Genomic DNA, 115,343 nt, shown 5'->3' on the forward strand with positions numbered 1-115,343 from the left:
GAAGATGGCCAATAATCAATACCAGGTGCATAGGCTTCCACTACTTCTGGCAATAGATCATGGAAAACGGCTTTGTAATCTGCCCAGATGCTCTCGCGTTGCTCTGTATTGAAGTCTTTCTTCCAGCCCCAGCCACCATTCTCATTAAAGTGAGCCCAGGCTGAGTCAATCTCGTTGTTACCACACCATAATGCGATACTTGGGTGATTACGCAGACGTTTAACGTTATCTATAGCTTCATGTCTCACACTATTTAGGAACGCTTCATCTCCAGGGTACATACTGCACGCGAACATGAAGTCCTGCCATACCAACAGACCGTATTCATCACACAAATCGTAGAATACATCCTCTTCGTAGATGCCTCCGCCCCATACTCTTAACATATTCATATTGGACTCCGCAGCGGAGACAATTTCATGGCGATAACGCTCAGCCGTAATTTCAGTAATGAAGCTATCGTTCGGAATATGGTTAGCTCCTTTGGCAAAAACCGCCACGCCGTTTAACTCAAAATAAAAGGACGCCCCAACCTCGTCTTTATCACGAACCAAACGAATTGAACGAATACCCGTCTTAACCGTTGATTCCGCCAACACACGCTCTCCAGCAAGCACTTCTGTCACAAAAGAATACAAATGTGCTTCGCCAAGTCCGCGACTCCACCATAACTTCGGTTGATCAATCATAACAGGAACTTCTACGGTCTGTAGGCCTGACTTTAACGTTACAGCCTGTTCCCAGACCTGACCATCTGTACTGATCCGAATGACGGTATCACCCGCATGGTCTGCATCAATCTCTACCACAGCGTTTAATGAAGCAACCGACGCGCTCACTTCCTGTTGCTGGATAAATACATCAGTTATTCGCACCTCAGACCAGCCTTCCAACCGAGCCTCACGCCAGATGCCACTTGTTACGAACCGTGGACCCCAATCCCATCCATAGTGATATGGAGCCTTCCGGGCAAATATACTCACCTTTTTGTCTCCAAGTTCGCCTACATCGGATTGATCATTTGCTGCAGGCAGTGCGTATCCAAGCTTCTCAAGCTTAGGCAGATCTTCCTGAATCGGAGAACGGAAACGAATTCTAAGTATATTATCTTGCGCTTTGACAACCGCTTTCACATCAACGTTCCACACACGAAACATATTGTCAGCAGACAACACATGTTGATCATTCACATAAACATCGGCATAGGTGTCTAGTCCATCGAATACAAGCTCCAGATGCTCCTGTGCAAATAACTTCTCTTGAACATCAAATTTCGTTTGGTATTCCCAATCTTTCTTATCAATCCATTGAACCTCTTTCTCATTCGTTCCATAGAACGGATCTGGAATCTTCCCCAGCTTCAGCAAATCCGTATGTATACAGCCCGGCACCTGTGCGGGTAACCATTCTTGATCCTCGCATGCCTTAAACGTCCAGTTCTGAAAAACCTGTGATTGTATCGTACTCATCATGGCCTCCGTTATGAATAAAGTTTTTTTTGCAAACATTATCAAAACATTTTGTTAGGTTTTGTTATCATAAAACAAATAACTTACAAAACAAAAATAACATGACAACCTCAGAATAGTCAACAGTGGTTTTGTGATTGGTCTACATTAGGTTTATTCAGGCAAACAAAAAAAGACATTAGGCTGCAACATGCCCACCCCATGTCTTTGTGGAACTTCTGTCCATTTATGCTGTGAAGCCTATACGCTTATTCTACAGTAGTTTCGTCTGATGCATATCACGTACAACTAACTCTGAGTAAATTAACTTGCGCTCAAAAGGCTGATCAGGGTGTTCAATTCGCCACAATAAATGATCAACCGCTCTCTTACCAAGATGCTCCTTATCAATATGGATGGAAGCCATTATCGGCTCCTCAGCCCTTGTATTGTCGAAGCCAGTAACAGAGCAGCGCTCTGGGACATCAATCCCTTTATTCTTAAGGGCACGTAGCACGACCACAGCTGTAAAATCATTGGCACAGACAAAGACCTCGGGAAGATCTTCAATCTCCATTTCTTCAATTGCTTTGCGAATATGTTCATTGTTTGGCCCTAGTAGTCCAGGCTGCTGATTGGATTGAATCTGCATCTCTTCCAGCACTGAACGATAGCCAAACCAGCGCTCTCTGAAACTCGCTGCATCAGGCAGCTCGCCGGCAAACTGAAAGTGCCTGTACCCTTTGCCAATCAGCATAAGCACGAGTTCCCTCATACATTTGACATTATCTGTGAACACAGTGTCTGCATGAACCGCCGGTTCCTCATGATCCACCATCACAAGCGGAATTCGCAACCGATAGATTTCCAGTAATACAGTAGTAGAGATTGCACCTACCGTGATAATTCCCCTGATCGCTTCTGGATTCAGTACAGAGAACATCCGATCTGATGAAGGTTCCGTTAGGGTTAATATGTCTAACCCCTTCTCATTCAAGCGAGCTGAAATACCCTCGAAAACTGGTCCCCAGTAGAGAGAAGAGCGATTCTGTGATCGAATATTAGGGAACAGCACCAAAATGGTTCCTGTGTTATCTGCAATATGATCCTGCTCCACTGCCTGTTCGATCGGATAACGTTTCGTTTCAGCCTTGAAGTAACCTAACTGAGCTGCCGTCTTTACAATCATCTCACGTGTATATTCACTTACTCCAGGTTTCCCCGTCAGAGCACGAGAGACAGCAAACTTCGATACGCCGGCAGCATCGGCAATTTGCTGCATCGTTACCTTTTTAGCCATACGACTCACCCGTTTTCCCTTATTTTCATCCAGTGTAGCACAAAAACGAGGATTCAACAAAACAAGTTATTGTTTTGTTTGGTTGTTAGGGCAATATTTTTTTTGAAAAAGCATAATTGATAACCCATTATTAGATTGAAAATGCAAAACAAAAAAGCGGGGCTCTCTTCATTTGAATGAAAAGATACCCCACTCCTTATATATCACTAAAGATAAGATCGACTATACCCCAGGTGCTCCCCGTTCTCCAAGTTCTGTGGGTATACTAGGTTGCTTGCGACGCCAGAACATCATGTCAACGGCTTTGATCTCGGTAATTAATACCCCAACCAACATGAGTGCTGCTCCTGTGTATCCTTGTAGCGTTAAGGTTTCGCCTTGAAAACTAAAAGCAAACGCAGCAGCAAATAGTGGCTCTAAAGAGAATATTAGACTTGTCCGAGTCGGTGAAGCATGACGCTGTGCTAATGTCTGCAATATATAACCTATACCGCTGCACAACACACCCAACCCTAGAATCGCCGCCCAAGACTCAGGTGAATCCGGCAGACGAGGACTCTCAAACAAAAAGGTTGCCGCGATCCCCCATATAGCAGCAACCCCTAGTTGCACCGTTCCCAGCGTTAAAGGGTCATGCTTCGGTGTGAATTTGCCAGCGATCATAATGTAGATCGCATAGATCAATGCTGCAACAATACATAGGATATCTCCGGTATGTAAGCTGAGCTCGTGCTGAAGAGTCAACAATCCCAGCCCAGTAACGGCGATAATGATACTCATCATGAGACGTCTATCTGGCATACGTCTATGGATAGTGGTTGTTAGGATCGGTACAAAAATAACAGCTAAACTAATCAAAAAACCAGCCTGTGATGTCGTTGTTCGTTGTACGCCATATGTAATGAACACAAACGCTGCAAATAATGCTGTTCCCATTACCGCCCCAGCTACAAATGTGCGGACATCCATTCGGAATAACCTACGGTGAAAAATAACGGCGGCGGCAATAAATGCAATTGCAAACCGGAAAGCGACTAAGTTTAATTCCTGCATCGATTCCAGTCCAGATTTCATAAATAAATACGATGATCCCCAAATAACGGTTGCGAGCAACATCTGAATGTCAGCTCTTCTCGCTCCATTAATAGGTTTACTGCTTACTCTACTCATTCTACGTCTACCTTCATTCTGTATGATCTTATCTGCTTATATGTCAGCGCAAATGAATTCGCCTTGGCAAGTATAAACGATCTCTTTGCATTATTAAAATGAATAATTATAATGATATACATGAAATAAATTCATGCAATTTGAAACGAGAGGAATCATGCGCTCATGTCGTTAATTAAATACGAAATTTTCAATACCATCGTGGAATATGGCAGCCTTACTAAAGCGGCAGAAGCACTGAATATCACGCAATCGGCTGTTAGTCATGCGATCGCCAGTCTTGAGAAAGATTGTGGATTCCCTCTACTGAGCCGAGGACGTTCAGGGGTTCGAATTACAGTCGAGGGTGAACGAGTTCTGGGATATACACGCGAGATTCTTCGCTGGACAGAATTAATGAATCAAGAGATTTCTCTGATCCGAGGTGCTGAGGTGGGTACCGTTCGCATTGGAACATTCGCCAGTGTGTCAACGCAATGGCTGCCTGGAATTCTTACGCAATTTCGGCTGCGTCATCCCGGAATCGAGATCAAGCTATGGGAGGGTGATTATGCAGAAATCGAGGGTTGGCTTGCCGGTGGGGCGATTGATCTTGGATTTTTGTCCCTTGGTGAAACTACACCATATGAAACGATTCCATTACAAAAAGACAGGATGATGTGCATCCTGCCTCTAGATCACCCCCTGGCTCACAACACATCTGTTAGTTTCGATGTATTACTGGAACAACCTTTCATTTTGCCGAAATGGGGCGGTGACAACGAAATTGAACGTTTAATTCGTATGCATGCCGTGAAACTGAACGTAATCTACGAAGTTGCCGAAGATCAAGCCATCATGGCGATGGTTCGAAATGGGCTTGGAATCAGCCTGTTGCCTGAAATGGTGGTACAGGGTCACACCGATGAGTTCGCTCTTGTCCCCATTACAGGTGAGCCTTATCGTACCATTGGTATAGCCTGTACCTCACTCGGTAATCTTGCACCCGCATCACGTCGATTTATTGAAAATGTACAGGAATGGTTGCCGCAATCCAACTAGGACATGCCCTAACCCTCGAACAACTGCTTATAATACCGTTCTCGGTAATTAAGAAAGTCACGGGTCAGTTGAAAGTGCTCCGTATCTTCATATGCCACTTCCATAATCCCTTCTTCACTGAACTCGTATATGCAAGCACCTGGATACGACATTAATATGGGGGAGTGCGTCGCAATGATGAATTGCGACCCACTACTCTCCATCTCATGGATCATCCGTAACAAGACAAGCTGGTTCTGAGGCGATAGAGCAGATTCGGGCTCATCCAGTAAATATAATCCTTTTGTACTCAGACGATTGGTCAGAAATTCAAGAAATCCCTGCCCATGTGATCGTACATTCAAAGACTTCCCTCCGTACGGTGCATACGCGCTCTTGCCAACGTCAGGATCATCTGCAAGTTCATCGATATACTTGGCAAATGTGTCAAAGGTTTCAGCACGAAAATAAAATCCCTGCTTCACTCTCGGCATCCATTGCAGGTTCATAATGGTTGATAATGAGGCATCGTCTTTTTCATTCGTAATAACCAGATCCTTGCCACCAACAATGCTAAAACCACAACTTACGCCGATTGCTTCGAGCAGCGTAGACTTGCCTGAACCATTCTCCCCCACCAAGAAAGTTACATTGTGTCTGAATTCCAGTTCATCAAGATTACGTAATGCGGGGATATGATAGGGAAACAGATCTTGTTGCTCCGGTGGACAATCGTGCCATCGAAGTACGACTTTTTTAAGAAAAGGCATGCGGATACCTCCCGAATTTAAGTATTACTCCCACACGCGATCAAGCTGATCTGCGTAATAACGAATGGCTTTCTGATAATCAACAATATTTGAATCGTTAGAGGTATCTGCCAATTGGATCAGCAGACGTTGCATTGCTTCAGTATGTTTACCGAGATTGTACAGTACCATGGCATAAAACACTTCAAATTCACGACGTTCAGGGAATAACTTGATCCCTTGCGCCAACCACTTCTCAGCCTCTGTGTACTCCCCTAATGTTCGATAGGTGCTCCCCAAACCAAGAATAGCACCAGCTTGATCTTCCTTATCTAGTCCGAGCTGTATCGCCTTTTCGTAGTAAGGAACAGCTTCCCGCTCCAACCCCAGGTTGTCATGCGCCCATGCGAGCTGATACCATGCCTGAGCATGAGCCGGCTCCTGATCCATTATTTTTTTCAATAATACAATCGCCTCTTCGGCTTTTCCCTCTTGTCTTAACGCAATAGACTGCTGTAATTCATTCATTTCTATGCTCCGTTCTCCCATAAACATCCTTTTATGTACATCTTATGATTATATCATATACTAAAAAAGCACCCCAGGGAGGTTGAATAGCCAACAAAGGTTGTCCATCTATTCTCCATAGAATGCTTTTAGAGGTTATTTACAGAGACTACTTGCTACGACCAAGTCGTATTAGCCACCATCACGATAAATACCACCATCAGGTAATTGACCGAGATCAAAAAATTAATTTTCGCCCATTTCTCCGTATCCTTCGTTTTAATTCCACTCAACGTATGAATTAACCAGAGAAGTCCGCCGCCTAGAGCTACGATCAGGAATACCAACCCTACATAGTTGTAGTAGTACAGTAGAAACACCGAGGGTAGCAGCAGCAATACATAAGGAATCATCTGTAGTTTCGTGCGCTTCACCCCTTTGACAACAGGCAACAAGGGGAATCCAGCCGCGCGATATTCCTCTACCCGCCGAATACCTAGTGACCAGAAATGGGGCGGCTGCCAGAGAAATAACAGAGCGAACAGCAACCATGCACCGATATCAATCTGATTCGTAACAGCACAGTATCCAATGACGGGTGGCATTGCACCTGCGATTCCCCCAAGGGATGTACTCCAGGTCGAGCTGCGTTTCAGCCAGATGGTATAGATCGCAATGTAAGCAAACCATCCACCCAGGCCGAGCCATGCCGACAACGGATTAACCATGATATACAATACAATGAACCCTGCGACACCAAGTACAATTCCGTACCAGAGAACAAATGCCGGCTTCAGATGATTGATGTACTCAATCCGCTTCTTCGTCCGTTCCATCTTCTGATCAAGTTCCCGATCCCAATAGTTATTAATAACACAAGCTGAGGCAATGACCAATGTAGATCCAATCACGACCATGAACAAGGATAACCAAGAAATATCCCACTTTGAAGCGACCCAGAAGCCTACGGCTACCGCAAATACATTCAACCGCAGCAATCCTGGTTTTGTTAAAGCAATCATGTCTTTAAGCATGACCATCCCCCTGAAGATATGTAAAAAAACCATTCTTCTAATGATACCTGTACCTACAATGAATTACAATCTTCTTCGATTATTTGTCATATCTGAGCCCTTTTCATACCGTATTTATCATTGATTTTGTAACGATTTGGAAATAGCTGAAAGTACTATGGAATGGTTTCAACAAAAAAAGCATTCCTAACCGCTCTTGTCGAACGGAAGGAATGCTTCAATCTTGTCCTTTACCTTTAAGGAATATACTGTTGAACAATTTTGACCACACTGCCGTCTTGCACCGTCAGGTGATATGGAAATACAGCAAGATCCAAAATATCTTTTTTGTCATAAAGTGTTTCGAATGTACTGAGTTCAATTGACTCATTCCATTGAATATCAGCACCCTGAATCGTTCCATCTCGGTCATACAGTTGCATCAACACCTCAGCATCTGCACTCACTTCAAACTTCTCCTGCTCCTCATTATCATTGACGATATAGTACCCATCAGGAGCACCGTCTAGACCCGAGTTCGGATTGCGTTGTTCAAATACTTTATCTGCTTCTTCACCTTGATACCAGCCAATTTTATCGACCACAAGATACAGCTTGCCGTTCTCCTGCTGTAAATCGTCTACATAGGCTGTAAACATCTCAGAGTTGTTAGCCTGAACTTGCTTGGCAGCAGCCGGATTAGCAGTTGCATTCTCCTCTGCATTAGCAGGTGTTAATACATATGTAGCAATCACAATCATGCCCAGCACCGCAACCGCAATACCCAGCATTCGTAGTTTCCATTGTTTCGCCGCGTTCTTCATAGGCAGCATCTCTCCTTATATGAACGTTACTATTCCTTAACCGTAAGCCTTCCATCTCAAACGCTACATGAGTTAATCGGTTGATTCTAACTTTCTATATCATACGTGAAGTCGATATTGCAAAAGTATCAGCCAGATGAAAAATAGTTACAATTAACGTTACCACTGCTCTCCTTAACTACGATAATGACGGACAACACTGAGATTAGAAATAAAGTAATAATAATGAAAGAACCTTGGATGTTCTCATCCAAGGTCTCTATTGTTATCGACTATTGTGCACGCTGCGCTAACCGGACGAGCATATGAGCAAGCAAGTGACGTTCTTCTTCCTTGCCCACATTCCATAGCTCCTGCAGCAATTTCTCTTCCCGGTTACGCGGCTCTTCCTTCGCAGCCAGATAATCGGCTACTTTCTCAGCGATTTTGGCCATTTGTTCTTCACCTAGTCCGATGGACTCTCCAACGGCAATACGTTTACCAAGGTATTCTTTAAAGGCATCAAAGTTTTCTAAAATGTTATCCCTCTGTTCGGAAGGAATTTTGTTGATTGCACCTTCTACTTGTTCTGTAGCGACCTGCCCATCTTTATGAATAACATGGTTGTTTTCAGTCATTCGGAATTCCTCCTTGAGCGTGATTAATATAACTACTTATAATATAAACCTCTGCTCAAAGATTAATCAGCCAGTGCTACATGCTACTTTTTACCATCATTTCGTTTCCACTGAAGATGTGGATCTCTCCACAGCCCATGCCCCTCCTACGTATAACGCTGCGCTCAGATAAAATAGTACATCAATCGTGAGCCAATCAATCAGCACTCCTCCCAAAATGACAGCAAAGCCTGAAGCCGCCGATGTCCAAAAATGATAGTTCCCCATAGCCTGTCCACGCTGACCCGGTAAGGTATTATCCGCTAGTAGTGTACGCTCACTCATACGTTGCATTGCATTACACAAGCCCATGACCATCTGTAATATCAATACCCATATATACGACAGGACCCATGGAAAAGCGATCATGGCAACCGCCATACCTAGTGAACTAACGATAAGCCATTGCTTCGCATGTTGATCTAAACGAGGTGCGAGCCATTGGGAAGCTGCTGCAGAGCTGATCGTAAAGATGGCAAAGGCTAGACCGTATTTCGAGAAGCTATTGCCTAGATTTTTGAGGAAAAGTAAATAATACGGGTAGATCATACCTGATGCCAGGGTGACGATGCTCTGTGAGCGGACAAGCCATTGAATACTCATTTACGTTCCCCCCCATACTGCTCCATAAAATAATTCATAAAACGGTGCTCAGGATCATATCGTTCTTTGGCCGCAAAAAAAGTCTGCTTATGCTTATATGCTTGTTCGAATTGTTCTGATGTGGCATAAGCCTCATAAGGCAAATAATATGTACCGTTGTGCGCAATAGCTGCATCAATGATCCGCTGAAGACCAGATTTGAACGTAGTCTGTTCTTCCTCCGATAAAGAAGCGTGAAAAAGACAGACAAGCCCAAACATATCCTGTGTCGCATACGAAAGCATAGCCTCTTCATCCTGTTTCACATAACGTACCGTTATATTGAGCAAATCCAGCTCTTGTTCGGATACAATCTTCCCCATCTCTTGCACAAAGGCTGGAAATTCATCAATCGGGATAAAATATTCTTGAAGCAGGTCATTGCTTCCAGGCTGATGATAATCCATAAATGCGGACGGAGAAGCCATTGCATTATTGCGGCTAATCCGCTGGCCATCCTGAGACTCAAAATAACGTTGCTGTAATTGCCAGAACCCGTCCTTTGCCCACGGAAATTCTCGGTTTAGATTAAACAGGATTTTGGCTGGTAATACACCCTGCTCTCGCTTGGCAAGAAGATTGTAATCATTCAAGTCACCTGCAGAATCTAAAGCGTAATTGATGGCATACATATTCTGAAAATAGCCTTCACCCGGTATCAACGAAATGCGTGCCAGATGCATCCGCATACTCGAATCCCCTAAGATGTCTTTACGGAAGTACGACGGATAATCTTCGACGAGAACCTGATCCGTCGTCAAATGATACAATTCATCATCGGTTAACGTTAACGTGACGTCTAGTATTACACCAAACAACCCATATCCACCTAATGCCAAAGAAAACAGTTCGGCATTATGCGTACGACTGACTTCACGAATCTGCCCCTCTGCTGTTAGCAGCCGAAAGGATTCAACACTCTCCATTAATGTTCCGTTACGGAGTTCACGTCCATGTGCATTTACACTAATCGAGCCACCGACCGTAAATATATTTTGGGACTGCATACTTTTCACAGATAGTCCATAGGGATTAATCGCCCGTTGTACATCTGCCCAGGTAGCTCCCGCCTGTACTGTCATTTTCTTCGCATCAGGCAGAATCTCAAGTACCCGATTATACGATGTCATATCAATTACAATTCCATCCTCGTAGTAAGTATGGCCTCCTTGACTATGTCGTTGCCCGGCAATCGATACGGTCAAATTATGCCTTTTGGCGTCCTGTAGCAGCTTAATTAGCTGCTCTTCCTCTTGTCCTGGTACAATACGCTCCACCTTTACAGGATGCAGACGACTATAATCAGTGATTAGATAAGGATCTTGATCACTTCCACTCGTTCTCCAGTAAGACCAAATACATAACACCGCCAGTAATAGGAGCATCACACCTTTTTTGACCACTTACACTCGATCCCTCCGTTTACCACGTTTCAAATGAAACGAATTGGTTAATCGTTTACATATAGATTACAACAATTGCAGATGTTAGGTATACCTTGTACTTCATATCAGAAGGAGGAACAAATGATGAGTGAGTCAAAAAAAGATAAAACGAATAAAAATCTCAAACCCGGTGTAAACACCATCTTACACCCAGACCAAGATAATCCGGGGCCAACGGACATGATTGAGAATGCTGTTGGGGACATTGTAGACAATATAGCTCACCCCAAAAAGAATTCCAAAAAAGAACAAATTGATAAAAAAGATTCATAACACTGGCTACAGAATCAAAAAAGTCCTTCTACCCTATTCAGGGTAAAAGGACTTTTTCTTCTTGATTATTTTGCGATATCGACTAGAGAATTTTGTGATATCGATTACAGATAATTTATACCTGATTAGATCTGGCTTACTTTTGATTCCTTAGCAATACGCTGCAATTCCTTGTGAATCCAGATCGCCGCAATGGCGCCTTCTCCCATCGCTACTGTCGCTTGTTCGGCGTGCACACCGAGATCCCCTGCAATCCAAACATTCGGAGCTGCTATCATTGTACGTGGGTCAGCTTTCACATGTCTATTGTCAGCAATCTCTGCACCCAATTGCTCTGCTAATTCATAGTGTACCCGGTTGCCTCCAAAAGCGATAAAACCCCGCTCAGATTCAAACATCTGACCGTCCTCCGTCAAGATTCCTGTAATATAACCATCTTCTGATTGCTGCACTTCCTGCACAGTGGCTTCCAGATAACGAATTCCCTCTTCCTTCATTCTACGATGAAGCTCAGCCGAGATTTGCTTATGTTCATGATTCACATATAACAGATCACTGGTTCGTTCAATTAATACTAGTGCCATATTCGCACCAGCTTCTCCAGAACCTAATAAGACGGTCTTACGATCTTGTATCTCATAGCCATCACAATCTGGGCACACATACACCGTCTTGCCAAGTGTTGGGTTTAACCCCTCAATTTCCGGTATTCGATCAGAAAGTCCAGTGGCTAGTAGAACGGTGCTCGTTTCGACAGTCATCCCATTATCACTGGTAAGCTGAATACGTTCCCCTTTCCGCTTAGCTTCGATCACACGACCCTTTTGAAATTCAACTCCGGTTCGTTCTGCCTGCATTCTACCTTTGGCACGTAACTCTTCTCCAGAAACGCCGTCAGGATAACCAAGAATATTGTGATAGGTTCGGCACAGGGTGGATCGTCCTTCTCCCGCATCAATTACAAGCACACGATGTGAGCTATAGCGTCCCAGCTGGATAGCTGCCTGAAGCCCTGCAATTCCTCCGCCTACAATAATGCAATCATAATTCTGCATGCTCTCTCTCCTCCAATGCTATCATCTTCTATTCTTCTATGTGTAGTTTCATAAAACCCTTATATACATTAAACCAACTACACTAACTCAAACGCCTACCTATAGTTTGTTCCAAAGCAAACAACCCAAACCGTCCGCGAGTAACTCGGTTCATTTGGGTTGAATTTAGATGTTTAAAATACATATAACTCAAAGCGATTAGCATTTGAAATGGCGTTCCACACATCTGAGGTTTCTCCACCCATATACCAGTACGCTAAACCAGCAATATTCCTTGCTGTGCTCATCCTCACTTTGGCAGTTAAAGAACGGCTATCTTCTGCCCAGATATATCGTGGAATACCGCTACTTGAATAACCAATAACATACTGTGCCAGACTAGCATTCCATTGTCTCACAGAGCCTTGGGCCTTGGCTCGCATGCCTTGCTCCCCAAGCGTAATATCCCATGAACTTGTAGACGGGTTCCGTGATGACCAATCCCGTGTGTAGAGCGGGAGTGCCAATATTACTTTGGAGCGTACAACGTCAGTAAGCATGGTCTCTAATCCTTGTTCTACCCATGGCAGCGATGCAACCGAACCAGCAATGGGGTCACCATTCCAATGCTCTTCATATCCCATCAGTACCATGTAATCAGATACTGCCCCTAACCTAGCGTAATCAAATGCCGCTGTCCAATCGGTTCCAAGATTAGGGGACACATCCACAGATATAACAGCACCTTCAGCATGTAGAGATGTGGCCAGGGATGTGACAAATGAAGTCAACCCCTCTCGGTCAGCAGGCTGTACATTTTCAAAATCCACATTAATGCCATGTAAATCATATTTTTTCACATAAGCAACCACCTGGGATATCACATTGGCTCGATTCGTAGCGCTAGATAACATCTGATGGGTTAGTGTCGGATTCGAACGGTTCCCCAGAAGAGGCCACACCTCCCGCCCCGTAGAACTTGCCCATGTTAACAATGTCGAATCGGTATGGTCAGTCACCTGCATACTGCTATTCAGGAAGAACCATCGCGGCACGAGTGTGTTCACTTCCGATTGTTGCACCTGTTGCTTAAATTCTGCTGTCGTTGAATCATATTGCCAACCAAGTTGAATCCCCAGTTGATCTGGTGTTTGCAGCTGCTCAGACCATGCTTTATTCTGCAGAATCGCATCAAGCATAACTGCCGCTTCTTCTCTAGTCACCTGATCGTGTGGTCGGAAGTATCCATCACTACCTCGCATTAAACCTAATTGATAGACTGCTTGAACATAAGGTTTGGCCCAACTTGATATAAGAGATGCATCTGCATAAGTATAAGGAAGTAGTCCTGTAGAGCCTGCCTGTTGTTTCAGCATTCTTACGAGTAGTGTTGCTGCTTCCTCTCTCGTAATGTTGGCATTAGGTTGAAATATCCCCTGACCCTTCCCTTCCATAATATTAAGGTTTGTCATCGCAGAGATATTGCCATAATACCAAGCATTTGAACTCGTATCCTGATAGGGATTCAGATTGTTTTTCACTGGTTTCAATCCCAGTACTCTAACCGCAAAAGTGGCAAACTCAGCTCGGGTCACTGCTTTCTTAGGCTCAAAAGTACGGTCGTTGGTACCCGCGGCGATTCCCTTATTTACTAGATTCATAATAGCAACACGAGCATAACTATTGCTGATGTCTTGAAATTGCTGTGTAGCGCTCGCAGCTTGAGCCACGTTAGTGTTGTAACTCGTCACCGAGCCAAGTAGAACCACTCCACTTAATACCAGCTTAAATATCTGTTTATAGGTTAATTTCTTTCTTCCATTTATCACATTAAAAAGCCTCGCTTCATTGGAGTACGATCATAGATCATCGTACCAAATTGAAGCGAGGCCGTATGTGGTTAAATGTTGGGAATTGGATTGAAAGCAACTAAAAGTAATGTAGCTTATTTGTGTACTTTTACACGCTCTTCAATCGGTTGGAATTCCTTCTCACCTGGTGTAGCTGTCGGTTTACCAAATGGCATCTGAGCAATCAGTCTCCAGTTTTCTGGAATATTCCACTCTTGTTTAACTTTCTCATCGATCAGTGGATTGTAGTGTTGCAGAGAAGCGCCCAATCCTTCTTGTTCCAATGCTGTCCAGATCACCAGTTGCAACATACCATTGGATTGGTTAGCCCAGATTGGGAAGTTATCCGCATAAGCTGCAAAGTTCTGTTGAAGTTGTGCGATTACATTGTTGTCTTCGAAGAACAGAACCGTACCATAACCGCTACGGAATCCTGCCATTTTCTCAGCTGTAGATTTGAATGCTTCTTCGTTACCTACAACCTCACGCAAAATTTCTTCTGTGTGATTCCACAATTTATCATGTTGCTCGCCCAGCAATACCACTGCGCGGGATGTTTGTGAGTTGAATGAAGTTGGCGTGTATTTCACCGCTTCTTCTACGATCTCTTGGATTTTAGCATCCGAGATAGTGGATTCTTTACTGATTCCATAATAAGATCTTCTGTTTTTCAATGCGTCAAAGAAAGTTGTAGACATTACATATTCGCCTCCTAAATTTGTCATTCATTATACCAACATTAGTAACTATAATATAGTAACAAACATTAGTCAATAAACTATTTTATTTTCACTAAATATACAAACGCTGTTATCCCTCATTACAATACAATGCATACTCTCCGAGCTATGACATCCATCAAAACCTTACGATTTCCGATAATCTGCGCGGTATTTTTCCTCTGTGGACGAATTGCTCTTCGTCTGATCCTTGCGTTTCTCTTCCTGCTTCTCCATATTCAGATCCTCCATCGGAATCGGATCTACCGTCTGTTCCTCTTCATATTTATCGAACAAACTTTCCTTCTCGGTGGCATACTGCTCTGGATGGTCTCTCGTGTATTTCTGTTTCGATGATGTAGTATCGCCCACTTTGTTGTTTTCCATTCTAAACGCCTCCTTCGAATTGAGATGCTGATCTTCTCTTTATCCTTTCTTTACCTTTTCTGCTTGTCTTCTAAACAAAAGGAGTGGCGTATCTGCAGCTTTGTATCGATATCACAAAAAGGCCGACCAACATATGCTGACCGACCTTAATCCAATGTAATGATTCAATTTTGAAAAATGACTTGTATCTTCTTTACAATCACTGATGTAGACGAGTGCGGTACAGATCCGGACCACAGCCAACACTTTGTTTGAAGATACGACTAAAATGAGACAAGCGCTTGAACCCTGACAGACGGGCAGCTTCGGTTACACTAATGCCGGGTTGAAATTGAAATAATACCTTCGCCTGGTTGATTCGCCGATCGTACAGATATTTAAAGATCGTACTGCCTGTCGTTTCCTTGAACAAACCCGCCATATATGGCTTCGATAAATGAAGCTCATTCGCCAGATCATCTAGACTAATATCATGCATATAATGCATGTCTACATATCGAATGATGTGTTGGACATGTCGTTCTTTATCCGAGGAAGGGCGATGCTCTTCCAGGTTGCCCTGACAGATACCAGCAATAACATATAAAAGTTCACACAATCGAACGTTCAACCGTTCCTGTACGAACGAGCCTGTATGCAATGAAAGTTGATGAAGCTGCAATAACAATTGTTCAAACTCTGATCGCACTTCTCCTTTTAGATTAATTCGGCAATTCCCTAATTGTTCAAAAGGCTGGAGCACTTCATCCATTCGATCCGGATGTAGATGGCTACGAACTGCTGAAGGATCGAAGTGCAGCGTCGTTCGTTCATAGCGCTTACCCGCAATGGGGTGGGGTCTGTGGAGCGTCATGCCATGCATTAGAACTAAGTCTCCCGGCGCTAGCACATAGACACGATCTCCAATGATGTATGTGCACTCCCCAGCATGAAAATAATAGATCTCATACTGAGCGTGCGCATGGAATCCATCCGACTTCCCCACGTTAAATAAACTGGTGGAGCGATAACTATATTCAAGCGGATTCGTAAATTGCATCATTCGTGGCATCAATAATACCTCCTGTTGGAGAGAGGTTTTGGTTCCTTACAGCGAACAGAAGCCATGAACACATATAATGAATACGTTACGTGTCATGGCCTCTATGGAACAGCATGTACTACAAACTAATGATAACGCACTCTGCCCCTTGTCCAGTTACAGAAGTTGCTCAATGCTAGTCTGGATATCAGCTATGGAATCAATCGGCTCAAAACGTTTAACAACACGTCCCTCGCTATCAATCAGGAATTTAGTGAAATTCCATTTGATCGCATCTCCATGTAGCCACTCTGGAGCCTTATCCGAAACCATTAGCTTCAGCAACTTCGCCTGCACATCTGTCTCATCAAAACCTGCAAATGGCCCCGACTTTTTGAGAAAGTCATACAATGGATGAGCCGCTTCACCATTCACGTCCATTTTGGAGAACATCGGGAACTTCACACCATAATTAATCTGACAGAAGGATTCTGCTTCTGCACTACTTCCCGGCTCTTGTTCTGCAAACTGATTGCAAGGAAAACCGATAATTTGTAAACCCTGATCTTTATACTGATCAAACAGCTTCTGCATATCATCAAACTGATGGGTATACTTACATTTGCTTGCCGTATTTACGATCAACACAGGCTTACCCTCATATTGATAGAGCGGGAATCGTTCCCCACTCGTTTTGGTCACAGTAAAATCATAGATGGTTGGCATGTGTGTGGTGCTCCTCGCGATTGATAGTATATGTATGTTGGAATACAGTTTCATTATATATGAAACCCATTCACTTGTGTTGGTTAAATATCATATGATACACCGTTAGCCTTTGTCGAAATTGCAGTTAACACGTATTTGTATATGATCTGGTTAATTCCTTATTGAGCGACTTCTATAATGTTCAACTGGATTCCTTGGTTCTGAGGTACCCGATAACAGTAAATCTAACAACCCATCGGGGACAAGTTTCCCTTGTGCATGCGACGTAAGTGATGAGAGTTCACGGATCGATTTCCATACCGCTTTGAACGAAGTAACCCCTTCTACGCCTTGAATTTCGTTGGTGTTGTACAAACTTCGATCGACCAATTCAGCTTCATATATAAAATCAATTTCATGACCTACATCATCTAAGTATGCAAAAATATTCTCAATGACACACAGCAACTTCGGCTCTTCGATCTCCGCATCTATTTCTTCCTGTACTTCTCGGATAATTGTATCTTTGCTGTTCTCACCATACTCTACGGTTCCCCCAATGGGTCTGTAGAAGGTTTGCTTAACAACTGGATCAACGATTTCCTGAACTAAAATGTAATCCCCTTTACGAATTAGACATAGCGAAACTGTTCTAATCACCATATCCATTCACCTCAAATGAGTAGCTCAAAATGATGTCTCCATTGTCTTCAAACTCACCTGTTTCTTGAAATCCGCACTGCTTGTATAAGCGATTAGCTACCGTATTGTGAGGCACATGCGACACTCTAATTTGTCTACAATCCGTTCTATCTTTCAATTGATTAATAAGTTGCTTGATCGCACTTCTCCCATAACCCCGACCCTGATATTTCTCGTCAATCATCAACCGCAAGATCCAGTAGTATCCATCTGAATACACTTCGTTGTCAAATAGGACAAACCCGACCATAAGATCATCTGCATAGATTCCGTGAGGTATTGAAGTAACCTCCTTCAGCGCATGCACAAGGGAATCAGCGTTAGTAGCAACGAGTGATAATTGATCTTCTCGCGGTTTGAGAGCTATACAAGCTAATTCATTTTCTCTCGTAATACGTTGTAATGTGATTTGGGGCGAGTCCATAACATTCACCTGTCCCTTTTTTATTAGATTTGTGCGCTACGAAGTAACTGCTGCTTCTTTCTTGGTCAACGTATAATAGAGTAGATTGTCAACAAGCTCATCATGTTTATGAAAATGTATCTTTTGCAGGAGTCTAATGGATTGAGCATTTGCTTGCTCCACCGTAGCCTCAATGTAATCAACTTTCATGTGATCAAAGCCGATTTTCACGACCTCGGTCAGCGCTTCATGCATTAGACCTTGACCCCAATAGGATGCAGTCAAATCGAAGCCAATTTCCGCTTTGGCAGGCTGCCCCTGATCCCAACAATGGAACCCACATGTGCCTACAAACTCATGGTTAAGCTTAAGAAACAGACCATATCTACAACCTGAATCTGCGATATGAAATTGGATGATCTCTTCTGCTTCAGTAAGGCTCACACAAGGCTCAATATCCATGAATTGAGTAACGCTTGCATCCGAGAAATGTTGGAACACCGCTTGAGCGTCCGATATTGTCAGCTCTCTAAGAACTAATCGATCCGTTTCAATCATTGGAAAAGTGACGATCGTAATCACTCCTTCGCATTTCTCATTCGAATCATCGAAAATTGTACATTCGACTCCAGCACTTTTTGTTTCAAAGGCATCAGTGAAGGCATGACTCTGAACTCGATGCCCTCTTTTAAAATTGCACCGATTAAATCATCCATGCGTTCCACAGCGATTGGTCGAACTGTACATTTCGAAGTGTAATAACCTGCATTTTCGTTTTCTAGCTCAAAATGCTCAGGATTGAAAGTATATCTATAGATGTGTCCTTCGCGCACCCGGTCATACCAATCCGATTCAATCGCAATCATACGTTTGGTAGAAGTTACTCCAAATCCCCGAGCTAAGATAGGTTCTTCCGCATCTTCCTTAGACCATACACACACTCTGGGGCACTCTCTTGGGAAATAGTAATGTACAGCATGATACGCATCAATCGTCCACACTTTCGCATCCGTCTGATTATAAATCGTTCTTGGTTCAAATAATGTAATATCCGATTCTTCGCTAAAATGATAAAGCTTCATATTCATCTCCTTTCGGTCAAATACTCCTCTTGAAGTAAACCATAATATGCGAGATCCTCATACGCATCTCCCTTTCTAACATGTTGCCTTAAGCATCCTTCAAATTTCATGCCCAATTTCTCCATCACTTTACCTGAAGCTGGATTCTTACCTAGGTGACGAGCGTACACACGCTTTAACTTTAATTCGTCAAACGCATACGCCATCATGCCTCTGGCCGCTTCTGTACAATAACCATTATTCATAAATGGAACACCAATCCAATACGCCAGTTCACCGTGATTAAACTTAGTATGGAGCGCTATAGTTATTGCACCCATTAGATATGATTCCTCTTTGTGTACAATAGCTAATGTAACTGATTTTCCTTCAATAAATTGATTATCATGTGTGCGAATCCATTCCTCAGCCATACCATTCTCATACGGATGAGGGATATAGAGTGTCATTTCCGCGATGTAAGGATCCCCTGCTAACTGTTGAACGGAATCTGCATCATGCAGTTGGAACGGACGTAATAACAGCCGCTCAAGTGTTACCGTGGGTAAGTTACGCATACCGGAACCTCCTAATCTATCATTTTTTCTTCATCATATATTGTTCATACAACAACTTATAATGCTTGAAGCTGGCAAAGGTGCTGCTTAAATGATCAATCTGATTCCAAAAATTCTCTTCATTAAAATCGGCTAAATCATTAATCAATGCATCGCCTAAGTTGTGATAAGCATTGCTAATATGGAAAATTTCCTGTGTCTGTTGTACTACATTTGTCGTTAACGACTGCTGTATTCCCTCTTCTGCTCGGGGTTGTTCGTCCCATACAATTGATCCAGAAAGCTGTCTGATGTCCAGCAATGCTTGAAATAAAATACTCTTATATGCCTTTACTTTTAGATCATCCATGCGTAACTCCTTCACTGTCTTCTACTACTCTTTCTTCACTTCGAAACAGCTTATCATTTAATGCCTCACTATTCGTCACCCTCGTAACTTTATGACTGTAAAGATTCAACTTCGCTGCAAACACTGGTCTATCATGTTCAAAGTCACTTGTCCATGTATACATCATTTTTAGCATGCCTATATCCGGTTTATAATCGCAATGCTCCAGACCCAGGTTTTGTTTGATATACCGAGTCAAAATTCGAACTTTCCGCTTCCATAGGGGAGGATCGAGAAATATAATTGTGTCTGCCATATCCAATAAACAACTATATGACTCCCTGTGTACTCCTTCAAAAATCCAATCTCCGCTACGATCGATATTGTAAATAACTTCAACTTGTTCCTCAGGTGTACGCTTGTTTCTTCCATCTAACGTGTGATGATGAACAATGTTGTCTAATTCATACCAAGGAATACCGAGTTGATTCGATAAACGTTTCGCCAGAGTTGTTTTGCCACTAGCTACAATGCCAATAATGAAGATTTTTCTCATAGCCGATCCCCCAAATTTTAGTCCAATACAGTCCATTCTCCACCATACGCCGCAAACATATTTGGGGTCAACAAAATCATCCCTCTTCATAAATATCCGTTCATTCCTCCAAATATCCGACCTAACACGTTAAAATAAATGATGATACAGGATAGGATGATAGCCAAAGTTAGGATTAAAACTCTATTCTTTCTACTCTTTGGAACGAGTAATAGTAATACAGCGACCATTATCAGATAGATTCCCATTAGAAATGGAGTTAAATAGTAGTGGGTGTGAATAGGGAGATATGCGTAACGCAATTGATATCCCTCAGACAATATAACTGTGATCGGAAGAGAAGCAATAATGGTTGAAAATAAACCATGACCACGCCCATACCACATCAGATAGGCACATAGCGGAGTAATCAACATACAAATTCCCCAGAATAGCATTTCCCTTGCTGGAAAGAAGTGTAGGATCCATACGGTATAAACATAATACACCGTAAGCATAGAGCCGAAGAATGATAATGCTTTAAGGGCTGCCACGCGAGGGGAATAGCTGAACACCGATAACAGCGTTGCTACGAATACCCATATGCCAAGACGTCCACCGATATCGTCAAATATCGGATTGATTCCTGGTGCATCAACAAGCTTGGCTGCTAAACCCATAATGACAGCCAACAGGATTGTGTACAGAATAGAAACGACTTTTTGCCTAGTTGTTGCTGGTTTCACTGCTCTAATTGGATTCAATAGACTGTTAATGAGTACTTCACCGCCTTCTTCCAACTCATTATCTTATTTGGTTGTCGTCACTGTTAGTCATGGAAATGCTTGATCACATTAGCCAGTGCGTTGTAAATCCCACTGAAGGTTTCAACCTCTAGATCGTAATGTCCTGTGAATGCTACATCCGTCTCTTCACCTTCATAAACAATGATTCGATGAGCATATCCATCTAGCCATACACTTTGGAAAGTCATCTTGGCTGAAACTGCGAGACTGAGATTTACAAACCATTGGCGAATGGACAGGGATTGTTCAAACAATTGATCCACTTGCCATTTCTTTGGTGTAAAATGTACGACGATGTTCTCTTCATCCTCAGGTACGAGTTCTTGAGTACATTCAATTGCACTTAACTGCACTTGATGATTGGAATCGATGTATTTATAGACGAGTTCTTTGCGGAAACGGGGGATTACTCCTTGCGATATACCATACTCCCTTTCTCCATGACCATCTTCCAGATATTTAAGTATGGTAGAGTCTACATCTACCTTCAATCCAAGTTGATCCTGTTCCTGATGCCAATCGCCATGCTGCTCAATATATTGATACAATTGGTCGACATGATCTTTGCTCATGACGACTGAATACTTCTTTTCAAACTTGTAATTGTTTTCTATATAAGAGCGGAGCATACCCGGGAGAAGAACACTAAACTCATTCAGAATGCTGAGGTAGTTCTCCTTTTTCATGTAAAAGAAACCTTCACCCTTAAATTCCAACCATGTTTCACTGCCATTCAGATAGAGGATTCTGTGTCCCTCAGATTCCATATTTAAGTAAGCGATTCGAGCATCGAGATGATGACTTAAGGTAATAAACCATTTTTGTACCACCTTCGATTCTTCAAATAACAGACTCATATCCGATGTTGCTGCGGTGAAACTAACGATGAGCTCATTGCAGTTCGTATCCAACTTCTCCATAGAATAATAGATACAACCTATTGTGGCTTGGTGATCTGCATTGAAATTATGCTTAACCTCATCTTGATCATCCTTAGGCTTCCAACTGAACCCGCCTTCTACATATTTCAGAACAGAAGAATCTACATTAAAATATATGGAAAAGCAATCTGTCCCATTAATAATTCCATGTTCACTGACATACTTCAGCAACTCTGCTTGCTGATTTTCTTGAATAACCAGCACATAACGATAGTCGAGTCCCATATTATACGTCGCCTTTCACTTGTTCTTCAGATGTGTTAAACACCATACCTTTACCTTCCCAATACTCTGTTTTCACATCCTCAACACGATAGTCACCATTCGTATATTCATGAATGACTCGTTTCCAGAAGTGCTGTGCAGCGTCATTATTTCCGTGCTGAAGGACTTCCCAATTGCCTTTATGCGTATCAAAAACCAATCTAGCAACCTGTTGTCCTAATCCATTTCGACGGTACTTTCGCATAATAAAAAATTCAGCAACGGATCTAGCATTTTCCTGAACTAGATAGCAAAAATCATTAACCAGTACAAAGCCTGCATATTGTCCATCGACTTTTACAAAGTACGCTTGTCGCTTCTCTTCCGTCCAATAATGATCCAGATAGCTATACCCATAGAAGCCTTGAGCGTTCACATCAGCTCCATTAAATTCACTGAAATCGTATTCATATAATTCGATAAGTTGCCTTAGTATGGACTTCTCATCCTCTGAAACTTTGACGATCTGGGCGTAGTCTTTCATTCATTACTTACCTTCTCTCTACTAGACATTATTTATATTTATCCTGCCATTGTTCTAACCAGGCTCTATAAGATGTTCCCGTGTGCTGCTCAAGCGTTTGGCCATCTATGGTATATACCCATCCATCGTTCATCTCACTGTGCGTCAGATAGCTGTACCCACCAATGATCCCCGTGGCTGAACTCATAACATAAACAGTTGTTTGTGGTTTATCATAATCACTGTTCTCATCTAGCGGATGACCCGACACCGCGAACTTACTTGTGCTAATTTTCTCACCAACATACATTAAGGGATCTACATCCTGAACGCTCCAATATTGAACATAAGGCATCTCCACGAGTTGTTTCTTATCTAGTATATATTCATGAACAATGCCCTCATTATGAACAATCGTATACCCTCGATCAAGGACATATTGTTCAACCATAAGATCGTTTTCATTTGTTCTCGAGGTGCTACATCCAATTAATGGTAACAACAGAACGAGAATAACCATTCTTTTGTATATATTCATGGAGTCGCCTCTCTTCGTAAAAAGTTCAATTCTGGATAACGTTACGCAATCTTAGTAACTAATTACTCGTTATGATACCAATACATCGGTCTCTCATCGATTTTCTCAAAGCATAGTTTAGCAGCTAGATGATTAGATTCCACATTATCTGAATTACAGCACCAGTTAGGTGTCAATTGTTTGTGAAGACATTCTTTAATAAACTGAGTACCCATCCAAGTTGCAAGACCTCTTCTCATGAAGCTTTCTATTGTAATGATATCAATCTCAGCAAATCCCCCTCCAATGTATGGAGATGTGCACACACTGACTAGGTCTTGTTTATATTTAAGAAAATGCCCTACTCCAAAATCACAGAATTGGGCATTGGAACTCCAGGCTAGCTTGTAATATGGATAGAAGTGCTCCCTATATTCTTCTGAAATCTGTTCATTCAGAGGAATATAGTCGTAGTCTTTATTACGTGGCATATCTGTATCTGGATATGTATGAACAAATTTATCCCGATTAAAACTGAAGTAAGATCGTGAAATTCGAATCGAATGATGTATTGTATATTTGCTTAATTCAATTTCCCAGGCATCCGTAAACACACCTAAGGCAAAAAATCCGTTGTGATGTGCGGGATTGTTCATATAATGAATAACCGCTTGATTGAAAAGATCATCATCTTCTCTACCAGCCAAACCGTAGAAGCCACCTGAACTCGTTATAAAACAAGCTGTCGGATTGTCTAAATGATTCACAAACACCCTGCCCTCTTGGATCAGTTCAATAACCGAGAACGCATACACTGCTTTGTTTCGAATATCTTCCAGCCAGGGCAGAACTAGATCAAACTGTTCTTTATGTAGCTCGTGCATACTCTACCTACTTTCATAGTGGTGCTCTGCTATATCTCATTCAATATCTCTTCTAGAGCAAACCAGTTATCACTCACCCACATTAATTCATGGGCGAATCTCCGTAAGGTTCGATATTCTTCCGACTTAATACTTAACCAGGCTGCTTCCTTCCACCACGTCAACTGGATAGATCGAATAAGTTTTGCCACAGTTAACGGACTGCTCTCACGATATCCCATCACAAATCCCTTTGTTGATTCTAAGTTGATGTTATTCTCTAATATCGCGCCAGATAGAATAGCTCTCGAAATATCAAACTCCGGATAGATATAGTGCATTCGATCAAAATCCAAAATGGCAGACACCTGATTGGAATGGAACAAAATATTATCTACAAATAGATCCCAATGAACCCAACCCTCTTCACACGATTGAAACGTATTGAGGTTAAATCCACCTATAATTTTCCGCTGTGTCTCTAATGCAGAAATGTACTTATGTGCTCCTACAGTATGTGCATCATTCCAGTTCTTCTCCCAAGTCGCTAACGTGGATGCCTTAGACTCTGGTTGCCAATGCAAAGGATAATTGGATGGAGCATTTAAACGGAGCCATTGATGCAGCCTACCTGTAATTTGACCTAAATGATACATTTGATCTACATTTACCTCTCCTGGGTTTACCATATAACCATCACAATAACTTGTGACCATGAATCGTTCGCCAGATGGAGTTCGTTGAATATAACGACCTTGATCAGAGAAAATCTTAGGGCACGGAATGCCTGCTTGCTGTAATCTATCTTGTAATCCTAATGCCGTTTCAACGGAGTGCAACAATTGATCTGAATATCGTACTGCATTATATTGCTTCACAAAGCGTATTCCTGCATCCGTATGTAACTTCCATTTTAGATTGGCGTATCCAAAATGATTAGGTTCTGCACGATACGTAGTCCAGCCATAAACCATTTCAATCTGGGCTATTATCTCATTTAAGATATCATCTGATGACATTAGTTCCATGAACACTCCCCTACTTAACAAAGCAAAATTTCAAATAATTCAATCAGATGACTTATAAGATTTAGCTTCTATAACAAGCGAAGTAAGAGATTGTCTCAATTCCTGACCTAGAGAAAAGCTTTTCAGAAGATCTTCAATTAAACTATAGTTTATTGTACAAGCATTATTCTGAAGATAATGTAAAAGTAAATCAGCTTTGGATTGTCGCCCCATTAGATAATAAGCTACATACCACACTTCAGGGCTTGCCATGTGTATTCCGTTCCATTCTCCTAAACGCTCTAGCGGTAGTTGAAGTATTCCTTTTTCTGCATGCAAGGCAAATCCACCAATAAAGTCTATATGTTGTGTCTCAAAACTCAGCCTATATTGACTCGCGAAGGGATAATCACCACTTTCTAACTCTAGACAGTCATGGCCGTTTAGTGCTTTTAATAATTCCTCTTTAGAACAATCTACAGTGATATCCCAATCGTTAATGGACTCAACCAGGTTCAAATAGTACAGTAGGCCACTGCCACCAAGTGAGTACATGATATTGTTTTCTTCCAACTTCCGGATAATCGGAATGATTGTATCAAGCTTCAAGACCACTTCACCTACCATCTACATATGTCTCAATTCGTCCGTAGTGCCTGTCAGTTCTGACCATCGAGCTGCAAGAAATTTCGCATAGTTTAACGAGCTTGTCCCATACGATCCTAGAGAATGCCCATCGTTTATCTCAACCAATTTCATATTTCCATCTGGATCTATACCAAAATCCATCCCATAGGCAGCAGGCGCATCCACAAAATCTCTAACTGCACGTTGCACTACACTTACATCTAATGTGGAATCCCATGCACCCTTGTACTGTCTAATATCAAGAATTTGTCCATATCGGATAAAACAACGCCACTCTGTTTTGAAGTCAACAACCTCCGAACACCAGATGGTCGTATCTTCGTTTTCTTCAACAAGTCCTATAAAATCTTTGTATTCTCTCACTACTTTTCCAGCAAACTTTTTCGTTGTATCTTTGGGTTTAATAAATACATTCCAATTCTGAGGATTGGCAAAAATGTCTTGGATGGTTGTGCTCCATATTTTACGACCATAATACTGGGATAAGGATGGCGGATAATCTATTTCCCCTTGCTTTCTCTCAATTCCCAATAACTCAAGACGTTTTCTAACATTGCCAATTCCACCTACAACAATATGTTCTGGATTCTTCTCATTCACCTCTTGGATATCATTGAACTTAACAATCTCCCATCCCAATGAAACAAAGCCTTCATAAGCAATAAATGCATTCACATTGTAGAACATGCCATCCTGATTCACCTGTATATATGCTCTCATCCTTGTCACGTCCTTGATGTTGTTTGTTTTGCTATTTCTTATACAGCCTTTTTCCAACATGTTCTTTCAAACTAGTTACCGACACATTGGTTAAGATACCTATATGTTTTATATTTTGTATGCCTACTTCGTAATTCATCAATTCGATTTGTTTTACGGGAATGCTGACTCCACCATCCTCTGAACTAGTGAGGTTATCCCCAACCTTCAGTATCGAACTGTTGTTCAAAATTCTACCCGCAATCATTCCACCTTTGCCTTGTACTTCAAAAACATCTTCAACCTCGATTATAAACATCACCTGCTCCAATCTGCTGATATGAACTATTTAATCCATTATTCTCTTGTATAGATCAGTGCTCCTCCAGATCCCAGAATAACTAGTTTATTCCCAGAAGCGGAAAAACCACATTTAATCGATCCATCCAGTCGATTCAAATCTATCATCGTTGCACCCTCTAGATAGTTATAGTTCGGTTGAAATACATTCTCTATAATGACTGATGCTAGAGGCCACCATGGATAGATTACTTCCACACTCCAACCATCATGAGTGACGCGATTCCCATCGCCGGAATCGAATCCAAAAATAGGAACGGATTCGTCATTATATGGGATACGGAATGTTAACTGATCTGGACTCATACTGTCATAGGTGTTGTTGGCATCTCGATCCCTATGGATGGATAGACCTGTATCAGAATCATTCAAGCTGTAGCCTGAACTACTAATCAGCACAAGATTCTCATCTGAGTTCCAGCCGCAAGCTATACAACCTGCCGCAGGGATCACCACTTCATTACGCCAAGGCTCTGGCGGTTTAGCAGGTATCATTTCTTGTGCTCGATATAACAGATTCAATTGATAATCACTGCGTTTTTCTTGATTGCTATTCGATGGAAGGTTCATAAATAACTCCTTCATTCAATTCTTTTCTTCATTCTAAACTCATTACACCGTACCAAACGAAATTTTCATATTTGGTGCATACATCAACCAAGAATCTGGGTTGAAAACGGAGGAGAAGGCGAGTTCAGCCTCATATTGTCGCTTGGCTTCATCCGAACTTAATCCTCTAGCTACCAAGTTATAGATATTCTGCTCTGCATCACCAGGGTTCTGACCTATGCCTTCTTCCTTTAGAGAATGATATAATTTATTTTTCTGCGCGACATCCATATTCTGATCTAAGAAGTTGACCTTATCACTGATTCGACATTCCACTTGTTTCAATCCCAATTGACTCATTAAGATAGGCAGCCGCATCCTTCATCTTCTGAAGGATGTGCTTCGCATTATGCATATGAAGTAGAAATGCATGGCTCACTGCCATGTCATATTTTCTTTCCATAACAGCTGTCTCCAGATCACACACATAGAACTGAGTATTATATTGGAGTTTTGAATATATCTCCCGAGCCTCTTTAATCAACCCTTCCCCTTTATCAATCCCCGTGTAGGTTGAGCCCTCAGGCAACAAAGGAAGCAGTTTAAGACCAAGATATCCGAATCCGCACCCATAATCAATTATATTCAAAGGCTTCTTTATCTTCCAAACAGACTGCACTAGAAATTGTAAATAATCATCGTTATAGTAGAGCCCCCGTGTATTTCTGAGGTACTCTATTTGCTTGTCCCAATAATACTCAGTCACCTCGCACCAGCCCCTTTGAACTATTCTTCTCCAACTTAACTGCTAATCTTGGAAAGCAGTTCTTCATTCATCTTACGGATGGATTTAATGTTTTCCTGAATTTCTTGGGACTTGAAATATGCTGCACTTTTGATCAAATAATCTGCTAATGCCTCTTGATCACTACCCATTTTGTTATCATAGCTGCGACTGCGGATTAATTCGAGTTGCCCCGTAATATCCTCTACAATGCGTACCCCACGATATAATTCATTGCTTAACCCTTCTAGATCGATATACCTCCCACTTGTGTCCGATACAATCCATTCTTGCTGCATACCTAAGCACTCAAAAAATAATGAAAAATCGACAAACATATCGTATATACTATTCTCCCTTAGACTACTAACATCAGTATAATTCGCGTAAGAACTGATCGGCCCGTACAATAACGTTAATTCTCTGTGCATCACACTTAAATGTTGAAAATTCCTGTGTATAACATTACTGGACTCGTCTTGTTCACCAATGTATAACTTACTGCTTGATATCGCCTCAACTAGAGCACCATGAATTGATCCCACCCTATATTGTGAGTTAAAATAACTCAAGGCAATTTCGACGGCCGTTTCATAGTTCTCATGTTTTTTAGACTTGTCATACTGAAATACGTTCAATGTGCCGGATAGTATGAATAGAAGTACAACGATGATGAAGAGCTTACCTTTTCTCATATTTTCCACCTCTATACTAGAACGCTTTAACAACTGCACTTGTCACCTATTTTTTATGAATTCAATTCTTTTTTCATATAATAATGTTTGTAGCCTCCTGCATTTTCAATCTTGCCATACACCTCGTAGCCTTCTTTTTTATAAAAATCCAAGGCTTGAAAGCTTAATGTGTCTACTTTGATGAAATCACATTTTTTCGTCAGAGCAATCTTCTCTACTTCTTGAATCAGTTTCCTCCCATACCCCTGGCCTCTTAGACTAGGCTCAACATATAAATAATGAATCTCAAGCCAGTTCCAGCACGTCTCACCCAGGATTCCACCATAAACTTGACCTTCTTCATCTTGAAGAAATAGGTGTATCTCTTGATATCTGCCTTTGATCTCATCTGGAAAGTGCTGCATGTTATAATAGAACACATGGTCTCTCACAATTTTTTTCATTTCATCATTATTTACATCTGTTATATGTAACGTCATAGTTGTTCTCCTTTTCTCCCCCAGTGTAATAGACTGTTTGACATTTTTCATTCCCACTGCTTACTCCAGAGTGATTTCATTTTCTATCGTGAGATAGATATCCTCAGAATGTAGCTTTCCGTCATTATCATTCCATGTGACCCTAAGAAACGTACTCGCATAATTCTGTCGATCCTTCTTCAGCTCATCATACGCATAATCACTAGTTACATAGCCTATATTCTTAAGATTATCATTATTGAGAATTGTAATAGAACCATCGTGAGAGGTGGCTACATGCGAAAGCATCTTACTATAATTACCTTCAGGATCTTTCTCCTGTATATCTAATTTATAGTAGTTGCTGTCACTGATACTTCTTGGGTCACCTTTAAACGTTAAGCTTGCATGACCTCGTTGGATCTGATTCGATGTGATAATAATTTTATAGTCTGAAACGTCCCACATATCTCCTGTTCCATTCAATTCATACATTTGTACAGCTTTGTTTGCTGTATTACTTGAACCATGGTCGGTTTGCTCATCTTCCTTATTGAAGTACAGCCAGCCCCATATGACATTAGACGCAATAATTACACTGAGTAATCCAATCATTGTTCTTTTCATCTTCCACTCCTCGAATGCATTAATTTCTCCTTTCAATTACTATTTCTCTCCGGATAAATTTTCATTGGTAGCTTTGATGAATTGATCTTCTTGTATTTCTACAGCTATACATTCGGTTGTCTCGACATCCTTGATCTTATATAACTTCGTGCCTACTGGATATTTGTTGGAGAAGCCATCTCTATATGACCCTTCTTTGTCAGAATAATGTTTCACTTGACCTATGTCATGATCGATCTCTTCTCTTGTTAGTGTTTCATTGGTCATGCTATACGTGTGATTGTTCCACACAACAAACGAATACGCCCAGCTTGAAATAGAACCGGTACTATCATCCATTGCTCGGCATCCAGAAATTACGATGATGGAGAGAAAAAGTGCAATACATATACGCAGCGATTGTTTAATGGATCTCATCATCTTTTTCTCCTTTCCAATTCGTGATCTATATGCCGTAAAATCCAAGAATGAGCTTGAATTTCTTCTTATTTTTCTTCGCTAACTTCATGCCTTCTCTCGTATCCATGATGAACACACGTTTACCGAACCATACTCGGATATATATTGATTTTAGTTGGAAAGGCGAATAGATTCCCTTAATTTCCGTTTCTGTTCCATCTTCATGCTCCAACTCAGTTCGAATAAACCATGTATTGCCTACACCAATTTCAATGTATTTCTTCAACCTGGTTCTCCTTTACTTGCTCAGCTCTGTTGGCTAAACCACTTTCTAAGCTGGTTAATATGAGCTTGATGATATCGGCTATGATCAGCCATGTGCCACAATCCCCAACGTATCGTTGCTTGCTTTTCATTTTCATGTCCGAATAGGACAACTCGATCTAGATCATCATCTGTTAATTGATCACATGAATCTTTAATCATTTGAAGTACACCTTCATATTGTGAGATTAGTATATTCCACGGAATATTGTTCACCATAGGAAGTTTATAGTGTTCATCAATCATAGGGCCGAACTGTTCTATAGATGTCTGCGGAAGTGGTTCACCCTTTATTCGATAGACCCAATTCAGATCCACATATAGAATATGCCGAAGTAGCTGTGCAGTACTATTAAACGTACCATTATATCCCTTATAGTCGATCTCTTCTTGTGACATACCCTCGGTGATGCGTTGCAGTCGCTCACTATTCTCCTTCACTGCGGAATATAACACCCCTACCATGGGCGACATATTGTCTTCACCTTTAAGATCATATATCATTCGGTCACCTCTGTTCTTACATTTTAGGAGTAATATACAGGCTCAACTTGATATAAAGTACGTTCTATTATCGGGCAAAGCTCCCCATCGGTTTCATAAAATTTAATACGGAAATACAAACTTTTCAGAAAGTTCTTTATATTATTTTTCTGCCTGAAGGCAGGAAGAAACTCTGAACTTTTTTCCACTGCACCAAAACGTTGAATCCACTCTTCTAGCTCCGTCCGACTAAGGATTCTACGATTTAAAATTTGAATGATGGGTCTGATCATACGTTCATCTTCCCCATCAGAGTAGACACGATCTGTTATCGTCATCTTTTCATAAATTAGATCAAGCATCGTGGACAGATCATTCTTGTCCAGTTCAGGGCACTGCGCCAAATCATCCAAAGCATCCGCTGCATGTGCTATGGCGTGAGCCCAGCCTTTGTCTTCATCGTAACCACGATAGTCTCGCTCTTGTTGTACGTTGTAGAATACGTTCTCTTTTATCTGATGGATCTGCTCACTCGAGAGAAACGGTGATTCATTATGTCTCGCCAATAAAAGTGGGATAACGAGCATGGAGAATGATCGAGTGAACACAGAATCTGTGTTTGATTCACCCAGCCTATATAGCAAATGGTTATGATCCAGGACAACGGATAGAAGTTGCTCTAACTCGTTTACAGCTAGTATGTTGCCAGGGATCCAATGTGATAACGTTGTATAAATGAGATCATCTCGTAATTCGGCATCCAATGAACCGATCTGGCTGATCATTTCTTGTACCAAAGGGAAGGTATCCGGAGGTGCTTCGTAATCATTTTTCTTAATCAAGATTAACTTTTCTTTTAAATTCATTGGCTATGCTCCTACTGAAATTGTATTGTGGACTGTTATTTAGAATCTGCTAACTTTAGAAAATCAAATATGTTGAGCTTGTATTCATCCCACGTATATTCTTTGTTTTGTATGATGAGTTTGGGAATATCCCAATGCTGAACGATATTACAAACGAAATCTTGATTTTTCGTCCAAAACTTTCCTGCTTCAACAAAGTCATCATCGGAATAGAGTCCACAGCGCCCTTGCGTAAACTCAGATCCACGAATATCGCATATCCATCTCCAATGTTGCTCTACATTGTCTTGATATACATAGATAAGTTCAGGGTTAAGAGCGCTAAGTACATTCTGAATCCTCCAGGTCAGATCCATTATTCGATCTTCGCTCATTTGCATGTTATATGCGAAGCCAATTGTATTTTGAAAAACGCTGCTCTCCACAATTGTAATCTGATTACGATGAATTGGATTATTGACAAAGTCAGTAAACAGCTGCTCCACTTTCCCAATAAACCACTCTGCCTCTTCTACAATAGAAAATGAAGTGAATTGGCGATCGTAAATGCGAAGTGGGTGGTGATCATCTAATTCATGGTAGAATACATTGGCAATATTTTGCTCTTTCAATTGTTCATGTATAGCAAGTCCTGTTGTGGATTTACCCGAACCAGGCATCCCATCAATGAGAATCAATCTACTGTTCATTTCTTTCCTCCTCATGTTCAACGTTTCAAGAGATTACCCTTTCGTAGACAGCGTCATTATGTACCTATGATTCAATCGCTGGGATGTACATCGTCTGTACCTCCAACTCTCCTTGAACAAAGCCCAGATTGTAGTACAGTGACTGGGCATCATTACCCTCCATTACATAAAGCCTTAGGACTGGATAATGATCTTTAATAATCGTCAAGGCTCGTTGCAACATAAGTGTAGCAATCCCTTTTCCTCGGTATGCAGGAATGACACCTACACTGTAAACAGCTGCTTGATTATCTTGTAAACAAAGCCGACAATTCGCAATAAGCTGACCCGTTTCTTGATCATACACAAGGGTAGAGGCTTGATTTAATATCTCATTTGTATAATTAGGATCTTCATGTGGTACAAAATCTGCAAGCAAAAACTTCTTTCTCCTTACTGCCTCTAGGCTCCCTTTAAAGCTATTAAAATCACAATTTGCAATTTCGTCTTCTTTACTAAATTTCTTAGCCCCCTGCTGATTGTCAATAATCTGTGGACTTTCAATGCTAAAATTATGATCCCGTACGATGTTGTACTGTTCTGTGGGACGTTGCATCCATCGACATCTGAACTCATCTGGCCAAAATCCAGCTCTAGCGTATAAATCAACTTGATCCGAAAGAATCTCATACGTTTTAATTGGTTTAGTTCGATCAGACCAACTCATTAAGAGTTCTTTAAGAAGCTTCAATACTTCAAATGAATCCTGGAACGGGGGAATATAAAATAAATGATACATCACATTAGGTGCTATTCTTACTCCACCTACTTTTGACTCTCCTTTATAGATCCAGTACGCATTTCTTTGTGAAGCGTTGAAGCCCTCTTCCCTAAAAAAACCGATATAACGCATGTTATAATAAACGGAGCAATACTTGCCCCACTCTTCAGGATCCGCTAATTGAATAACGTATTCACTTGATAAAGCGTATTCATGAATATCCGTAGACCATTCTGTATATTGCATAAGTCATTCCTCCCTGGCATCCAAGCAAATGAATGAGTAAACTAAATCATCTTCCACTTCCAGTCTCTTCATTTCACTTTGGCAAATATGCATGTATCTCGAAGTGTACTTCCATCTACACTTGTATCATCATTTCGCAGTATACCTTCCAAAGTGAATCCTAGCCTTTCTGGGATCGCTCTACTCTTGTTATTGAGTGTGTCACAACGTATGAGTACTCTTCTCGCCTTCAATTCATTGAATGCAAATTCTGTAATGCCTTCTACCGCCTCAGTCATATAACCTTTCCCACTGTGACGACTATCGATCCAGTAACCTATTTCGAATTTGGGGACATCCCAATTGGGATGATGCAACCCAGATGATCCGATAAATTCATTAGTCTCTCTATGGAAAATAAGCAATCTAAGGTCTTCCCTCTTCAAATAGTTTAACCGAGCTTCTCTCAGATTTGCTTCCACCACTTCTTCTCGTTGCTCCTTATGGGCAAAAGGAAGCCATTCTTTCAACTCCTGAATGGACGAAATGATAGATTCATAGACAACCTTTCCATCCCCCGGTCTAGGGCATCTGATCAATAATCTTTCGGTAGTAAATTGGTCTGGAAACTCCATTAAGATTGGATTCAAACGATCAACTCCTTCGTTTCTAGATAGCTTTGTATACCTATTGTTGATTAAAAGATCCTTCATCCTTCTCCTAATACAAACAACATTGTAGAGGAGTTAGTCTGATATTAATTGTCTTGTACGGGTGATTAAATTGGTGAATTTAACTCCAATCATCAAAATGCTTTTCAAGAAATCGTCTTTCTTCTTCATAATGAGCTAGATGGCCTTCTTCAATGAGTTTAGAAAATGCTGCATCTCCAGACGCCGCGCGCTCAGTTAGAGTGCTACACATCTTGCGGATACGCTGTATAACCCACTGTTTAAGATCTGTTGGTATATCTATACCATAGGTATCAAAAAATAACTTAATTCTGTTTTTACGCATAAAAGCATGCTTTGCTGAATTGTAGGGAAACACAGTACGATCAGCCTCGCCTGGCGAAAACCCAGAAAGTGGAACAGATGTGTAGAGTGTATATACGATATCCCATATCCGCGGCCCTTTGCCCGCCATATCAAAATCAATGATTCCCACGGGAATCTTGTCTTGAAACACCATATTATAGGGTGCAGCGTCGTTATGGCAGACAACCTCATGTTGGCTTGGATCAGGATAATCATTCTGAGACTTCAGTGATGTTGTAAATCCGACAGTTGCATCATGGTAGCTCCTCAAAAGCTTCGCTATTTGAATCAATACTTCGTCTGACCACATATATCTCTCTATCTCAGGATACTGATTACCGGGAACTGTACCTTGAAGATAAGATAGGATTTCCCTTCCCTGTTCATCCATACCTAGATATCTAGGAACAGAAGATAAACCAACCTTTTCAAGATGCACCAGCAATGCATTCACGTATGCATTTTGTGAGTTACGGCGAACGGTGCCCCCGATTTTGATTACTTCGTTCACGTTTCCACCCGCAAGCACCTCTTCATGATCCGTCAAGACTATCCCTCCTTGCCATTAACAGGGCTCTCATACATTCCAGTTTCATATTGATTATTATATTTATGTTATTATAAACCTAATTTTTCCTGTAGCACATATATTAATAGAATTACCGTCCATTTTGTTGAAAAAGCAAATAACGCCGTCAACACTGACGACGTTCCTTGGTACTTTATGATCCGCTCTATTCGCTTCTTATGCGTTCTTAAAATTGGCTGTTACGTCGCAATCTCGTGTTGGATCTCTTTAATGCTTCCTATAAAATTAACGCGCTCGACACGGTATAGATCATAGATCTTCTCTGTTCGATTAATCGTATGATAAACATCCGAATATATTTCATTCGCCAGCTTCACGTAAGGTAATTTCTCTATCGCCTTTCTCGAACGAATATTTTGCTCACGAATCTTAATGAATACCGTCTCTATATGATGTTCAAGAAACAGTTCAACCAGGAAAGATTCTTTCGCTCTTTGGTTATATCCTTTTCCAAAATACGGACTACCAATCCATGTGGCTAAGAAACCCGTTTTATTCACAATATGATATAGATCAATCGTACCAATCGGAGATCCCGTTTCATTCAGAATGGTTCTCGAAATAGATGTGTTTTGTTCTTCTTCAGCAATCAACTGTTTTGTTACAAACAAGTATTCTTCATAGGTCTGACATGCATAACGAACGTAAGGAAACACCATAGGATCTGTCATCAAGCTATAAAGTGAATGGCATTCGTGTAAGTCACGTTTTTTCAACATTTTTTCTACCACCTAGTCCTTTTCATTCGCTATATTCAAGCAAACTAAGTATATCCAAGGTGGTGTAGAATTTAATGAATTCTGGATCATGCTTATGTAAAATTTATCATTAAAATGTTGTTCACTCTTCTTCTATAATAATATCCTCACAACGAATAATGCATTCGGGATCTCCTACACCAGAAAAAAGTACATGCACTTCATATCCACTACCTGTACGATACAATTCATCATAAATCCAGTAACTGCCTACGATTTGTCCCTCTTGTTTAATGGTTTCCGCAGCAACAAGCGTAATTTTATTGAAATCGGTGAATCCACTCCGCGTTTCAAGTCGAATGATCATGTCCTTACCAAAGAGTATTTCAGTCACTTGGCAATCGTGAAAACCAAATCGACTCCGAATATGTTGGGGGATATCCTCCGACTGCTGCATCTGAACATACTCATTAGATATATGCTCCATTTTTCTTTTGTTTTCATTACTTAATTTCTTCAACTCTCTCATAACCTCTTTGGTACAGTAACCTAGCGAAAATACGCGAATATCTGCGATCTTAGCAAGGAGCTCGCTCGGTAATTGGTTACCTTTATCTGCACAACTCCATTCTAGATTGTCTTTGAATTCTTGTTTACAGTTCACCACATCAAACAGAGGGCGTGCATCATATTCAGCAATTTTTTTCTGTATTTCCTCTTTTTCGTCGTCAGGCATATGATAAATTATCGTATCTTCTTGACGGATATCCCCACTGACAAATTGTTCTACAGGAATCATAACCGCCCCATCACCTTCCAGCATATAACGAGGATCTACATTATAAACGTCACGATGCAAATTAATAAATTCCTTTTCTTTTCTTTTGTAAAGTCGCAAATAAAGAACTTCATCTCGAATCTGAGCTCCCCTATGTACTCTCATCCCAAAATGAAGGTGTGTCTGCTGGCACAGATCGTACCATTCTCTCGTTAAATACCTCATGCATTCTCCCTTCGTCAATATAATACGTATTTTAGAAAATCCATTATTGATATAAAATCCGTTCTCCTCGCAAAAAAGGTTTGCAGCGTTCGGCACACAATATCGGCATTCGTTCACGCATCCAATCATGCATTTTCTCGTTCCCAATCTGAAAAACATAGAACCCGATGATCGCTGCAAGCATAAAACCTTCCAACTGCAACAACTCATTCTCCGAGCAACCCTTTCCACCATAATACGCCTCAAGAAAAGCATCACGGTGATCTGAAGGTAGCGTCAGAGCTCCCATTGCCACATCTGTTTGTGCGTATCCCTTTCCATAGAACCCGAAGTCGATAAACCGCAAGTCGCCATTCGCCGTCAAGATCGCATTCCCCAAGCCTACATCGCCGTGAATGAGATCTGGCCCTTCATTCCCACCTTCATCCGATAAACGAGAGTTTATCAATCGTAACGTATCATCAATAATTACCGCATCGGCAAATGTAAAAAGACCTTGGGGAACACCTGAATAGATCACCTGTGCCATTCGTTCGTTGTAAGCTTTCCCCTGGCTCGGTCGTGCTTCCATGCCGACTGGACTGTACTGACCAAAAAAGGCATGCAGCTCCGACATATGCGTGCCCAGTTTCTTGATAACTTCTACATCTTGTGTATCTTCCTTCGTCAGATCACGACCTTCCACCCAAGTAAGGAGCGATGCATTCAGTCTGTATCCATCTCCTTCAAGAGTCGTGACAAGGTAGCCGCTTTGGTTCCGCACCGGCTTCTGCACTTCATCCTGGTACCATTGACCCCATTGCTCCAACATTTCCAGTTCTGCCAAAACACCTGCTTCAGTGTGCTGTAATCCCTTCATCTCCTGCACAAAGGGATCATGAATACGAAGTAGGTACTGCTTGCCAGCGCTATCCAGAACCCGGTAAGTCCTATTTTCGTTATGTCTAAGAAACGTTGGTTCGGGCTGATCCACATCGTAAGCATTTAGCAGAAGCATTAGCTGTTCATTGGTCATCTCCATCACGCTCCTTTTTGATTCTCCACTATGGCATGTGCTTCCTTCTCCGACAACAACTCATCTTGCGTTAAGTTATTCATTACGCACTAATGCACTAAATGTCTATATTCATTTGATCATGACAATGAACTCATAATCTCCTTTACTAAATCGATCCACAGTAATGAATTCGAATTTCTCGTAAAGGTGAATTGCTCTTTGGTTAAATGCTGCGACTGTTAAGCGGTAAGAACTATGGTCAAATGTATCCACGATGAAATTCAATACACTTGAGAAAAATGAAGTTCCCTGCCCTTTTCCTGTTAATTCTGGATTCATGCCTATTCCAAGATCGATGTAATTTTCACCATAAACATAAGTTTCATTCGGAACCTGAGCTGAACTCCCCATACACATAAACCCAATCAGTTCATCATGAATATCTAAAAGAACGTAATAGGAGCTATTTAGTAATTCATCCAATGCCTCTAATGAAAGTTCATTATCATAGAAATCATACGGTTGTTCATATTTCCAATGCAGTATCTCTTCAGCAAACCCTACGGTCATTTCATGTATTGAATAAGACAATAGATGACCTCCTTTTGATGAAACTATATTGTTCAGTCCAATCTATTAAAAACCCTATCCCATACGCTTTAAGGGCGGAAAGCTTGTTTTCAAAGCAATTCAGTAGAACTCAGATTACTAGATAGCAACGCTATCTTGTTTGTATGGATAAGATTTATCTTTCTTCATCTCATATTCATTCAGTTCTATAATTAATGAGTTCTCAAAGTAAACTATACTAGTGCCATCCCATTCAAGCGTTGTGCCCTTATACTTGCATTTAAACTTCCATTCAACAAAAGCCGTCATCTGCTCGTAATCGAGACCAATATTATGAATGTCCCAATACATAACCTCATTGCCGCTCCCGTTCCACTGTTTAAACCATCGATTCAGTTCATCTCGACCTTGAATTACTTCTCCCGTGCACTCCCTTACAATTGCTTCTTCATGAATGGTTCCTACAAGAGATTAAAATCTTGCTCGACCCATGATCTGAAATATTGATTAATAACTTCGACTCCGATTTCTCGATCCAATATTTATCTCCCCTTAAGCTACGGATACACATCATGGTGTTGCTTGCAAATTCAATGCGTTAAATCCATTTATCCGTCGTTATTAATCATCTCGAGCTATATTTCGAATGATTAATTCAATGGAGGATTGGGTGGAATTCCAATCCATGTGAGAATGTCCCGTAAATGAACTCGCAAGATAGGCGCATTGATGAAACAGAAGTTCCAATCCCAGTTGCGATGCATTGATGACCCCGATATCTTGATCAGTCTTAATCCTCAATTGTTCTTCGTATTTCCAATGCTCCCACGTGTCCCACATTGAATCATCATGACTATTTTCTAAAGTTAGACGGTATAATTCTGTTTTGGTGAATCGAGTAGAAGCCTTGATTTTTCTTAGCTCCTTCATTGTGAGTGGGTGGATAGCTCCGTTGAAAATAAATACATCCATATTCGAATCCTTATCACGTTCTAAAAATATAACATCATGAGTTTGCATACTATGCCTAAAAAGACTTGATAAGAGAAACATCTCTTGGCAGTCAGCCGCATCCATTAGCAATAATCGACCTAGCTCTTCTCTTATTTCAACATTTATATCTTTTTGCTGTAATACAACGACGGTTATTTCTTTCGATCTCATCCGTACTTTTGCTCGTTCTAGTTGATAGGACATTAACATCGTATACACTCCAAACATGTGGAACTTCACCAAAATTCTCTATTTAAATACCGCTATTCTTATTGTATATCCGCAACAGTTGATTCACATTTCGCTGAAACTCATAACCTGTATTCTGGATTTCGTAATTCCACCCATCCTCTTCGATCAAGTTGATGATAGAATCCAAATGTGCTGATCTTTCACTTGCTAAATCCACAATAGGAAAAACTCGAATTTCTTTGCGTGTTACTCTCATAAGCTCTCGTATGGTCGCTTGGTGAAAACTCAGGTCTAGTCGATCAGAATACATGAACAAGAAATGCGCCGACAATGTGATATCAAACTGGTTATCCTGAAATGGTAGCTGTGGCAACGTCGCGGCAACATAACGTTTAGGATTTGCAAGCATATCATCGGTGCAATCTGTCAAAGCTCTCATTCGACTTGATCGCAGCTCATCAACTGAATTGAAGTAGTTCCAAACATAATTTTGTTTAACCTTTTCAATATTCTCAATGCCATGTTCTACATCTAGCAGCCCTTTGTTCTTAAGCTGCTGAACCGGATAAGAGTATGCAATATCAGCAGCTGTCACATCTCCTCCTAACCGATTCGCTAAAGAGGTAAAGGAACAAGCGCCAGCAGGGCAATCTAGTATTTTGTTATTGAGAATATCCTCGTTGGAGAGTTTAAATATATCCCTATATTCTTCAAAAGTTCTTCCAATAAAAATGATACGTTCTAGATCAAGTCCAATGCCTGAGGAAGCCATAGCTAATCAACTCACTTTCAAGGAATGATGGATTTTCATAATTACCAGTTACTTAAAACCCAATGTTTAATCTCTTTTGCTACTTCTTCAGGTGTCAGTTCACTTGTGTTGATTGTTGGCATCGGAGGGGTAAAGGCTACACTTGCATTCTGCACCAACCAATTGGCAAAATTCTTATGTTCTTGAACAGCTTCATTCCCCCAGCCTCGCGCTAACAATCTTGCTGCACGTGTTTCGTCATCGCAATGTAAGTTAATGTAGTGAATTGTCTCAAACTTATCCTTGTGATCAGCAGATTCAATGTTTTCTGGAACCATCGTTCCACAGAGCACGGTGCCGCGACCACTTAATGAAATACTATAAGCAATTCTTAGCCAATTTGCTTTTGCAATCTGCCAGTCGACATTGTCGATAATGTCCATATCAAATACATCAAATTCAGGAAGGCTCTCACGCACCAGTGCGCAAACCGTGGTTTTGCCCGTTCCACTGGCACCTGTAACAACAAATAAAGGCAATTTACTCATATAACTTCATCCTCTCAGTAAAAAATAATATGTACCTAATCTTTATATAACGTCTTCCCTATCAACGTAGCGCCTACTTCTTCTGTCATATCTGTTAGGAAACCCATTTGATTAAGCTTAATATTTTTCTTGACCCAAAATTTATTACCCCATCTCCTCTTTCACTTTTGTTCAGACTGTATCTGCTGAGTATGGATTTGCATAGAGATCAACGTCAATTTCAGCATGAATTGAATCAGCGAACTTAATAAAATTAGAGTCGAAATACAGAGCAGGTGTGTAACCATCTTCCATCACGATGACAATAAAAAATTTAGATTTTAGTTGATTTTGTACCTGTATCGTATTGATTTCATCTACTTTATCTTTTAATACATTCATAACTTTATTCAACTGCTCATTAACATCTAGAGATTCTTCATATTCAGTGCTTAATGTCCAAGATGTTTCTGGATGACTATGTTTTGCATTAATGATATCCCCTTTTCTGGTAATACTTGTTGGAGTAAATTCAAGCTTCGAGGTCACTTCATTCGGATCAAAATGATCACCAAATAGGCTATAATAAGCCTTCACCTGTGTTTTATTCATCGTCTCTCCCTTTATATGAAATGTTAAGCACCGTCTAAATGAGATATACAGTTATAACGTTCACAATTCCATCTCACTTGCTCTTTATTTATTATGCTTACCGATGTGTTATGAAGATTTTCTGTCGTATCCACATGCCGAATGAGTTTTTTCAAGGTCAACCCAAGTATTGCGCCATGACTTACGATCAGTATTTTTTGATTCGGATGTCTCTGAGCTAGATCCGCGAGGCAGTCTACTCCTCTTGCAATAACATCAGTCTGTGGCTCTATACCTAAATCTAGTTTCGACCAGCTATATCCCCACCGATTAACTCGCTCTTGTTCGGTTGTGCCTTCAATAAGTCCGCCATTCATTTCTCTTAAACGTAAGTCGGTTCTCACTTCAATGTTCTTCAATTTGCCTACGATTTCTGCTGTTTCGAGTGCTCTAGATAAATCACTTGAATATATAACATCCCATTCTTCGTTCTCCATTCGTCTAGCAAGTAATTCTGCCTGCCTTCTTCCCTCGGCATTTAAAGGAATATCCGTATGTCCCTGCGCTCTAAATTCATAATTCCAATCCGTAACACCATGTCGTATAAGTCCAAATACAGTCATATGGGTTCCACCTCTTTTTAATATATAGCTTTCTATCGTTCTACCGTTAAAATGAATTGACTGATCTCTTTGTTAACGCATTCAGTACGTTCATGATTTATCGCATGACCTGTGTCAGCTATGATTTTATATTGAATTTGGTTTTTATCTAGCTTTTGTATAGCCTTAGGATAGTTGGACAATAGATCCTGCTCATAACTTCTATTTGAGTTGTGGGAATTCTTCCTGCTAAACAGACGGCACTATGTATGACATTTTTCTCTTAAGGGTGTAGTAATAGGATAAATAGGCACCGTAGGATACCCCACAAAATATCAGCCTTGTGTATATTAAGAGAGTTTAATAATTCATCAATTCACTGTACTTGATCAAAACTTTTATCGTATTCTTCATTAGGTTCACTCTTCCCTGAGCCACCAATCGCATCTATAGCTACCATAAAAAAAGATTTTATATCTCATTCTACGACATCCTCTCTTGGTTAAATGTATACACTTAGCACTTAATATCTTCTCTAGTCCTTACCACATATGAATACGCGTTCCCGATCGGTTTAATCGCTAGATATTGTTCCAACTTGTCTGATAGGAAATTAATGTCATCGGATCGTTCAATGATGCTCTCTGCATAGTTTTCTTCGATATCAAGAAACATATCCTTTTCGCTTTTGTACCAATCAAATCTCTCTAAAATATATATTTCCTTTAGCGAGAGATACAAGGAAAAGAAATCTCTAATATTTCTAGCCACAACCTTTACTGGGCAATCAAAAATCATCGGTTGTACAAATAGCACAGGTGCTTGGTCTAAATCATAAATCGTACCGTGCTGTGTACTAAATGCAAAATGGTCTCCGCCCATTCCTGTATAAGCGAATACTTTGGCATCCTCAGGTGTACATTCATACATAGTACCTTCCGACCGCAGAATTTGAATCCCTAAATAATTATCGAGTGTTGTATTGTAGGTTAGCTTAATTTCTTCATCAAGTTGAAGAAGCTTAGTAATTATTTCTGATTTCAATTCATTTGTATTCAAAGCTCACTTCTCCTTTTTCTGAATCTAATCTTTATTTGAATTCACATCCCATGTTACTTCACCCAAAAAAGTGGTTTTTAATGTCCACTCTAATCTTCTAAGCCACTCCTTTTGCACGCTCATATCAGCATTCTTAATGCGATGTAATATATTGATTACTCTAGAAAGTGCAAAGGCCTTGATCCATTCCTCTGTGACTATTACGGGTGAATGTGCACGATACGCTTTTAAGAAAATGCCAGATAGTTCATCAGCTACATCCGGATAATGGAGGTGGACAAACCATACGACCCATGCGATATCTTGAAGAGGGTTGCCCCACCCTCCCCATTCCCAATCGATAACTACCAGCGAATCCCCAGTTACGATCGTATTATGTGGACCAAAGTCTCCATGGATTATCGTTTTTTCATCGTTCACATGTATATTTACAATGCGTTTTACTTCATTTTTCAGATCAATGGGTACAAAATCCAGTAAATCTAGACTGTCATCCACCAGCTCAATGATTGGTAATTCTGATGCCTGATCGTTCCAACGTATCGAATGAATTTCGGATGATAACTGAATGCCCAGCAACCTGTAGATTTCTCTAGCAGTATCCATGTCATTTGAATCTAGAAATTGCTGCCCATTGCCCCCCGGTATGTAGTCCATGATAATGTACAGCGATGTGTCGTCCTCAAAATAATCATGGATGCCGGGAGATACATCTGAACTGTTCAAGAGATGTAGAATACTTATTTCATTCCTAGCATCCTTATTATATTTATGAAAGATTTTCGCAACCACAAGTGGATTAGAACCATCAAGTAATATTGTCTTATTGGTGTACCCACCTGTGAGTTCAGTTAGTTTAACATTTGGAAATTTACGTAACAGGATCTCATTCGCCATCACATAGCCCCTTCTTTCGTTTACCTACACGCCAAATTGCTTTAAATGATGGTCTAGATGTTTATAGAGCCCCTTACCCCATTCTTCGAGAGATAGCTTGCCAAAGAAAGGGTGCGGTTTTTTTGTACATTTCTCAGGTCCATCATGTTGGAACGTAATGATCTTCTGGATTAACATTTTCTTTTCTAATTCAAACTCCCTCTCATCTACAATCATAATCTCAGGGATCGTGGACATATTCTGCGGCAATGGCTTATCGTTGTAAAATACGGGTTTCACTAGTTTACCGATGACTAATCCTAGCCAGCTTCTTGCAGATGTAGAGTTCCCCCTTGCTATCTCCTGAAAAGCCGAGCAGTGAGCCAGCATTTGTGAAACATTCATCTTACCCCATCGGGGCTCCGCATCCGGACGTAATTGGTTGAGACGCTCCACAATCTCATTAGCATGAACTTGTTCAAATAGGCTGTTCATTTCATTCCTCCTAAGAACATCGTTATTACTATGTTTATTCGTGATAGCGTTCTAATTTCAAAAGTATTTAAAAACCATTTTATGGTTTAATCATAATTATAATCAAAATCTGAAAAATAACGAGACATAAAGCTAAGGGATTTTATCATCCTAGAGAAGATTTACCGAGTTTTACTATAGTGGGGAAGTTATCTGAACTAACGATTATGAAGAACGGTATATATCAACCCTAATAGGCAGGCAGCTAGGCTATATCATTTAAAAAGGTGGGATGACTGGTGAAACACAAAATTTTTATTGCTATAATCTCAGTAGTCATTATTCTAACGGGAATTTATCTATATAAAGACAGGGAAATTATCGCTCTCAAAACAGGTACAACTCCGCCATTACAGTGGGATGATCCTTATGAGAACGATGAGGAACCGATTCAGCTTACAGCGCAAAATCAAACGTTATCCAATCCGGATGTGCATCTCACAGAAGTTTACTACCTACCCCAGTCAAAAAAACTTCAGTTTGGACTATGGTACCGTAAAAAGAACTATCAACCTAATCAAACTGCAAACATTCCAGATCGGATTTTTCAAGTTACGATTCAAGATACACAAGGCCAAATATTTAACGATGATACCGTTATGAAAACAGAGGGGATATTTGATGAATTTCAACGTAGATCCATTTCTATTGATTTAGACCATTTAGAGAATCAAGGCACTATTGAGGTCACTGTTTCTTTAATTGCACAGGATGGTACAACCATAACTCCTCTTGAGTCAGCGAGCTTTAAGGTAACTATTTCTTAACCGCATCTACAATTAGAGAGGTAAAACCCAAATTACCATTCTGATTTCGATGATCATATCGCTTAGACCTATAGATGTATCCCTTTTCTGGATTCCAATCTCGAGAATGAAAACGTCCATCTTCATCCCAGTATTCCAATAACTCAACTTCAAAGCCGGCTTCCTCAAACATACGAGTGAGTGTCTTATGATTATGTATGATCTTATGACTTGCCGCTGGATGATCGAGAGGTCCTGGACCGCCAATCTTAACTAGATTCTGATAATCTTCATTTGCAAAATAACCATCCGGAACCGCGCAGCGAATATACCCTTTCGTATGTAGATACTTATAGCATATCTTAGCGGCTTGGACTCCCTCTTCGTAAGTCATGTGCTCCCAGACGTGCTCTGATAAGATGGCCTCGATTCTTCGATCTTTGAAACTTTGCTCCCAATCTTCCAATCGTAGCAAATTCAATTCATTCTCTTGAGTTTGTATCCACCCTTCATAACTTTGTGAAGAAGCACCTATAATAATTTTAATTGGATCTGTTGGTGCAATATGAGAGATATCTATCATATGCTTCGCTCCTTTTATTTCTCATCATTCACATATACTTCACTTGAGATCTTTCAATACTAACTTCACTGTGGGAAATAATGCTCGATAATCTTGTCAGCACACTCCTCTGGCGTGTTCAAGCTTGTATCTATGGAATAGCTATAATGAATGTTTTTAGCCATTATTTTGTGTTGCTCATCTGATTGCTTTTCACCACGATCACCACGATCAATATTTCGCTTCCGACATAGATCTAATGGGCAATGCACCTCAACGATATCCAGAGGATACCCTGCAAAAATCTCTTGGACTTGTTCATAATGCGATTGTAACTCTGGTCTTTCAACAAGTATTCCATCAATTAATACGTGCTTTCCATGATCTGAAAATAGTTTTGCTGTGTGATACATCATAATAATCGCTTCACTTAAGTACTTCCAGTAGTCTGTTTGGAGATGCTTATCCCCAATCGTATTTTCAAAAAGATCATTAGCTACAACATAAAAAAACGGCTCAGTGTATGATTGCATTGCTTCTACGATGGATGTTTTGCCTGAGCTGGTTACACCATTCAAAAATATAATTTTTCCTTTTTCCATTTCTCTTATCATCCTTTACTTGTAAGTAAGTCTATCTCTGAAATGTGCTTGGTCAGAAGGTCTAATTGAGGTGAAGCAAACCAATCTGGCTTAATCTCACGATTTCCACCAAATTTAATAACATGGGTAACCGCTAATGATGACATGTAGATGTTATGCGGTCTTAATGGAGGAACCATGACGCTGTCGTCTTTCTCTAAGATTCTCAAAGAAAATTGATTCTGTTCATCAAGTTCTGCATAAGCAATCCAACCTTCTTGTACAACATATAATTCTTTTAATGCTTGGTGATAGTGACTGTTCTGCCACGAGCCATTCTCGGGACCTTGGGTGCGGATATATGAGCTGCCATCTTTATTAATTAGTCTAAATCGCTTTTCACCGTTATCCATAAGGTGATACGCCGTTTCTACACCTAAGTCTTTGGCCTCTTCCAAAGAGATCATTTTCATTGGTTTGCTCCTTGTTAATTTCCCTTAAAGATTATAGATTCTCTTTGATCATTTCTCTTATAAGCATTGAAGCGTTCTCAATTTTAATTTTATTATTTCTTGTATTACTCTCCCAGCCGGTTGATTCTGCATATTGGATTAGTCTTGCAATCAACTTTGGCTCGTAAACACCAATATCCCAGTGATCTCCCCAACGAATGAGATATTCAGCAAATGTGGATTTAAACTGATTCGAATAGATGCGTAAAACGATATTATTATCTTGTTCATCGACTACATATAAGTACAAAACGCCGTCTATAGTTATTTTCCGAACTTGCTTCCTAAATACCTTCAAACAGTCACCTCTCTATTTCTGTAAATGTATCTCTCGGTATTATGATTTACTTTGAAATACGTTCTATGATGCTCTTTATCTCTACCAAGTCCTTTATGGACAAATAATCTGTTGAAGGTTTCCCAAAGTAATCATCTTCTTTCCAAATTCCTTTCATACCCGCGTTAATACTTGCATCGATATCATTTACTGGATGGTCTCCTACAAATATCGATTCTTGAGGCTCCAATCCTAAACGATCTAAGGCTCTTTTAAATATTTTAATGTCTGGCTTACGCAAACCCTCAATTTCAGAAACGAATATTCCATCAAAATAATGATCAATGTCTAGTCCTTTAATATTATTCATCTGAAATCTACCGAATCCGTTCGTTATAATACCTAATTTCATTTGTTTGCCTTTCAAGTAGTCAAGAATCTCGATTAATCCTGGAAAACCAATACAATGATGTTGAAATGATTGAATATAATCCTCCAATAATTCGTCCCAATTCAGATCTAAATTAAATTCATTGATTAGCGTTTGATAAACTTTATCTTTCCAGACATACCCCTTCTGATCTAATTCAATAAATCTCTGTACAAAAATGGGTTCCTCAACGCTTTGAAAAGCCTGAATTCGATGATATTGATTACGAACGAAGGCAATTAATGATTGCTCACGATCAAGCAATGTCCCATCCAAATCAAACAAGATTCCTTTAATCATATTTCCCACCCTTTTTGATTGAATCTCTACCTTACAAATTAAATTCTTTTTTAATCAGCTCGGCTGCCTGATCTGCTTCTAGTCCAATGGTATTAATTCTCATATAATTGGGTTTGGTAATCTCCCCTGGCATTGAATTCAGCCTATGCTTTTCATAAGTTTTAATCAGTTCGGCCTCCGACCATTTCACGTCTCTTTTAGTAGGTTTATGTGCTAACCTATTTCCAGTCGTATTTCGTTTTTTACGTTCTTCCAAATCAGCTTCTAATTCGCTTTCCAGCAGGTGTCCCGTAATCGAAAAAAGGAGACACAAAATCAATAGACATGTGATTATGAAATAATTTCAAATCTGTTTTAGCTTCTAAACATTGACCCACCGTCATCTTTCCTACGGCTTGTGGCCCAAAGAGTATAACTAACTTCATGTAAATGTGCCTCCTCTATACATTATTGCTAACTCGTAAATTCGTTGTCTATGAAACACTTATCTCTCGGCTCATACCAATTTAATCAACTCTGCAGTAACTTTCTTCCTTCATTAAAATACATACTCTCATTTCCATGAATTAACTTTTTAAATCCTCCTTTATAATAAGGCATGAATTCATCAGCTTGTTCTATGTCCAGCCATGCTATTTCAGAGATTTCATCTGGTCTAATGATCTGTTCTTCGCCACCTACAATCTCTGCCCTAAACGTATAAAAAATGACATGTTCATTAATGTCTTCAAATTTGCACTCATTGATCGCAACAATCCCATGGACTTTAACTTCAAGTCCTGTCTCTTCTTTTACCTCGCGAATCGCAGCTTGATTTAATGTTTCATTTAACTCAACGGCTCCCCCAGGAGGAGACCAACTTGCTCGATCAGCATTTTTCACTGCAAGAACTTTAGTTTTAAACTGGTCTGTTATTAGTGAGTAAACGACGTCAACTCTTTTCATTGAAATCATATCCCTTCTATATGCCTATTGATTAAGCGCTCTCATTTGATCGTATTATTATTATTCTTTATTTTCAAATACTTGAACAGGCCCTTTCCATCTCTCATTATCTAAAATAAATTCTTCATAATCTCCATCCGTAAAATCATTAATTACTTTCTTCCAAAATAAATTAGCTGGTTTATTTTGTGGTGTCTGTCTTACTTCCCACGCACCTCTAAAAGTGTTGAAAATGAAATTCGCTGTTTGTTGTCCGTATCCCTTATTTCTAAATTTACGCATTATAAAAAAATCACTAATTATGTTTGTCTGAACTGCTGTGCTTACCTTTACATATTCTTTAGGAATATCCTTCAAAACAAGAACGAAACCTGCAAACTCTCCATCAACCTTTATATAAAATGGCTTTCGATATTCATCTGTCCACTGGTGATCTAAGTATTTGTAAAGATAAATTCCATGATTAGTCAGTTCATTTTGATCAAATTCACTCGAATCGTACCGATAGAACTGGATCAAATTGCTTAGGATACTTTTGTCTTCATAGGGAACTTGCAAAACTTCTAACATTTTAACTCTCCTTAATCTCTTTCGATATATTATTAATAATCAATTCAACAGGATCGTTATTCCTCAATGCTTCTTGTAATCTGCCTTCTCTATTCCACTTTATTCCTAGTTCAATTGCTTTAGGGTACTTCATTCTGTACTTATCCAAAAATCGATTTGCTTGCTCTTTGCCTAAAGCCCTTATAACCTGGTCAGTCCTTAACACACGTTGAAGTTCTCCTAGATATGTATCAGCACACTTGATATCGAGGTTTCTTGACTTGATGAATGAATTCTCTGCATCATTTAGATTGGCACCTCCTGCAATAGGATCAGTTGCAGCAAATCTTACTTTCTTAACTCCTGACATTATAATGGCACCAAAACAAAGTACACAGGGTTCTGTCGTTGTATAAAGTGTGTAGTTTTTGTGTTCTTCTGAATCTAACGTATCCAGTTGTAACAATGCATTTATCTCTGCATGCGCTAATCTATTGGAGCACGTTTGCTTGATTGGAGCCGTTGTTTCGTTAATTCTATTTCTACCTCTACTAATTATTCTATTATTAGCATCAACTATAACTGCACCGATAGGGATTGAACCGTGAGCATATGCTTCCCAAGCTTCTTCAAAACTAGCTTTCCAACACTCTGATAGTTTCTCCCACACATTCAACACCTCAAATTTAGCATATTAGTTACTTTGATTATTGTTGTTTCCATTGATGTGTTTTAAGTAGTTTTCCAGTTTCATAATAATACTGTATTACTTCAAGCATGGGATTTAACTCTATACAAATGTTATCACAATAATTCCCTAACTGACCACCTATAACCAGATTAGTTTCACTTTTTCCCTGTTTGTCGTTCATAAGAGTATATATATTGCCATCGATTGTTATAGACACTATAAAATTCTCCGGCCCGCCTCCAACTAATGCTGAATCTGTGTCTGATATCTCCAAAAAGACTAATGTAAATTTATCTCCATCAAGTTTTCTTAACAAAGCCAAAGTCTCTGGCCATGTAGGATTCACAACAACTTCTTCATTAAAGGTGGATCCATTCCACTCATCAATACTAATAGATTTTATCAATTTTTCTGTTCATCCTTTTTAGAGGGTTAATTTATAGGGTTTATATGAGTTCAATATCATTAAATTTTTTAGAGTAACATAAGCTCTCCATTCTAATCGCGCCGTTTCTCCAGGTGGTTCCCAATTGATCTGCCATCCACCATCACTTTCCTGCTGTGCTGCTAATACTTCTACATGCTTAAGTAATAAGTCTTCAGTAAATATCCTTCTACAGTAAGACGTTGATGATGGTGCAAATTCTAAAGGTGAAAGACCATATTGTTTCGAATCGGCATCAATGCGGAAGAACTTTGAGGAGTATAACTCATTAGATAATTTCAAAAACAGCCCTCGGATATACTCGGTTTGAGGTAAACATTCTAAAAGACAAAATGCAGTCAAAATAGTATGGGCATCTTCATATATATTAGACGAAATGTTCTCCAAACAACTTTCTACTGCTTTTTCTAGCCACGGATTATCTATACCTTGCCATTTTAATAGTCCGATAAGTCCGGTTAGCCTACTGAATGATGGTTCTGTGGCAAATGAATTTTGCCAATGCTCTGCTCTTGGATATTGGGCTGAGGAGAAAAAAATAGTTGGAATCCCTTTCTCTAAATCAGCGTGTTTAGCAATATACTTACATGCTTTTTGAGCAAGTTCTTCATTTTTAATATTGCAATCGCATAAGGTTCGTAACGCAAATTCCATATAAAGTGATTGACTGCCTGGTGCCCGTAGATCTGGTTCAAGTGCATTGCCGAATCCACCATCTTCATTCTGTTAATCTTCCATGTGTCCAGATGAATTGAGCTACTTTCTCATAATTCATTCATGTTCTCTCCATTACATGCTATTTATGATTATTGCCCTGACATCCAATTGCACATCATGTTCTTGTATTTACGAAATGCAACCTTATGTGTCTTTACTGTTCTCGAAGCATCATCATTCAAAAAATTTTGATCAAGATTCCAACTCTATTTTGTACCTTGGTATAAAAACTCAATTTCACCATCTATTAAATATCGATATTCAAATAATTGTATTGTTCTCTCCCTTAATCTCTCCTTTATAACTGTGCCTAAGCTTACCGGTCCTCTTGATCCAAGGTAACCATTATAAATAAATGTATCTTCTACAAATTTTGTTTCCTTTAAGTGATACTGTAACCAATCCTTTTGCGCTTCAATTAAGGCTTCTCTTGGTTCTCCATCCAACTTAGAAAGAAGCTTTTTATATATTTGGTTCAACTCCTTATCCCATATTTCTGTATATTTACCTTGTAACGCCCCCCATTCCATGGTTGTAACAATCTCATTAGAGTTTTGAAATTCATTAAATTCTTCTTCATAATCATAATCTATAGGATTTCGAAGCATTTCATCAGAAAAATCTCCTTTCGAATCAAGGTTCCCAATGCTCATGGGTAACACTTTATTGTTAGAAGTTTCTGATGGATTTTCCGTTATTTCTTTTGATTCTGTTTCATTATCTGCACTCACTACATCAGAAGACGGTTCAGAGTTACTTATTGATTTATTTTCGCTGTTTAACGTAGTCGATTGAATATTCTGACAAGATGATAGCATTATTGTAATAAAAAATAATAAGAGTATCTTACCTTTCATAAATTATCTCCTTCGTTTAATGTGCCAGCCACGACAGTGGCTAGGGTTTTCAGGGTTGTCCAACTGAAAAGCCTCTTGCAGTCTAGGACAAAGCCCTCGGTGTAGATATGATGTTATATGCTGTTCCTGCCTATCCTGAACTCGCAGAGATCACTGTTAAACATTTATATTATTTGTTGTAAATGCATTATCCCTACATTCACCGATGTTTCAATATACCCTTCAATCTGTATAAAATTAAAGACATTAAGTGGTTCATTAATGACCTCTTTATCATAATCCATGTCACTTAAAACATATGGCACAAATTCTTTAACATCATTGGATTTAACCTCCTGCAGGTCAATAACCATCGGTGAACCGTAGAGTGCTTCTTTCATATCATCTGTGAAACCATAGTGTTCTAGTAACTTCCCATTGAGTAATCTAAAATCATTATGATACAAGGAATACAGTGCAGTATCAGCTTCCATTCGATTCTTTAACCATGGCATAAAGAATCCCTTCAGCCACTGGTCATCTGCAATTAAATGTGTAAAATATCCGAGTACATAATAGATATCAGATTGCGATTTATATTTATCAAAAAATCCATGATAGTCAATATATCTGGAGTAATTCTGGTGTTCGCCCTTAAAGAAATGAGATTCATCCTTTGTCTGAACAGCATCGGGTGCAACACTACCAAGTAAAAACGAAGTTCGATCTTTAATGCTTAATCTTTCGGCAATTTTATAGCCTATAATCAAATGCATGATTCTAGATCCCATACAATGAATCACCTCAAAATTTCAGTCTATAATCCTCTATTTATATCATCTCTTCTAATTCTTTAGGTAACAAAAACGTCCCGCTTTCATTAGGATCGAAATCAACAGTCTTTATTACTGAGTCTATATTCATCTCACCATATATATGTGGATACTCTCTTCCTTCATTGTACAAATCTTCCCATCTAACTTCAGACTTTACTTTTGATTCATCAATGCAAAGTAATATTAATCCCTTTACTCCTCTGAAATTATAATTGGCGACAGATGCAATTTTCTCAATAGGGGAGCAATGAATAAATCCTTCCTTCTCTTGAGAATCTCCTTTATATACTCCTTTTGCTAATGCTGACTCCCACTCTGTTCTCAAAAGTGCATGCACAATAATCATGTCGACTCCTCCTTATAAATAACTAATACTAATAGTTCTATCTGAGATTTTTATTAAAGCAGGTATTTAACCTAAAGTTCTGGTGTTCACCCCCTTAGGTAGCTCTAATGTTAAGGGGCCTTCAATTAAATCTTTCTTTAGAATGGAAAATACCAAGGTATCTGTAATTATCTCACCAAATATATAATCCCTTAGTAGCCCCTCCTGCACAAACCCCACCTTGGATAAGAGTTTTACAGATGAATTATTTTCAGGCATTACTTTAGCTTGTATTCGATTCATATCAAGTACATTAAAAGCATACGGAATAATGGTACTGAGCACTTCAGTCATAATTCCCTTTCCCCAATACTCTCTCGATAGGTTGTAGGATATGTCAACCATGGATGCTCTAACGAAATCGTTCAATAAGCAAGTTCCAATAATTTTATCATCTTCTATGGTAGCGATTCCCCAAGTGATCATTACTTTCATATTGAATGCGTTTTCAAATCTTGTGAATATCTTTGAAGCTGTCTCAATATTTTTGGGTCCTTTATATCCCCAATATTTTGTTACTTCATCATCCGACAAATAACTATAATAATCCTTCGCATCCTCCAAACGTAATTCTCTTAATATAAACCTCTCTGTTTCAAGCTTAGGAAAAGTAATAAATGCATCTTAAAGTGGCATAATGATCCTCCCCATTTTTCATTATTTTATAATCACCCTAATAGGTTTTCTATTTGTTTCTTATGATGTTCATCATGATGTACGAATATTTTTAGATATCTTTCATAGGTATAAGGTCGTTTATCATTGCCTATAAAAAATTGAATTTCTGAATGAGCTACCTTATGGAATTGATTGACTAAATGAGTGCGAGTTTCAATAAAGGTTTTAATCATACTTTCTCTGTCTTTAAACTCTTTAGCCTTCTCTATCGCTTTTAAATTGTGAGTATCATGATCGACGAACTCTGGAAGTTTTACTTGATCTTTGATGTGTGGGAGCATCGTATTCAACGTATATGTATCCCAATTCCATAGATGAGCCACGACTTCCTTCACCGTCCACTTTCCAGGAGAGATCGGCTTTTGCCAAGTTACATCATCAATTGATTTTACAAAATTATTGAAATTTCCAAACTGTTCTAATAGTTTCTTATTCATCTTCTTTAATCCCTCCTAAATTGAATTCACATGGATTTCGCCTAACGTTACTGTATTCATGAACCCTGTAGGGCGTTGTGTTGCAAATGCCAGATCAAGGACGAATGTTCGCAGCGTAAATATAATGTTAGATGATATATTGCAACTTCTTTCATTCTGCTTAAAAATTTTTAGCGTTTAACTGTCTTTCTTTAATTCCAGTAATTATCAGGTTATATTTTTCAATATCAAAATTAAATTCTAACTCATTGGCACTCATTATGCTTTTAAGATGCTCGAATTCTTGTATTAATCCTTTAGAAAATTTTATAATCTGAACCCATGAAAAAATAAACTTATTAGAACTCTCGATAGTATGATCATTGAAAGGAGATTGCTCAGTTAACCAAATTATTCCTTCAGTCTCATGAACGACTTCAACATAGTAACCACCACAACCAAATACTCCACAGCTGCATGTAAATAGAGGATATGTTCCTGGATTAAGTAAAGACTTAAAAAATTCTTCTACAACAAATACTTCATCTTCATCTAATTTGTTCTCATTGATGTATAACATTAGTCTCCAATCAACGCTAGAAATCATTCGACCTTTCACTTTTGTTATATTCTTGTATATTTTTCTTTCCTCAATTTTCATCTCTATAGACAATTTATCTGGTTTGAACTCCTCATTTTTCTTTGAGTGAATTTCCATAGTTCACCTCTAATTCTTACAATCTTTATAAATCAGCGCAATACTTCGCCTATTATTCTTGATAATTCATTAAATATTTGTTGTAAACACCAGTCTCCAACTCTTTAATTCTAACTCCATGTACCCCTTCTTCCTCTATTCCTCTGATATAAAGAAGAGGTTTTAAATTATTATCGAAAACAATGCAACAAAATCCCCAATCTTGGTTCATAAACTCTTTGCTTAATTCCTTCGCTGACTTGATATCTGGAATAAAGCAAATTCTATTCGAATAATTAATAACTTGTATAACATGATCCAATTTAGTTAGACTGCTGTTGGTCAAAAATGTATCAACATCTTCTTCGTAATATACATCCAAAAACATAATTGAATTATCGCCAATTAGAAATTTTTCTAGAACATTCAAGGTATTACAATTGAGCATCTTAAAGTATGGAGGCATTTGAGTAGTTTTTATTTGCTTCATTCATTCACCTTGCTTTTTGTTTTAATTGAGAATTTCACATAACGTTCCTGTATTCACGACCCAGCGCATTCTGAGTGTCTGGCTACTGCCTAACCCAAGGCGAATGCCGCTGCTTGAATATTATGTTATGTGAAGTAATACTCTTCTTGAGCTGCTTCAAATTCACTCTTTGTCTTTCAAATCAATTAATTCAATCAGCTTTTTTCTCAATTCATTAATCATTTCCAATTCTTTATCAAGAGTTTTATATTCACTTAATTGATATCTTTCAATAAATCTGTATTTTGGAAACCATTCAAAAAATGATTTCTGTAGCCATTCTCTCGTTTTGTATCGCTCTAATGGATCTTCAAGTTTTTGGATTATACCTCCTGAAGATAACCCATAAGTATATGCCGTATAGGTACTAAAATCTGCATAAATTATATCTTGTGGTACATGCTTTCTAAACTCTTCTGCAAAATTGTACTGTAAATCTTCGAAATCTAGATACAGCGATTGTCCACTGTGCTGGAACTGCTGATATAATTCCAAAACTTCTTCAAGCTTTTTCTTCAAAGAATTCTCCTTTTAATTAAGTTTCTAGTTCTTGGCTGAAATGCCTCTTTGAAATCCACCCCGTAGACTGTGGCTTGGAAGGAGCATCATCATATCTTAAATGATCTGGACTACAACGAAATTGGGTTCTCCAAGCAACAAATGTTTTTTCAGGCACGTCTAATATTTTTGCACCTTCCCATTTATCTAATCTTCTATCCACACACAATTCATACATTTTTTCTTTAGGGACTTAACATGTGGTGCGGGTGTGTCGCCTGCTTTTACTATTACTACATACCTCGGGTGACCGAGGGACGGCGAACGCCAGCCCAAACCGTGAATTCAATGTTATATGAAGAATCAGCCTTCTTGAATTTACTTACAATTCTTTGTGATTATTTAAAACGCCCATGGGTGACCTTCTGGAAGGCATTCATCACAAAGTATTTTACCATTAACAGTTGCACCATTATTTAATTCATCAATATGATTTTCTTTTTCCCGATCTGTTACCCAACTTTTGCAATTATTACATCTACCGCAGTTTATTGTTTCTGGATCAAGTAAAATTGTGGAGATACTCTCCCATTGCAATTTATTAGAGCTAACCGAAATATCTCTACCTATAACATTTGAAATTGATAACATGATTTCATCATATTTATTTAAGAATTCTTTCTCAGTCAGTTCAACCAAATAAGCAGACTTGACTAATAATGTTTTGTTCATTTTGATTCACCTTCATTTATTTAATTCAAATTGCTGACCTTAAATATAACGTTCCTGTATTCACGAACCCCAACGGGGTTGTCTGTTGAAATCCCTCTCCGAAATCCTTCTCGCAGACCAAAGCTCTGAAGGAGACGCTGCTTTTAATATTATGTTAGACGGAGGCTGTAGGCTCAGATACTAAGAGCCTCCCTCATAAATTGATTTGGGAATTTTTTCAGCTTTACTAATGGAGTGCCGTTGTTTATTTTATTTAATTCAATGATATTCATTTCTTGTATTGGTAAATAATCTTCAATCATGAAATCAGTTATTTTAACCATATCTGTCATTGAGCCAAGAACGCTTCTATCATTCGTCTTGATGAACTTTATACTGTTGGCATTACTAATGTAGTTGTTAATTAAGGGTTCAGAGATTCCTTCCGCCTTTAAATTTTCTATAAGTGCATTTAGAAAAATATCTTTAAAATTCTTATAGTGCTCCTTCCTAATTCCGAACAAAATAAAGCAATACCTTGTCTTATTATTCATAATAATCAAGTTATTCTTTTTAGCCATTCGAAAGATATTGGCATGCTATTTGTAGAGTTCATCCTCTAATTCATCGTCCTGTTCTTCGATAAAAGAGCTAGAATCAAATAGCTTCTTAGTACATGAGATTGTTATCATATATATTTCCTTTCACAGTCTATTTCTTCTAAGGTTCCTGCATTCCTGAAGTTGATTCCCTTAGATAGCTCTTATCTTAGGGAAATCAATGTTTCACCTGAACCTCTTCCTCGAAACGCCTCTGGCGAATGCCCCGCAGTAGGAATGTGATGTTAGGTGATTTTATGAGACAACATTGAATTAGCTTTCAAAAATTCCTTAGTTCTTTCATTATATTCCTCCCATAAATAATCTTTGTTTTCAATAATTAATTTTGGTATCTCCCATTCTTCAATCAATGACTTAATAAATTCTTGATTCGGTTTCCAATCTCTTTCAGCTTCATCTAATCCTTCTTGAGTATGTAAAGAAGCTATCCATTCTACACCTCTTATCTTGCCGAGTATTTCCCAATTTCTTCTAACGTTTAATTGATAGATATAAATGAGAATAGGATTCATATTTCTTAATATATCTACTAATTTTCTAAATAGTTCTTCTATTTTAAGCCTATTCATTCCCATGTTATATGCAAAACTTAATGTATCTTGAAATAATACACTTTCGATAATAATAACTTCCGATTCATTCTTATGGGATTCTACAAAACTATTAAACAATTCAACAACTCGATTTAAAAAATATTCTGCTTCCTCTTCATCTTTAAAGGTTGTAAATTTACGCTCATATATAAATAGTGGGTGATTTTCAGTTAATTCATGATAAAAAATATTGTTGATTTCTTGTTTAGCCAACTCTTTAGATATCATTTCTGAAAGTGTTGACTTCCCAGAGCCTGGTATGCCATCAACTATGATTAGTTTGTGAGTCATTATATATTTCTCCTTCTTTCTGATAATTTCACCTAACGTTGTCGTATTCATGAACCCCAACGGGGTTGTCTGCTGAAACCCCTCTTCGAATTCCTTACCGCAGACCAAGGCTCCAACAGGAGCCGCAGCTTGAATATTATGTTATCGGACGGTCTTGTCCTCTTCGAATCTACTACATACTGCTCTTGTTCTACCAATCATTATTTCATCTTAATCGGTTTTATGTTTTTTCGGACTCTCATGATTCTTGGTTTTATGACCTTTACTGACATTGTTTTGTTCTTCAATCTGTCCTTGAACTTCAACGTTTTTTGATCTTTTCAATGTTACTTTATTTTTCTATTTCACTTCGATTCTAAAAATCGTTTTTGTTCTTCAATGTCATTCGATTTCTTTTTCATATATCTTCTTGATCCTTCAATATTTGTCCGATTTACTCAAGGTCTTTAACCCTATTGCAAGTCTGTTCCGATAACGTCAAATTTATGAACTTCGTAAATACTAAAATTTCTGATCTTTTTCCGAACTAAATCTAGTTTAAACCATATTGTTCCATTTAAAAGTTACAATTACATCTCAAAGAGCAGCCTTTACATACGGCTGCCTTCAATTTAAATCACCCTATTTAATTAACTAGATTCAAACGAATAACAGCTTTTACTTCGTCCCACCGCTCCAGATGACTCGTTCACTCATCGCTTTGTGCTGAGCAATCAGGCAGATCTCAGCCGCTTTGAAGGCATGCTCTTGGGTCATCGCATTCTCTGTCCGAGCCAGGCAATCACGGATCAGATCTCCGAAGAAGGGATACCCTACCTGCCCTTTCACACCATAATGGTACTCACCTTCGTGATTGACTAGATAAATCTGATCTCCTTGCGTTTCTCGACCTACATCAATGTATTTACGCAACTCAATGTAACCGTCTGTCCCGAGGATTACGGTACGACCATCGCCCCAAGTTCTGAGTCCATCTGGTGTGAACCAGTCTACTCGGAAATAACCTGATGATCCATTGTTACCAATCAGGGAAGCTTCTCCGAAATCCTCCAGTTCAGGGTATTGTGGATGATTAAAATTATGCACACGGCTGAATGCCACTTCTGCGTCCGTACATGAGGCAAACGTCAGGAATTGTTCGATCTGATGGCTACCGATGTCGCAGAGGATACCACCGTACTGTTCATGACGGAAGAACCAGTCTGGCCGAGCTGGCGCATTTAATCGATGAGGTCCGGTGCCCATTACCTGTACGACTTTTCCAATCGCACCCTCATCAATTAATTGCCCTGCATAGATCGCACTTTCAACATGCAGTCGCTCACTATAATAGACCATGTATTTCTTGCCGGTACGCTTGACCTCTTCACGCGCACGAGATAGTTGATCCAATGTTGTAAAGGGAGCCTTATCCGTAAAATAATCTTTGCCTGACGCCAAAACTCTCATGCCGAGCGGTGCACGTTCGGAAGTAATTGCCGCACTTGCTACCAGCTTCACTTCATCATCAGCAAACACCTGCTCTTCAGATTGAGCTACCTGAGCCTGAGGAAATTGTTTACGAAATGCTTCTACTTTGAGGGGATCCGGGTCATATACCCATTTAAGAGTCGCTCCCGCTTCAACTAATCCCCCTACCATGCCGTAGATATGCCCATGATCCAATGCTACAGCAGCGATTGTGAACTCACCTTCACCACATACGACCTCTTTTTTTACACTTTTGGGTGCATAGAACATTCCATCTTTAGCCATGTGATTCCCTTCTTCCCGCTTCTATTTTGAATACAAGTACATCAATTCTATCCATTCACTTGAACGTTTGTGTCAGGTCTGCTGGTTGATTCTTGCTATAGCCCTGATCTTTCTTCGTGACGGATTGTGCAATACGCTCTTGTAAATGTTCGTAGAACAACTCTTCATCTATCGGTAAATCAACCCAATGATCTGTCCATGTTGAGAGAAGCATCGCATTAGACAATGTAAGTCCATGAATGCCTTCTTCACCTGGAGCGATAAGAGGTGCACCTGTACGGATTGCATCAACCCAGTTCCTAATTAATCCTGGGTGACCTGATTCTACTCCGGTAATCGGAACATCACATTTCCAGCATTCCGGCTGTCCGAACCCTCCAGTAAATCGTTGATTAAACTCCGGCTCGGATTCACGGAGACGCCAGAAGGTTAATTTTCCATCTTCAATTACAATTTTCCCGCGATCACCATTCACTTCAAATCGATTCGTGCCCGGCGCTTCGCCCGTTGTAGTTACAAAAACCCCTGTTGCGCCGTTCGCATATTCCACATATGCGGTCACATCATCTTCGACTTCAATATTCCGGTACTTCCCAAAAGAACAAAACGCCCGCATACGAACAGGCATCATACCGATCGTCCATTGCCACAGATCCAATTGGTGAGGGTCTTGATTAATCAGAACGCCCCCACCTTCGCCCGCCCAAGTCGCACGCCAGCCACCAGAATCATAATAGCTCTGAGATCGATACCAATTGGTAATGATCCAGTTCGTCCGTCTAATCTCGCCCAGTTCGCCTGAAGCGATAAGATCCTTAAGCTTGATATATAAAGGATTAGTTCGTTGATTGTACATGATTGAGAAACATTTTCCACTAGCACTTGCTGCCTCATTCATCTCCCGTACCTGCTTCGTGTACACACCTGCCGGCTTCTCAATCATGACATGTAAGCCATGACGAAATGCCTGAATGGCCTGCTCCGGATGGTCGTAGTGAGGTGTTGCGATAATTACGGCATCAATGGTGCCTGACCCCATCATCTGCTCTGCATCTTGCCAATAAACTACCGAAGCAGGAAAGTTATCCGATGCCCACTTGGCCATCTCCTGTCTCACATCACACACCGCTACAAGTTCTGCACCGGGCACCTCTCCAGCGATTAACGTTCTGGCATGTGCTGCTCCCATGTTTCCGATTCCAATGACTGCGACCCGAACTAAACTCATACGCCGACCTCCTCTTCAAGTTGTTGCTTAATAGCCTGAAATACATTTGCAAAATGCTGTAACATCTTAGCGGAGCTAAACGCACCACTGAAATCCTCAATACCGTAATATCCATCGTATCCAACCGCTCGTAAATCCCTTACAACCTGTACCCAATCCACTACTCCTTCTGTTAAAGAGAGCCATGGACAATTCCATTTCGTTGTTAGTGAGGAACTCTGATCTTTACCAGGTCGTTCAGACAAAAACTTCTCAACAGCATCATCCTGAAACCATCCTGCATTTTTAACATGTACATGTGCGAGATAAGGACCTAGTAACTCTAATCCCATTCGATGATTTTCGTATCCCTCATGCACCAGGTTGCCTGGATCATATAACACACCTACATGCTCTGCATCCAATGATTGAACCAGTCGATACGCCAAAGAAGCACTTGGGGCAATCGTCTGATGATGTGTCTCTACTAAAGCCTTCACCTTGTATTGCTTAGCCATCTCCTGAACTTCACTCAGATAACGCACGGCCTCCCGATATAACTCAGGATAACTTGTGGTGCGATTATATCCCGGCACACCGACACGCATCATAGATGCACCGAGCGAATTAGCCGTCTGAAATGCCTGTTCAGTTGCTGGCAAGTCACCACAGCTCAGATAAGGTACAAGCGCTATAGATTGCCTTCCATGCTTATGCGCTGCCTCACGGAATATTGGAGTTTGCTCCTCCCATGAGGCGGGATCAATGGAGCACCGATTGTTCCGCCAATAGGACGGCTCTTCCTGCAAAGCATCTTCCGGTATTCCGCGAAATCTCCATTCAATCCCTTCTATTCCGGCTGAAGCTGCCGCTGCTGCTAACTCTTCCGCATTGAGATCAGGAGTTGCTACCGTAAATACTGACCATTTCAAACCCATCATCTCCTTATGTAAACGTATTCATTTTAAGGTTGTAAGCGCATTGTATCACTCCCTGAACAGAGTCAACAGGTCTTTTCGTTAACAGATGAATGAGAGATAACTGTTAGACCATTTTCCCCATTCAGAGATAACACTTTGTTATCAAGAAAGAAGTGAGCGTGGATTTCTCATGCGGAGCTGATACAATATAGAGGCTTGAAAAACTTTAAATTATCTCACGATGTAGTAATTACATCATTGAAATGGAGGCACATGGATTGCTATTATCTGAATTTAACGAAAAATCAAAAACGATTACAAAACAAATTGAAGCTGTAGAGCGGTATATGAAGAAATTCAATCAATCACGTCACAAAGAAATGATAGAAACGATGGATTCACTAACTTCAATGGCAGAATCAGCAACAATAACGGTGGAGAATCACGATCAATTAATAGCCAACCTTAAAAAGGATCATGAGCAAGATTTGCTAGATGATGAGAAGATTAATGAATATGCTAGGAAAATAAACGAGTTTGGTAGGTTCCAACTCAAATCATTAACAGAATGAATGAAAGCAAACAAACTATAGATCGAATTATGAATGAGGAAGCGTCACTTTCTCCAGAAGAAATACATAATAACTCAATTTATATCTACATCTATACGTTATATGAGAGCATGATCCGATTGCGCGAACAAAATGAGAAAATAACTATAGCAAGAATCATCGAAAGATTGCATAGCGAGGATATTGTCACAGATGCATGGTATAAGGATTCAGAGATTTTGCGAGAGATTAGAAACAAATGTGTCCATGGAGAACTAGGAAAACTTGCGATTCAAGATGCATATGCTCAATACGTTGGTACCATTGAAGAGGAGCACAGATATGTAATAAAAAATCGTACCATCCCGTTTCTCATTGATCATGTGTATGAGTATATCAATTTATATAAAAGGCATAGAATTTAGAAATCCGTAGAGCAGATTTTCAAAATAAAAACAAAAAAAAGTGCTGACATTCTCTCAAGAGAAAGTCAGCACTTTAATCTATGCACAGCATTGGAATGTGAACTAACTCATCTCACAGCTCACTTACTTCCGATCAAAAAATACATGCTCTGCCTGTAACTTGCCAAGATGTGTTTTCATAATGCCAAACGAATACTGCTTCTGAAAACGTCGATCCGTAGGTGAACCAGGGTTGAACACCAACACGTCATCTACCGTATGCATAACCGGGATATGGGAGTGTCCATATACGATAGCATCCACTTGCTGTCCAGCAAAGGTCTGAATTGCATTTTGTTCTGTCGACATTGAGCCCTGATGACCGTGCACGAGCCCAATCCGAAGACCATCTGCCTCGACAATACGAGAAAATCCAAGCTTATCCGCAACTTCAGGAGGATCCGTATTGCCTGTAACGCCAGCTACTGGCGCATAGTTGCTTAGCAGTTTATACACACTCCAGTCAGACCAATCGCCTGCATGCAAAATAAGATCAGCATCAGACAGCTCTTGTACTAGAGGCTCAGGCAATTCACGTGCTCTTCTGGGTAAGTGCGTATCCGAGACCACGATAATTTTCATGTTACTGCACACCTTCCTATCTCTGTACTTAGAATGGGTTTCCATCATTGCGCCGGCGTTGAAACCTCGTCCATTTCCAAACAAGAGCGTTCCATATCTTCAAGGGTAATTGATGCAAAAAACTGCTGTACCTTCTCTTCAGCTACCTTATATAGATTGTTCAGCAATCCATCGATCCGTAAACCTACATTACAGTCTGGATTGCAATTGCCGTGAATCGGAAAGAGAGGCCCTTCATCCTTAGCAGCTTCGTAGATCATGGCTAACGTAATTTCACTGGAAGGTTTCGCTAGATAGAATCCTCTTGTTCCTGGAGATGAATCCACAAGACCTGCCTTTTTCAGCCCACCTAGAATCCGTCTAACGACGACAGGGTTCGTATTAATACTACCTGCAATCTCTGCAGAAGTGATTCGTTCAGGGGCATCCAAGGACAACAGTAACAAGCAATGCACACTGACCGAAAAATGAGTACTCATGATTAACCACCTTTTAGAGGTTGTTCAAAAAAACCGCTTTTGATTACGAGGGATGCCTGTTGGCATCTCAGCGTCAGAATATGGAACTCAGCCGAAATAAGTAGACGCTCACGAAGGTTGTTTCCTTCGGAAACAATGTAGTTGCTCACGTAGTTTATCCTACGCTCCGCTACTCCATTTCTAGCTTCATCCCATCTTCTCGGTACTGAAAACCGTCCTTTTTGAACACGCACTTTTATTATTAACATTTCCAAACATTAATTTCAGATGCTTGTTCAATCCATCACAATTTAGAAGAGCAACTCGCTGTTTATTTATTCAGGAAATAGGTTCTGTTCAGGACGTGCCCTGATTTTGAGCTGCCGTACACTATATTCAAGTTGCTTCACGATATCATCTAGTTGTTTACGGTCAATCTTCGTTGGATCATCTACGGGCTTGGCCGTCGACTTCAGATCCCGGATGACGATCTGCTGTTCCTGCCACTTATCCATTAGATCCGCTATGTTGGCGTAGAAACGCTCATAGTCTTTGATCACCAAGTCTAGGTATGCATCAACCTCGTCAGGGTCATATCCACGAAGTTTATAGTTAAATTGTTTCTCATGAATTGACAATGCATCGAGCTGCACGCCAAGTTGCTTGAACAATTGTCTTTGTTTATCCAATCTTCGTTTCATATGTTCATCCATAATGACAACCTCCATTATATCAAATGCGCAGCAACTTCCATATTAATTTTATAGGTCTGCAGCATTTCTCTCTCTATTTTTTATAACACATTATCGTTCAGATATGAAACCAGCGTAGCCTCTATTTCAAGCAAAACATGATTGCTCCTCGTTAAAATCGGGTAAGGACTGACTACACACCCATTACGGGAAAGGAGCAAGTCGATATGAGTACATTAACGAAAGATCAACTTCACCAATTAAAGGATGCTCTTTTGGAGCAACGTGAAAACTTACAGCGCCATTTTGAATCCAGCATGGAAGATGGAGCTCCAGCAGAATCTCTCAAAGATTCAACCGGTGAGCTGTCATCATACGATAACCATCCAGCGGATGCAGGTACAGAAACGTTTGAGCGTAGCCGGGATCTCGCCGTAGATGATACCTTGAGCGATGAATTTGATCAGGTGAACGAGGCGTTGGAACGAATTGAAGATGGTTCTTATGGAACCTGTATCACCTGTGGTAAGGATATACCCTTTGAACGACTGGAAGCCATTCCCTACACCGCCTACTGTATCGACGATACCCCGCAGCGTGATCTAAGCAACGATCGCCCTGTCGAGGAAGAAGTGATGACCATGCCTCCAACTGGTGCTGGTGAGGTCAGACAGCGCAATGCTGGTAAATTCGATCATGCAGACGCTTGGGAAGCGGTCAGTGAGTATGGCACGTCCAACTCTCCAGCAACAGCTGCCAAACGAGAAGTAAGAGATTATGATGAGAACATGTAGTTTTCAATCATAATTCTCTACATGGAATTGGTTAACTGATCTATTGGTCAGCGATACCTTCCTTGCGTTCAGCGATTGTTCTCAGCACGCATGAAAAAGCCGCCATTGGCGGCTTTTTTCTACGTTCACATCCACTTGTCTTATAATACCCATTGCTCATCTTCAGATGACATTACGGTTGGTTAATCAGGAGGTCTGGACGAATCCAATTCCTCTAAGACTGAACCTGATCATGACTTCGGCTTAGAACTGGACTTCCTTTTCTTAGACGGCTTTACTTCGGTCTTTGAATCCGGCTCATCCTCCAATTGTTTGGACAAACTGGAGAATAACCGAAACTCTTCTTGAGCATCTTGTTTCTTATCATTTGTAAAATAAGGCTCGCATAACTTCGTAATATCCTTAAAGAGCTGCTCTGCTTCTTCATTCGTTGCATATAAGGTCATGTCAGAGATGAACATACGATCACCTTGATTAGCCTGTTTCATGAACCTCTCACGACTCTGCTCATACATTTCATTTAATAACTTCAGCGTTTCCGATTGAAAGACCTGCTTGAGTGGTGAATCCCCTTCATCTTCATGATGAAGATGAATCTCGCCTTCAAAAGGCTCGTAGTATTTGGCAATAATCCCATTGATTTCGCGTGTGGAGACGAGGGTAAGCAGTCCAATCTTCTCCAGCTTTTTCACATGATAGTGTACCTTGGCAGGCACTTCTCCCATCAAGTCCGCTACTTCTTTCACCGTGGAGGGTCTTCCCTGTTTACGAAATGTGTTCATGATCTGTATACGGTACGGATCAGAATACACTTTGATCTCTTCTATTGTTGAAAGTACAATGTGCTGCATCCCTTATATCCTCATTTCCGGGCTTATCTCTATATTATACCGTTCCAACAGGACTTTGGTCAAAATGCTCCAGAATATGAAAGGGTCAAAGACTTCTTAGCTTTGTTTAGTAGAACGAATGTGAACTTTCACAACTTAGACTTTGGGAATCATGTCATTCATTCACGACATCTGCCGAAAACTTTTGCTAAATAGAATCATAATAACAGACAACGCAAGCAGCAGACCAAATACGATGAACAGTACAGGCAATGCAATCCACTCTGCCAGCGCTCCAGCAACTAAACTACCAAGCGGAACAACACTGAGACATAACATACTTTGAAGAGCTGATACTCTACCGAGCATCTCGGAAGGGGTAACCTCCATCAGATAAGAGGCCAGTGGTGTCGTCGCGAGTGGGATCCCGAATCCCATCAGCAAGCAGCATGCGGCAGCAGCAGGCAATTGGAAGTCCGACATATAGGCAGGCAGTGCAGTTAATGCATAACTAAGACCGAGCATGACAATGCCGCTAATGACCAGCATGCTTTTGCGATAATTCGCTCCTGCATGTGACATCCATAGTCCACTAAGCACCATCCCCCCTACCATCAGTCCACTAAGCAGACTCAATCCGCCCGCTCCTGCCTGGAGTGTCTCCATGACATACGGCGTTCGAAGAACATTGAAGGGCATAAGGCAGAAATTGACGAAGGCAAACAAGATGGAGACGATGAGCAGAAGGACATGTTTACGAACAAAAAGAAAGGCATCCATCATTTCAGAAAATATACTTTTGGTGATTGTAGATTGATTCACGGCATCATCATGTATAGCTAGATTTTCATGGGTAGAATGTGAATGACTGGTTGGATAAACAACACGACTCATGCATATTGCGCTTAAGGCGAACAATACAGCATCGATAAAAATAGTCCATGCAATGCCTGCTGTTGCAATGAGCGCCCCCGCCAACGCAAGTCCTGCAAGCTCCGCCACTCTTGACGCTGAAGACGACATCGCATTACCGGAAAGCAACATGGATTGAGGTAATAACCGCGGTACACTGGATATCTCTGCAGGCGAAGTGAAGCACTCTAGGAGTGAAATCAAGATGGTTACAACGAACAGATGCCATACATGCAATTGACCCAAACCGAACAACAATGCTGTGATACCAACGAGTAATCCACGCCCTGCATTGGTGAATACAATCACTTTTTTGGGCGACATTCGGTCAACCAGTGCTCCTGCGAACAGACCCAGCAGAATATTAGGCAAAAAATTAACCGCGAGCAGTGTCCCCATTAGCAACTTCGAACCCGTTAAGATATACACCATCCAACTATAAGCAATTGAGTCAATCGAATCACCAAACCTTGCTATAACCTTGCCTAGCATAAACTGCACGTACGGTCTGATACGTAACAATTCTCCAATTCCCTGCTTGCGTACCACTACACCTTCACTCATTGTTAGTCCGCCTTTCAACGTTAAAATATTTTTAATGTTAATATTATTTTAACGAATCTTCAACGAAAAACAACCCCTTCGTGAAAATAATTTTATCGTTGTTTTTTAGAACGTTTTGTTTACACTGCTTTTCACCAATAATAATTCCCTTTTACTTCTCTACAACTAGTCGTTAATAAACATACAAAAAAGACCCTCATCCCGAAGGATGGAGCCTGTTATAAGCTATATGGTAGTGCCAGGTTAATGACGCAAAGGTAGTAAGTGGTATGGAAATCTACGCTTTGTTAATCACTATCCGCTGACGTGTTCTTGCCGATTCCAGACAAGCATCAATGACACGCATATTATTCACTGTATTTTCAGGTTCAAAAGGTAACGGCGTACCCTCAAGCACAGCCGAAGCAAACGTCTCTGCTTGCAGAACAAACGAATTAGAGACGGATACACGTTCTTCACGACTTATGGAATCGGTATGCACAATGATCTGTGGTGGAATATCACTGTTCTCCCAGCCAAACACCTTCGGTAGTTCAATACGCCCTTCTGTACCGAGAATCTCCATTTCAGCTCGACCAGAAGCCCACATTCCACAATCAAAGGTTAAGGCTACACCTCCAGGAAACTCAATTAAACCTGAGGCCATCATATCTACACCATCATGTTCTTCGGAAAATAGAGCATGCACCGTAACCGCCTCTGGTTCCTGCCCAAGATACATACGTGCTGCGGAGATTGGGTATACCCCTAAATCAAACAATGATCCGCCGCCCATTTCACGTTTGAATCTCACATTTTCCTTATCATCTGCGGTATTGCACGTAAAATTACCATGAATGGCTCGAACGGTTCCAATCTCACCACTGGCAATGATCTCCTCTACCCGTCTGTGCTTAGGATGATAACGATACATAATCGCTTCAGCGAAGATAACGCCATACTCTTTGCATATTTGTATCATTTCGGAGCTTTCATCCGCATTCAATGCTGCAGGTTTCTCACATAGAACGTGCTTTCCAGCTTGGGCTGCTCGGATTGTCCATTCCTTATGCATATGATTCGGCAGAGGAATGTACACTGCTTCAATCTCAGGGTCTGCGATAAGCTCTTCGTAACTACCGTAGGATCTAGGAATGTCCAATTCCTCTGCAATGGCCTCAGCCTTCTCCTTACTACGACTAGCAATGGCAAGCACTTCGCCACGCTCAGACTGCTGTATTGCCGGTATAACCGCATGTCTTGCAATCGTCGAGGTACCCAGAATGCCCCACTGTAATAGTCTGCTCATGCTTATCTTCCTTTCGTACCGTAGTTATCCTGCTCTGCCTTATGGAGCATGCCGAGACACCGATCCAAGTCTGTTTTGACCTGTTTTTTGTACAACTCGGCCTTTTCTGCTCCGTCATCTGTAAAGTGATACAAGACAATCTCTTGAAAGTCGACTTTGGGATCGTTGCCCTTGAGCTTTTTCGTTCGATAAAAGATTCCCTGCTGTACCAGCTCATGTAGTGCCCGGTATATCTCGCTCTGAGGCGGTACATAACCATAATCCTTGAATTCTTGCTTCATTTCCTCTAACATTTCATACCCATATCCTCTATGCTGCTCTACCATCGTTATTAGATAAAGTTTGATAAATGCTCGTTGTGCAATCATAAAAGCCACGTTGGTTCCCCCTCCTATCCATTAACCTTTCTCTTTGTATTATAAAACTTATGTTCGGTTTCTGCCATCTCTCTCCGTTTTTCTCGTCTCTTCTATCCTGTTGGACCTTATTCGATCCTCCCTTTGTCTAACGATCGCTGGAAGAACGAATCATGAAGAAATAGAGAGGGCAGCGGGTAGAAGGAAAGGTTTTTTATGTGAATTTTTCAGGTGTTGAATTTTTAAAATTTTGATTTTAATATACCTAAAACCTGGATCTCCTAAACCGATGGTGGAAAATCCAAAAAATTCAAATATGGTACAGAGCGCTCACTTGAAATCTCCACGGTTTAGTCTAATTGAAATTGTTATGAATTTTTCATATGTTGCTTTATTCGGATATTACTCTTACCACCTGGCACAGTGCCGACGATCCATTTCCCCCAACGGATTCGCGAAATAAGCCATGTCAGTACACAAGATAACGCCAGTGCAAGAATCCATGTAAGTATCATACGAATGGTCGGGTTGATCCCCCAAGCAACATATAGTAGTTCATCCGGAATGTAGCTGTATCGTAGCATAAGCATGTGCATCAGATAACCACCGTAGGAAACTCCACCAATCCATCCAAGCCACCGAACAGCAAAAGGATTCCGCAGTTTGCCCGCCAGTTGATACATTACCATTATCGAAGCAATGAGGAATATTGCCATGTCAGGTCTGATTAGACTCACGGTGTAAAAAGTGATACGAATGCCTTCCGGTTTTTGATATTCCAGCATTAATAAATATGTAAACCGTAATCCGAGTACAATAAACACGGTCCAGTACACCCAGCGTAACCGTGATATCCACATATTCCAGTGTTGCACTGAGATTCCAGCCACCGCACCTAGTACAAAATAGAAAAAGAAATATAAGAAATTTCGGTCTGCATAGGTCGTAAACGCTTCAGTCAATACAGGAATGTGCAGTCTCTCCATGAAAGCAGCTATGTTGCCAAGCTGATCAGTAAGGATAAGATATACCACGCCGGTAATAAGTAACACTATCCCCCGTCCCCTCGCTCCAAAACGTTTGTATACGTAACGAATGGAGCGGAGGAATAGTGGGAACAGCACATAGAATTGAATCAGCATAATAATGTACCAGAAATGAGAGGTCGTTTTTCCTGTTAGCAATTTCAACCCCAGCTCCGGTAGCTCCTGCCACGCGATTCCTCTAATTCCATTTGGCGTAAGGACAAAATAAATGAGTGTCCAAATGACGTAAGGGATGATCACATCCGTTAATCGTTTATGCATAAAACGACCGTAATTCAGCTGATCGCCTGTGTTATAGAAGAGCACCATGCCTGTAATAAAAATAAATAAAGGCACTGCGAACTTCGTAAGCATTAATAGGATTGCTAATAATACGCCATCCTCAAGCTTGGTTTCTGGCACAATTGAAAAGTGTGCAATCGAGTGTTGTAACACAACGGCCGCAAAAGCCATCCCCCGAAGGGATTCAATTTCCACAATTCGTTCTTTTCGAGGCATAACGTTCAGCCGCCTTTCTTGGTTTTACGGTAAAAAATAAGTACAATATGCCAGTACACATTTTCTGCCAATCGGGGTGATTCACATCATGGAATCTAAGGAAGAACAAACTACAATTGATTCGAAATATGTACAGCAGCATCTAGCGAATGAACGGACTTTTCTAGCTTGGGTGCGGACTGGGATTGCCTTGGTCGGTATAGGTTTTCTTGCTGCTGGATTCGGCTTCAGCTCATCCCTCTATGATCAGGTCGCTCATATTGCCGCAATTATTACAGGAGTGACGTCTCTGGTGAGCGGTATTCTCATTATTCTCACTTCAGCAAGCTCCTATCATCGCAAATGCAAACAAATAAATCAACAAACGTTCCAAGCTACTACGCACTTAATTCAATTCTTAACCATTACCATACTCGTCATAGGACTCGCTTTGGCCGTTCTATTGTATGTATTGTTATTCCCTAGTGAATAGTGTTCACAACCTCCATTGCAGACACTGCATTCCCTATACAGGTTCAAAAGCCGGCTTCCTTGAGGGAAACCGGCTAATGCCTATCTTATGAATCTTAGAAGTCGTTATGAATGATAGATTCAAAGCAACCTCTTACAGGAATGTATTATTGCCAAAGCGTGCTGCCTTCGTCTGAGCTTCGAGTCTACGCTCTTCCATATCAAGATCTGCTCGTTCAGCAGGCACATCCGTTCGATCCGCACTGTATCTGTCGCGGTTCAACTGGCTGTGGTTACTGAATACGTCATAGACATGCTCGTCTCGATCCGACGAGTCAACGAGAAGCAGGATTTTGCCACCTTGCACATATTCCTCGTATTGTTTGGCGTCTTCTTCTGGAATACCCAGTCCGACAAGTCCACCTACAAGCCCGCCGGCTCCTGCACCAACAGCCGCACCCGTAAATGCCGCCGCAATTGGCCCCGCTGCCAGTATTGGTCCAATCCCTGGTATGGCGAGCGCTCCAATACCTGCGAGCAATCCAGCGACACCACCGAGTACGCCACCTGTCGCAGCTCCTGCAGCTACACCTTCCGGTGCTTTAGTGCCAGTCTCTTCACGAATGGCTTTCAGATCATCCCGATCCTGTGTAACGACGGAAATCTCATCTGAACTGAATCCTTGAGCTTTCAGACTCTCAATAGCCTGCGATGCCTCACGTTCTGTATCAAAAACACCTACGATTTTTTTCTGCATAGTGAATCCCTCCTCATTGGTTTGAGTGGTTCGCTATGTTATTACCCGCCTTCATTTCTTTCAAACGTTTCCGTCCAAAATAATATGTGTTCATATGATAAAAAAACAGTTTTATCCACTGCTCATCCAGTGAGATGCTGTACGTTTAACTACCCCGAGGTTTTGCTCGATTAGTAGCCATTGCTTCTAACGGGTTGTCTGGCCAATAATGCTTCGGGTAACGACCTTTGAGATCCTTTTTTACTTCGAAATAAGTCTCACGCCAGAAATTCGCCAGATCCCTTGTCACTTGTACAGGTCTCTGCGCTGGTGAGAGTAAATGCACAGTAACAGGTACACGTCCACCACCGATACGTGGTGTCTCCTGTTGTCCAAACATCTCCTGTAGTCTAACTGACAGGGTAGGGTCATCAGGACGACTATAATCAATCGGAATTCGGGAGCCACTTGGAACCTGAATGTGCGTTGGAGCCTCTTGATCCAATTGCTGACGCTGCTCCCAACTCAGTTCACTTAGCAATACATCTTGGAGCGACAACTTTTTGAGATCAGCGACAGATCGCATTCCACTCAAAAAGGGGCGTAGCCGTGCTTCAAAATCAGGAGTTAGTTCGTCAGCAGACAGTTCAGGCCAAACGGGTAAATGGGTATGCAAAAAGCGTAATCGATCTACTAACTGCCGAGACGATTTATTCCAAGGTAGACAAGCTAACCCTTCCAGACGAATGCCACTGATCATCGCCTCCATGACCTGATCTTCCGCAGGATGAGCAATGCCACCCTCCTTTACAACAATTGCCCCAATACGGAGGGAGCGGTGTGCTCTTACACTTCGTGTGCTGCGATCCCACACGATTCGATCTTCCTCATGCAGCAAATGTGTCGCATGATCCAGCAAGAGCTGTTCCGGCACTGGCGCAGCTAACAGGATGCGTGCATCCGCACCCTGGTCGTCTGCCTCCGCTGCGACCAGCCAAGCTGAACGGCTCAGCGATTCTGTCGCTGCAAGCCGTACACCCCGGCCGCTGCTCAGCAGATAGCGGCCATCCTCCCGGCGCTGCCCGATCCGGTCCGGGTAGGCAAAGGACAGTAGCAATCCGCAACTGTCCTCATCCGGCCGGAGCGAATGCTGCGCCGGGTCGAGCGCCGAGCGTAGCTGGCGGCTCTCTTGGAGCATGCGCCGCAAGGCAGCCGCGTCTGCGACAGACGCTGCCGCCTGCGGCATACCGCTGCTGTCAGCCGTCAGCAGCGCTTCTACGCGCGGGCGCAGATCTGTGCCCACGCTTGCACTACCGCTGCTGCGCAGGCCCGCGGGCTCCTGCAGCAGCGCTGCCAGCATGCTGGCGTAGCTGGCCAGCCCAAGCTCCGCTGCGCGGAGCAGCATGCTGGCCAGTCGTGGATGAACACCCAGGGTGTTCATCCGCCGCCCAAAGGGCGTGATGCGGCCTGCGTCATCCAGGCCGCCCAGCTGGCGCAGCAGCGCCTGTGCCTGGCCGTAGGCCGCGGCAGGCGGGATGTCCAGCCACTGCAGCTCTGCAGGGGACTGGACTCCCCAGGCGGCAAGCTCCAGCGCCAGCGGCGCAAGATCCGCGGAGGTAATCTCTGGGCGCGCTGCCTCAGGCAACGCACCATGAGCCTCCTCGCTCCATAGCCGGTAACATACCCCTGGGGCAGTTCGCCCTGCACGCCCCCGCCGTTGATCTGCCGATGCCTTAGATACCGGCATTGTCATAAGACGGCTCATTCCCGTGCGTGCCGAAAATGTGGATGCCCGGCTAAGCCCGGCATCCACAACCACTTTAATGCCTGCAATCGTAAGACTTGATTCAGCTATGGAAGTGGATAACACAACCTTGCGCATGCCCTGCGGTGCAGGGCGTATCGCTTCATCCTGTCGTTCTAATGGCATACTGCCATATAACGATTGAACTAACACATGAGCAGGAAGCATCATACTTTCGAGCGCTCGTGCAGTTCGATGAATTTCTCTCGCTCCTGGAAGAAAGACCAGAATGTCACCTTCTTGTTGGTCAGCTACAGCATTAGCTGTCGCACGCGCAACGAATTCCTCAAGCTGCGCAGAAGCTGGCCTATGGACGTAACGCGTTTCCACTGGAAAAGTACGTCCAGGACAATCCAACCAGCTCGTCCCTTCACCAAGCAATGTACAGATAGGAACCGGGTCAAGCGTAGCCGACATCACAAGTAACTTCAGATCAGGACGCAGCATCGCTCTAGATTCCAATGCCAGTGCAAGACCCAGATCCCCATGTAAATGCCGCTCATGGAACTCATCGAAAATAATCATCGCTGTATCCTCTAACCCCTGATCCTGCTGTAACATACGCGTTAATACACCTTCTGTTACAACCTCAATGCGAGTAGTCTGACTTACTCGTGTATCCATGCGCACCCGATATCCAACGGTCTCCCCCACGTTTTCCCCGAGAGAAGCCGCCATCCGAGCTGCCGCGGATCGAGCTGCCAGACGGCGAGGCTCCAACATCAATATTTTCCGATCATTAACCCAAGGCTCACACATTAGTTCGAGCGGAACAACTGTCGTCTTACCTGCTCCCGGTTCTGCGATCAAAACAGCCGTATCCTGTTCCCGCAATCGCTGCTTCAGTTCAGGAATAATCTGTTGTATCGGTAATTCTATCTTCATATCATCGCTCCCACTTGATGTCCTGCTCTTTTGCTCCTATGAATCTGTCTGATATCACTTTAGTAAGTTCTCTTACTATTAATCGAGGAGATTAACTTATTTGTAGTAAGCTACATGTCTCTTATTAAATTCTCTTATTATATCCACTTAACTTAACTGGATATATAGATAATTTTTATTTTAAACATTAAAATATTCTTAGAGTTATCCCTCATTAAAATCCCTCATAAATATCCTTGTAAATATGTCTCACCTAAACATACATAGTCGCATTATAACAAAAAAAGCCGTTCCCAAGGAACGACCCCAATACAAACCGTGTTTAACTTTAACGATTGATTACATCCATTGCTCACCCAAAATGATTTTGTTAGCTGAGCAATGATTCCGCACCATCGATCACAATCTCTGCACCTGTAATATGCTTTGATTCCGATGAAGCTAAGAAAGCGACCAGATCGGCAACATGTTCCGGCTGACCCGGTCCATCTGCAAGTGGCTGTTGTCCTTCTGGGAACTCAATAGGAATGACAATCTGTTGCAAATCATCTGTTTTGACCGTACTTTGATCAATATTGGTTGCAATTGCACCCGGGCAAATGACATTTACACGAATTTTGAATTTAGCAAGTTCCAAGGCAGCCATCTTGGCAAAAGCCACTTGTCCCGCTTTGGACGTACTATAAGCCGACATGCCGAAGCTTGAGAAACGCTGATTCCCATTAATGGAACTCGTAATAATAATGCTGCCTCCGCTACGTTTCTTCAGATGTGGTAATGCATATTTGATCGTGAAGAAGGTGCCATCCAGATTCGTTGTAATGATCTGTTTCCAATCCTCAACCTGAATTTCTTCAATGGGTGCAGATACACCGTTAATGCCAGCGTTGGCAAATACGATATCCAGACCTCCAAATAATTCAACGGTCTCCAGAACAGCCTTTTCCACACGGGATGCGTCCGAAATATCGACATCGAATGCTCGCGCTGCACCTTTGTAGACTGAATTAATCTCATCTTCTGTCTTCGAAATACGATCATTCACTAGATCAAATAAGGCAACGTGAGCCCCTTCGCTAGCAAGCTTAAGTGCTGTAGCTTTTCCAATCCCAGAGCCTGCTCCCGTAATAATGGCGACCTTGCCGGCGAAGCGTGATTTACCGTTATGTTGTGTCATTATCTATTCCACTCCCTTTTCTCAGCAATTATGTAAGAATGTACGTGTTGCTTCATAATGATCATGAAGCATATTCTTCACAAGATTACCCAAAAAGAGCGTCTTTTAAATCAAGCATGACCTATTTTTTTACAGATCAACATGCAGAAGAAAATCGTGTTACACAGCGATCCTTCTTCATTCATTCATCTTATTACCATTCTAGTTCTATGAAAGCGGCATCATCTTCAAGCCCTCCGGTATGCCTGGAATCAAGCAACACTTGAATTTGCTCATCCGGAATATAGGCTTGTATCGCATCTAGATCGTTTAGACCGTCCGTATAGAGCTGTAGGCGAACATTTTCACTCCCAGACATCTTGGCCTCGAAAATATGCGGTTTGCCGCCAACAGTCCCTTCACGTGTAGACCACCGTTCATTGGTACGGCAGTATTTCTGAAAAGTAGCCGATTGCTCTTGTCCGTTTCGCCACAGACGAATACGCGAATCCCCTTGCCAGGCAATCCAGACACGACTCCTTCTGGAAGCACCAGACAGTATGATTTGACCACACACATACATGGCCTGACTACCCCTACTTCGTTTCTCCATTAACACTTCACGTAGAAGCAATGGCGAATTATCTAAGGGCTGCAGTTTCTCTAACTGCTCCGATGCAGGGATCGTGAGATCTTGAAGAAGCTTCTCGATCCCCTCTGCACTTGGCACGGATGTGGTTTCCAGCCAATCGAGCAGCGAATTACCTAGAAACCTTGCAGCAAAATCACCTAGATAACTCATACCCACGCCATCGCATAAAACAAAGTTACATACATTGCCGTTCAACCGAACAGCAGCAAAATCTTGACCTGTATCTCCTTGATTCACGGTTTCAGCCGCTCTCCCATATCCATAACGGCATTGAAGAACACCTTGATATCGGGTTAACGGCTGTTCTCCCGTCTGAACACTCACATAACGAAAGTCGCCGCGCCTCTGCTTCGCTTGCACTCTCTGATCTCCTTCGGGCAGTGTGGCCAAACGCATCGTCCTCAAATGAAACCCCCTCCTATCTAACAGGCGTAGCAGCGGACATCTGAAAGCCGATGGATACCAGTTCTGCACACGTACCTGGAAGCATCATCAACGCACCAGGGGCAAGCAGGTAATCGGCTTCAACTAGCATCTCACGGTAACTCTCTGGCAACACGGAAGACATATTCCGTAGCTTCTCCCCATGTTCATCCTGCAGTACTGTTTCTGAAGAAATTCCTTTCCAACGTCTTGGCTCCGAGATCGGAGTTTCCAGCAAGTGATCGGAAATGAAAATATTCTCCACCAACACATTGCCATCTGGAACACTCATGCCCATGATTCGTTTAGCGATCGGCTCGGGATCTTCACCTGTCGCCACGCCATCTGTCATATGGCAAACGAGCGGCGCTGGACAGTCCTGCATATTAGGAATCTCAGCCTGAAGAATCTTCTCCGCTTGTAGAAAAGCTTTGGCCGAATCCGAGAACCGCTTAGGTGTAAGGTCAGGCAACGAACCAACGGCAGCGATTTCGTCGATGCCTTTAATACCGTTAAGCAAGTCATACACATCATCACTGTACGCAAGGATCGCAATACGGTAACGAGGTGTCAATCGATTGCCTTTGGTCGAACGAAAGACCATTTGGCGGATGGCCAGAGCCAATGCATCATAGACCACATCAATCCGTCTACGATTTTCCAGAACCATGTTCATGGAGGCGCTAATATCAATTAAATAGATAATCAATGCAGGTGTGCGCTGGGATGCTTGAATTGTATAGTTCATCTGGGATGAGGTCACCTCCGTCGTTGTTCACATTTATAATTACAGGTTCGGTAGCTTATAATCGCTGTTGCTGAGGAACTTGTTAATCGCGCTCATTCGCGCTGCCACTTTACCTACCCCTTTGAAGTAGGCAGCATCGGTATTATAGAGATTTTTGAAATCCCGAGCATATGATAGAGCATTATCCGTCTTTTTACCAATTTGTGCGTTATACGCTTTGTTGTAGTGTGCAATCAGTGTGACTACGTTCTGAGCACGCTTTTTCTTAAGCGCAGCTTTTTGGGCAGCCTCCTGTTTGCGCTGAGCTTCAGCTGCGGCTTTACGTGCAGCTTCTTGCTTGGCAGCCAGAGCCTCCTGCTCTTTTTTCCAAACTAGATAAGCCTCATATTTCGCTTGTTTATCATATTTCTCCTGCTGTGCCTTACGTTCAGCTTCTTTTTTCTGTTGCTCCTGCTTCGCAAGATACGCTTCGTACTTGGCCTGTTTATCATACTTGGCTTGGAGCGCCTTACGCTCTTCTTCCTTCTTCTTGGCCTCAGCAAGTTGCTTCTCTGCTTCCTCCTGCTTTTTCTTCTCATCAGCTGCTAGTTTTGCTGCAGCAGCTTCTTGTTGTTTTTTCTCTTCTTCCTGTTGCTTGAGCGCTGCAGCCTTTGCTGCCTCGGCTTCTTCCGCCGCCTTAATCTCTGCGAGTCTAGCTGCCTCCTGTTGCTCCTGTTGTTTTACCTCTGCTTGATCAGCCAATATTTTGACCGTTGGTACAGAGCCCGCCAGCAATACAATGAGCACAGCCGAAGAAATCATGAATTTTTTGGATCTATAAAAAGGGAGCCGAACAGGCTGTCCTTCGTCATCCTTAGGATTCATACGTTCATCCAACTCTTTGATGGCTGCCGCAACCTCGATCTGCATAGCACTGTTGTTCGGTATAAAGTGGTGCAATGAACGATACACCTCAAGTGCAGCCGCAGGCTTACCCTCTTCTTCTAATGCTCGTGCCTGAAGAAATAAACGTTGAACCACTGCTTCTTGACCAGGTGGCGGAGTCGATGCTTCTGAATTTTGGTCAGAGCCTCCGTCAGATGCCAATGTTCCACTTATGCCACCTGCCACTGTTGTCTCTTGATCATTTGGCAAATGAGATTGATCAGCAACATCTTCCTCCGTACCGGTAGGTATAGCAGGTACTTGGTTTGCGTCTAGAGCAGCCAGTGCGACATACCATTCTCCGAATGTGGGACAACTGCTAAGATCATGACTTTCCCATGCTCTGACGAATAAATCCGCCATTTTGGAGCCCCAGCGCTTATTCAATGAGTCTCGCATAGCGTAATAACGCTCACTGACTGTCTGCATCTCATGTTGATCAAAATAACTTTCGCCCCATGCCTTCTCGACGATCATCGGATCAGACCAGCTTAGCATCTCTGCAATAATAACAGCTCCAGCAAAACGATCCGCATACGAACTCCACAATCCACTATGCACTGTCCGATGTGCTGCATAACCAGGTGAACCTGCTAAGAGCGCATCCGGACGATCCATCTTGGAACTGTACATCTGTTCTACGTCAACAAGCTCAACGGCTGATCCTCCCAGGTTTTCCACTTCGGAAAAAAACGGAATCATCACATTGGGTGCGGACAAATCGCAATGAGCAAGCCCACGCTGCTCCATGGCCGAACCTGTTCCTGCTAGTGCTCTCGCTAACTTCAGACTTTCTTCTGCGGTTAGCTGTTTCTGATCACTGATTACATCAAACCAGGTCAGACCTTGCACCCACGGCATTAATACCGCATACAACAAATCAGGATGTTCTCCAATGAGCGCTCCGTTTCTTTCCGGAGTGAGCACATCACGCTTGCATACTTGCAAACCTGGCAGTTCACTATAAGGCTCCATATGCTCAGACTGATAGACCATAGCTGGAATACGGAATTTTGGAAAAAACACTTTTAGTGCTTTGGCCCCATGTATAGAACCATTACGGGGAATCAATTGGTAGACAATCCCTTGCCTTCCGGCTTGTGCATAAGCCAAACCTGGCGCAGCAGGATGCTGTCCAATCGTATAGGCTATATCATTGATTACAACTTCATCCCCGGGATTCGGTTGAAAAGACATGCTCATCCCTCTCTCTATCATTACTGTCATAGTGCAACAAAAACCGGGTGTCGTAAAACGCCCGGTTTTTGTTGCAGTTTCACATCTTCAACTAGCTGCCTGCATATATTCAGGGCGAACTCAGACAACATTTCGGCCTGATCTATGTATAGCAGATTAGCGAGTTTGGTCAGCCGTACGGAATTTGTTAGCAATAGCTGTCAGTTCCGCACTAATGCTATTAAGCGTTTGAACGAAAGATTGCATTTGTTTGCTTGCTTCTTGGAATTCTTGGAAGAAGCGTTGCTTCGTCATACCTTCCCATTGTCCTTCCATGCTAGTGATGGATTGAGTCAATGTAGATACGATTTGCTGACTTTGCTCACCGCTTTGTTTAAATTGATTGGAAACCTGATCAAGCTGTTCTGGGGTAACTAAAATACGTCCTGCCATGTGTAAATTCCTCCTTGGTTTGTGCAATTAAATTTTTGCTTGTTCAAATTGTACTATACCAGGATCGATCGGACAAAAGCCGAAGGACCTACTCCTATTTACCCCATTTTCAGGCAATGAAACTTCCCCTAACAGACTATTTACATAAACAATTCACTTTCTACTGTGCTGTTCTCGGGACTCTCTATCCTACAAGCCTAAGAAACAACAGGTTCGGTTCCTCTCCTTCCTCGAAAGGAAGGATCTGTGAATCTCCATGCTACAGGTTCAGGCTGCATAGCCTGAATTAATGTCGCTGGGGAACCAGCTGGTGGAGCGGTATCCTGTACACGATACACTGCCGCCACCGCGGAAAGGGGATCGGATACAATAGCAGTAGTTGCGGAATGATCGGGTAAGATCTCTCCTGCATGATTGTTCTCAAGCACATGGAGCATATTAACCGCATTGCTGTAAGTTGTGTTCACATGACCCAGCACCGTGCGATACTCCATATCAACCTGTTGGAATACCACGGCCTTGCGTCCCAATTGCACGCTCAAGTCCAGGAAACGACGCACTGCATCTTCGCCGACCCGCTTACTGTGGTTCCATTCACTCATCACAGCAGCACGAGATTCAACTTCCCAGTCTAACGAATGAATTGCCTGATCCAATACTGTCATCTTTTGCTGTATTTGCTCCGCCGCATACTGAATCTGCCTGCTCAGTGCCCGAAGCACATCCGGTTCCACACGAATGCGCATTTACCATCACCTTTCCTCTTCCCCTGCAGGCTGTTTAAGCCAGTCCAGCAGCATCTCGTGAAACTGTTCTCTAGTCGTCAGTGCTGCAACAAGCCAATCATCTGAAGCGGCTGTGCTCATACGGAATAACCAATTCGAAATCGAGCTAACGGTAAACGCCGCTGACTGTGAATTCCATTCTTCTCCGTTCCACACAAGCAAACGCAGCTCTCCATCTGATTCCTTGTTTACCAAACAGCGTGCCAGGGCAAGTGATCCATCCGAATCATTCGTCTCCTGCGCTAGCTCATCTGCCACTGCCTGAACTTCCTTGCCATTTAACTCATTCAAGACTTCATAGAATTTTTTCTTAGAGCACATAAGAGCTGGCTTCTCATCAGGAGAATGGCCACTCCACTTCATTCTTTCGATCAGACAATCAATAGCTTCACGAACATTCCCCAGATCCGATAACCGAAATGATTCCGGTTCGTCCACAACGCGTGACACTTCGACGACGCGCTCGTCCGTGCAATGAATATAACTTTCACAGGACTTGCCCCTCGACGTGTAGCGAATCCAACAAGCTCTGTCAGACAATCCGGCAATGGCCACTCTGGAGAATACGGTCGGTGTCATGATCAGTTCATTGCTGTTCTGATCCTGTATTAGATATCCTTTGTCGAGCAAGGAGGTTTTGACGCGCTCCCACTCCAAAGCAATGTCTTCCGCCATATACCCGCGGAAAGGATCTTCAACGCCAAGCAATCGGTCTGAGCCTAGAATACCAGCCAGAAAAAAAAGTTCTTTTATTTGCAAAGTGACTACCTTTTGCTTGGAATCATGAACCGTCAACATTATGAGCCACCTCCCCTCAAACTACAACATGCCATCGGTCACGAATTTCAAAAATCCAATCATTCATTTTCCAGTTGTCATCACATGGAACTGCACCTTTAACCCTGGAATATTTACGTTTTACATAATAACCTTGACCTGGTGGCAGTACCTTCAGCCCAGCCGAACTGCCTCCAGACTCGGAATAAGGAATACGAAAGAACGAGAGATCGTTAGGGTCTAAAGTCCCGAACAACAATCCGCTTTGGGAAGCTTTTACATCACTTACCCAATCAGATCCAAAGGTCGGGAAGTCAGCAGGAACACCTGACAAGATAACATGAATTCCCCGATCCCTACCTTGACGAACAATTACACCTAATTGATCCTTCACGTTGAAATCATTTAATTGTTTGGATAATGTTTCTGCATCATCAATGGTGAGCACGATTTCCGGACCACCGGCAATCTCGCCTCGCTTCAGTACTTCATCGTACAACTGTTGGATCACTGGCGCAAGCTGATCTTCCCGTGATACGTGTCCTCGGACATGGGGCAAACTGCTGATCTCACCCAGTCCGCCAGAACCATAGCGCATATCCACGGTGTATATTTGTACTACTTCTGGAGAAGCATGATACGCCAAAGATAACATCCAAGTCAACAAAAATGTTGTTTTTCCGCCTTCCATCGGACTCGTTACCATAAAGTGTGGTCCCTCACGCAGGTTCAAAAGGAATGGCTCCAAATCATCTGTGAGCAATCCTACAGGAACCGTTACAGAGGACTCATTCACTTGACCATACGTACCTGTTCGAATAAGAACATCTTTCAGTTTCACTTCTTCCGGAAGTGGAGCAATCTGAGGTGCTTGCTCTCCTGTCCACGCTCCTCTAATCTCAGCAATCGTGCGGCGCAGCTCAGATGAACGTTTCCCTTCATCTGCACCTGACGACGGTAAGGCTGCCTGGAACATCAGTGGTGGAACTTGTCCCTTCACGAGCCCTCTTCCTGGCGGAAGCTGACTTGGCGCTTTAGAAGGTCTTCCGACTGCATAATAATAGTCACTCGGATCAGATAATTCAAAAGATACTGCATTTGGAATGTTACTCCTAAATTTCTCGAAAATATCAGTGACTCGATTAGCCGTGAGTACAAAAGTGATGCCTAGACTTCCACCTTCACGAAGAATCGTCTCTAACAATTCATTTTCATCAGGATAAGCATTTCGGAAAGAAAGATATCCGTCAATCACAACGATGATCTGAGGCACAGCTTCGTGAGCTGTCCGACGGTAAGCCGAGATCGTTTTGACACCAGCTTCTGAGATGATGTCTTTACGCTGTGCAGACAATTTCAATATATATCGGAACAGTCGTTTGACCCGATCCTCCTCTTCGGCCATCATCACACCACCGACCTGTGGAAGACCAGCAAAGTCCTTCATCATGCGACCCATATCAATAATGTATCCATGCCATGATTCTGTACGTTCAGATCTAGCAAGTGACATGAGCATGGTTTGCACAAATGTCGTTTTGCCCAGTCCTGGCATGCCGTATACGACGAGATGGCCTTGATCAATCGGAAGTGCAAGAGGCTCTTGGCGTTGGTTCGGTAGATCATCGAGCAAGCCAACGAGTGGTTTCAACCCACTAGCACCACCATCAAGCAACACTTCCCTATTCTTTTCTTCCTGCCAGTCGTTAAGGCTATCCCATTCCAATGTTTCAGGCAATGGTGGCAACCAAGGTCCTGGCAGTCGATCAATTCCAGCTTCTTCCGCGGCTTGAGCAACATAATCGATAAAGACCTGAAGCTGTTTAGGGACATCGTCTCCTTTGAGCACAGCTCTGCGTTCACCAGTCAGCAGAGGCTCCCGCTTCCCATTCAAACGTACTTCCATGACGGGCAAAACGGAGGTTTTATCTTCTTGCTGATTATAAGGTGCACCGCTCCAAGCAAACTGCATCTCTTCAAATACTTCATCACTGCCGACTTGGAAATACCCTCGACCCGGCTTCGTAATCCATGCCGCATTTGGAATCTTAATCATATCTCGACTGTCTCCTTCACTTTGAACGCGAAGACAGATACGGAAACGGGAGTTACTCCAGATTTTATCATCGACAACACCAGCCGGCTTCTGCGTTGCCAAGATCAGATGCACTCCGAGTGTCCGGCCAATAGCTGCAATACTAATCAATTCATCCATGAATTCTGGCTGATCGCGTTTCAACTGTGCAAATTCATCGATGATAATAACGAGATGGGGCAATGGCTGTTCATGCCTTGAGCGTAGAATTTTGTAATATTCATCGATATGCTGCAGGTTGCCTGCATCATTTAATATTTTCTGTCTTCTAACCAGCTCGGCTCGAAGTGAAATATTCGCACGTTCAATCAGATTTCCATCTAGATTGGTAATTGTGCCCACGACGTGTGGTAAGCCAACAAACGTATTGGACATCCCGCCACCCTTATAGTCAATCAACATAAAAGCAAGGTCGTGCGGGTGAAATTCAGCCGCAAGCGATGCAACTATGGACTGAATGACTTCACTTTTCCCTGATCCGGTCGTTCCTGCAATTAGACCATGCGGTCCATGCCCCTGACGTTCAATTTTGTCATGCAGGTTAATGGCTATTTTCTTGCCACCCGCACGCACACCCATAGGGACAGGCAGCGTATCTGGATATCGAGTTTGGTTCCAGCGTGATACAACATCCAGATCCTCCACGCGTGATGTGCTTAACATATCGAACAATGGAAGCACCTGTGGAATATCCGAAGCGGAAGAACGCTTCAAACGGATCGGAGACATGTAACGCGATAACGCCTCTGCAGATTCTTTAGAGATTACGTCTGGTGTGTACGTTTGCTGAACGACATCGGCATCTTCCGTTTTTTTGATATATACACCCTTGCCTTTGGAAGCTTCCATAATAAGCTGACAGTGCATCGGAAGAGATTCCTTCCGATTGGCTAATATAATCGTGCACACATCGATCTCTTGCGCCGATTCCAACAGAAGCGGCAACAGTGGCTCTTCTTCAATTAATTGTGTTTCCGACAAAATGACCACATAACAAGGCGTTTGTACCGTTTTTTTGTAACGATCCTCCTTGTTGTTCCGCCGCCGGTTTAACACGGAAAACAAGCTGTCCGCCAATTGATGCGCACTGCTGTGCCTGTCGGCCATATATCGCTGTCCCTGATCTTCATCCCAAATATGGGGAAGCCAGCGCAACCATTCCCATTCCTTGCTTTCTTTTTCTTCATAAAAAGCAGCGATTTTGAGCTCATCTGGTGAATGGCGCACGGTAAGCTGTGAAACGATCACACGCAGTGAAGTCAGCACTTCCTCACGATTCCCTACCAACCCCATGACTTTCGATTGGAATAACGGTAGGGTGATTGATGCATCGGGTACAGTCTCAAATTCAGAAGCAAGCTCATGAGCAGCCTCTATTAATTCATCCTTTTCATATCCATCTGGACGTGGAACCTGAAGCTTAATCCGAAAAGGAATTTCTCCTGTACCAATCCGCACCTGCATAAAGTCATCATCTTCTGGCGAACGTTCCCACAAGGAACTGTTTCTGTTCTTTACAACTTGTAGACAAACACCCGGATCGCCATGAATTTCATACAAACTCTTCACTTGTTCCGCTTGAGCTTCCTTCAGCTCTTCACGATGCTTGTCCAACTGAGCACGGTACATCGCCTTACGTTCTTCAATCTTTTTGCGATAATTCTTCTTGTTACTTAAATATACAAAGAATGGAATAGTATACGATGTTAACATCATCATAACGGTCATCATCTGAAACATCATAAAGCTAGGGTTACTAAATTTACCTGTTAGATTAATATATACATAGAAGCCGATGCTCACCATCGTCATCATAATGGGAATAACGATGGATATGATCGAGAATGTAGGTTTGCTAGGTTCAGCAGGAGGCCTCAAAATTTCGAGCTTATCTTCCTTAAGAACCGGCGTCATTCTTGGAGAACGCTGATATAACACATTCACGAAGAGAAGACCTCCTTAATAGTACGTGTTCAAAATCAAAAGCGAACCTTTTGAACAACCTTTTTAATTGTTGATAATATGATATATACGTTCTGAATCGTCATTCGTTGCTGTCCTGTTGGAACAGTGAGCGTCTTCCGTATACCGGCGCTTCTTCTAACGTTGTTGAGAACGCACGTTGAACTCGCACACAGCTACCCTGTCTTAGCCCCGTTTCCATTAGTTGCTGACTATTCTGCGGTGAAAACCACAGTCCCTCTGGAAACTTAGCTTCAAGGATATATTGAATGCCATCCCCAGGCGCCTGTCCAAATATACGGACGCCAAGCAATGTTTTCAAATGTTCAATCGTACATTCATCCGGGACTTCAATGTCGAACCATTCGCCTTCCTCCCGGCCGGAATACACGGTAAGAATCATCAAATCCCTCCCATAGTCTCATATGTAAATTGTCCTAATGTCAGATTAAATCAAAAAAAAGCGGATGAAACACGGTTTCAACCCTTATTTTCTTACATAACCCCTTTGTTTGCAATGTACTATCTGTAATTTTGTTACATATGACCCACGTTTATATTAAAATATCGTCCCATGGTCTCAGAACTTTGGAGGCAGACTTACGTTTTCAATTTGCGAGGATGCGAAAAACGTTTGTTTTCTACCATTTAAATGGGAATAACACTTCATTACCTATCCGTTTTATTCCTTCGCCCACAATTGAATTGTGAACACTTTTCAAACATTCATCACCTTTATGTTTTCATAAGCTGATTTTAAGGTAATTTTAAGCATTGGTATTTAATATTACCTGTATGAAATAACTCCGTGAGGTGATTTCAAGTGAGAACACTAATAACTTTTCAAAACAAATCAATCCCTGTATATTTCAATCAAGAAAACAAACAACCTGTGCAAAAGACATTAAGATTGCTTAGCAGTGCTCTAGAGCACAAAATTAGCAACGGTAAACGAGCTTTACAAAAATGTTTGCACTCTTTGATTAGTATTGAGATTGTTAATGGAGAAGCCATTCTCCACAGTCGCAGTGAAAATGACTCTCTGGCCTTGTCTTTATATTAAGTCGAGTCCACGTGAATTCATCTATAATGAGATGCTGCGTCACTCGTTCTATACGAACTATAAGAAAAAGGAAGCTGCCATTAAGGACAAGCTTCCTTTTTTATGTTGAAGCACAATCTTATCTATTGGTTAATTTACTCGGCTCACGCTATAGCCGATCTCACTACCTTCTGCAACCTCCGCTTTATGAATTCGAATGACAAACAATCGCACTAGGTTAGCCCGTGTATGTTCTTCTTGACATGAATTCAGTTTCCTCAGAATAAAACGGTCAATGGACATGAAATTCAAGCCCCTTTACCTTGGATTTTACGGATCTGTTCTTCCGTGTATCCATAAATAACCATATCCAGACTTCCCCAAACCCATTTTCACCGTTTTTTTTCACATGCTTTTTAGGGTATGTAAAAACGTGCAAAAGCCCGTCCTTAAAGGTATAAACGGGCTTTTGCTTGTTATTGTCGATTTCACACGAACAAGGTCTCATCCTGCAATCGGTTCATGTCCTGTAGACCTTTAGTCGACATCACTCACACCAGGATACGTCCGATATTGATGCTGTAAACTAATCCAGCGGGTGCGCGTGAACTTCTCTATCGCCCAGTCGCCGCCGAATCGGCCAATGCCTGAAGATTTCTCTCCACCAAACATAACATGAGCCTCGTCGTTTACGGACTGGTCATTCACATGAACCATGCCTGATTCGATGCGTTTAGCAACTTGATAACCTCTCTCCAGATTCGTCGTAAATACCGAACCACTCAAGCCGTATGGCGTATCGTTGGCTAAACGAACAGCTTCCGCCTCATCCTTTGCTCGCATTAAGACAGCAACCGGGCCAAACAATTCCTGTTGCACAATTTCCTGCTCAGGCTTCACGTCAGCCAACACTGTAGGCTGTAACACACTGCCTTTGCTTGATCCACCAAGCAACAACCGGGCTCCCGCCTCTTCTGCGTTCTTCACAAGTTCAAGTAGTCGTTCTACTTCTTTTTCACGAATAAGCGGCCCTACAAGTGTATTGGAATCTGCTGGATCCCCTGCTTGGATTTGTTTTACTTTGGCAACAAATGCATCTACAAAAGAGTCATAGATATCGGTATGAATGATAATACGGTTCAGCGCCATACAAATCTGCCCTTGATGCAGAAACTTTCCGAATACTGCGGCCTCTGACGCTCGTTCAATATCCGCATCCTCCAGCACAACCATCGCATTGTTACCGCCTAATTCCAGCGCCGTTTCTTTCAGATGCTCGCCAGCTAATTTACCGATGCCTTGCCCGACTTCTGTTGATCCTGTAAATGAAATGACTTTTGGGATTGGATGAGCAACGAAGTGGTCTCCAATCTCACTTCCGCTTCCTGCAACGACATGCAATACACCTTTTGGCAATCCGGCTTGATCAAATAGATCTGCGATTAGCCAACCTGCAGTAATGGGTGTATCAGAAGCCGGCTTAATCACAACACCATTACCTAGTGCAATGGCAGGTGCAACTGAACGCAAGCATAGATGTAGCGGAAAATTCCACGGTCCGATCACCCCAATTACTCCTTTGGGTTCACGCACAACTCGGTTCTCTTTGCCAGCTGTATTAGAAGGTAGTATCTCCCCTTTCATTCGATAAGGGAAAGATGCAGATTCGTCTACAATGCGCTTGGCCGCAGCGAACTCCGCTTCAGCTTTGATCCGAGTACTTCCGGATTCAATAATGAGCAACTGAATAATTTCATCTTTGCGCTCAACCATCAGCATGGATACCTTGCGCAGAATTTCTTCTTTTTGACTAGGTAATGCCTGACTCCATTCCACTGATCCCTTCTCGGCAGCTTCATATGCACGATCGATGTCTTCTTTATTAGATGACCGCCAAGTGGCGATAACTTCTCCTGTATACGGATTAATATTCTCCATGGTTTTCTCACCGGAGCCTTCGATCCATTCGCCATTAATATATTGTTTAGTCCATGTTTGCTTCGTGTCCATTAAAGTCATCTGAATACGCCTCCTAATCAAGAATTCATGTCTACTTATCATGCAGTGTAGTACATCATTAACCTTGTTAAGGATTACGCAAACGTTAATTTAGACCTCTCTGACCTATACAGGACAATTCGTGCGAGTGCATACCCGTCCGTAAAACCTCGTGATGATACGATCATTCCTGGCTTGTAGACCTCTTTCCAAAATGCTGCAAGTCTTGCCACCCATAGGCAACTTCGAGCTGATTCTCACCACTGACAGATAACGTCTGGCTATGAACTAAGGTACCACCCATATGCTCATAGAAACGACAAGCTGGATTCTTCTCCAACGCCCAGATCAGTAGGCTCCGCAGTTTTAGTGTATGAAGATATTGGACAACTTGATTAGCAAGCATTGTTCCAATTCTCTTTCCCTGTGCGGCTTGCAGTAAATAGATCGCATAAATCTCCCCATCATAAGGCAACTTGCCTTCTCGCTCTCTACCCCCACAGGCAAATCCGACAATGTTCCCATCCGCTTGTTCGGCTACCAACAGAATCTGCTCCTTTTCGCCAGAACGAATCATCTGCTCCCACTGAGGTACTCTTGCTTCTGTAGTCAAATGATCCAAAAATTCATCGGGTATAATCCCCCGGTATGTGGTCTTCCAACTCTCGGTATGTACATAAGCGATAGCTTTTGCATCCCCTTCACGGGCTTGTCTAATCTGCATAATCATTTTCTCCTTCTCATTGAGGGTGAAGATACCATTAACGTTATAAAAAATCCGACCCTAGGGCCGGATCTTTACCTTGGTGCCTACAGATACTTTGGAAGAAAGATCCAACACATCTGAGTTATACATCCGGATGCAACCATGTGAAACAGATTTTCCTATAGACGAGGGTTCATTGGTTCCATGTATGCCGTAATGAGGTGCAGATAACCCCATCCACAGTACACCAAATGGTCCTCCAGGATTCGATTGTTTATTAATGATCGTAAACTCTCCACTTGGGGTTTGAGTGAGCATCTTCCCTGTCGCCACAGGATATCCTTTAAGCACTTGGTTGCCATCCAGTAGATATAACATATGGTCTGATAGGTCAACAATGATGTTGTAATCCGGCATACTAACATCCCTCCTGACCTATCCTATGCCATTCTCATCACAGATGCCCGCCTGATTTCAAGCTTCATCCCACTCTCTGATGCTTCGAGCATGCTTCGGTTTGCGATTGTTCACTGGCTTGCTCGTTGCTTTTCGACGTTTCGAAGCCTGAAGCTCCTTACGCTGCTGAAATTGCAATTCCTTCTGCATTTTCAGGTAGTTGTCCAGTCTCTTTTCTTCTAATGTGCCGTTCTGTATCGCTTCTTTAATAGCGCACCCAGCCTCCCGAGTATGACTACAGTTATGAAACTTACATGCAGTAGCCAGTTGCTCAATTTCACCAAACGCTAGAGCTAATCCCTGATCACCTTCCTCCCATAGGTTAAGCTCTCGCATACCTGGTGTGTCGATCAATACCGCCCCTTGGGGTAATACAAACATCTCACGATGTGTCGTTGTATGTCTGCCCCGACTGTCTGTCTCCCTAACAGATTGAGTAAGCTGTACATTCTCGCCGAGTAGCCAGTTGACCAAGGTCGACTTACCGCTCCCTGAAGACCCCGTCAAAGCAACGGTCATGCCAGGCTGCAGATACTGTTCAAGTTGTTCTTTTCCCTGATCCTGTACGGCCGACAAGGCGATGACCTCAACACCTGGGGCAATACCTTCCACCAAAGCCATCTGTTCCTCCACATTGGAGCAAAGATCGCTTTTACTCAGCACGATAACAGGTCTAACGCCTCCATTCCAAGCCATAATCATATAACGTTCCAGCCGTCGGAGATTAAAATCATAGTTAAGCGCGGCGACAATTAGCAATGTATCCACATTAGCCGCAATCAGTTGTTCTTTCGTTACGTTTCCCGCAGCCTGTCTAGATACTCTGCTTCGTCTCGGCAACATACTGTGAATCATCACCTCATCACCCGTCTGACCCGAAACCTCAACCCAATCCCCTACAGTAAGACCTGTACCAGTCTCTTCATGCTCGCGGCGTAATCGGCCTGTTGATCTTCCCCAGCCTTCACCATCCGCAGTCATTATTCGTTGTAAATGTCCATGATCTGCGATGATTCTAGCTGGTTTCCTCTCGTCATGATTCGTATCTAACGTTACCCACAGTTCTTGCCATTGTGTAGACCATCCATACTGTTCCAAGTGTTTATTCAAATTCGTGTTTCCTCCCAAAATTATAATGTAATTCGGACATAACGACAGATTGACCTGTGTGCCCCGGTTCGGTATCCAAAATAAAAACCACGAGTCTCATGCACCCGTGGCAAATCATTGTTAAATGAATTAGAAAATGACTTTCATTGGGTAAGATTCAGAGGCTCTTATGTTAGAGATCCCCCACCCGCAATAAAAGAACATTCCTAATAGCAACAAAAAGAGCCACAGGTACGTCACCCGTGGCTTCATTGATGCATGCAATAATACATACCCTCATTACAGACATAACTGTCCTGTGGTTGTATAATTATATGCTTTGATCCGTTCCGGAGACGCTGTTCATATTCAAATTAACGTATAGTGCCATTAAGTTTGTCATATTACATCGCCTCCCTTGTAGATGTTGTTCAAAAAGTCCGCTTTTGATTACGAAGGATGCCTGCTGGCATCGCAACATTGAAGCTTGAATTCAGCCGAAATAAGTGGATGCTTACGTAGCTTGTTTCCTTCGAAAACATGTAGTTACTCACGTAGTTTGCCTACGCTCCGTTACTCCATTTCTACCTTCATCCTATCTTCTCGGTACTGAAAACCGATCTTTTTGAACATTATCTTGTAGATTTATCCAACATATTACACATCTTACTGAATTGTTGTCAAGCCCAATTATTTGACTTGATCCCAGCGTGTCCACATTTCTTTTGGATTCAGTTCATAAACCCCGTCTTCACGATACATAAACTGGTGCATGATGAACTCACGCCGGATCGTCGCGAAATCCTCATGATAATTTTGAATGAAAGCATTAATTTCTTTCTCCGTATACTTACGTCCGAATTCAAGTTGCTCGGCCAAATGACCAAGAACAATCAGCTTTTTCTTATATTGCGCTGGAATTTGGCGAATTCGCCCATCCTTAGAGAAAAAATTCCGCATCACGGATGCCTTCAGCGTTTCGTTGACCTCACTCATCTCAGTAACCTCCTTACTTTTAAAAATAAAATCAACGGAAGCTTGTGCATGCTCACGAATGAAAGAAGGATTTAAGGAGAAATATACAATGTTCTTCTCTCTTCTTTCTTTAATGAGTGCAGCTTCTCGTAGTTTCGATGCGTGATGTGTCACGGTTGGCTGGGACAAGTTCAAGCGCTCAGCGAGAGCCTGTCCGTGCAATTCTCCTTGGGATAACAACAACAGCATGCGAAGTCGGGTTGGATCAGCTAATGCTTTGTGATAAGCCACTATTTTCTCCAACTGCATGAATGATTCAGCTCCATTTCAATCCAAATAGATTAGATGATAATCTAATTTGATGTTAATCTTTTGTCCAATCAAAGTCAAATCCTTTATTTTTGCGTGGCAGTTTAGCCTATATACCTCCCTAAGCTGGCATTAGAGTGTTATTTACGGTAGGATTATATTGCTGAATTTTAAGGAGGAGTAAGAACATGGAAGATGTCATTATTATCGGTGGAGGACCCTGTGGTCTATCTGCTGCTATCGAATGTGAACGGTTGGGATTATCTGCTGTAATCGTAGAAAAGTACAACATTGTACAATCCATCTATTTGTATCCAACCCATATGCAATTTTTTAGCACGGCTGAGTTGCTTGAGATCGGAAATGTTCCATTTAGCACGCCTAACGACAAGCCGTTTCGTTATGAGGCCCTTGCCTATTACCGCAAGGTCGCTGAACATTTTAACCTTCGTGTTCATAACTATGAGGAAGCTCACTCAATCAAGTGTAAGGACGATGGAACGTTCGAAGTACATACGATGAACCGACGTGGGCAGACTGTTATTCATGAAGGACGTAATATCGTTGTAGCTACAGGGTATTTCGATCATCCTAACTACCTCGGCATTCCGGGAGAAGACAAAGATAAGGTTACGCATTATTTCCGTGAAGCCCACCCTTACGCTCAGACCCGTGTTGCCATTATCGGAGGAAGCAATTCTGCCGTAGATGCCGCGATGGAACTCGTTCGTGTAGGTGCTCATATTGATATGGTGTACCGTGGAAGCGGATTGTCTGAACATATTAAATCTTGGGTACGGCCATTATTTGAGAGCATGGTTCAAAAAGGACGGATTACCTTACATCTCAATTCACGTGTTAATGAAATTTTGGATGATTCTGTCCGTCTATTACATCATGACGGAACAACCAGCGAATTGGAAAATGATTTTGTATTAGCCATGACTGGTTTCCGTCCCGATCGTAAACTGCTCACTTCTGTAGGGGTGGAAATGTCCGAAGATATGGATAAACCCAAGTATGATCCCCAAACGATGGAAAGTAGTGTTCCCGGCATTTATGTGGGCGGTGTTATTGCATCAGGTCGTAATGCCAATGAAGTATTTATTGAATCTGGGCGCTGGCACGGAAAATACATTGCAGAACATATTGTGAGCAAGAATCGTAAACTTTCCGAAGGGAAATGAAATCAATGGATATAACTTCGCTGCTGTTACTCGGATTCGCCGCGCTTGGCATCATCAGCAGTAATACTCCAGTGGCTGTAGCTATGGTATTTCTATTATTGCTGCGTGTATTGAATCTGAATCAAGCATTTCCTTGGCTTGAGAAGTATGGGCTGACTATTGGGATCATCATCCTAACTATTGGAGTAATGGCTCCACTTGCCAGCGGTAAAATAAGCTTGCAGACCATCGGAGAGTCCTTCCTACACTGGAAGTCACTTCTTGCCATTGGTGTTGGGTTGCTTGTTGCTTACCTCGGTGGTAGAGGTGCTACATTGATGAGTACGCAGCCCACTGTCGTCGCTGGACTTCTCATCGGTACTGTATTAGGAGTTGCCTTGTTCAAAGGTGTACCCGTAGGTCCACTTATTGCAGCAGGCATTTTATCCTTGCTTTTGGGCAAATCCTGATTGAATTTGGACTTGACTCCCTTCTGTCAACTGGCTGTAATTCCCACCGTTGTATGATATACTTCTATTCATATCACGAGTCCATAGCGGAGACATCAATTTGATTTTTGTTCGTCTAACATTCAACATTGATTCACCTCGCAACTATAATGGCCGCAGGAGGATTCAGGAATCATGTCACGTCAGTTTGTTACAGAAGCCGTGATGGTGGCTATTTATGGTCAATTGCTCGCGTCACCCGCGTCTGTTGAATATATTGTTCCATACACCACCATCCTTGAATTATACGAGTTTCAAGCCAGCAGCGATCCTCTGATGGGTAACCCTGCGGATGATCAACATGTGAAGACCAAAATTAACGAGATGATTTCTTATTTTGAGGAACCGTTGAATAAGAAAAAAATAGAACGTGCGCTACTTACTCCATGGGCCAAAAGTCCATCGATTCTGTTCGGTGATCAAGTCTCCATTGCTATTATTAACGCTGTTGATACGGCTCAGTATGGCGAGTATTTCGACCCAATCGAGACGGAATTAATACTCACTTCACAACGTTTGAGCATTCCTATCCTTACGGATCAAGTCGAATTGATTGCTCGCATTATTGAATCCTCAGCTCCGGTTCAAGTTTATGATATTGACGACTTTGACTTTGCAATGGATGAGGAGTCACTTGATCAGGTGTAAGCATTGTATATTGATTATTGTGGATGTGTACCCGCTGAGAACAATCTCAGTTGGCATTTCATGGATGGATCATAAAACATAAAAGCCTCCCTGTCGGGAGGCTTTTATCATTATTCCGGTTTGTACTTCATTTGTACTTCGTTCGCACTTGGTTTGTAATTATTTGCGCTCGGTTTGTACTCGGTTTTTGCTTTATTTGTACTTCGTATGTGCCTAGGTCAATCTTTCCGGTTGGAGCGTGCTAACAACATTTGGGTAAACTCATTGAGGACAGGAAGAGATTCAGTGTGAAAAAACTTCAGACCTGCTTCACTATTCACACGAGACTCTACGAGGTCATCTTGGATGATTCGAGTTCGAAATAGGGCGATCACATAATAGTCTTCATCCCCACTCGTATGAAGCTGTCTCAGCTCTGGCCCTGAATGGAGACCTTCTAACACCATATGATCTGTAGTCCAGCCAGTCTCCTCCCACAGCTCTCGATGAGCAGTCTCTTCAATCGATTCTCCCGGACGCATCTGTCCTGCCGGAATTCGCCAATGGCTGTGGTCTGCGTGCTGGATCAATAACACTTCACCACGTTCGTTCTCGGCCCATATGGCAGCCTTTACGACGATAAACGCTCGGTTAGCAATATACTGAGCCAAATCTCGGGCTGGCGGATTCAATATTTATCCCCTCCTGTTCCAAGCCGAAGAGACGGCTTAGATCTATAGTCAGATCAGTGCAACACACTTCTCTCCAACTTACGGAACGTTCTAAAGGCGTGTATCTATGAGTAAGGGATTATACTTCAGTGTATCGGTATTCAATATCTCGACCTTCATCAACAACATCCACATGAAGCTCATGACCTTTTAGATACCAATAATCGTGATCCTCCATGAAAAAGTGAATACCGGATGCTTCTATTTGCTCGGCAGGATGTCTTGGTTCCTCAACAGCGATACCTAACGAAAAACCGGGATGAAGACCTCCGCCTGAGCTATAACGGGCAAAAAAACGAATGCTATCCCCGTCGTTCAAATTAAGCTCTTCCTTGTACCAGCGCGCAGCACGGTCAGTTACATGTATGGTACTCATGTGGTGTCAGCTCCTTCTCTATATATATGTTACATCATATCGCTAGAATGGTCGGAATACAAACTGTACAACAGAACAAATTACCAAATAACGAACAATATTCAGGAAATCAATTTACTTCATGGAACATAAAATGAAAAGGTGAGACCATAACTGTATTTTGCAATATAGGACAACAGTCGTATAAAGCCATATTACTTCATGACCCGTTACTCCATTCCTGGCTTCTCTAAACCAGACATTGCTCATTTGTGAAAAAAGTTTGACAGATTGCAAAATGCGGTGTTAAGATGCAAACATACGAGATTCACATTGAATTTATTCCCAAAAAAAGAAAGGGTGATTACGGTGTTTAATAGAGATATGTTTGTTCTAACTAACTCACAACTGAATACCGGAGCAGCCCCGAAATCATTATTTCGTTCATAATTTCTGCATCATAGTCATCTGTTGATCAGATACACTATGTTGTGAACTCACAATATAATTATGTACGGTGTTGGCTCTGCTCTCGGAGCCATGCTGCCGTATGAATGATACCTAAGACATACCGCCTGCGTGCGGTGTGTCTTTTTTTGTGGTCACAAGTAGGCACATGAACGATAATGTATTTCACAGATATGGAAAGGAAGGGATAGCACTTGTTCTCAGTACTTAAAAACCTAGCCTGGTTTTTCCGGCTAGAACGCAAAAGATACCTGATTGGTGTCATTTTGCTCATTCTTGTAGGTGTCGCAGAACTCCTGCCCCCTCGTCTTCTCGGTAATGCCATTGACGAGATTGTACGTGGGTCGATTACAGGAGCTTCACTTACCAGCTACATTTTACTTATTTTAGGAACCGTCGTTATTATCTATCTGATCACGTACATATGGATGCACAAATTATTTGGCGGAGCTAACTTGGTAGAACGTCTATTGCGTTCGCGCTTCATGGATCATCTGTTACGGATGACACCGCCCTTTTTTGAAAAAAACAGAACTGGCGACCTCATGGCTCGTGCTACCAACGATCTGCGTTCCATTGCAACCACGGCAGGCTTCGGCATGCTTACGTTAACGGACTCCACTGCTTTCCTGGCAACTGTATTGTTAGCCATGGGTTTTCTAGTTAGCTGGAAGCTGACTCTGGCAGCCATCTTGCCATTGCCTTTCATCGCCATCGCTATGATGATCTATGGTAAAGCTGTACATCAGCGCTATACACTCGCTCAAGATGCCTTCGGTGATATGAACGACCAAGTTCTGGAATCCATTGCGGGAATCCGGGTCGTGCGTGCGTATGTTCAGGAGCGTCTGGATGAGAAACGATTTGCCGATGTTACCGAAGACGTGTACCGCAAAAATCTAGCCGTCGCTCGGATGGATGCTTTATTTGAACCTACGATCCGACTTTGCGTTGGACTAAGTTATGTCATTGCGCTTGCTTATGGTATTTATCTTGTGTTCCACAATGAAATTACTCTAGGTGATCTCGTATCGTTTAATATGTACCTGGGGATGATGATCTGGCCGATGTTCGCCATCGGTGAGTTAATTAATCTGATGCAGCGCGGTAGTGCCTCTCTTGATCGGGTCAACGAGACTTTATCTGTAGAACCTGCTGTTCAAGATGTTGAACAACCCGCTCACATTTCGAATCCGGAAGAAATTGTGATGCAGGATGTTACGTTCCGTTATCCTAGTTCTACCGTAGACAATCTTAGTCACATTAACTTTTCACTGCGCCGCGGACAGACGCTGGGTATCGTCGGTCGCACAGGTAGTGGTAAGTCCACACTGCTGAAGCAGTTGCTACACGAATACCCTGCTGGATCAGGTAAACTAAGCATTTCAGGTCACCCGATTCAGGAAATTGCTAAAGACGACTTGCATAGCTGGATTGGTTATGTGCCGCAGGAGCAAGTGCTATTCTCCAAATCGGTTCGTCAAAATATTCAGTTTGGTAAACCTGGTGCAAGTGATGACGTCATCATGGAAGCGATTCGCACAGCTGCTTTTGACGGAGATCTTGGAACATTGTCTGACGGACTCGATACACTCGTTGGCGAAAAAGGTATTGCTCTATCTGGTGGACAAAAGCAGCGGGTATCCCTCGCGCGTGCGTTCATCTCAGATCCGGATATTCTCATTCTGGACGATGCCCTTTCCGCAGTTGATGCAAGAACCGAAGCTAAAATCATTGAAAATATACGCAACAAACGCTCGGGTAAAACAACGCTGATCTCGACTCATCGCCTGTCCGCTATTGAACATGCTGACCGAATCATTGTACTTGAGCACGGGAAAATTACGGAAGAAGGAACCCATCAGGAATTACTTGCCATGAACGGTTGGTATCGTGAACAATATGAACGGCAACAGGTGGAGTCCAATCTGTCCACGTAGGAGGTCAACGCTTTGAAATCGAATACAGGCAAACGGCTATTACAGTACGCCTTAAAAGCCAAAGGTACATTTATAGCCGCATTAATTATGCTTACGATCGGTGTTGCGGCAGAGCTCGCCGGCCCTTTTATCGCCAAAAACATGATCGACAATCATTTGTTAGCCATTGAACAGCCCTTCTACGAGACATCTGCTTCAGAAGATGCGGCGGTGTATAAGGGAAAGAATTATAAACGCGAAGGATTATTCGAACCAACGGAAAGTAAAGGCGCCGAGGTGCGCATACTTCAAGCTGGACGTAGCTTTTACTTTGTAAATGAACCCGTAAGCACATCTGACGGTGATCGTTCTTATGCCGATGGCACTCTGACGGTAACTCGTGCAGGTGAAGTAACGGGGCAATATGCGGCAGTACCTCTGTCGGCTGGAGAACTGTTTGCTTTTTACAAACCGGAGATGCCAAGCATCTATCAATTAATCGTGTACTACATGATTTTTCTTGTGATCTCGGTCATTATGGAGTTTGGTAAAACCTACTGGCTGCAATCGTCCGCCAACAAGGTCATTCAACGACTTCGTAATGATGTGTATGCCCACATTCAGCGTCTGCCCGTCAATTTCTTTGACAATCTGCCTGCAGGTAAAGTCGTTTCACGAGTGACCAACGATACGGAGGCCGTTAAGGATCTGTTCGTTGCAGTACTGTCAAACTTCTTCTCGGGAATTATTACGATCGCAGGGGTGTATGTTGCCCTCTTCCTGCTCGATGTTCGACTTGGACTTATCTCCTTATTCGTCGTTCCTATGCTTATTGCCTGGATTGTGCTATATCGTAAGTTCGCTACTCGCTACAATACGATCATTCGTTCACGACTCAGCGAGATTAACGCGATCATTAATGAGTCCATTCAAGGGATGTCCATCATCCGCGTATTCCGCTATCAAAAACAAACCAAACAGGAATTCGAAGATCTGAATGATGACTATATGAAACATCAGAACAAAATGCTTAACCTGAACGCCTTTACCTCACACAATCTGGTTAACGTATTGCGGAATATCGCTTTTGCGGTTGTCCTGTGGTATTTCGGATCAAGTGTGCTGGATGGCACCAGTATTATCTCGCTAGGTGTATTGTACGCATTCGTGGATGTACTCGGCCGTCTGTTCCAGCCGATTACAGGTATGGTAAACCAATTGGCGAACCTGGACTCCTCTCTCGTATCTGCTGGACGTGTATTCGAACTAATGGATGAAAAAGGAGAAGCCGTTACCGATGGTTCAATGCCAAGATACAAAGGAAATGTTGTCTTTGATGACGTATCCTTTGCCTACAACAAAGACTTTGTGTTAAACAATATCTCGTTCCAGGCTTCACAAGGTCAAACGGTTGCGTTGGTGGGTCATACCGGTTCAGGCAAAAGCTCCATTATCAATCTGCTATTCCGATTCTACGACCCGCAAAAAGGTAAGATTACCATCGATGGACAAAACGTGAAGGATCTGCCCAAACAGTGGATTCGTGAACATATGGGAATTGTATTACAGGATCCTTATCTATTCACCGGAACGATTGCCTCTAACGTCAGCCTCGGGGATCAAAAGATTACTCGTCAACAGATTGAAAAGGCACTTCGTGACGTAGGAGCAGAACGTATTCTAGCCCATTTGCCTCAAGGTTTCGATGAACCGGTTATTGAAAAAGGAAGCACGCTGTCTGCTGGGCAACGTCAACTGATTTCCTTTGCCCGTGCGCTGGCATTTGATCCAGCCATTCTTATTTTGGATGAAGCTACAGCCAATATTGATACCGAAACCGAAGCCTTGATTCAAAATGCGCTCGAAGTACTCAAAAAAGGACGTACAACCTTCATCATCGCCCATCGTCTCTCTACAATTCGCTCTGCAGATCAGATTCTGGTACTGCATCGTGGACGAATTGTTGAACAAGGAGCACATGATGAGTTAATGGCGCTCCAAGGTCGATACTATCAGATGTATCAACTGCAACAAGGTGCTCAGTCTGTTCATGCTGATCAAGCTCACGGCACAGCCCCTGAAGCAATACGCACATCCTCCTTCGCTGGAGGCAATGCCTAAAGTAAAGGATCATGTTGGTTTACATCTAAGCTAAAATGATTCTACAATGTGTACGAAAATAAACCGATGTGTATCGCAGACACCCCATCTGTTAATATGCATCGGTTTTTTTTAAAGCTTTTCTCTCTGTTACAATTTCCTCTTATTGACAATATCAGCTTCTTCTCGTATTATACATACCAACGGTCGGTATTAAAAGGAGGAGACAGTTATGGCTAGAAACAAATTCCCTGAACAGACGCTAGAACACATCCTTACCGTATCAGCACAATTATTCACCGAGAAAGGCTATGAGAAGACGAGTATTCAGGACATTATTGATCATTTAGGCATGTCCAAAGGTGCGGTCTATCATCATTTCAAATCCAAAGAAGAGATCCTTGATGCGGTTATGGAGAGACAGTTTGCTTTTGCAGCTCAAATGTTGGATCAACTTGTGGAGAATGCTAACGCAATCTCAGCCAAGGACAAATTGGTCTATATACTAGAACACATTGTCTCTAATCAACAGGTACACTCCTTAGATCGAGTGCTGTTAACCCAAATCAAAAATCCATTATTTATCGTCAAAGGCATTCAGCAAACGGTTCAAATTGATGCCCCGATCATAGCTGCAATCATGCGCGAAGGCGTTACAGACGGCTCGATCACTATAGGAAATCCTGAAGCCTGTGCGGAAATTTTTCTGATGTTGATCAATATTTGGATTAATCCAACCTTATTCAGCCGAACACCTGAGGAGACAAAGGAGCGTTTACACTTCTTGCAACATATGATGCACACCATCGGTGTTCCGATCGTTACTAACACGTTAATTGATCAGATTATCCACCAACATAACGAGATGGGGGCCTATAACGATTCCGTTAACGGTACTCAGCAACATACAAGAGATGCATCCAATGAAAATTAACACACATATCATTCGCAAAGAATGGCTTGTTCAAGAGCCTGTTCTTTCCCTCTCTCTCGACTGGATGCAAGGTGAAGTACACTTATACCAGAGTACCGAACAGCATGTTCGAATTATTCAGCGAGCATCTGTGCATTTTCCAATTAAGCGATGCTTCACAACCCGTTACCAGCAAGGTTCACTTCATATTGGTGACGGACGTTCGAAGTCGTTTCCAATCGGTATTCACTTTCAGCGTACGTCGTTAGCCATTGGACTCCCTCCATCTACACTGGAACAAGTATACATTCGAGGTGTAGGTACGCGGTTTATTGTAGAAGATGCTCAAATCAACCACTTCGAGTGTAGGTGTACATCCGGACAGCTGCATATTTCCGGTTATACACAGCAGCTCAGTTTACGCATGGTGGGCAGCCATATAAAATCACAGAATTTAACTGCGGAAAACGTAGATATTAAGGGGACATCTTCACTCATTCAGCTAACAGGTCAGTTCTCCCATATTCAATCCAGAACGACGGGCAGAACACTCTCCATTCATTCAGCCACTATGCCACAATCGGTGAATAGCATAGCTACCGGATGTAGTGTGAATCTACGAGTTCCTAACCCAAACGAAGGATTCCGATTGCAGTGTAAGCATGTCGGAGGCGCATTACAGAGTGAGTTCCCCCTTCAATTGGATCGTGGAGAGCACATCTATGGGAATGCATCCGTCCCTATTCACGCACAAGTTCGAGGTGGACGATTCACCATAGGTACGTATTCACCCCATTCGTTATAGAAGGAGGAAACGGTTATGAGCATCGGTTGGATTGTGGGTACTTCCTTAGCTATTATCGTATTGTTGTCTGGACTCGTAGGTTTAAACCAAGCTACTCGAAGACAACGTAAGGTTCGTTGGCCCTGGTGGCTTATCGGGTTTAGCGTAGCAGCTCTAATAAGTGCGGCGATTAATTATCCAGGAACCTGAATGCCAATTGCACTTGTCCAAACAGTCATACTTATATGGGAAAATAAAAACAATCCGCAAAAGCCTTATGGCTGCTGCGGATTGTCTATCCAACCTTTGCATACGTATCCCATGTATATAATCGTCTCTCGCAATAGAAAAGGAAGCTTGCTGCGCCACGTCTGGTAAGCTGTCGTAAGTGTTGGAGAAGGCACAACATCCATGCCCAAACCGCTGGCAAGCATCATCGCTCGTTTCATATGTAAAGGATCACTTACAATCGTATACGTGTGGAAGCCAGCTCGCTCTCCGACACCGATTGAATACTTAAAGTTCTCCTCTGTAATGCGCGATTGTGTCTCAAGCTGAATATCTGCCGGATTTACTCCATGTGCTATAGCATAATCACGTCCAACCTCAGCTTCCGAACGCTGCTCCACACTGCCTGCACCACCAGTGAACAGCAATTGACTTACTGCACCCTGACGATACAACACTATGGCGTGTTCAATACGTTCGCGAAATACCGGTGAAGGTTCATTCCCTACCACTGCTGCGCCAAGTATAATAGCCGCATCCGAAATACGTGTTGATGCCTGCTCGCTATACGTCGTGATAAGCCAAGCCGTGATAAAAGCCCATACGAATCCACCACCAACGATGGATGCCAAGAAGATTAGTATCATTCGCTTCAACTTTGGCTTCCTCTTGTCTGACATTCCTCTTGTCACAATGCCTCATCCTCTTCGGTTGAACGACAATGCACGCTCTCCTCATGCATACGTTCAAGCCGTTGCAATGCTGCGGCAGACTCCGCATCCAGACCAAGTTGGGCAATCCATGCAGCCGTGTAAATCTGCAGGGTCATTTCAAGTTCTTGCGCACGGTTCTTAAAATCCTCTAATTCACTAATCATCCTTGATCGCCCTTCAGGGCTAAATGTCTCATGGATTCGTTCCTTGAAATAGTGATGCACGATACTATTGCGTTGTTGCCATAGTTCGTTTAATTGCCGGGTCTCGTCATCCGAGAACGTAAAGTGATGACGAACTTCGTGGATAAGCTGCCCCAATGAACTGCTCATTTTCCGCTCGTATAGATCCTCCAGATCTTCATCTGTCATCACTTTTCCCTGCGATAATTTCATTAATAAGATCAGATTAACCAACTGCTGTTCAAGGGACTGTCCATAATAAACCGCTAACCCGTAATAAGCAAACAATTCTCTGGAGTGTTCGCTGTCCAGCATGTCACCATTCTTCATGCCTGTGTTGTGCATAAGCGAGCGCCCCCTCATCTCCGTAAATGTTACTCCATTATAAGTCCCTCTATCGTAACCAAACCGGGACTAACATTCAAGTTAACGGTGAGGACGGCTTCTAACTCCGTAGATCCCTTCTACCAGATAGCCAAATATGAGTACTCAAGAGCAACATTGCATATACTGCCGACCATGTGCAGACCAGAACAATCTGACCTAAACCGCCCCCATCAAACAACATCATCTTTTGAACAAGGTAGAAAGCAGGTGGTAGTATGTACGATATCCATTGAAGTGATTCGGGTAATCGCTCCGATAACGATACTTGTACGAATGATGATAGTAACACAACGATGAAAATGGGTAAGCTCCAGCTGAGCCGAGATATGTATGCGTTCTGAAAGAAAACACTGATGCTAAGGCCAAGCAGTGCTAACACAAGATGTCCACACCAAGCAACGATCCATTCAGAGGTGGTCGGCTGCCTCTCAAACATGCCAGTAATGATAGGATATACAATCGTAATCAAGGTCATGGCCAATTGCATAACCGCTGCACAGACCAATTGCCCAATAGCTACCTTTCGCCTACTTCCCGTATGGAGCACCAATAATTGGATCTGACCCGGGGGTTCGGCGTTCATAACAGTTAGACCTAACCAGGCTGATCCAAAAAAGAGCAGCATGGCTGTTACCCCATAACTATCCGCTACTGGATTAGGTTTATATGAGTATATAAGCAACATAACGATCGTATAAAACACGACAGGTGAGAGGTATTTCTGTGAACGAATGTTCTGTTGTAACAAGTACTTGATTAAATACTTCATTGTGCATCCTCCTTAACAACAGATGCAGCGGATGGAGCATCAAGAGATAAAGTATCCTTTTCATCTGCTATCGCTTGGGTAGGTGAGTCCCCTTCTAACAAACGTTCCATCTGAATTAAACTCTTATCCTGCTGAACAGATACGATGGAACCACCTGAAGCAACAATCTGTGCAATGATTTGGTCTGCAGAGCTGCGACTTACTCTCCAATCCCACACCCATTCGTTATGTACGATATCCTCATGTCGTTCTGCACGAGAGCTATGAACAGATCGAACACCTAGTTGTCCAGTAGCGTTCACTATCTGATCTACTTGTCCCGAATCTACCGCATGGCTCATTACACTCTGGATTCGCATGTCAGGTTGACCAATGCATTCCAAATCGGACTGTCTCCAATGACGAAGAATTTGTCCATGTTGCAGAACGATCACATGATCTGCCATACGTTCTATGATTAAGGGTTCATGACAAGCCGTTATAATCGTTGTCCCTTGCTCTTTCCATTGTTGTAACCGTGATACGATGGCTTCCTGTGCCGCATGATCCAGGCCGGACAACGGTTCATCCAACAGGATAAGTCCACCTGGACCTGGCAGCAGCGATTGAATTAAGTTTACCTTCTGAAGCGTGCCCTTAGACAACATGGGGAGCTGCTGATCGATCGCTGCACCCAGGTATAATCGTTCGCTCCATTGTTTGATGCGCTGTTCTAGCACAGCGGAGCGAATGCCATGAATCCTTCCCATTGTCATGAGGTACTCTTTAGCCGTAAAGGGGAGCTTAGGAAGCCCATCAATGGCGAGCATTGTTCGACCCTTAAAGGAAGATTGCATGCTTCCCGAATTCGGCAGGGTCATTCCTGCTAACATTCGTAGGAGTGAGCTTTTGCCTGAACCATTTCTACCAACTAACACAGCACACTCCCCTACAGCTACATGGAAACTAATCTCTCTCAACACCTGAACTGAGCCCAGACGTTTACTTACCTGTTGAAGCAAAACCCCTTCGGCTCCTGAATGATATGTCTGCTTTTCCTCTACGTTGGTTGTGTTCTTATAACGTGTATTTGTCCTCCAACCCACCAAATTATCACATCCGTTCTGGTGCTTTTACACCTAGCAAGTTCAAACTGTGTGCCAAACGTTCTGCCGTACGTTCGGTTAACGTTAACCGGAAAGCTCTCTCTTCGAGTGGTGCGTCTGCGATCCGTTCTGCATGATAGAACCGGTTAAATGCCTGTGCAACATCAATTGCATATTTGGCAATGACGGAAGGCTCACTGCGTTGCACGGCTTTGCTCAAATATTCAGGATAATGAGCCAGCAGTTTTAACAACGCCCAAGTTGGTTCACTCGTGGTTACTTTCTGCTTCGTGCTGTTGTTCTCGCGTTCAATCGTTGTTAGCTCCTCTTCAAGACCCTTCTCCATTTCGGCAACTTCTCTCGCCTTAGCCAGCACACTTTTAATTCGAGCATAGGCATATTGCACATATGGACCCGTCTCACCTTCAAAGCTCACCGCATCTTCCAAAGAGAAATCGATATCATTCAGGCGATTGTTGCTTAGATCTCCAAATACGATTGCCCCTACACCCACTGCCTCCGCCACCTCCTGTGGATTAGGCAAGTTGGGGTTCTTCTCCTGTATGATCTGCATTGCACGGGAGACCGCTTCATCTAATACTTCTTGTAAAAAGACGACCTTACCACGACGAGTAGACATTTTCCGTCCTTCGAAACGCATGAGACCAAACGGAATATGCTCACAATTCGCAGACCAGTCATGACCCATCCGGGATAACACCGCGAACACCTGATTGAAGTGCAGCCTCTGCTCACCTCCGACCACATACAACATCTTGTCTGCTTTCATTACATCATGCCGATATATTGCCGTAGCTAAGTCCCTTGTTGGATAGATCGTTGTTCCGTCTTTTTTGATAATTAAGCAAGGTGGCATATTCTCTTCTTCCAGGCGCACCACAAGTGCTCCATCACTCTCTTCCAGCAATCCTTTCGCTCGGAGTTCATCTACGACTGCACCCATCTTATCGTTGTAAAAACTCTCACCAAGTGTGTGGTCAAACTGAACGTTTAACCGCTCATACATTCGATCGAATTCCTTCATGCTTACTTCAACGAAAAAAGCCCATAGCTGCTTAGCTTCTTCATCCCCTTGCTCAAGCTTGCGGAACCAATCTCTTGCCTCAATCTCCAAAGAGGGATCATGTTCAGCCTCATCGTGAAAACGAACATATAATTCAAGCGAAGTGCGGATTGGTTCTGCCTGTAATGCAGCATCGTTTCCCCACCGTTTGTAAGCCGCAATCTGTTTCCCAAACTGGGTACCCCAGTCCCCCAAATGATTAACACTCACCGGGGTATAACCCGCTTCATTATACAGACGATATAACGCAGCCCCAATGACCGTTGAACGCAGGTGTCCGACGCCAAACGGTTTGGCAATATTGGGAGAGGACATATCAATCACAACACGAGCAGCATTACCTTCCTCAAGCTTGCCAAATCCAGGCTGCCCCAACTCCTGCAGCAGCTCCGCTGCCAGCTTCTCCCGTTTAAATCGGATGTTGACATACGGCCCTGCTGGAACAGCCTCCAGAATATCCGATTGCAATGCACTCGCAATCTCCGTTGCGATGGCTACAGGAGCCTTTTTCAACGACTTAGCTAACACAAAACACGGAAACGCAATATCCCCCATCTCCTGTTGCGGCGGTACTTCCAAAAGCTTGAACACCTCTGCTTCTTCGAGCCCTGCTACGGGGGCAATATGTGAAGCGGCCTGCTTTTTCAACATATAAAACACTCCTTGATCATTAATAAATATACGTAAATTACAAAACAAAAAAAGCCCTCGTCTCCTATAACAAGAGACGAGAGCTATTATTCACAGTTCCCGCGGTACCACTCTAAGTGAACAGTATCTAGGTACACGAATGATTCGTCCTACTACTGTTCCGCTCGGTGCGATTAACGGTCGCATGCCGGATTACCCTCAAACTGATGAGTTACAATACTGCAGACATGTAAACATCACTTCGGACAACCATCTCACAGGTGCGTTTCACACAGATCATTTCATACCGGCTTCCACCCGCTCCGGCTCGCTGTCATGTATGGGTCTGGTTACTCTCCTGATCACAGATATTGGTAAGTTTCAATTCATTGCCATCATTATACAGACTGATACCTGCTTTGGCAACTGGTAAACCTTACTTCCAATACTTTATCTTCGTTGTACAATCTCGTACGACTGATGCTCTAGATGCATAATGGGTCTACAAAATTTCAACGTTTCTCATCAAAAATCCCCTTTAGAGATAACGTTTACACATCTACATAGATGCTCTGCAAACGTTATTTGCTTTAAGGGGACTAGGCTAATCTGCTATTTATTCACGTACCATTATGCCACGACTACCGCCATCATGCGGCACGCCTCTGCGCATTTACGGCAAGCTTCCGCGCAGGCTTGGCAATGATCATGTCTATGCTTCTCACATTCCGCAGCGCAGGCTTCACATGCTTTTACACATAAATCGCAAATCTCAGCGATAAAATCACTTCCACGTGTCATCGCTTGTGCAGCAAACCCACAGATCTCTGCACATTCTCGACTCAAACGAATGCAATCACGCAACATGGCTAGATCATATTCTTTCAAGCTTGATATGTAACTTACGTTGCAAGCATTCATGGACTCCAGGCAAGCATCAATACATTGTTGAATTTGTTGTTGTGTCATTTAAAGTTACCTCCCAGGCAAAGTTTCCTATGCTTCTTAATACCCAGCCTGGAGGACCCTTGAATCATTACACTGTTTTTACCGCTTCGAGTGCCAATAACTGGTTTCGGATAATGGTTTGATCAAAATGCTCACCGATGAACACCGCAACATTAGGCACATCGCCCTGAGGGGTGATTTTCATGTAGTCCGATTCACGATAAGCGTACTGGAACCAAAATCGGCTGGCTGTATCGCTAAAAGTCAAAATTCCCTTAGCACGATACACATCCCGAGGCAATTGTGACACAAAGGATTCAAATGATTCACTATTCACCGGCGCACTGAAATAATGCGTGTACACCATCACATGTTCATGTGATGCATGCGGATGGGGCTGATCATTAATCCCATGCTTATGTTCATCATTATGATCATGGGGATGATCACCGTGAGAACCATCGGAATCCTCATGTGAGTGATCATGTCCTACCGGATTATCCGGCGATGATTTATGCTGTCCATGGGTACATCCATGTGCTGCACAGGCTTCCGTATGGACATGTTGTCCTTCACTGTGATGGTGCTCTGATTCACTACGCGATGCACTTCCGTGGACAGCAGCGCCACTTTGAAGCAACATATCTAGATCGACCTCACATTTAACGGTTGGGATGACCGGAGCAAAAGCATTCCACTTCACAAGTAATTGCTTCAAGCTGTCTAGTTCTTGCTCATTCACACGATCTATCTTGTTCAATAACAATACAGACGCGCAGCGAATCTGTTCTTGCATCAGCTTGTATGTCTGACCTTTCTGTTCAAGATATAATCCAGACAAATGCGCAGCATCTACTACAGTAATTAAGCTTGTCAACTCTAAGCGCATGTACAGTGACGTTTCCGTTACAGCATCGAGAATCTCCATCGGATTGGCTGCTCCCGTTGCCTCGATAATGATAACATCAGGAGATTCTGTCTGTATCAGCTCTGCAAGCTGTAGTCCTAAGTCTCCGCGTACCGTACAGCATATACATCCACCGAGCATTTCGGTCATCGGAACAGAGGAATCCACAACTTGTCCATCTAAATTCACTTCACCTAACTCGTTCATGACCACAGCAGGGCGTAGTCCTTGTTGCTGCCAATGTTTGATCAGTTGAACGAGCAGCGTGGTTTTACCGCTTCCCAGAAAGCCTGACAATATATATACAGGGATGGATTGATCTTTTACAAGCGTTTCATTCATCGTTATACACCTCTTTAGCCTGACCATCAAAATATGATCAATTTCTACCCTAGGACATGTCTGACAACTCGCTGAAGTGCATCTTTCACCGCCTTTTCGCCCCCTGCTGCGTCACTTTCCCTTGACGTGCACCGGCACGCCTGCGGAAAACTTCCTGGCTTGGAACGAAAAATCGGCAAAATCTGTGTCTTTCGGAGTTTTCAGACACGCCCTAGCGAGTGTACACCAAGTCGGATTAGCTTTGCAATATGTACATAATCCTGTCCGCTTCGCATTGCCTGTTTTCGCTGGATCGTCTATGCTATGGAGACATGAAATGAGGAGGATCATTTAAGATGATTAATTCAGTGGAACAACATCGTCAGGAAGCCCCTAACACGGTTTCATGTATGATTGTTACGGTCTCGGATACTCGGACGAAGGATACTGATACAAGTGGTCAGCTTATGCATCAGCTCTTATCTGAAGCGGGCTACCAAGTTATCGACTACATTATCACACCCGATGAATCCGATCGGATTCGAGCTATCCTGCAGGATGCGGCTGTTCGCGATGATGTAGAAGCCGTGCTGCTTAGTGGGGGAACTGGAATTGCACCTCGGGATACAACGTATGAGGCTGTGTCCTCACTGCTAGACAAGGAGTTACCGGGCTTTGGTGAGATTTTCCGCTTCCTAAGTTACACGGAGGATATTGGTTCTGCAGCCATTCTCAGCCGAGCGGTGGCAGGAACAATCGGACGTACAGCGGTGTTCTCTATGCCAGGTTCCAGAGGAGCTGTCAAGCTGGCTATGGAAAAACTCGTTGTGCCTGAGTTACGACATGTAATGCGAGAAATATACAAACCCGTCTGAGCGCTCAGACGGGTTTTCATTGTTTTGTTTTATTTTTAATTACGTCATCCGAGCTATGTGCGGTCAATCCAACGTAATGTTCACACGGAAATGAATGAGACAGTCATATTTTAGTCCAACTTATATAACATATGATCGAACACCTGCAACACTTTATCCTCATAGACATCCTTTTGCCCACCTGAAGCAGTGTAGACCATAGATACATATCCTTTACTACGAATCGATGTTTTGCCTAATACATTCTGCAATACAGCCTGATCCTCAGCGTTGCCATACATTTCTTTCATTCGAAGTGTCCGCGTATGATCATCGCCAAAAATATGAACTTTTACAACATGCCGTCCACTTCCGTTCAGCAGATACATATACGTAATTCCACCCTCACCGTCATCAGCAGACATGTTATTCATCAGCTTTATGCTTTTTTCGTTGAACGCTTGATCCAACTCTTGTATAAAAGCTCCGTTCAGACCATGCCCCTGCGATTGTGCACGGATATTCCCTTCATTCGTGGCCTGCCCCGAATAGATTTTGCGTTCCTGTGATATGGAGGATGATGAACAACCTGCGAGCAGCGAAATGCTTAATGCTAACATGAGGCTTGTTCGTGCAAGTGCATATGGCTTCATTTTAGGTGATCGACCTTGAGTTGTAGTATCCACGCTACTCTTCCCTTCCGTCACGATGCTGTGACATCGTATGGTAGAGTTAGCATGTCTAAGAGAATCGAATCTTATTCGATAATTTCAATAATTAAATTGATGTCTCCATTGTATTTACAACCGTGCGCCCAACAGCTTCTCCTTGCAGAATTGCTCCCAATGTCTGAGGCAACTGATCCCATGTAATCTCTTGAATGCCTAGTTCAAGTGCACGATCTGGCTTCCACTCACCACCAAGCAGCTTCCATAACCGTTCCCGACGTTCCATAGGACAATATACCGAATCAATACCTCTGAGCTGAATGCCTCGTAAAATAAACGGAAGCACCGTCGACTCAAATGCTGTTCCCCCGGTTAATCCCGAAACGGCAACCACTCCCCCGTACCGGATCTGTTTTAACCGTTCAGCCAGCGCTGAGCCTCCAACAGGATCAACTACGCCTGCCCACAATTGCTTGCCTAATGCGCCTTTGGCTGGCTTGTCTGCTTCTTCTCGTGAAATGATGTGTGAAGCACCTAAATCTCGAAGCAGCTGCTCTTGCTTATCCTTTTTGCCTGTGCTGGCAGTCACCTCATATCCTAGCTTTGCTAGGATGGCTACTGCCATGCTCCCCACACCACCCGTTGCACCTGTCACCAAAATTTTGCCCATCTCAGGGGTTACACCCGCTTGAACCAGGGCATCGACAGAAAGTGCTGCGGTAAAACCTGCTGTTCCAATCGCCATGGCTTCTTTTTCACTGAGACCTGGTGGCAGTGGAACCAGCCATTCACTACGGAGACGTGCATACCGGCTATAGCCACCAAAGTGAGATACTCCCGGCTCATACCCCGTACTGATTACACGGTCACCTGGGGCAAATCGTCCGCTCACAGATTCCTCCACAGTTCCCGCGAGGTCTATGCCCGGCACTATAGGATATTCACGTACAACGCCTCCTTTTTCAATCGTAGCAAGTCCATCCTTATAATTGACACTAGAATATTGAACCTGTAGTGTAACGTCTCCGTTAGGCAAATCCTCTTTTCTAAGCTGTTCTATAGAAGCCTTGACCTCCCCATCTTGTTCTTTTCGAACTACGTATGCTGGAAAAGTGTTCTCCATCGTTATCCTCTCCTATTGTTTTTTTATTTTTTGAAGTAACTCATTTTGGAAGCAACTAAGGAAAACGAAATTCAATTCATGTAGTGAATTATTCATCACAATAATTCATAAGTTTCCTTTTCCCGGTTAGCGATGCCCTTTATACACTTTACTGCTTAAGTCTGTCTGCTACTCGTTAAAAGGTATACTACCGACCCGACCAGTGGAACAAGACCGATCCAAGCCCAAGCCTGTGAACGTCTACTAATTACGGCATCTCTATATATAGCAAGCACAGATAGCAGGGACAGTATGACAAAATCAATAGTCATTATGTGTACAAATGAGGATTGGCTGAACGCCTCCAAATATGCTTCCATATTGCCTTGTGTCAGCCCATAATAGAACGTCCCGAGGGTCAATAACAGCAAAATCCCATACGTTAACTTATTTCCTGCCAATCGACGAATGCCTGACCTACGATCACTGCCGAAGGATAAGCTTGTGTATGCTGGAGTTAACTTATGTGCTGAGACCCATGCGAAATAAGGTAACAGCGCAAATGCTCCCAACCCAAACGATAGTATAACGAACGGCCATGCCGGAAAGCGACTACCTCGCTCTTGAGGTGACGTCCGTAATAATAAGCAAGCATAGATCGCGGGGAATATCCCCAACCACGAAAATACGACAAGTAGCCACGGTTCCCTGCTCTGCATCGTAATCAGTTCTCCAAATATGGGGTCATCTCCAGGTGGCTGTCCTGGTGCCCATAACCAAGCATAGATGACAAAAACCACCCATATCAATCCTAAAACCCATCTCATATGTACACCTCCTCTATCTTTCATCCCCCACGAATGTTGGCTTGAAACAGCTATCCAGCGGCTGATCGGTGAAGTTATTTGGTAAAGAGAGGTACGTTATGTCGAACTAAGAACTAGTCGATTGCAAGAATTGGCGTCTCCTGCGCTTTCCCGAGAAATAATGGTGCCATTTCCACTTAGGATCAGCTTCAGTTACACGTAGTATATCTCAATCAACTGACTTCTTGTCCATGACGAATCACACAACTTCGATGAGTTCATGACCTCTTAGGTTCAATACCACGCTCGCCAAATTACCAGGGAAAGAACACGCAGATGAAAAAAAGGCATAAGCCGAGTAACTCCCCGGTTATGCCTTACTCTATGATTAGGCGCTATTCCTCTGTGAATTGAACATGTTCTGCAATCAGCTTCTGTTTCATATTCCAAGCTGCCGGGCTGATGTTCACACGATAAATCTCTGGATTGAGCTTCCGCTGATATTCTGGCCAGAACAGATTCATCTGTTCGCGATGATAGCTACGAATCTCATCCAAGGTTGGTAACTCGTATACTTTGCGTCCATTCACGAAGATAGGCTCTAACATGTTAACTGCTTCGTAGCGGGTCACCGTCTTCTTCAAATACGGGTGTAGCGGGTTGAACAGCTTGAGCGGTCCACCTTGCAATGGCTGCTCTTCACCTGGATAACAGATATAGTCCGCGATTGCTTTGCCATGTTTCGGATCAATGATCCGGAACACTTCCTTTTTACCTGGTGTGGATACTTTTTCGGGGTTGGCTGATATTTTAAGCGTAGGTAGCATCTCACCACCATCAACTTCACGTTCTACCAGCTTATATACGCCGCCTAGTGAAGGCTGGTCAGATGCCGTAATCAGTTGTGTACCGACGCCCCAAGTATCAATGCGTGCTCCTTGAGCTTTAAGGTTGAAGATGGTGTTCTCATCCAGATCGTTGGAGGCTACAATTTTCACATAATCCAGACCTGCTTCATCCAGCATTTGACGTGCTTGAATCGATAGATATGCTAAGTCACCACTATCCAGACGAATCGCATTCATTCTCTTGCCTTGACTCTCCAGCATTTTAGCTGTTTTGATCGCATGAGGCACACCGCTATTCAGCGTATCAAACGTATCTACCAGCAGTGTTACCTGATCTGGTAATACTTTGGCATACACGTCAAAGGCCTCCTGCTCGCTCATGAAGCTCTGTACCCAAGAATGCGCATGTGTTCCTGCTGTTGGGATTCCAAAACGCTCTCCTGCCAGCATATTAGATGTGGCATGGAACCCAGCAACATAAGACGCACGTGCTCCCCAGATCGCCGCATCCGCTTCCTGTGCACGTCTTGTTCCGAATTCGAGCAAGGTATCTTGGCTTGCTACTTGCTTGATCCGCGATGCCTTTGTAGCAATCAATGTTTGATAATTCATGAAGTTAAGTATCGCCGTCTCCACAAGTTGCGTCTCCATAATAGAGCCTTCTACCCGAATAAGCGGTTCATCAGGGAATACGATTGCCCCTTCCTTCATCGAATGAATTGTGCCCTGAAATGAAAACTGGAGCAATTCTTCCAGAAAGACAGGATCGTAATTTTCCTCTTGTTTCGATAAATACTTGATGTCGTCCATGTTAAAGCGAAGTTGGCTGATGTAATTCACAATGCGTTCCAATCCGGCAAAAACAGCATATCCGTTTCCAAACGGAAGCTTGCGGAAATACGCTTCAAATACCGCTTTTCGCTTGTGAGTTCCATTCACCCAGTGGGCATACATCATATTGATCTGATATTTATCTGTATGTAAAGCCAGGCTAGTCGTCTGCATTTGTCTCATCCTCTCTGACTTCCGCTCATGTTCATAGGCATTACCTTTGAAC

At 42.3% G+C, this 115,343-nt stretch carries 134 protein-coding genes, 2 pseudogenes and 1 other annotated feature (1 of these 137 cut by a window edge); of the genes and pseudogenes, 16 read left to right on the forward strand and 120 right to left on the reverse strand.

The features are described 5' to 3' along the window. The 3 genes from MH215_RS06875 to MH215_RS06885 form a co-directional block, all read right to left on the reverse strand. A protein-coding gene (locus MH215_RS06875; RefSeq protein WP_239289877.1) for a beta-mannosidase crosses the window boundary here: on the reverse strand, positions 1-1,469 show its 5' portion. 1,078 nt of this gene lie to the left of the window's left edge; only the first 1,469 of its 2,547 coding nucleotides appear in the window; it begins with the start codon at positions 1,467-1,469; its stop codon lies beyond the left edge, outside the window. A 253-nt stretch (positions 1,470-1,722) separates the two neighbouring features. Beyond that, positions 1,723-2,748, reverse strand: coding sequence for a LacI family DNA-binding transcriptional regulator (locus MH215_RS06880; protein ID WP_239289315.1), 1,026 nt, complete (start codon positions 2,746-2,748; stop codon positions 1,723-1,725). Between the two features lie 222 nt (positions 2,749-2,970). Continuing rightward, positions 2,971-3,918, reverse strand: a complete 948-nt coding sequence (locus MH215_RS06885; protein ID WP_239289317.1) for a DMT family transporter — start codon at positions 3,916-3,918, stop codon at positions 2,971-2,973. A 165-nt stretch (positions 3,919-4,083) separates the two neighbouring features. Here MH215_RS06885 and MH215_RS06890 point away from each other — a divergent pair, with 165 nt between their 5' ends. Beyond that, positions 4,084-4,959: a LysR family transcriptional regulator gene (locus tag MH215_RS06890; protein WP_239289319.1), complete on the forward strand. Its 876-nt coding sequence runs from the start codon at positions 4,084-4,086 to the stop codon at positions 4,957-4,959. An 8-nt stretch (positions 4,960-4,967) separates the two neighbouring features. On the opposite strand, the gene MH215_RS06895 is transcribed toward MH215_RS06890, so the two are convergent. From MH215_RS06895 to MH215_RS06925, 7 genes are all read right to left on the reverse strand, one after another. After that, positions 4,968-5,708, reverse strand: coding sequence for an AAA family ATPase (locus MH215_RS06895; RefSeq protein ID WP_239289321.1), 741 nt, complete (start codon positions 5,706-5,708; stop codon positions 4,968-4,970). Positions 5,709-5,732: 24 nt separating this feature from the next. Then, the gene (locus MH215_RS06900) at positions 5,733-6,215 is read right to left on the reverse strand and encodes a tetratricopeptide repeat protein (protein WP_239289323.1); all 483 of its coding nucleotides are present in this window, start codon (positions 6,213-6,215) and stop codon (positions 5,733-5,735) included. Between the two features lie 155 nt (positions 6,216-6,370). Continuing rightward, positions 6,371-7,228: a heme o synthase gene (cyoE, locus tag MH215_RS06905; protein WP_056700989.1), complete on the reverse strand. Its 858-nt coding sequence runs from the start codon at positions 7,226-7,228 to the stop codon at positions 6,371-6,373. Between the two features lie 236 nt (positions 7,229-7,464). Next, positions 7,465-8,031, reverse strand: a complete 567-nt coding sequence (locus MH215_RS06910; RefSeq protein ID WP_239289325.1) for a hypothetical protein — start codon at positions 8,029-8,031, stop codon at positions 7,465-7,467. Positions 8,032-8,303: 272 nt separating this feature from the next. Beyond that, positions 8,304-8,648 carry a DUF3243 domain-containing protein gene (locus tag MH215_RS06915; protein ID WP_056700985.1) on the reverse strand — a complete coding sequence of 115 codons (345 nt, stop codon included), beginning with the start codon at positions 8,646-8,648 and terminating at the stop codon, positions 8,304-8,306. 96 nt (positions 8,649-8,744) lie between these two features. Further along, entirely contained in the window at positions 8,745-9,290 is a 546-nt protein-coding gene (locus MH215_RS06920; protein ID WP_239289326.1) for an MFS transporter, read from the reverse strand. Then, positions 9,287-10,732 (reverse strand): FAD-binding protein, encoded by a 1,446-nt coding sequence (locus MH215_RS06925; RefSeq protein ID WP_239289327.1) that lies wholly within the window; start codon positions 10,730-10,732, stop codon positions 9,287-9,289. The genes MH215_RS06920 and MH215_RS06925 overlap by 4 nt, the downstream gene beginning before the upstream one ends. Positions 10,733-10,855: 123 nt before the next feature. Here MH215_RS06925 and MH215_RS06930 point away from each other — a divergent pair, with 123 nt between their 5' ends. Then, on the forward strand, positions 10,856-11,047 hold the full coding sequence (locus MH215_RS06930; protein WP_239289328.1) for a hypothetical protein: 192 nt from the start codon (positions 10,856-10,858) through the stop codon (positions 11,045-11,047). A gap of 125 nt (positions 11,048-11,172) precedes the next feature. Here the strand turns inward: MH215_RS06930 and MH215_RS06935 are convergent, their stop codons facing one another. The 48 genes and pseudogenes from MH215_RS06935 to MH215_RS07165 all read right to left on the reverse strand — a co-directional run bounded on the left by MH215_RS06935 (position 11,173) and on the right by MH215_RS07165 (position 44,780). Next, the gene (locus tag MH215_RS06935) at positions 11,173-12,102 is read right to left on the reverse strand and encodes an NAD(P)/FAD-dependent oxidoreductase (protein WP_239289329.1); all 930 of its coding nucleotides are present in this window, start codon (positions 12,100-12,102) and stop codon (positions 11,173-11,175) included. 173 nt (positions 12,103-12,275) lie between these two features. Then, positions 12,276-13,910, reverse strand: coding sequence for an S-layer homology domain-containing protein (locus tag MH215_RS06940; protein ID WP_239289330.1), 1,635 nt, complete (start codon positions 13,908-13,910; stop codon positions 12,276-12,278). Positions 13,911-14,026: 116 nt separating this feature from the next. Then, positions 14,027-14,629 carry a nitroreductase family protein gene (locus MH215_RS06945; protein ID WP_128101566.1) on the reverse strand — a complete coding sequence of 201 codons (603 nt, stop codon included), beginning with the start codon at positions 14,627-14,629 and terminating at the stop codon, positions 14,027-14,029. Positions 14,630-14,797: 168 nt separating this feature from the next. Beyond that, on the reverse strand, positions 14,798-15,037 hold the full coding sequence (locus tag MH215_RS06950; protein ID WP_145048276.1) for a hypothetical protein: 240 nt from the start codon (positions 15,035-15,037) through the stop codon (positions 14,798-14,800). Positions 15,038-15,236: 199 nt separating this feature from the next. Then, positions 15,237-16,088, reverse strand: coding sequence for an AraC family transcriptional regulator (locus MH215_RS06955; protein ID WP_239289331.1), 852 nt, complete (start codon positions 16,086-16,088; stop codon positions 15,237-15,239). Positions 16,089-16,235: 147 nt separating this feature from the next. Further along, entirely contained in the window at positions 16,236-16,784 is a 549-nt protein-coding gene (locus MH215_RS06960) for a glutathione peroxidase (protein ID WP_239289332.1), read from the reverse strand. A gap of 153 nt (positions 16,785-16,937) precedes the next feature. After that, positions 16,938-17,429 carry an NUDIX hydrolase gene (locus MH215_RS06965; protein ID WP_239289333.1) on the reverse strand — a complete coding sequence of 164 codons (492 nt, stop codon included), beginning with the start codon at positions 17,427-17,429 and terminating at the stop codon, positions 16,938-16,940. After that, the gene (locus tag MH215_RS06970) at positions 17,419-17,892 is read right to left on the reverse strand and encodes a GNAT family N-acetyltransferase (RefSeq protein ID WP_239289334.1); all 474 of its coding nucleotides are present in this window, start codon (positions 17,890-17,892) and stop codon (positions 17,419-17,421) included. Before MH215_RS06970 ends, MH215_RS06965 begins: the two co-directional genes overlap by 11 nt. A gap of 36 nt (positions 17,893-17,928) precedes the next feature. Next, positions 17,929-18,453 carry a GNAT family N-acetyltransferase gene (locus MH215_RS06975; RefSeq protein WP_343224531.1) on the reverse strand — a complete coding sequence of 175 codons (525 nt, stop codon included), beginning with the start codon at positions 18,451-18,453 and terminating at the stop codon, positions 17,929-17,931. Then, positions 18,450-18,953 (reverse strand): DUF6886 family protein, encoded by a 504-nt coding sequence (locus MH215_RS06980; protein ID WP_239289336.1) that lies wholly within the window; start codon positions 18,951-18,953, stop codon positions 18,450-18,452. The genes MH215_RS06975 and MH215_RS06980 overlap by 4 nt, the downstream gene beginning before the upstream one ends. A gap of 2 nt (positions 18,954-18,955) precedes the next feature. Then, entirely contained in the window at positions 18,956-19,510 is a 555-nt protein-coding gene (locus MH215_RS06985) for a GNAT family N-acetyltransferase (protein ID WP_239289338.1), read from the reverse strand. A 19-nt stretch (positions 19,511-19,529) separates the two neighbouring features. Next, a complete protein-coding gene (locus MH215_RS06990; protein ID WP_239289339.1) occupies positions 19,530-19,859 on the reverse strand; it encodes a hypothetical protein in 330 nt (109 codons plus the stop codon). Beyond that, positions 19,852-20,394 carry a P-loop NTPase family protein gene (locus MH215_RS06995; protein WP_239289340.1) on the reverse strand — a complete coding sequence of 181 codons (543 nt, stop codon included), beginning with the start codon at positions 20,392-20,394 and terminating at the stop codon, positions 19,852-19,854. Before MH215_RS06995 ends, MH215_RS06990 begins: the two co-directional genes overlap by 8 nt. A gap of 86 nt (positions 20,395-20,480) precedes the next feature. Then, positions 20,481-21,173, reverse strand: coding sequence for a hypothetical protein (locus MH215_RS07000; protein ID WP_239289341.1), 693 nt, complete (start codon positions 21,171-21,173; stop codon positions 20,481-20,483). A gap of 29 nt (positions 21,174-21,202) precedes the next feature. Beyond that, positions 21,203-22,345, reverse strand: a complete 1,143-nt coding sequence (locus MH215_RS07005; protein ID WP_239289342.1) for a hypothetical protein — start codon at positions 22,343-22,345, stop codon at positions 21,203-21,205. 1 nt (position 22,346) lies between these two features. Beyond that, positions 22,347-22,868, reverse strand: coding sequence for a GNAT family N-acetyltransferase (locus tag MH215_RS07010; protein WP_239289343.1), 522 nt, complete (start codon positions 22,866-22,868; stop codon positions 22,347-22,349). Between the two features lie 28 nt (positions 22,869-22,896). Then, complete coding sequence (locus MH215_RS07015) at positions 22,897-23,385, reverse strand: hypothetical protein (RefSeq protein ID WP_239289344.1); 489 nt, start codon at positions 23,383-23,385, stop codon at positions 22,897-22,899. A gap of 62 nt (positions 23,386-23,447) precedes the next feature. Further along, positions 23,448-24,248, reverse strand: coding sequence for a GNAT family N-acetyltransferase (locus MH215_RS07020; protein WP_239289345.1), 801 nt, complete (start codon positions 24,246-24,248; stop codon positions 23,448-23,450). A gap of 29 nt (positions 24,249-24,277) precedes the next feature. Then, on the reverse strand, positions 24,278-25,255 hold the full coding sequence (locus MH215_RS07025; RefSeq protein WP_239289346.1) for a phosphotransferase: 978 nt from the start codon (positions 25,253-25,255) through the stop codon (positions 24,278-24,280). A 39-nt stretch (positions 25,256-25,294) separates the two neighbouring features. Then, positions 25,295-25,843 carry a hypothetical protein gene (locus MH215_RS07030; protein WP_239289347.1) on the reverse strand — a complete coding sequence of 183 codons (549 nt, stop codon included), beginning with the start codon at positions 25,841-25,843 and terminating at the stop codon, positions 25,295-25,297. A gap of 18 nt (positions 25,844-25,861) precedes the next feature. After that, on the reverse strand, positions 25,862-26,602 hold the full coding sequence (locus tag MH215_RS07035) for an ATP-grasp domain-containing protein (RefSeq protein WP_239289349.1): 741 nt from the start codon (positions 26,600-26,602) through the stop codon (positions 25,862-25,864). A gap of 31 nt (positions 26,603-26,633) precedes the next feature. Beyond that, positions 26,634-26,900, reverse strand: coding sequence for a hypothetical protein (locus MH215_RS07040; RefSeq protein ID WP_239289351.1), 267 nt, complete (start codon positions 26,898-26,900; stop codon positions 26,634-26,636). Between the two features lie 38 nt (positions 26,901-26,938). Further along, positions 26,939-27,511, reverse strand: coding sequence for a hypothetical protein (locus tag MH215_RS07045; protein WP_239289353.1), 573 nt, complete (start codon positions 27,509-27,511; stop codon positions 26,939-26,941). Between the two features lie 42 nt (positions 27,512-27,553). Further along, positions 27,554-28,256, reverse strand: a pseudogene (locus tag MH215_RS07050) (methyltransferase domain-containing protein). A 35-nt stretch (positions 28,257-28,291) separates the two neighbouring features. After that, positions 28,292-28,969 carry a hypothetical protein gene (locus MH215_RS07055; protein ID WP_239289354.1) on the reverse strand — a complete coding sequence of 226 codons (678 nt, stop codon included), beginning with the start codon at positions 28,967-28,969 and terminating at the stop codon, positions 28,292-28,294. A 53-nt stretch (positions 28,970-29,022) separates the two neighbouring features. Further along, positions 29,023-29,448 carry a GNAT family N-acetyltransferase gene (locus MH215_RS07060; protein WP_239289355.1) on the reverse strand — a complete coding sequence of 142 codons (426 nt, stop codon included), beginning with the start codon at positions 29,446-29,448 and terminating at the stop codon, positions 29,023-29,025. A gap of 60 nt (positions 29,449-29,508) precedes the next feature. Then, a complete protein-coding gene (locus MH215_RS07065; RefSeq protein WP_239289356.1) occupies positions 29,509-30,054 on the reverse strand; it encodes a hypothetical protein in 546 nt (181 codons plus the stop codon). A 39-nt stretch (positions 30,055-30,093) separates the two neighbouring features. Further along, entirely contained in the window at positions 30,094-30,474 is a 381-nt protein-coding gene (locus MH215_RS07070; RefSeq protein ID WP_239289357.1) for a hypothetical protein, read from the reverse strand. Positions 30,475-30,499: 25 nt separating this feature from the next. Further along, entirely contained in the window at positions 30,500-30,739 is a 240-nt protein-coding gene (locus MH215_RS07075; RefSeq protein WP_239289358.1) for a DUF3977 family protein, read from the reverse strand. A gap of 20 nt (positions 30,740-30,759) precedes the next feature. Beyond that, positions 30,760-31,281 carry a DinB family protein gene (locus tag MH215_RS07080; protein WP_239289359.1) on the reverse strand — a complete coding sequence of 174 codons (522 nt, stop codon included), beginning with the start codon at positions 31,279-31,281 and terminating at the stop codon, positions 30,760-30,762. 23 nt (positions 31,282-31,304) lie between these two features. Further along, the gene (locus MH215_RS07085) at positions 31,305-32,126 is read right to left on the reverse strand and encodes a DUF2785 domain-containing protein (protein WP_239289360.1); all 822 of its coding nucleotides are present in this window, start codon (positions 32,124-32,126) and stop codon (positions 31,305-31,307) included. Positions 32,127-32,161: 35 nt separating this feature from the next. Further along, entirely contained in the window at positions 32,162-32,815 is a 654-nt protein-coding gene (locus MH215_RS07090; protein ID WP_239289362.1) for a P-loop NTPase family protein, read from the reverse strand. Positions 32,816-32,879: 64 nt separating this feature from the next. Then, positions 32,880-33,821, reverse strand: a complete 942-nt coding sequence (locus MH215_RS07095) for a GNAT family N-acetyltransferase (protein WP_239289363.1) — start codon at positions 33,819-33,821, stop codon at positions 32,880-32,882. Positions 33,822-33,889: 68 nt separating this feature from the next. Then, positions 33,890-34,435: a GNAT family N-acetyltransferase gene (locus MH215_RS07100; RefSeq protein WP_481857428.1), complete on the reverse strand. Its 546-nt coding sequence runs from the start codon at positions 34,433-34,435 to the stop codon at positions 33,890-33,892. 157 nt (positions 34,436-34,592) lie between these two features. Continuing rightward, positions 34,593-35,384 carry an aminoglycoside phosphotransferase family protein gene (locus MH215_RS07105; protein WP_239289365.1) on the reverse strand — a complete coding sequence of 264 codons (792 nt, stop codon included), beginning with the start codon at positions 35,382-35,384 and terminating at the stop codon, positions 34,593-34,595. Between the two features lie 221 nt (positions 35,385-35,605). Beyond that, positions 35,606-36,145 carry a GNAT family N-acetyltransferase gene (locus tag MH215_RS07110; protein ID WP_239289366.1) on the reverse strand — a complete coding sequence of 180 codons (540 nt, stop codon included), beginning with the start codon at positions 36,143-36,145 and terminating at the stop codon, positions 35,606-35,608. Positions 36,146-36,266: 121 nt separating this feature from the next. After that, a complete protein-coding gene (locus MH215_RS07115) occupies positions 36,267-37,127 on the reverse strand; it encodes a DUF4085 family protein (protein ID WP_239289367.1) in 861 nt (286 codons plus the stop codon). A 43-nt stretch (positions 37,128-37,170) separates the two neighbouring features. Then, a complete protein-coding gene (locus MH215_RS07120) occupies positions 37,171-38,142 on the reverse strand; it encodes a phosphotransferase enzyme family protein (protein WP_239289368.1) in 972 nt (323 codons plus the stop codon). A 111-nt stretch (positions 38,143-38,253) separates the two neighbouring features. Beyond that, a complete protein-coding gene (locus MH215_RS07125) occupies positions 38,254-38,715 on the reverse strand; it encodes a GNAT family N-acetyltransferase (protein WP_239289369.1) in 462 nt (153 codons plus the stop codon). A 117-nt stretch (positions 38,716-38,832) separates the two neighbouring features. Beyond that, entirely contained in the window at positions 38,833-39,150 is a 318-nt protein-coding gene (locus MH215_RS29195; RefSeq protein WP_343224553.1) for a nuclear transport factor 2 family protein, read from the reverse strand. A 165-nt stretch (positions 39,151-39,315) separates the two neighbouring features. Further along, positions 39,316-39,897: a hypothetical protein gene (locus MH215_RS07130; RefSeq protein ID WP_239289370.1), complete on the reverse strand. Its 582-nt coding sequence runs from the start codon at positions 39,895-39,897 to the stop codon at positions 39,316-39,318. Between the two features lie 43 nt (positions 39,898-39,940). Further along, on the reverse strand, positions 39,941-40,651 hold the full coding sequence (locus MH215_RS07135; protein ID WP_239289372.1) for a methyltransferase domain-containing protein: 711 nt from the start codon (positions 40,649-40,651) through the stop codon (positions 39,941-39,943). A 41-nt stretch (positions 40,652-40,692) separates the two neighbouring features. Further along, the gene (locus tag MH215_RS07140; protein WP_239289374.1) at positions 40,693-41,178 is read right to left on the reverse strand and encodes an AAA family ATPase; all 486 of its coding nucleotides are present in this window, start codon (positions 41,176-41,178) and stop codon (positions 40,693-40,695) included. A gap of 171 nt (positions 41,179-41,349) precedes the next feature. Further along, positions 41,350-41,769, reverse strand: a complete 420-nt coding sequence (locus MH215_RS07145; RefSeq protein WP_239289376.1) for a DUF4279 domain-containing protein — start codon at positions 41,767-41,769, stop codon at positions 41,350-41,352. A gap of 23 nt (positions 41,770-41,792) precedes the next feature. Next, complete coding sequence (locus MH215_RS07150) at positions 41,793-42,371, reverse strand: histidine phosphatase family protein (RefSeq protein ID WP_239289378.1); 579 nt, start codon at positions 42,369-42,371, stop codon at positions 41,793-41,795. A 495-nt stretch (positions 42,372-42,866) separates the two neighbouring features. Continuing rightward, positions 42,867-43,409, reverse strand: a complete 543-nt coding sequence (locus tag MH215_RS07155) for a hypothetical protein (RefSeq protein WP_239289380.1) — start codon at positions 43,407-43,409, stop codon at positions 42,867-42,869. 24 nt (positions 43,410-43,433) lie between these two features. Beyond that, positions 43,434-44,306 carry a phosphotransferase family protein gene (locus tag MH215_RS07160; RefSeq protein ID WP_239289382.1) on the reverse strand — a complete coding sequence of 291 codons (873 nt, stop codon included), beginning with the start codon at positions 44,304-44,306 and terminating at the stop codon, positions 43,434-43,436. A gap of 24 nt (positions 44,307-44,330) precedes the next feature. Then, positions 44,331-44,780: a DUF1569 domain-containing protein gene (locus MH215_RS07165; RefSeq protein WP_239289384.1), complete on the reverse strand. Its 450-nt coding sequence runs from the start codon at positions 44,778-44,780 to the stop codon at positions 44,331-44,333. A 278-nt stretch (positions 44,781-45,058) separates the two neighbouring features. On the opposite strand from MH215_RS07165, the gene MH215_RS07170 reads away from it, so the two are divergent. Beyond that, a complete protein-coding gene (locus MH215_RS07170) occupies positions 45,059-45,586 on the forward strand; it encodes a hypothetical protein (protein ID WP_239289385.1) in 528 nt (175 codons plus the stop codon). On the opposite strand, the gene MH215_RS07175 is transcribed toward MH215_RS07170, so the two are convergent. The 24 genes and pseudogenes from MH215_RS07175 to MH215_RS07290 all read right to left on the reverse strand — a co-directional run bounded on the left by MH215_RS07175 (position 45,576) and on the right by MH215_RS07290 (position 62,558). Continuing rightward, a complete protein-coding gene (locus MH215_RS07175) occupies positions 45,576-46,148 on the reverse strand; it encodes a class I SAM-dependent methyltransferase (RefSeq protein WP_239289386.1) in 573 nt (190 codons plus the stop codon). The genes MH215_RS07170 and MH215_RS07175 overlap by 11 nt on opposite strands. A 65-nt stretch (positions 46,149-46,213) precedes the next feature. Continuing rightward, positions 46,214-46,729, reverse strand: a complete 516-nt coding sequence (locus MH215_RS07180) for a phosphotransferase-like protein (RefSeq protein WP_239289387.1) — start codon at positions 46,727-46,729, stop codon at positions 46,214-46,216. Between the two features lie 8 nt (positions 46,730-46,737). Then, positions 46,738-47,181, reverse strand: coding sequence for a hypothetical protein (locus MH215_RS07185; RefSeq protein WP_239289388.1), 444 nt, complete (start codon positions 47,179-47,181; stop codon positions 46,738-46,740). A 383-nt stretch (positions 47,182-47,564) separates the two neighbouring features. Next, positions 47,565-48,227, reverse strand: coding sequence for an HAD family hydrolase (locus tag MH215_RS07190; protein ID WP_239289389.1), 663 nt, complete (start codon positions 48,225-48,227; stop codon positions 47,565-47,567). Between the two features lie 31 nt (positions 48,228-48,258). Then, positions 48,259-48,652: pseudogene (locus tag MH215_RS07195) on the reverse strand (shikimate kinase). A gap of 85 nt (positions 48,653-48,737) precedes the next feature. Then, entirely contained in the window at positions 48,738-49,172 is a 435-nt protein-coding gene (locus MH215_RS07200; RefSeq protein WP_239289390.1) for an NUDIX hydrolase, read from the reverse strand. 60 nt (positions 49,173-49,232) lie between these two features. Beyond that, positions 49,233-49,742: a GNAT family N-acetyltransferase gene (locus MH215_RS07205; protein WP_239289391.1), complete on the reverse strand. Its 510-nt coding sequence runs from the start codon at positions 49,740-49,742 to the stop codon at positions 49,233-49,235. 1 nt (position 49,743) lies between these two features. Next, on the reverse strand, positions 49,744-50,391 hold the full coding sequence (locus MH215_RS07210) for a nucleoside deaminase (RefSeq protein WP_239289392.1): 648 nt from the start codon (positions 50,389-50,391) through the stop codon (positions 49,744-49,746). Positions 50,392-50,428: 37 nt separating this feature from the next. Next, the gene (locus tag MH215_RS07215) at positions 50,429-50,818 is read right to left on the reverse strand and encodes a hypothetical protein (protein ID WP_239289394.1); all 390 of its coding nucleotides are present in this window, start codon (positions 50,816-50,818) and stop codon (positions 50,429-50,431) included. Between the two features lie 18 nt (positions 50,819-50,836). Continuing rightward, positions 50,837-51,511, reverse strand: a complete 675-nt coding sequence (locus MH215_RS07220) for a hypothetical protein (protein WP_239289395.1) — start codon at positions 51,509-51,511, stop codon at positions 50,837-50,839. A gap of 269 nt (positions 51,512-51,780) precedes the next feature. Continuing rightward, on the reverse strand, positions 51,781-52,431 hold the full coding sequence (locus tag MH215_RS07225) for a lysozyme inhibitor LprI family protein (RefSeq protein ID WP_239289396.1): 651 nt from the start codon (positions 52,429-52,431) through the stop codon (positions 51,781-51,783). Between the two features lie 164 nt (positions 52,432-52,595). Then, entirely contained in the window at positions 52,596-53,201 is a 606-nt protein-coding gene (locus MH215_RS07230; protein ID WP_239289397.1) for a zinc dependent phospholipase C family protein, read from the reverse strand. A gap of 40 nt (positions 53,202-53,241) precedes the next feature. Further along, entirely contained in the window at positions 53,242-53,592 is a 351-nt protein-coding gene (locus MH215_RS07235; RefSeq protein WP_239289398.1) for a DUF952 domain-containing protein, read from the reverse strand. Positions 53,593-53,658: 66 nt separating this feature from the next. After that, positions 53,659-54,246, reverse strand: a complete 588-nt coding sequence (locus MH215_RS07240; protein WP_343224554.1) for a GNAT family N-acetyltransferase — start codon at positions 54,244-54,246, stop codon at positions 53,659-53,661. A 53-nt stretch (positions 54,247-54,299) separates the two neighbouring features. Beyond that, positions 54,300-54,746: a DinB family protein gene (locus MH215_RS07245; protein WP_239289400.1), complete on the reverse strand. Its 447-nt coding sequence runs from the start codon at positions 54,744-54,746 to the stop codon at positions 54,300-54,302. Positions 54,747-54,906: 160 nt separating this feature from the next. Further along, positions 54,907-55,443: a hypothetical protein gene (locus MH215_RS07250; RefSeq protein ID WP_239289401.1), complete on the reverse strand. Its 537-nt coding sequence runs from the start codon at positions 55,441-55,443 to the stop codon at positions 54,907-54,909. A 52-nt stretch (positions 55,444-55,495) separates the two neighbouring features. After that, positions 55,496-55,912 (reverse strand): hypothetical protein, encoded by a 417-nt coding sequence (locus MH215_RS07255; RefSeq protein ID WP_239289402.1) that lies wholly within the window; start codon positions 55,910-55,912, stop codon positions 55,496-55,498. A 162-nt stretch (positions 55,913-56,074) separates the two neighbouring features. Beyond that, positions 56,075-56,470: a YxiJ-like family protein gene (locus MH215_RS07260; RefSeq protein WP_239289404.1), complete on the reverse strand. Its 396-nt coding sequence runs from the start codon at positions 56,468-56,470 to the stop codon at positions 56,075-56,077. A 381-nt stretch (positions 56,471-56,851) separates the two neighbouring features. Further along, positions 56,852-57,181 (reverse strand): hypothetical protein, encoded by a 330-nt coding sequence (locus MH215_RS07265; RefSeq protein ID WP_239289405.1) that lies wholly within the window; start codon positions 57,179-57,181, stop codon positions 56,852-56,854. A 173-nt stretch (positions 57,182-57,354) separates the two neighbouring features. Then, entirely contained in the window at positions 57,355-57,750 is a 396-nt protein-coding gene (locus MH215_RS07270; protein WP_481857429.1) for a DUF6933 domain-containing protein, read from the reverse strand. Positions 57,751-58,004: 254 nt separating this feature from the next. Further along, on the reverse strand, positions 58,005-58,664 hold the full coding sequence (locus tag MH215_RS07275; RefSeq protein WP_239289407.1) for a P-loop NTPase family protein: 660 nt from the start codon (positions 58,662-58,664) through the stop codon (positions 58,005-58,007). Between the two features lie 657 nt (positions 58,665-59,321). Then, positions 59,322-60,419, reverse strand: coding sequence for a Gfo/Idh/MocA family protein (locus tag MH215_RS07280; protein WP_239289408.1), 1,098 nt, complete (start codon positions 60,417-60,419; stop codon positions 59,322-59,324). Between the two features lie 55 nt (positions 60,420-60,474). Then, a complete protein-coding gene (locus tag MH215_RS07285; protein ID WP_239289409.1) occupies positions 60,475-61,647 on the reverse strand; it encodes a Gfo/Idh/MocA family protein in 1,173 nt (390 codons plus the stop codon). After that, a complete protein-coding gene (locus tag MH215_RS07290; RefSeq protein WP_239289410.1) occupies positions 61,644-62,558 on the reverse strand; it encodes a sugar phosphate isomerase/epimerase family protein in 915 nt (304 codons plus the stop codon). Before MH215_RS07290 ends, MH215_RS07285 begins: the two co-directional genes overlap by 4 nt. A gap of 266 nt (positions 62,559-62,824) precedes the next feature. Between MH215_RS07290 and MH215_RS07295 the strand changes: the two genes are divergently transcribed. Beyond that, positions 62,825-63,118, forward strand: coding sequence for a hypothetical protein (locus tag MH215_RS07295; protein ID WP_239289411.1), 294 nt, complete (start codon positions 62,825-62,827; stop codon positions 63,116-63,118). A gap of 527 nt (positions 63,119-63,645) precedes the next feature. Here MH215_RS07295 and MH215_RS07300 read toward each other — a convergent pair. From MH215_RS07300 to MH215_RS07310, 3 genes are all read right to left on the reverse strand, one after another. Continuing rightward, a complete protein-coding gene (locus MH215_RS07300) occupies positions 63,646-64,143 on the reverse strand; it encodes a metallophosphoesterase family protein (protein WP_239289413.1) in 498 nt (165 codons plus the stop codon). 44 nt (positions 64,144-64,187) lie between these two features. Continuing rightward, positions 64,188-64,622, reverse strand: a complete 435-nt coding sequence (locus tag MH215_RS07305) for an Rrf2 family transcriptional regulator (RefSeq protein WP_056700820.1) — start codon at positions 64,620-64,622, stop codon at positions 64,188-64,190. A 314-nt stretch (positions 64,623-64,936) separates the two neighbouring features. Continuing rightward, the gene (locus tag MH215_RS07310) at positions 64,937-65,314 is read right to left on the reverse strand and encodes a DivIVA domain-containing protein (RefSeq protein ID WP_128101499.1); all 378 of its coding nucleotides are present in this window, start codon (positions 65,312-65,314) and stop codon (positions 64,937-64,939) included. A gap of 206 nt (positions 65,315-65,520) precedes the next feature. On the opposite strand from MH215_RS07310, the gene MH215_RS07315 reads away from it, so the two are divergent. Continuing rightward, entirely contained in the window at positions 65,521-66,087 is a 567-nt protein-coding gene (locus tag MH215_RS07315; RefSeq protein WP_056700816.1) for a TraR/DksA C4-type zinc finger protein, read from the forward strand. A 230-nt stretch (positions 66,088-66,317) separates the two neighbouring features. On the opposite strand, the gene MH215_RS07320 is transcribed toward MH215_RS07315, so the two are convergent. The 5 genes from MH215_RS07320 to MH215_RS07340 all read right to left on the reverse strand — a co-directional run bounded on the left by MH215_RS07320 (position 66,318) and on the right by MH215_RS07340 (position 71,581). Next, positions 66,318-66,938: an ArsR/SmtB family transcription factor gene (locus MH215_RS07320; protein ID WP_239289415.1), complete on the reverse strand. Its 621-nt coding sequence runs from the start codon at positions 66,936-66,938 to the stop codon at positions 66,318-66,320. 162 nt (positions 66,939-67,100) lie between these two features. After that, positions 67,101-68,393, reverse strand: coding sequence for an MFS transporter (locus tag MH215_RS07325; RefSeq protein ID WP_239289417.1), 1,293 nt, complete (start codon positions 68,391-68,393; stop codon positions 67,101-67,103). A 277-nt stretch (positions 68,394-68,670) separates the two neighbouring features. Beyond that, on the reverse strand, positions 68,671-69,681 hold the full coding sequence (locus MH215_RS07330) for a Gfo/Idh/MocA family protein (protein ID WP_239289418.1): 1,011 nt from the start codon (positions 69,679-69,681) through the stop codon (positions 68,671-68,673). 2 nt (positions 69,682-69,683) lie between these two features. Beyond that, positions 69,684-70,058 (reverse strand): replication termination protein, encoded by a 375-nt coding sequence (locus MH215_RS07335; protein ID WP_056700809.1) that lies wholly within the window; start codon positions 70,056-70,058, stop codon positions 69,684-69,686. A 347-nt stretch (positions 70,059-70,405) separates the two neighbouring features. Beyond that, the gene (locus tag MH215_RS07340; RefSeq protein WP_239289419.1) at positions 70,406-71,581 is read right to left on the reverse strand and encodes an acyltransferase; all 1,176 of its coding nucleotides are present in this window, start codon (positions 71,579-71,581) and stop codon (positions 70,406-70,408) included. An 88-nt stretch (positions 71,582-71,669) separates the two neighbouring features. On the opposite strand from MH215_RS07340, the gene MH215_RS07345 reads away from it, so the two are divergent. Next, on the forward strand, positions 71,670-72,053 hold the full coding sequence (locus tag MH215_RS07345; protein ID WP_239289420.1) for a YidH family protein: 384 nt from the start codon (positions 71,670-71,672) through the stop codon (positions 72,051-72,053). 132 nt (positions 72,054-72,185) lie between these two features. Here the strand turns inward: MH215_RS07345 and MH215_RS07350 are convergent, their stop codons facing one another. From MH215_RS07350 to MH215_RS07400, 11 genes are all read right to left on the reverse strand, one after another. Beyond that, the gene (locus MH215_RS07350; protein WP_239289421.1) at positions 72,186-72,788 is read right to left on the reverse strand and encodes a general stress protein; all 603 of its coding nucleotides are present in this window, start codon (positions 72,786-72,788) and stop codon (positions 72,186-72,188) included. A gap of 145 nt (positions 72,789-72,933) precedes the next feature. Next, the gene (gene hrpB / locus MH215_RS07355; RefSeq protein ID WP_239289422.1) at positions 72,934-75,456 is read right to left on the reverse strand and encodes an ATP-dependent helicase HrpB; all 2,523 of its coding nucleotides are present in this window, start codon (positions 75,454-75,456) and stop codon (positions 72,934-72,936) included. Positions 75,457-75,826: 370 nt separating this feature from the next. Continuing rightward, complete coding sequence (locus tag MH215_RS07360; RefSeq protein ID WP_056700798.1) at positions 75,827-76,633, reverse strand: SDR family oxidoreductase; 807 nt, start codon at positions 76,631-76,633, stop codon at positions 75,827-75,829. A gap of 193 nt (positions 76,634-76,826) precedes the next feature. Continuing rightward, positions 76,827-77,660, reverse strand: coding sequence for a protein phosphatase 2C domain-containing protein (locus MH215_RS07365; RefSeq protein ID WP_239289880.1), 834 nt, complete (start codon positions 77,658-77,660; stop codon positions 76,827-76,829). Between the two features lie 22 nt (positions 77,661-77,682). Continuing rightward, a complete protein-coding gene (locus MH215_RS07370; RefSeq protein ID WP_056700796.1) occupies positions 77,683-78,435 on the reverse strand; it encodes a vWA domain-containing protein in 753 nt (250 codons plus the stop codon). Positions 78,436-78,474: 39 nt separating this feature from the next. Beyond that, on the reverse strand, positions 78,475-80,556 hold the full coding sequence (locus tag MH215_RS07375; protein ID WP_239289423.1) for a protein kinase family protein: 2,082 nt from the start codon (positions 80,554-80,556) through the stop codon (positions 78,475-78,477). A 156-nt stretch (positions 80,557-80,712) separates the two neighbouring features. After that, positions 80,713-80,988 carry a WXG100 family type VII secretion target gene (locus MH215_RS07380; protein WP_056700792.1) on the reverse strand — a complete coding sequence of 92 codons (276 nt, stop codon included), beginning with the start codon at positions 80,986-80,988 and terminating at the stop codon, positions 80,713-80,715. Between the two features lie 197 nt (positions 80,989-81,185). Beyond that, positions 81,186-81,734, reverse strand: coding sequence for a WXG100 family type VII secretion target (locus MH215_RS07385; protein ID WP_239289424.1), 549 nt, complete (start codon positions 81,732-81,734; stop codon positions 81,186-81,188). Positions 81,735-81,740: 6 nt separating this feature from the next. Continuing rightward, a complete protein-coding gene (locus tag MH215_RS07390) occupies positions 81,741-82,571 on the reverse strand; it encodes a hypothetical protein (RefSeq protein WP_239289425.1) in 831 nt (276 codons plus the stop codon). 16 nt (positions 82,572-82,587) lie between these two features. Next, positions 82,588-86,589 carry a type VII secretion protein EssC gene (gene essC / locus MH215_RS07395; protein WP_239289426.1) on the reverse strand — a complete coding sequence of 1,334 codons (4,002 nt, stop codon included), beginning with the start codon at positions 86,587-86,589 and terminating at the stop codon, positions 82,588-82,590. A gap of 100 nt (positions 86,590-86,689) precedes the next feature. Then, the gene (locus MH215_RS07400) at positions 86,690-87,010 is read right to left on the reverse strand and encodes a hypothetical protein (RefSeq protein WP_145046449.1); all 321 of its coding nucleotides are present in this window, start codon (positions 87,008-87,010) and stop codon (positions 86,690-86,692) included. Positions 87,011-87,430: 420 nt separating this feature from the next. Here MH215_RS07400 and MH215_RS07405 point away from each other — a divergent pair, with 420 nt between their 5' ends. Further along, a complete protein-coding gene (locus MH215_RS07405; RefSeq protein WP_082560509.1) occupies positions 87,431-87,670 on the forward strand; it encodes a hypothetical protein in 240 nt (79 codons plus the stop codon). Between the two features lie 129 nt (positions 87,671-87,799). On the opposite strand, the gene MH215_RS07410 is transcribed toward MH215_RS07405, so the two are convergent. The 6 genes from MH215_RS07410 to MH215_RS07435 form a co-directional block, all read right to left on the reverse strand. Further along, positions 87,800-87,952 (reverse strand): hypothetical protein, encoded by a 153-nt coding sequence (locus MH215_RS07410; protein WP_239289427.1) that lies wholly within the window; start codon positions 87,950-87,952, stop codon positions 87,800-87,802. A 234-nt stretch (positions 87,953-88,186) separates the two neighbouring features. After that, a complete protein-coding gene (locus MH215_RS07415) occupies positions 88,187-89,668 on the reverse strand; it encodes an aldehyde dehydrogenase family protein (RefSeq protein WP_239289428.1) in 1,482 nt (493 codons plus the stop codon). 163 nt (positions 89,669-89,831) lie between these two features. Then, entirely contained in the window at positions 89,832-90,371 is a 540-nt protein-coding gene (locus MH215_RS07420; protein ID WP_239289429.1) for a GNAT family N-acetyltransferase, read from the reverse strand. A gap of 60 nt (positions 90,372-90,431) precedes the next feature. Next, positions 90,432-90,770 (reverse strand): L,D-transpeptidase, encoded by a 339-nt coding sequence (locus tag MH215_RS07425; RefSeq protein WP_239289430.1) that lies wholly within the window; start codon positions 90,768-90,770, stop codon positions 90,432-90,434. A 57-nt stretch (positions 90,771-90,827) separates the two neighbouring features. After that, positions 90,828-91,919, reverse strand: coding sequence for a ribosome small subunit-dependent GTPase A (gene rsgA, locus MH215_RS07430; RefSeq protein WP_239289431.1), 1,092 nt, complete (start codon positions 91,917-91,919; stop codon positions 90,828-90,830). A gap of 669 nt (positions 91,920-92,588) precedes the next feature. Then, positions 92,589-93,182, reverse strand: a complete 594-nt coding sequence (locus MH215_RS07435; RefSeq protein WP_056700772.1) for a DUF2087 domain-containing protein — start codon at positions 93,180-93,182, stop codon at positions 92,589-92,591. A gap of 188 nt (positions 93,183-93,370) precedes the next feature. Between MH215_RS07435 and MH215_RS07440 the strand changes: the two genes are divergently transcribed. From MH215_RS07440 to MH215_RS07450, 3 genes are all read left to right on the forward strand, one after another. Beyond that, positions 93,371-94,369 (forward strand): YpdA family putative bacillithiol disulfide reductase, encoded by a 999-nt coding sequence (locus tag MH215_RS07440; RefSeq protein ID WP_239289432.1) that lies wholly within the window; start codon positions 93,371-93,373, stop codon positions 94,367-94,369. A 5-nt stretch (positions 94,370-94,374) separates the two neighbouring features. Next, positions 94,375-94,818, forward strand: a complete 444-nt coding sequence (locus tag MH215_RS07445) for a DUF441 domain-containing protein (protein WP_128101478.1) — start codon at positions 94,375-94,377, stop codon at positions 94,816-94,818. Positions 94,819-94,992: 174 nt separating this feature from the next. After that, positions 94,993-95,505, forward strand: a complete 513-nt coding sequence (locus tag MH215_RS07450; RefSeq protein ID WP_145046439.1) for an ADP-heptose synthase — start codon at positions 94,993-94,995, stop codon at positions 95,503-95,505. Positions 95,506-95,723: 218 nt separating this feature from the next. Here the strand turns inward: MH215_RS07450 and MH215_RS07455 are convergent, their stop codons facing one another. After that, on the reverse strand, positions 95,724-96,176 hold the full coding sequence (locus MH215_RS07455; RefSeq protein ID WP_239289434.1) for an NUDIX domain-containing protein: 453 nt from the start codon (positions 96,174-96,176) through the stop codon (positions 95,724-95,726). 118 nt (positions 96,177-96,294) lie between these two features. Further along, the gene (locus tag MH215_RS07460; protein WP_239289435.1) at positions 96,295-96,591 is read right to left on the reverse strand and encodes a HesB/YadR/YfhF family protein; all 297 of its coding nucleotides are present in this window, start codon (positions 96,589-96,591) and stop codon (positions 96,295-96,297) included. 641 nt (positions 96,592-97,232) lie between these two features. Here MH215_RS07460 and MH215_RS07465 point away from each other — a divergent pair. The 5 genes from MH215_RS07465 (at position 97,233) to MH215_RS07485 (ending at position 102,964) form a co-directional block, all read left to right on the forward strand. Further along, the gene (locus MH215_RS07465) at positions 97,233-98,978 is read left to right on the forward strand and encodes an ABC transporter ATP-binding protein (protein WP_145046434.1); all 1,746 of its coding nucleotides are present in this window, start codon (positions 97,233-97,235) and stop codon (positions 98,976-98,978) included. 12 nt (positions 98,979-98,990) lie between these two features. Then, positions 98,991-101,078 carry an ABC transporter ATP-binding protein gene (locus MH215_RS07470; RefSeq protein ID WP_239289437.1) on the forward strand — a complete coding sequence of 696 codons (2,088 nt, stop codon included), beginning with the start codon at positions 98,991-98,993 and terminating at the stop codon, positions 101,076-101,078. Between the two features lie 211 nt (positions 101,079-101,289). After that, positions 101,290-101,991, forward strand: coding sequence for a TetR/AcrR family transcriptional regulator (locus MH215_RS07475; RefSeq protein WP_239289439.1), 702 nt, complete (start codon positions 101,290-101,292; stop codon positions 101,989-101,991). Further along, on the forward strand, positions 101,981-102,775 hold the full coding sequence (locus MH215_RS07480) for a DUF4097 family beta strand repeat-containing protein (RefSeq protein WP_239289441.1): 795 nt from the start codon (positions 101,981-101,983) through the stop codon (positions 102,773-102,775). The genes MH215_RS07475 and MH215_RS07480 overlap by 11 nt, the downstream gene beginning before the upstream one ends. A 15-nt stretch (positions 102,776-102,790) precedes the next feature. Continuing rightward, positions 102,791-102,964 carry a hypothetical protein gene (locus MH215_RS07485; RefSeq protein ID WP_239289443.1) on the forward strand — a complete coding sequence of 58 codons (174 nt, stop codon included), beginning with the start codon at positions 102,791-102,793 and terminating at the stop codon, positions 102,962-102,964. A 65-nt stretch (positions 102,965-103,029) separates the two neighbouring features. On the opposite strand, the gene MH215_RS07490 is transcribed toward MH215_RS07485, so the two are convergent. From MH215_RS07490 to MH215_RS07520, 7 genes are all read right to left on the reverse strand, one after another. Next, complete coding sequence (locus MH215_RS07490) at positions 103,030-103,629, reverse strand: YdcF family protein (protein ID WP_239289881.1); 600 nt, start codon at positions 103,627-103,629, stop codon at positions 103,030-103,032. A gap of 41 nt (positions 103,630-103,670) precedes the next feature. Continuing rightward, complete coding sequence (locus MH215_RS07495; protein ID WP_056700750.1) at positions 103,671-104,222, reverse strand: hypothetical protein; 552 nt, start codon at positions 104,220-104,222, stop codon at positions 103,671-103,673. A 100-nt stretch (positions 104,223-104,322) separates the two neighbouring features. After that, positions 104,323-105,033, reverse strand: coding sequence for a hypothetical protein (locus MH215_RS07500; protein ID WP_239289445.1), 711 nt, complete (start codon positions 105,031-105,033; stop codon positions 104,323-104,325). Further along, on the reverse strand, positions 105,030-106,034 hold the full coding sequence (locus tag MH215_RS07505) for an ATP-binding cassette domain-containing protein (protein ID WP_239289447.1): 1,005 nt from the start codon (positions 106,032-106,034) through the stop codon (positions 105,030-105,032). Before MH215_RS07505 ends, MH215_RS07500 begins: the two co-directional genes overlap by 4 nt. 91 nt (positions 106,035-106,125) lie before the next feature. Continuing rightward, the gene (argS, locus tag MH215_RS07510) at positions 106,126-107,853 is read right to left on the reverse strand and encodes an arginine--tRNA ligase (RefSeq protein ID WP_239289449.1); all 1,728 of its coding nucleotides are present in this window, start codon (positions 107,851-107,853) and stop codon (positions 106,126-106,128) included. Positions 107,854-107,922: 69 nt separating this feature from the next. Then, positions 107,923-108,207, reverse strand: a binding site (T-box leader). A gap of 255 nt (positions 108,208-108,462) precedes the next feature. Then, positions 108,463-108,801, reverse strand: a complete 339-nt coding sequence (locus tag MH215_RS07515) for a four-helix bundle copper-binding protein (RefSeq protein ID WP_056700743.1) — start codon at positions 108,799-108,801, stop codon at positions 108,463-108,465. Positions 108,802-108,868: 67 nt separating this feature from the next. After that, positions 108,869-110,029, reverse strand: coding sequence for a CobW family GTP-binding protein (locus MH215_RS07520; RefSeq protein ID WP_239289451.1), 1,161 nt, complete (start codon positions 110,027-110,029; stop codon positions 108,869-108,871). 335 nt (positions 110,030-110,364) lie between these two features. Between MH215_RS07520 and MH215_RS07525 the strand changes: the two genes are divergently transcribed. Next, positions 110,365-110,883: a MogA/MoaB family molybdenum cofactor biosynthesis protein gene (locus tag MH215_RS07525; RefSeq protein WP_239289453.1), complete on the forward strand. Its 519-nt coding sequence runs from the start codon at positions 110,365-110,367 to the stop codon at positions 110,881-110,883. 110 nt (positions 110,884-110,993) lie between these two features. Here MH215_RS07525 and MH215_RS07530 read toward each other — a convergent pair whose 3' ends face one another. From MH215_RS07530 to MH215_RS07545, 4 genes are all read right to left on the reverse strand, one after another. Next, positions 110,994-111,548: a hypothetical protein gene (locus MH215_RS07530; RefSeq protein ID WP_239289455.1), complete on the reverse strand. Its 555-nt coding sequence runs from the start codon at positions 111,546-111,548 to the stop codon at positions 110,994-110,996. A 91-nt stretch (positions 111,549-111,639) separates the two neighbouring features. Next, on the reverse strand, positions 111,640-112,653 hold the full coding sequence (locus MH215_RS07535; protein ID WP_239289457.1) for an acrylyl-CoA reductase family protein: 1,014 nt from the start codon (positions 112,651-112,653) through the stop codon (positions 111,640-111,642). Positions 112,654-112,808: 155 nt separating this feature from the next. Beyond that, positions 112,809-113,459 (reverse strand): hypothetical protein, encoded by a 651-nt coding sequence (locus MH215_RS07540; protein ID WP_239289459.1) that lies wholly within the window; start codon positions 113,457-113,459, stop codon positions 112,809-112,811. Between the two features lie 374 nt (positions 113,460-113,833). Beyond that, positions 113,834-115,291, reverse strand: coding sequence for a nicotinate phosphoribosyltransferase (locus MH215_RS07545; RefSeq protein ID WP_239289461.1), 1,458 nt, complete (start codon positions 115,289-115,291; stop codon positions 113,834-113,836). Positions 115,292-115,343: the final 52 nt, after the last annotated feature.

Source organism: Paenibacillus sp. ACRSA (assembly GCF_022346845.1).
Taxonomy (GTDB): domain Bacteria; phylum Bacillota; class Bacilli; order Paenibacillales; family Paenibacillaceae; genus Paenibacillus.

What these genes read in the sequence shown, in the direction of transcription:
- MH215_RS06880 (WP_239289315.1), bottom strand. Translation starts at nt 2,748, where the DNA reads ATGGCTAAAAAGGTAACGATGCAGCAAATTGCCGATGCTGCCGGCGTA.
- MH215_RS06885 (WP_239289317.1), bottom strand. Translation starts at nt 3,918, where the DNA reads ATGAGTAGAGTAAGCAGTAAACCTATTAATGGAGCGAGAAGAGCTGAC.
- MH215_RS06890 (WP_239289319.1), top strand. Translation starts at nt 4,084, where the DNA reads ATGTCGTTAATTAAATACGAAATTTTCAATACCATCGTGGAATATGGC.
- MH215_RS06895 (WP_239289321.1), bottom strand. Translation starts at nt 5,708, where the DNA reads ATGCCTTTTCTTAAAAAAGTCGTACTTCGATGGCACGATTGTCCACCG.
- MH215_RS06900 (WP_239289323.1), bottom strand. Translation starts at nt 6,215, where the DNA reads ATGAATGAATTACAGCAGTCTATTGCGTTAAGACAAGAGGGAAAAGCC.
- cyoE (WP_056700989.1), bottom strand. Translation starts at nt 7,228, where the DNA reads ATGCTTAAAGACATGATTGCTTTAACAAAACCAGGATTGCTGCGGTTG.
- MH215_RS06910 (WP_239289325.1), bottom strand. Translation starts at nt 8,031, where the DNA reads ATGAAGAACGCGGCGAAACAATGGAAACTACGAATGCTGGGTATTGCG.
- MH215_RS06915 (WP_056700985.1), bottom strand. Translation starts at nt 8,648, where the DNA reads ATGACTGAAAACAACCATGTTATTCATAAAGATGGGCAGGTCGCTACA.
- MH215_RS06920 (WP_239289326.1), bottom strand. Translation starts at nt 9,290, where the DNA reads ATGAGTATTCAATGGCTTGTCCGCTCACAGAGCATCGTCACCCTGGCA.
- MH215_RS06930 (WP_239289328.1), top strand. Translation starts at nt 10,856, where the DNA reads ATGATGAGTGAGTCAAAAAAAGATAAAACGAATAAAAATCTCAAACCC.
- MH215_RS06935 (WP_239289329.1), bottom strand. Translation starts at nt 12,102, where the DNA reads ATGCAGAATTATGATTGCATTATTGTAGGCGGAGGAATTGCAGGGCTT.
- MH215_RS06945 (WP_128101566.1), bottom strand. Translation starts at nt 14,629, where the DNA reads ATGTCTACAACTTTCTTTGACGCATTGAAAAACAGAAGATCTTATTAT.
- MH215_RS06950 (WP_145048276.1), bottom strand. Translation starts at nt 15,037, where the DNA reads ATGGAAAACAACAAAGTGGGCGATACTACATCATCGAAACAGAAATAC.
- MH215_RS06955 (WP_239289331.1), bottom strand. Translation starts at nt 16,088, where the DNA reads ATGCCACGAATGATGCAATTTACGAATCCGCTTGAATATAGTTATCGC.
- MH215_RS06960 (WP_239289332.1), bottom strand. Translation starts at nt 16,784, where the DNA reads ATGCCAACCATCTATGATTTTACTGTGACCAAAACGAGTGGGGAACGA.
- MH215_RS06965 (WP_239289333.1), bottom strand. Translation starts at nt 17,429, where the DNA reads ATGGTGATTAGAACAGTTTCGCTATGTCTAATTCGTAAAGGGGATTAC.
- MH215_RS06970 (WP_239289334.1), bottom strand. Translation starts at nt 17,892, where the DNA reads ATGGACTCGCCCCAAATCACATTACAACGTATTACGAGAGAAAATGAA.
- MH215_RS06980 (WP_239289336.1), bottom strand. Translation starts at nt 18,953, where the DNA reads ATGAAGCTTTATCATTTTAGCGAAGAATCGGATATTACATTATTTGAA.
- MH215_RS06985 (WP_239289338.1), bottom strand. Translation starts at nt 19,510, where the DNA reads ATGCGTAACTTACCCACGGTAACACTTGAGCGGCTGTTATTACGTCCG.
- MH215_RS06990 (WP_239289339.1), bottom strand. Translation starts at nt 19,859, where the DNA reads ATGGATGATCTAAAAGTAAAGGCATATAAGAGTATTTTATTTCAAGCA.
- MH215_RS06995 (WP_239289340.1), bottom strand. Translation starts at nt 20,394, where the DNA reads ATGAGAAAAATCTTCATTATTGGCATTGTAGCTAGTGGCAAAACAACT.
- MH215_RS07005 (WP_239289342.1), bottom strand. Translation starts at nt 22,345, where the DNA reads ATGGGACTCGACTATCGTTATGTGCTGGTTATTCAAGAAAATCAGCAA.
- MH215_RS07010 (WP_239289343.1), bottom strand. Translation starts at nt 22,868, where the DNA reads ATGAAAGACTACGCCCAGATCGTCAAAGTTTCAGAGGATGAGAAGTCC.
- MH215_RS07015 (WP_239289344.1), bottom strand. Translation starts at nt 23,385, where the DNA reads ATGAATATATACAAAAGAATGGTTATTCTCGTTCTGTTGTTACCATTA.
- MH215_RS07020 (WP_239289345.1), bottom strand. Translation starts at nt 24,248, where the DNA reads ATGCACGAGCTACATAAAGAACAGTTTGATCTAGTTCTGCCCTGGCTG.
- MH215_RS07025 (WP_239289346.1), bottom strand. Translation starts at nt 25,255, where the DNA reads ATGGAACTAATGTCATCAGATGATATCTTAAATGAGATAATAGCCCAG.
- MH215_RS07035 (WP_239289349.1), bottom strand. Translation starts at nt 26,602, where the DNA reads ATGAGAGCATATATACAGGTGAATCAGGATGGCATGTTCTACAATGTG.
- MH215_RS07040 (WP_239289351.1), bottom strand. Translation starts at nt 26,900, where the DNA reads ATGTTTATAATCGAGGTTGAAGATGTTTTTGAAGTACAAGGCAAAGGT.
- MH215_RS07045 (WP_239289353.1), bottom strand. Translation starts at nt 27,511, where the DNA reads ATGAACCTTCCATCGAATAGCAATCAAGAAAAACGCAGTGATTATCAA.
- MH215_RS07055 (WP_239289354.1), bottom strand. Translation starts at nt 28,969, where the DNA reads ATGAGAAAAGGTAAGCTCTTCATCATCGTTGTACTTCTATTCATACTA.
- MH215_RS07060 (WP_239289355.1), bottom strand. Translation starts at nt 29,448, where the DNA reads ATGACGTTACATATAACAGATGTAAATAATGATGAAATGAAAAAAATT.
- MH215_RS07065 (WP_239289356.1), bottom strand. Translation starts at nt 30,054, where the DNA reads ATGAAAAGAACAATGATTGGATTACTCAGTGTAATTATTGCGTCTAAT.
- MH215_RS07070 (WP_239289357.1), bottom strand. Translation starts at nt 30,474, where the DNA reads ATGATGAGATCCATTAAACAATCGCTGCGTATATGTATTGCACTTTTT.
- MH215_RS07080 (WP_239289359.1), bottom strand. Translation starts at nt 31,281, where the DNA reads ATGATATATGATCTTAAAGGTGAAGACAATATGTCGCCCATGGTAGGG.
- MH215_RS07085 (WP_239289360.1), bottom strand. Translation starts at nt 32,126, where the DNA reads ATGAATTTAAAAGAAAAGTTAATCTTGATTAAGAAAAATGATTACGAA.
- MH215_RS07090 (WP_239289362.1), bottom strand. Translation starts at nt 32,815, where the DNA reads ATGAACAGTAGATTGATTCTCATTGATGGGATGCCTGGTTCGGGTAAA.
- MH215_RS07095 (WP_239289363.1), bottom strand. Translation starts at nt 33,821, where the DNA reads ATGCAATATACAGAATGGTCTACGGATATTCATGAATACGCTTTATCA.
- MH215_RS07100 (WP_481857428.1), bottom strand. Translation starts at nt 34,435, where the DNA reads ATGGAGTTTCCAGACCAATTTACTACCGAAAGATTATTGATCAGATGC.
- MH215_RS07110 (WP_239289366.1), bottom strand. Translation starts at nt 36,145, where the DNA reads ATGTTGAAAAAACGTGACTTACACGAATGCCATTCACTTTATAGCTTG.
- MH215_RS07115 (WP_239289367.1), bottom strand. Translation starts at nt 37,127, where the DNA reads ATGAGGTATTTAACGAGAGAATGGTACGATCTGTGCCAGCAGACACAC.
- MH215_RS07120 (WP_239289368.1), bottom strand. Translation starts at nt 38,142, where the DNA reads ATGACCAATGAACAGCTAATGCTTCTGCTAAATGCTTACGATGTGGAT.
- MH215_RS07130 (WP_239289370.1), bottom strand. Translation starts at nt 39,897, where the DNA reads ATGTTAATGTCCTATCAACTAGAACGAGCAAAAGTACGGATGAGATCG.
- MH215_RS07135 (WP_239289372.1), bottom strand. Translation starts at nt 40,651, where the DNA reads ATGGCTTCCTCAGGCATTGGACTTGATCTAGAACGTATCATTTTTATT.
- MH215_RS07140 (WP_239289374.1), bottom strand. Translation starts at nt 41,178, where the DNA reads ATGAGTAAATTGCCTTTATTTGTTGTTACAGGTGCCAGTGGAACGGGC.
- MH215_RS07145 (WP_239289376.1), bottom strand. Translation starts at nt 41,769, where the DNA reads ATGAATAAAACACAGGTGAAGGCTTATTATAGCCTATTTGGTGATCAT.
- MH215_RS07150 (WP_239289378.1), bottom strand. Translation starts at nt 42,371, where the DNA reads ATGACTGTATTTGGACTTATACGACATGGTGTTACGGATTGGAATTAT.
- MH215_RS07160 (WP_239289382.1), bottom strand. Translation starts at nt 44,306, where the DNA reads ATGGCGAATGAGATCCTGTTACGTAAATTTCCAAATGTTAAACTAACT.
- MH215_RS07165 (WP_239289384.1), bottom strand. Translation starts at nt 44,780, where the DNA reads ATGAACAGCCTATTTGAACAAGTTCATGCTAATGAGATTGTGGAGCGT.
- MH215_RS07175 (WP_239289386.1), bottom strand. Translation starts at nt 46,148, where the DNA reads ATGATAGATATCTCTCATATTGCACCAACAGATCCAATTAAAATTATT.
- MH215_RS07180 (WP_239289387.1), bottom strand. Translation starts at nt 46,729, where the DNA reads ATGGAAAAAGGAAAAATTATATTTTTGAATGGTGTAACCAGCTCAGGC.
- MH215_RS07185 (WP_239289388.1), bottom strand. Translation starts at nt 47,181, where the DNA reads ATGAAAATGATCTCTTTGGAAGAGGCCAAAGACTTAGGTGTAGAAACG.
- MH215_RS07190 (WP_239289389.1), bottom strand. Translation starts at nt 48,227, where the DNA reads ATGATTAAAGGAATCTTGTTTGATTTGGATGGGACATTGCTTGATCGT.
- MH215_RS07200 (WP_239289390.1), bottom strand. Translation starts at nt 49,172, where the DNA reads ATGAAAAGAGTTGACGTCGTTTACTCACTAATAACAGACCAGTTTAAA.
- MH215_RS07205 (WP_239289391.1), bottom strand. Translation starts at nt 49,742, where the DNA reads ATGTTAGAAGTTTTGCAAGTTCCCTATGAAGACAAAAGTATCCTAAGC.
- MH215_RS07220 (WP_239289395.1), bottom strand. Translation starts at nt 51,511, where the DNA reads ATGGAATTTGCGTTACGAACCTTATGCGATTGCAATATTAAAAATGAA.
- MH215_RS07225 (WP_239289396.1), bottom strand. Translation starts at nt 52,431, where the DNA reads ATGAAAGGTAAGATACTCTTATTATTTTTTATTACAATAATGCTATCA.
- MH215_RS07230 (WP_239289397.1), bottom strand. Translation starts at nt 53,201, where the DNA reads ATGGGATCTAGAATCATGCATTTGATTATAGGCTATAAAATTGCCGAA.
- MH215_RS07235 (WP_239289398.1), bottom strand. Translation starts at nt 53,592, where the DNA reads ATGATTATTGTGCATGCACTTTTGAGAACAGAGTGGGAGTCAGCATTA.
- MH215_RS07245 (WP_239289400.1), bottom strand. Translation starts at nt 54,746, where the DNA reads ATGAATAAGAAACTATTAGAACAGTTTGGAAATTTCAATAATTTTGTA.
- MH215_RS07250 (WP_239289401.1), bottom strand. Translation starts at nt 55,443, where the DNA reads ATGGAAATTCACTCAAAGAAAAATGAGGAGTTCAAACCAGATAAATTG.
- MH215_RS07255 (WP_239289402.1), bottom strand. Translation starts at nt 55,912, where the DNA reads ATGAAGCAAATAAAAACTACTCAAATGCCTCCATACTTTAAGATGCTC.
- MH215_RS07265 (WP_239289405.1), bottom strand. Translation starts at nt 57,181, where the DNA reads ATGAACAAAACATTATTAGTCAAGTCTGCTTATTTGGTTGAACTGACT.
- MH215_RS07275 (WP_239289407.1), bottom strand. Translation starts at nt 58,664, where the DNA reads ATGACTCACAAACTAATCATAGTTGATGGCATACCAGGCTCTGGGAAG.
- MH215_RS07280 (WP_239289408.1), bottom strand. Translation starts at nt 60,419, where the DNA reads ATGGCTAAAGATGGAATGTTCTATGCACCCAAAAGTGTAAAAAAAGAG.
- MH215_RS07285 (WP_239289409.1), bottom strand. Translation starts at nt 61,647, where the DNA reads ATGAGTTTAGTTCGGGTCGCAGTCATTGGAATCGGAAACATGGGAGCA.
- MH215_RS07300 (WP_239289413.1), bottom strand. Translation starts at nt 64,143, where the DNA reads ATGAAAATTATCGTGGTCTCGGATACGCACTTACCCAGAAGAGCACGT.
- MH215_RS07305 (WP_056700820.1), bottom strand. Translation starts at nt 64,622, where the DNA reads ATGAGTACTCATTTTTCGGTCAGTGTGCATTGCTTGTTACTGTTGTCC.
- MH215_RS07310 (WP_128101499.1), bottom strand. Translation starts at nt 65,314, where the DNA reads ATGGATGAACATATGAAACGAAGATTGGATAAACAAAGACAATTGTTC.
- MH215_RS07315 (WP_056700816.1), top strand. Translation starts at nt 65,521, where the DNA reads ATGAGTACATTAACGAAAGATCAACTTCACCAATTAAAGGATGCTCTT.
- MH215_RS07320 (WP_239289415.1), bottom strand. Translation starts at nt 66,938, where the DNA reads ATGCAGCACATTGTACTTTCAACAATAGAAGAGATCAAAGTGTATTCT.
- MH215_RS07325 (WP_239289417.1), bottom strand. Translation starts at nt 68,393, where the DNA reads ATGAGTGAAGGTGTAGTGGTACGCAAGCAGGGAATTGGAGAATTGTTA.
- MH215_RS07330 (WP_239289418.1), bottom strand. Translation starts at nt 69,681, where the DNA reads ATGAGCAGACTATTACAGTGGGGCATTCTGGGTACCTCGACGATTGCA.
- MH215_RS07340 (WP_239289419.1), bottom strand. Translation starts at nt 71,581, where the DNA reads ATGCCTCGAAAAGAACGAATTGTGGAAATTGAATCCCTTCGGGGGATG.
- MH215_RS07345 (WP_239289420.1), top strand. Translation starts at nt 71,670, where the DNA reads ATGGAATCTAAGGAAGAACAAACTACAATTGATTCGAAATATGTACAG.
- MH215_RS07350 (WP_239289421.1), bottom strand. Translation starts at nt 72,788, where the DNA reads ATGCAGAAAAAAATCGTAGGTGTTTTTGATACAGAACGTGAGGCATCG.
- hrpB (WP_239289422.1), bottom strand. Translation starts at nt 75,456, where the DNA reads ATGAAGATAGAATTACCGATACAACAGATTATTCCTGAACTGAAGCAG.
- MH215_RS07360 (WP_056700798.1), bottom strand. Translation starts at nt 76,633, where the DNA reads ATGACACAACATAACGGTAAATCACGCTTCGCCGGCAAGGTCGCCATT.
- MH215_RS07365 (WP_239289880.1), bottom strand. Translation starts at nt 77,660, where the DNA reads ATGCGTTTGGCCACACTGCCCGAAGGAGATCAGAGAGTGCAAGCGAAG.
- MH215_RS07370 (WP_056700796.1), bottom strand. Translation starts at nt 78,435, where the DNA reads ATGAACTATACAATTCAAGCATCCCAGCGCACACCTGCATTGATTATC.
- MH215_RS07375 (WP_239289423.1), bottom strand. Translation starts at nt 80,556, where the DNA reads ATGTCTTTTCAACCGAATCCCGGGGATGAAGTTGTAATCAATGATATA.
- MH215_RS07380 (WP_056700792.1), bottom strand. Translation starts at nt 80,988, where the DNA reads ATGGCAGGACGTATTTTAGTTACCCCAGAACAGCTTGATCAGGTTTCC.
- MH215_RS07385 (WP_239289424.1), bottom strand. Translation starts at nt 81,734, where the DNA reads ATGCGCATTCGTGTGGAACCGGATGTGCTTCGGGCACTGAGCAGGCAG.
- MH215_RS07390 (WP_239289425.1), bottom strand. Translation starts at nt 82,571, where the DNA reads ATGTTGACGGTTCATGATTCCAAGCAAAAGGTAGTCACTTTGCAAATA.
- MH215_RS07400 (WP_145046449.1), bottom strand. Translation starts at nt 87,010, where the DNA reads ATGATTCTTACCGTGTATTCCGGCCGGGAGGAAGGCGAATGGTTCGAC.
- MH215_RS07410 (WP_239289427.1), bottom strand. Translation starts at nt 87,952, where the DNA reads ATGTCCATTGACCGTTTTATTCTGAGGAAACTGAATTCATGTCAAGAA.
- MH215_RS07415 (WP_239289428.1), bottom strand. Translation starts at nt 89,668, where the DNA reads ATGACTTTAATGGACACGAAGCAAACATGGACTAAACAATATATTAAT.
- MH215_RS07420 (WP_239289429.1), bottom strand. Translation starts at nt 90,371, where the DNA reads ATGCAGATTAGACAAGCCCGTGAAGGGGATGCAAAAGCTATCGCTTAT.
- MH215_RS07425 (WP_239289430.1), bottom strand. Translation starts at nt 90,770, where the DNA reads ATGCCGGATTACAACATCATTGTTGACCTATCAGACCATATGTTATAT.
- MH215_RS07435 (WP_056700772.1), bottom strand. Translation starts at nt 93,182, where the DNA reads ATGCAGTTGGAGAAAATAGTGGCTTATCACAAAGCATTAGCTGATCCA.
- MH215_RS07440 (WP_239289432.1), top strand. Translation starts at nt 93,371, where the DNA reads ATGGAAGATGTCATTATTATCGGTGGAGGACCCTGTGGTCTATCTGCT.
- MH215_RS07445 (WP_128101478.1), top strand. Translation starts at nt 94,375, where the DNA reads ATGGATATAACTTCGCTGCTGTTACTCGGATTCGCCGCGCTTGGCATC.
- MH215_RS07450 (WP_145046439.1), top strand. Translation starts at nt 94,993, where the DNA reads ATGTCACGTCAGTTTGTTACAGAAGCCGTGATGGTGGCTATTTATGGT.
- MH215_RS07460 (WP_239289435.1), bottom strand. Translation starts at nt 96,591, where the DNA reads ATGAGTACCATACATGTAACTGACCGTGCTGCGCGCTGGTACAAGGAA.
- MH215_RS07475 (WP_239289439.1), top strand. Translation starts at nt 101,290, where the DNA reads ATGGCTAGAAACAAATTCCCTGAACAGACGCTAGAACACATCCTTACC.
- MH215_RS07480 (WP_239289441.1), top strand. Translation starts at nt 101,981, where the DNA reads ATGAAAATTAACACACATATCATTCGCAAAGAATGGCTTGTTCAAGAG.
- MH215_RS07485 (WP_239289443.1), top strand. Translation starts at nt 102,791, where the DNA reads ATGAGCATCGGTTGGATTGTGGGTACTTCCTTAGCTATTATCGTATTG.
- MH215_RS07490 (WP_239289881.1), bottom strand. Translation starts at nt 103,629, where the DNA reads ATGATACTAATCTTCTTGGCATCCATCGTTGGTGGTGGATTCGTATGG.
- MH215_RS07495 (WP_056700750.1), bottom strand. Translation starts at nt 104,222, where the DNA reads ATGCACAACACAGGCATGAAGAATGGTGACATGCTGGACAGCGAACAC.
- MH215_RS07500 (WP_239289445.1), bottom strand. Translation starts at nt 105,033, where the DNA reads ATGAAGTATTTAATCAAGTACTTGTTACAACAGAACATTCGTTCACAG.
- argS (WP_239289449.1), bottom strand. Translation starts at nt 107,853, where the DNA reads ATGTTGAAAAAGCAGGCCGCTTCACATATTGCCCCCGTAGCAGGGCTC.
- MH215_RS07515 (WP_056700743.1), bottom strand. Translation starts at nt 108,801, where the DNA reads ATGACACAACAACAAATTCAACAATGTATTGATGCTTGCCTGGAGTCC.
- MH215_RS07520 (WP_239289451.1), bottom strand. Translation starts at nt 110,029, where the DNA reads ATGAATGAAACGCTTGTAAAAGATCAATCCATCCCTGTATATATATTG.
- MH215_RS07525 (WP_239289453.1), top strand. Translation starts at nt 110,365, where the DNA reads ATGATTAATTCAGTGGAACAACATCGTCAGGAAGCCCCTAACACGGTT.
- MH215_RS07535 (WP_239289457.1), bottom strand. Translation starts at nt 112,653, where the DNA reads ATGGAGAACACTTTTCCAGCATACGTAGTTCGAAAAGAACAAGATGGG.
- MH215_RS07540 (WP_239289459.1), bottom strand. Translation starts at nt 113,459, where the DNA reads ATGAGATGGGTTTTAGGATTGATATGGGTGGTTTTTGTCATCTATGCT.
- MH215_RS07545 (WP_239289461.1), bottom strand. Translation starts at nt 115,291, where the DNA reads ATGCAGACGACTAGCCTGGCTTTACATACAGATAAATATCAGATCAAT.